Raw genomic sequence first — 115,343 nt, 5'->3', positions numbered from 1 at the left:
ATCGATACGCGCCAAGGCCAGTGTTTTCCCCCGCACCTCTCGCGACATCTGCGCCCAGCCGAGCGCCGACATGACACCGACGACGAAAACAAGGAAAACGGTGGTCGGGGCCGTGACCGGGATGAGCGAGGTCAGCGCGAGATAGAGCGGCAATTGCGGAAACGCCAGCACCACTTCCACGAAACGCTGCACCCAGGCATCCAGCGGGCCGCCGAAATATCCTGATATCAGCCCGACGCTGGTGCCGATGACGGTAACGATGGTGACGACGCTGAGCGCGATGGCAAGCGATATGCGCGAACCGTAGATGGCGCGCGACAGCACATCGCGTCCGAACTTGTCGGTTCCGAGAAAATGCACCGGCTGGCCGTCCGTCGAGCCGAAGAAATGCCGGCTCATCGGGATGAGACCCAAAAGCCTGTATTCCGCACCTTTGACGAAAAAGCCGAGATAAACCGGATTATCATAGTCCGGCCCGACGATGGGCTGGAAGGTGATCGGATCGAGTTCTTCGGTCTCGGCGATGGCATAGACGCGTGGTAAAAGGCTTACATTGCCGTCCTTGTCGCTGAAGCGCACCACCTGCGGCGGCGAGAAGCTGCCATGCGTTTCGAGCGGATTCATCGGCGCGAAGAAATCCGCGAAGATGGCAATGAGGATCAGCAGGACCACCAGCACCAGCCCGATCATGCCGGTGAACGAGCGCCTCAGACGACGCCAGACAAGTGCGAGATAACTCTCATTGCCATAGGCAGAACGGTCGGGTTTTGCGGCGGCGGCGGTTTCGGTCTTCATCTCGTCAAACGCCATCATCTCAGGCCCTCCCGAATTCGCGAACGCGCGGGTCAAGCATGGCGAGCAGCATGTCGGCGATGATGTTGCCGACGATCAGCGTGGCGGCCAGCACCATCATGAAGGTTGCAGTGACATAGACATCGCCCACCGCCATGGAGCCGACAATGGCCGGGCCGACGGTCGGCAGCGCGAAGATGATCGCGGTTTCGATCTCGCCGCTCAGCATGTAGGGCAGCACCACGCCCTGATACATGACGAGCGGGTGCACGGCGTTCGGCACCGCATGGCGCATGATGACAGCGCCTTCCGAAAGGCCCTTGGCGCGCGCCGTTTCCACATATTGCGCATTCAGCGTATCGAGCAGATTGCCGCGCATGACCCGCATGTTATAGGCAAGGCCACCGAAGACGGCGATGGCGACGACAGGCCAGACATGGCTGACGAGATCGACGAATTTAGCCCATGACCATGGTGCGCCGCCATATTGCGGTGAGAAAAAGCTGCCAATCTCAGACACGTCGAAATGAAACACCATGAGATAGACGAGGATCAGCGCCATCAGAAAGCGCGGAATGGTCATGCCGAGGAAGGCGACTGTCGAGAGAAGATTGTCGACCCAGGAATATTGCCGTGTAGCCGCCCAGATGCCGAAGGCGATGCCGAGAACGGATGCAAAGATGTGGCAGACCAGCGCCAGCGCAATGGTGCGCGGCAGGCGTTCGCCAACCACATCGGCGACCGGCTTGTTGTAATAGAAGCTGTAGCCGAAATCGCCGCGGGTGACGATGCCGCCGATCCAGTTGAAATATTGAATGACGAGCGGCCTATCGAGGCCGTGTTCGATACGGTAGGCCTGCGCCTGCGCTTCCGCCTGTTCGAAGGACGCACCGCCCTGGTTCATCAGTTGCGAGCGGATATAGTCGGCATAGTCGCCGGGCGGCGCCTGGATGATGGCGAAGGTCACCACGCTCAGGATCAACAGCACCGGAATGGCGGAGCCTATGCGTATCGTCAGAAATCTCAGCATCGAACGGTCTTCTCCGTTGGGTAATCCGTGTGTCTCCGGCCGCGCTTCACGCGCGACCGGTACCGGGTTTTCTCCGGGAGGAGTTCTCTAAAGTTTTCGCATTTCCGGACGGAAAACCGGGGTCCACTTTTCCTGGAAATGCTTTAGTTGATCGGGCCGCCCTCGCCCGGCTTGCCGGGAAGCTGCTCGGGGAAGAGTTCGTATTTGCCCTGCTTGTCAGCCGCGACCCAAAGGCGTTCGCGGATGATGGCGTCTTCAGCCCAGTTGAACATGAAGATCGGCGTGCCCTGCGGCACATTCGAGAACCGCTTGTTGACGATGAGCGCGCCCGGATATTCGGTGAGACCGATCGTATAGAGGTTCTGCGTATAGACCTTCTGATACTGCTTCATCAGCTCCGCCCGCTCGGCATTGTCCTGCGAGGAGATGAACTTGCGCACGAGATCGGCCATTTCCTTTTCGAACGGCATCAGATCCAGTTCCTTGCCCTCAGGGGCGCGGTGGTTCCAGCTGGTACGGGGGCCAACAGGCGCCAGTTGCTCGGTGTTCTGCACCACCGACGAGAGCTCGGTGGAATTGCGCCGCACCAGCCAGTCGAACTGACCGCCATAATGGGCAGCATCACGCTGGTTGGAGTCGAGGCTGTTGATGATGACGCGAAGACCGAGTTTCGCCATCTGGCCGACAAGGCCTTCCGCGATGCTCTTGTCCGTGGTGTAGCCGTTATTGACCAGAAGAATGATCTCGACGTTGCGTCCGCCCAGCGTCTCCCTGGGGAAATTCAGGAAACCGTCACCATCGGTATCCTTCAGGCCGATCTCCGCAAGGGCTGCCTTGGCGGCTTCGAGATTGAAGGGATAATAGACCGTGGAGTTGCGGTCATAGAAGCTGGTGCCGGAGGAAATGCCACCGGGATAGATCGCCGTGAACGGCCCCTTCACCAGCGAGTCACCTATTGCCTTGCGGTCAATGGCGGAGGTCACGGCCTTGCGGAACACCTCATTGCGGTTCAGCTCGCGAATGGCCTGCCCGCGCTCGTCCGGATTGCCCCAGCCATTGGCGGAGAAATTCATCTGCAGATTATAGCCGATGAGCCGCGGCCCGAAGGCAAGGCGTGCCGGCGCATTCTGATCGGCAGCGCGTTTCAGCGAAGCGACGAAATTTTCCGGCTGCTCGAGATTGGAAAAATCGCCCGATCCCGCCACGGCCTGCACATCACGGTCGGCCCAGGTTGAAAGCTTGTAATGGACCTCGTTGAGATAGGGCAGCTGCTGGCCCTTCTCGTCGACCTTCCAGTAATAGGGGTTGCGCCTCAGCACGATGATATCATCGGGACGGTACGTGACCGGCACCCACGCACCCATGACAGGCATGTTCATAAACTCGGGCGGAAAGGCGTTCTTGAACTGGTTATAGGTGTTTTTGGAATATTTCGGATGCTGCGGTTTCAGAATATGCGACGGTCCGGGGCAGAAGCTCGGATAGGCCATGGTGTAGAGATACTGCTTGGGGAAGGCGCTCTTGAAGGTCCATTCCACCGTATAATCATCGACCTTCGTGAGTGTCGTTCCCTCACCGAAGGCTTCGGGCGATGCGCCGCCGCCAAGCGGTGAAACATTGGGGTCGACGACGGCATCTTCCCAGTAGAACATCACGTCATCGGCATTGAAGGGCTCGCCGTCCGACCATTTGGCGCCCTTGACGAGATGCATCGTCAGCTTGTGGCCGTCTTCCGACCATTCCCAGCTTTTGGCGAGATTGGGCAGCGGTTCGGTGTCCTTGGCATCCACCTGAAATAGCGGTGCCGTGCGCGTCAGGCATTCGGAGAGCGCGATATCGATGCCGCCCCAGCCCTGGCTCTGGCCGGCAATGTAATTCCAGCCCTCGGGCCGCCCGCCGACCACATGGCGCATGGTATCGCCATAAACGCCGACACCATCGGGCATGTTGCCGGTCTTGTAGACCAGCGGCTCCTCGGGCAGACGCTCCTTGAGCGGTGGCAGCTTGCCAGCCTTTTCGAATTTTTCAGTGATCCAGTCCGGCTCGCTGTAGCTCGGCAGCGCCTTGAATTCGAGGATCGAGTCGCGGGCCACATAATTGATCTTGCCTTCCGCCGGAAATTGCGGCGGCTCTGGCGGCGTGGTGGTCTCGAAAGCATTGGCACTGAGTGCGATCATCGAAACACCAAGTCCCAATGCCGCGATGATACCGATCTTGCGTTGAAGTTGCATCGTCATTCCTCCCAAATGGCAGCTCTTCGACCGCCCACCCTCTGTGATCGTTCTGGCCGTGGCGGCGAACTCCCTTCCGCCGCCCGGCCTGTTCCCATGCCCTTTCCTTCAAACAGCCTTTTTCAGCGCCGATTTTTCGGCGCGCAGTTCTTCGATGGAGCGCACGTTGCGGCGGGCGGCACCGGCCCAGTCGCGGGTCTTGACGCTGGATTTCGCAAGCCGCTCCTTCGCCGCCGGTACTGCATCCGCATATTGCGGCAGCCAGCGCGCCTGCGCGACGACCATCTCATCCACCATCTGCCAGACCTCCTCCGGCGTGGCGACGGCGCCGACCAGCGGATCGTGCAGTACAGCCAGCTTCAGCAGATCGATATCGCCGCTCACCGCCGCATGCACCGACATGCGCTGCACGTTGATGGAGGCCATGCAGGTGGCCGCACAGGCTTCCGGCAGCGTCACGCCCGAGACCATGTTGATGCCGAAACGGTCGACGAAACCGGGGGATTCAATGATGGCATCGGAAGGCAGATTGGTGATGACGCCATTGTTCCTGACGTTGAAGTGGCCGCGATAGACGCGCCCGGTTTCCAGCGCTTCCAGAATGTGGCTCGCATGTTCGTTGGAGCGCTTCGCCGGGTCGATGGGCTTTGCCGCCGAGGCGAGGAACTGCGGAAACTCCGTTTCGAACCAGTTCCGCGTCTCGGTGGAATGGCGCAGGTAACCGCCGGTTTCGCCGTGAATCCAGTCGGACATATCGATCCAGCGGGCGATTTCCTCCGGCCGCTTGCGATACCACGGCAGATATTCGGAGAGATGGCCGTTGCTTTCCGTCGAATAGACGCCAAAACGCTTCAGCACGTCGATGCGCAGCTTCTCCTGCTGCGAAAAGACCGGATGCGCCTCGAAGGCGGCGACCAGCTCGTCCTTGCCGATCTTGCGGCCGTTGAGCCTCAGATCGATGAACCATGTCTGGTGGTTGATGCCGGAGCAGATGTAATCCAGCTCGGACAGGCTTTTCGCACCGAGAATTTCGGCGATCTGTTCAGCCCCGTGCTGCACGCCGTGGCAAAGGCCGACCGTATCGACCTTGCCATATTCGATGGCGGCCCAGGTGTTCATGGCCATGGGGTTGGCGTAGTTCAGGAATTTCGCGCCCGGCGCGGCAACCTCGCGGATATCCTTGCAGAAATCGAGAATGACCGGAATGTTGCGCTGGCCATAGAGAATGCCGCCGGCGCAGATCGTATCGCCGACGCATTGGTCGATGCCGTATTTCAGCGGAATACGGATATCGTCCGCATAGGCTTCGAGACCGCCAACCCGCACGCAGCTGATGATGTATTTCGCACCCTCCAGCGCCCGCCTGCGGTCGGTATCGGCCGTCACCTTGACGGGGAAACCATTGGCCTCGACGATCTTTTCGAGGATCGCCTTGATCATATCGAGATTGTGCTGGCTGATATCCGTCAGCGCGACTTCAATGTCGCGAAACTCCGGCACGCACAGGAGATCGGTGAACAGTTTTTTCGTGAAACCGACGCTGCCTGCGCCAATAATAGCGATTTTGAAACTCATAACGCCACCTCTGTTGCAAATCGAACGGGTGAAACGGGCCTAGGGATCATAAAATGGCGCTACAGAAAAATACCCGTAAGAATCCCGTAAAACCGGCCTTCCTCCCAATTTTTCAGCAGCAATATCCCGCTGGCTGTCTCCTCGGATCGGGATTATGCGTATAATAAGAGACAGGACCAGAGAAGGATTATGCTTTCATGGGTAATTTTGTGCTGCGTGATTTGATCGATCAGGGACCCGGCATGCGAACAGTCTCACTGCCGCGCGGACGCCAGACCCTGCACACCATGCCCACCAGCAGCGGCTATGAAATCCGCAGCAGCGGCAACTATGATTGGGACGGGCGAAGGCGCGGCCAGACGCCGTTCACCGTGCTGCAATATTGCATCGGCGGACAGGGCAATCTGCGCTACGAAAACCGTCATTATGTGGTGAAGCCGGGTGAAACCCTGCTGCTGCTCATTCCCCACAACCATCGCTACTGGCTGGAAGAGGGCAAGGAATGGGAATTCTTCTGGATTTCCATGAATGGCGAGGAAGCCCTGCGCATTCACCGCAATATTCTCTCCGTCACCGGCCCTATCCTCAAGCTTCAGCCGGAAACCATCGATCATCTCGCTTATTGCTGCTCGCGCCTCGTCAACGGCGCGGAAACACCGGGAGCGGCCTCCGCCGTTGCCTATGAGGCGGCGATGACGCTTTATGACGACGTTTTCGGCTCGCATCCCTCCTTCGGCGGTGAATATCGCACCCTGCAGCAGGTGCTGAGCTACATAGACAGCCATCTCGGCGAGCGGCTTTCCGTCAGCGACCTTGCCGCCGTTGCCGGCCTCAGCCGTGCGCATTTTTCCCGCATCTTCACGGCAAGCGAAGGCCTGCCGCCAGCTGAATTCGTGCTGCAGCGACGATTGCGGCGGGCGGCGAAGCTTCTCACCACGGCCGGCAACATTCCCATCAAGGAGGTGTCCGTGCTGTGCGGCTTCGAGGACCCGAACTACTTCTCCAAGGTCTTCCGCAGGCTTTACGGCACCAATCCGAGTGAATTCCGCACCACCGGCATGTATGCGAGCGTTCAGCAGAACAGATCGTGAAAAAACAACTTCGTTTTGCCATGTTTCAGGCGATTAAGGATGAATGACGTTACGCCCTTTTCGGAGACCGACCGAGGTGAAGAACAGAATCCGGATGATCCTCATCTTTCCGATTCGGGCGCTTATCGTGCTTGCCTTGGTCCTCGACGGCATTTTCCGCCCTCTCTACCGGCCGATCATCAGGGCCATTTCCAGACTGACATTCATCAGGAAACTGGAAAGCCGGATTGGCGGATTGCCGCGCCCTGCCATTCTTCTTCTGCTTGCGGTGCCATTTGCCATCGCCGAGCCGATGAAAATCATCGGCCTGCTTCTCATCGCCCACGGCACCGTCAAGACGGGTGTTGCCGTGACGGTCCTTGCCCATCTCGCCACCTTCCTGATCGTCGAGCGCATTTATCACGCGGGTCGGGAGAAGCTCCTCACCTATGCCTGGTTCGCATGGATCATGCGATATGTGCGTTTCGCGCGGTCCTTCTATGATCGCTTCAAGCTTGCCGCATTGAACTGGATCCGCCTCAGGGTTCTGGCGCACCAGAGATAGCTGCGGGACCTGTCACCGTCGGCGGCGCAACGTCTTCAGGAGATATTCCGCAAAGGCCGTTGCCTGTAGAGAGACGAGAATGATGGCGATGCCGAAGACGACGCGGGCCTCGGGCACCTCGTCAAACAGGAAATATCCCACAGCCGTCACAAACAGGATCGACAGATAGCCGACGGGTGCGAGCACGCTTGCATCGGCAATGCGATAGGCCCGCAGGAAACAATATTGCCCCATTTGCGCAAGCAGGCCGATGGCGAGCAGCGGGCCCCAGTCGAGCGGCGCGATCGGCTTCCATGTCCAGATCGCCGGAACGGCGGTAATGACGGCAAGGCCAACCGTATAGAAGACCATCATCACCGTGGTGTTTTCCTGCCGCAGCGCCCGGGTCTGGATCACCGCAAGCGCACCGAACACCACCGAGACGAGGACGACGAGCACGCCTGCGTTGAATTCAGCGCCGCCCGGCCCGATGACGACGAGAACGCCGACAAATGCAAGGCATGCCCCAGCCCAGCGATATCGGCTCACCCTTTCGCCGAGAACGGCGACCGCCATCGCCATCGTCACCAGCGGGCGAGAGAAGCCCACGGCATTGACGGTGGCGAGCGGCAACAGTGTGATGGCGACGAAGTTGCTGGTGAGTGCAATGGCGTTGCAGCAGATTCGGAAAAGATTGCGCCAGGGATATTTGACGTTCACCATTTCCATCCGGTGCCGCCAGATGAGCGGCAGGATGAAGATCAGGCCGATCATCGCCCTGATGAAGACGAGTTGAAAGGCCGGATAGGTAACGCCCTGCGCCTTGACGAGGGCTGTCATTCCGCCTGAAACGAGGGCCATATCCAGCAATAGCCAGCCGATGCCCGCGCGAGCATCGGTTTCGCGCGGGTTTTCCTGTTTTTCACTCTGGCTCTGGCCATTCACGCGGGTTGCACAAGGTTTGCCATGAGGCGGAACGCCCCCGGCACCAGCTTGTCCATCTGGTGGTGAAGGACGAGGCTCGTATGCGTGTGCCGGCCCTTGCCAATCGCCGCCGAGACCAGCGCACCCTTCAGGGGCTGTTCATCGACATCGTGCATGGCAAGCAGGGGCTCATAGACATCATCCCAGCGCGAGGCGAAATAGAGCCCGCGCTCCTTGTCCCAGCCCGTCCAGTCAGCAGCACTGATCGTGTTGGGCCCGACAAGCAATGGATGATCGGGCAGCAGCACCGTCACCTCGGCATTCGGATCGGTCACACGCCAGCGCAGGGACGGCTTGCCGATTTCAAGCCGCCTCACCGGCGTCGTCTCCGGGTTCCATCCATCGGTCGGCCGGTGATAGAGCGTGACAAGATGGCCGCCCTCTTCGACGAATCGGTGGAGCCGCTCCGTTGCCGCAGCCAGATCCTTTCTGATGCCGAAGGCGAAGATGCCGACAACAATCGTCGTAAACGACGAGAGATCACCGCCAAGCGCCTGCGCATCCAGTTCGGTGACATCAAGACCCATGCGAGAAAGCCATGACCCGACCCGGTCGGCACCGCCACCGACATAACCGATGCGCGCACCCTCGGGCAGTTTGAGGTCCAGCGAGAGGATTTTCAGAGCGGAAGGTGCGAGAAACCGCGTCCGTCCGATATGCGGATAGGCGATCGGCGTGATCTGGAAAGCCGGCTGCGAACCGACAGTCGCTTCGATCTGGGCAAGGCCCGTCGTAGCGTCGCCGGTGCGTTCGGCCACCCAGTCGCTGCCGCTCTTGCGCAAGTTCCAGCCGCCCGCACTCCTGAACGACAGCGGCGCATCGGCACCCCTTATATGCGCCTGAAAAACATGGGCGTCCTGCCCCTGTCCAAGCGGAACCAGAAGCGCATCGGGCGCGATCGTCAGCGACTGCGCGGGCGTTACGAAAAACGGCTCCTCCAGATCGAAGTTGGCCGAAACGTCCCGGCCTTCGACCCTTGCGGAAAGGCGCACCGAGGCATGGCCATTGCCGCCTGACGCTTTCCAATCGGGCTGATAGAGACCGGAAACAGTGGCGTCCTGATCGGCGACAAGTGAAAAGACCCGCGTCTGCCCTAGCGACTGAACGGATGAGGAAACGCCAGCCGGAAGAACCGGGGAAACTTCGACCTGAAACTCACCCGCCTTGTCAGCAAGTTCCACGTAGAGCGCGGATGTTCCGCCCGGAACGATCTCTGCCGGCTGGGCATAAGCCCGCTCGAAAAGATCAAGCGCCGTCAGGATAGCGGCATCGACCTGCGCCCGTTTGCGCGCGATCCGGTGCCCGTGCAACGCCTTGAAATCCTGGGTTGCGGCGTCATCGACCTTCTGCAAAAGAGTTGCCGCCGAAAGAAGTGACGCCGTGATCCGCTGCGTGTCGGGAAAGGCTGCGATTGCGTCGGTGATTTCCCGTTCGGCCTCAACCAGCGCCTTTGCCAATTCGGCGTCTAGCCCGGGAAAATCCGAGAGATCGGTCAGCGACGACGGCAGCCCGTCGAGGATCGAACTTTCCCCGCCGCCCGCGATGCTGGAGAGCTCAAGATGCAGCGGCCAGACTTCCTGCGCCCGCTTCGGCCAGTGCCCCATTCCCTGCGATGCATGGTAATAACGCGACCATTCGCCGATACGGTCATATTGCGCGCCGGTTGCCTTCTCGGTTCCAGGCACATTGATCGTCAGCGTTGTCTCCGGCGGAGGCACTTCGTCATCATAGGTGTCGCCACCGCCCGACCATGCGGGAAGATAATATTTGGCCACCTTCCAGGGTTTCAGCCCCTCGGAGAAATGTTCGGGATAGGCCGCAGGATCGGCCGCCAGCGTGATCGCGGTTTTCGCCGCGCGCGTCATGGCGCGGTGGTGCCCGTGTTGTCCCGGCACATCGAGAAATGTCGGGATGACGATATCGGGCCGTTCCTTGCGATAGGCGCGCACCAGCCGCTCGACGATGCGCTGCTGCCCCCATCGACCGAAGGTCTGGTCACCATCCTTGGAGAAACCGAAGTCGTGAATGATATCCGCCGGGCCATGGCCAAGCCAGCTTACATCCGCATCGATGACGCGGGCAGCCTCCTCCAGCTCCCGCGACCGGATGACGCCAAGCGCGCCCAGCCGCTCAGGCCCCAGCGCATTCTGCCCGCCTTCACCGCGCGTCGAGCAGGCGATGATGGTCCGCATGCCAAGTTCCATCCGGAAATAGGCGAGAAGTCCGTTCTGCTCGTCATCCGGATGCGCGCCGGTGTGCATGACGGTGACAGCGGATTTCAGTGCGCTCAGTTTGCGATGCAGGCGCACAAGCCATGGATCGGCCATCTGCCGTTCGATGCGCTCCCGGGGGTTAAGCATGGGTGGTCTCCTCCAATATTCAGCCGGGCACCTGCGCTGCGGCGCCCAAGGACGTCTCAAGTTTTGGTGTGACGATGTCGAACAGCGGCAGGGCGGCGGCACCAAGCGCCGCCGTCAACTGTCCTGATTTGCCGTGGATGACGCGCGGCAACTCCCTTTGCCGCCGGCTTGCGACCGAAGTCGGCAGATGCCCCATCCGCGCAATGATCTCGCTGATGATGATTTCCGGCAGCGCGCCACCGAGAATGACCGTCTGCGGATCGAGAATGTTCTCGAGCATCGCAACCATCGGCGCCAGATGGACGGCGGCCTCGTCGATCCACTCCATCACCACCGGATTACTGGCCTTGAACAGGGCCTCAAGATCATCAAGCTCCGTATCCGCCACACCGGCGCAGACGAGCTTTTCCTTGAGCACATAAACGGAAGCATAGGCCTCCAGGCAGCCCATTTGCCCGCAGGAAGGGCAAGGCCTTCCCTTCGGCGAGACGGTCACATGGCCGATTTCGCCGGCATTGCCGAACGCGCCACGATAGGGCGAACCATCCTGAATGATGCCGAGACCGATGCCGACACCAAAATAGATCATGCAGAAATTCGGGATCGCCAGGCCCGCACCGAACAGGCGCTCGCCGACGGCGGCGGCCGTCGCATCGTTTTCAACCACGACCGGTTGGCCGCAGGCCTCGCTCAGCATCTGGCGGGCGTCGATACCCACCCAGCCGGAGAGCGTCGTCGGGCCGACCGAGGTCATGCCGTCGATCTCGAAAGGTCCGGGCATGACGACGCCGGTGCCGAGCAGCCTGCAACCGACATTTTTGGCAACCGCGGCATGCTCTGCCGCAAAGGTTTTGAATATGGCTTCCGGCGTCGTGTCCTTGAGCGGCGTGACACGATGGGTGTGCAGCACACCGGCGAGATCGAGGCCGACGGTGACCATGTGGTCGGCGGCGATCTCCACCCCGATCGTCGCGCCGCCGTCCGGGTTGACGGCAAACTGGATCGGCGGCTGGCCCCTGCCGGTGCGGCGGCGGCCAAGCTCCTTCAGAAGCTCCTCCCCCACCAGCTCATCGACGATATTGGCAACCGCCTGAGGTGTCAGATGCGTGATCTTGGCGATCTGGGCACGCCCGAGCGATCCGTGCCGCCGGACGATGTCGAGGACGACTCGCCGGTTGTGCTCGCGGCTGCGCTCAGGATTTTTTCCGATTGCTACGGGATAGGCATCCACCGTGTGCACCGTCATCTCTTCAACTTCCCGTCCGTTAGAAAATTCATAGCGTTGAAATGACGATAAGCGCAATATAATAATTCAAGTAAATTATCTTATTGACAAATGCCCGCCTTCAGAGAACCGTAGAGAGCGACCGGGGGTCAGGCTTGCATGGGGGTGGAACACGGAAAATCCCGCTGCCGGCAAATCGATGAGAGCGCGCGAAAGCGCGGATAAAGGGAACGATCACTCCGCATCCGGAAGACCGGGCGGGGAAAATGGAGGCTTACATGCGCAGGGCAACTTTGTTCGCCGGCTTGGTCGCCGGCTTCAGCACATTTGCGTTCAACGCCGCTCAGGCGGTTGAAATCGAATATTGGCAATATGTCTTCGACACACGCGTCAAAGCGATGGACGAGCTTATTGCGGAGTTTCAGAAGGCCAATCCTGACATTACCGTCAAACAGGTAACCTTCCCTTACGCCGACTACCAGACGCGCGTCATTGCCGCCAACATGTCCGGCAAGGGCCCTGACGTCATGCAGCTGTTTTACGGCTGGCTGGACAAGTTCGCAGCCGGCGGCATCTTGCAGCCGCTGCCGACCGACGCTTTCCCGCATGACAAGATCGAAAGCGATTTCTTCCCGATCGTCAGCGCCATGAAACGTGGCGACGATTATTACGGCCTGCCGACGGCGGTTCGTTCGCTTGCACTTTTCTACAACAAGAAGCTCTTCACCGAAGCGGGCCTCGATCCCGCCAACCCGCCGAAGACGCTGGACGAATTTGTCGCTGCCGCAGAAAAGATCGCCAAGCACGACGCCGCCGGAAACCTCACCGTTGCGGGCTCCACACTCGATATGGGCGGCCAGGACCACCAATGGTGGCGCGAGGTTCTCATTCGCCAATATGGCGGCGAGCCCTACACCGACAACGACCAGAAAGTCGCCTACGACAGCGAAGCGGGCGTTCAGGCCCTGAAGTTCTACACCAGCCTGCAACTTGAAAAGAAGATCGGTCAGGTGGGCTTCATGGATGAAGGCCAGGCCGCCTTCCGCGCCGGCAAGGCGGGCATGACCATAGACGGCACGTTCAGGCTTGGATCGTTCAGAACCATCAAGGACTTCGAGTGGGGCGTGACCGAGCTTCCCACCAATGACAAGAATATCCGCTCCAACTATGCCAGCTATTTTGCCAACGGCATCAGCGCCAAGACGAGCGGCGAAGAGCTTGAAGCGTCGAAGAAATTCCTCGCCTACATCTCCTCACCGGAAGCCATGGCGATCTGGCTGAAGACCGTGGGCGAATTGCCGGCGCGGCGTGCGGCAGCTCTGACCGAAGAGAACCTGAAGGACCCGGTCTACGCACCGTTCCTGAAGGGTCTCGAATACGCCCACACCACCCTGTTCATGGACGAGGCCGCCCAGCGGCAGAACGCCATCGACATGACGAACCGGATTTTGCTCGAGGGCCAATCCGTCGAAGACTCCATCAAGCAGGCCGCCGGGGCCGAGCAGGAAATCATCGACGCGGCCAAACCCTAAAACCCAGGTCCAGACATGACAGCGATCGATCAACAGGGGGCGGCATCCGGCCGCCCCGGCGGCTCCTTCGGGGATCGCTTTTCCATGCGCACGAAACGGCTTGTGTGGATCTGGAGCTTTCTGGCTATCCCGATCCTGTTCTACAGCATCATCCGTTTTTACCCGACACTGCAGGCCTTCTGGCTGTCCTTCACCAACTGGGACCTGCTGCGGCCGGCAAAATTCATCGGCGTCGCCAATTACGTCAAGCTGTTCAAGGACCCGCAATTCTGGAAGGTCTTCAGGAACACCTTCACCTATCTCATCATCGGCACGCCCATCAGCCTCGTTCTGGCTTTTGTCATCGCCTTTTATCTTGATCGGGTGCGTATCCTCCACGGCTTCATCCGCGCGCTCTATTTCCTGCCGTATCTGACGACGGCAGCGGCGATGGCCTGGGTCTGGCGCTGGTTCTATCAGCCGCCGCCGATCGGCATCATCAACGACGTGTTCGGGATGATCGGAATTCCGCAGCAGCCGTTCATCCGCTCCACCGATCAGGCGCTTTATTCGGTCATGGTGACAGCCATCTGGGCGGGCCTCGGTTTCCAGATCATCATCTTCATGGCGGGTCTGCGCTCCATTCCGTCGACATTTTATGAGGCCGCGCGCATCGACGGTCTTGGCGAGTGGGCGATCCTTCGAAAGATTACGCTGCCTCTCCTGAAACCAACCACCGTCTTCCTCGTGGTCTTCTCCTCGATCGGCTTCCTGCGGATTTTCGATCAGGTCTACAACATGACCACGAACGATCCGGGCGGCCCGCTCGGCTCAACCAAACCGCTGGTGCTGATGATCTACCAGACTGCGTTCAATTCCTATGCGATGGGTTATGCCGCCGCGCAGACGGTCGTCCTGTTCACCATTCTTCTTGTCGTATCGCTGGTCCAGCTCTGGGTCCTGAGGGAAAAGAAATGAGCGAAGCGCTGCCACTCTCCCACGCCCGCATCCGCCCCGGCCGCATCCTTGCCTGGACGCTGTTGTTCATCGGCGGCCTGATCATGGTCTCGCCGCTGCTCTTCATGTTTTCGACCTCGTTCAAGACGGCGGACCAGGTCTATGACCTCCGGCTCATTCCCGCAGCACCGACGCTTGCAAACTACATAACGGTGATGGCCGACGGTCGTTTCCTACGCTGGTTCTTCAACTCCATCTTCGTTGCGGTCATCGTCACCCTTTCCAACTGCTTCTTTGACAGCCTGGTCGGTTATACGCTCGCAAAATTCGAGTTCCGCGGTCGCTACTTCATCTTCCTCGCGATCCTTTCGACGCTGATGATCCCGACGGAAATGCTTGTCATCCCGTGGTATCTGATGTCCAGCCAGCTTGGCTGGCTCGACAGCTACTGGGGCATCATGTTCCCTGGAATGATGACGGCCTTCGGCACCTTCCTGATGAAACAGTTCTTCGAGACGGTTCCGAACGACTTCATCGAGGCAGCACGCGTCGACGGGCTGAACGAATTCCAGATCTGGTGGAAGGTCGCCCTGCCGCTGGTGACGCCCGCGCTCTCCGCACTGGCAATCTTCACCTTCCTCGGCAACTGGACCGCATTCTTCTGGCCGCTCATCGTCACCACCAGCAAGGAACTCTACACCCTGCCGGTCGGCCTCTCGAGCTTTGCCGTGGAACAGCAGATCCAGTGGGAAATGATCATGACGGGCGCTGCCATTGCGACCATCCCAACCCTTATCGTCTTCATCGTCCTGCAACGCTACATCGTTCGCGGTGTGATGCTGGCAGGCCTGAAAGGATAACACCATGGCCGATATGAACCCGCGCCTGTCCGACACCAGCAAGTTTCCCGATCCTGTCTACAAGGAAACCGTGCTGCGTCCGCTTTTCGACGGCGCCAAGAACCACCATGTCGACGGTTTCCGCCGCATCGATCGCGCCCATCTGGTCATGCTGCGCGAAACCGGCATTCTCGATGCGGACACGGCAGCGAAAATCGCCGGAGCGCTTGATGACATCGACAGGACCATCAACCCGTCGGAACTGGTCTATACCGGCGAGGTCGAGGATTTCTTCTTCCTCATTGAAAAGGAACTGAAAGCCCGCATCGGTGTCGATATCGCCGGCCGCCTGCACACGGCCCGCTCGCGCAACGACATCGACCACACGCTTTTCAAGATCGGTCTGAAAGAGAAGATCGACACGCTCACCGCCAAGGCGCGGCTTCTGCTGGCGGCCCTGATCGACGCTGCCGAGCGCAATGAAAAGACGCTCATCGTCGCCTATACGCACGGGCAACCGGCCCAGCCCACCACCTTCGGCCACTATCTTTCTGCCGCCATCGAAGTGCTGATCCGGGATATCGACCGTTTCACCGAGGCACGGCGCATCGTCGATCTGTCGCCGATGGGTGCTGCCGCCATTACCACCTCGGGCTTTCCGATTGATCGGGCGCGTGTTGCAGAACTTCTCGGCTTTGCAGCACCCTTGCGCAATTCCTATTCCTGCATCGCCGCCGTCGACTATACGACGGCGACCTATGGCGCGATCGAACTGATGTTCCTGCATCTCGGCAGGCTCATTCAGGACTTCCAGTTCTGGACGAGCTTCGAAGTCGGGCAGATCTACGTGCCGAATTCGCTGGTGCAGATCTCGTCGATCATGCCGCAGAAACGAAATCCGGTCCCTATCGAACATCTGCGCCACCTTGCCAGCCAGACATTCGGGCGGGCGAGAACCATGCTCGACGTGATGCATAACACGCCCTTCACCGACATGAACGACAGCGAGGGCGAAACCCAGGGCATGGGTTACGAAGCCTTCGCCTCTGCCGGCCGGGTGCTCGATCTCCTTGCCAGCCTTGTTGGCAAGATCAGTATCGATCCGGAAAGGGTCGACCAGAATATTCGCCGGTCCTGCATCACCATCACGGAACTGGCGGATTCCCTCGTGCGCATCGAAGATCTGTCATTCCGGCAGGCCCATGAAATTGCCGCGACCGTCGCCAAGAGCGTTGTCGCGCTGAAGGGTGACCTGCCAAACGACGGTTACCAGCCGTTCCGCAAGGCGTTCCAGGAACTGACCGGACGCGAGACCGGCGTTGACGAGGAAAAGTTCAGGCAGATCGTCTCGCCCGAGCACTTCGTCGCCGTGCGCAGCCGCTTCGGCGGCCCTGCCCCAGAACCGATGCGGGAGGCGATTGCGGCCTATCGAGACAAACTCGGTGTGCTTGAGGCCGAGGCACAACGATCCGCTGACCACGAAGCGGCGAAAGCCGCAGAGCTTGCAGAGAAATTTACCGCCCTGACGGGAGCGCGATAATGGCGACAATCGAACTCAATAAACTCGTAAAGCGCTACGGCAAGGTGGAGGCGGTCAAAGGCATCGACCTTGCCATTGAAGACGGCGAATTCGTCGTTTTCGTCGGTCCCTCCGGCTGCGGCAAATCCACGACGCTGAGAATGATCGCGGGTCTGGAGGAGATTTCCGGCGGGACGCTGAGAATCGCCGGGAACGTCGTCAACGAGAAAGAACCGAAACAGCGCAACATCGCCATGGTCTTCCAGAACTATGCGATCTACCCGCATATGACGGTTCGCCAGAACATCGGCTTCGGGCTCTATACCTCAAAGCTCGACAAGGCGGAAAAGAACCGGCGTATCGAAGAGGCCGGTCGGGTGCTCGGACTTGAGGCATTGCTCGACCGTCGCCCCGCGGCCCTCTCGGGCGGCCAAAGACAGCGCGTCGCCATCGGCCGCGCCATGGTGCGCGATCCCTCAGCTTTCCTTTTCGATGAGCCTCTCTCCAATCTCGATGCACAATTGAGATCGCAGATGCGCATTGAAATCAAGCGCTTGCATCAACGTCTTAAGACGACAACCGTATACGTCACCCACGATCAGGTGGAAGCCATGACCATGGCGGACCGGATCGTCGTCATGAAGGACGGCCATATCCTGCAGGTCGGCACGCCCTCGGAGCTTTACGAGACGCCGGTGGATGTCTTCACCGCGCGGTTCATCGGCAGCCCCTCGATGAACCTGCTGCGCGGCACGAGAACAGATAACAGCGTTGCGCAGTCGGCCACGGGCGATCTGCTGATCGGCATTCGCCCGCATGATCTGCTTGTTGGAGAAGGCGAGACCAATCAAGGGGCCTTCTTCCTCGAAGGGACGGTCACCGCCGTGGAGCCGCTCGGCCCCGAAACGCTGGTTCACCTCGATACGGCCACGACGTCCGTGATCGCCACGGCGAGAGGCAAGTCCATTCCAACTGTGGGCAGCCGGTTGCAATGCCAGGCGCAGGCAGGCGCGCTCTATCTTTTCGATGCCAAGACGGAAAAGCTTCTGGGCCGCGCATGATGACGACAGTCACGGATAAATCAGCGGTCATCAGTGTTGGCCGCATCTATTGCGACCTCATTTTCACCGGGCTTGACGAATTGCCGGTGCTTGGGCGGGAACTGTTTGCCAGCGACATGGAAATCGCCGCCGGCGGCGGGGCTTTCATTGCGGCGGCCCATTTCGCCCATATCGGTCGCACGGCCACGCTGCTGGCAAGGCTCGGCACCGACACATTCTCGCGGGCCATCGGAGAGAAGATGCAGCAGAGCGGTGTGGACCTGCAATTCCTGGAGCATTCGGCGGATGCGGGGCCTCAGGTCACCGTCGCAACGGTGGTTGGCCAGGACAGGGCGTTCCTGACCCGGCGTGCCGGTGCCGCTCGCCCATCGACCCTCGATGCCGCCTTTGGCTGGAAAAGGGCCTGCCATCTGCACATCGCCGAATTCGCCACGCTTCACGAAATCCCCGATCTCGTTTCGCGTGCGAAGCATAGCGGACTGTCCGTCTCGCTCGATCCGAGCTGGGATGCCTCGCTTATTTACGACAAGGGCCTGCTCAAAGCGTGCGAAGGCGTCGACGTGTTTTTGCCCAACCTCGAAGAAGCCGAAGCGATCACGGGCCATTCCGACCCCGAGGCGGCTATCAGGGCGCTTTCCGATGCATTTCCTGTGGTCGCCCTGAAAGGCGGCGCGCAGGGCGCGTGGGTTTCCGCGCAGGCAGGACTGCACCATGCGGCGGCGAAGAGCGTCCCGGTCATCGATACGACCGGCGCGGGTGACGCGTTCAATGCCGGTTTCATCGATGCCTGGCTTCGGCGCGAGGGCGAGAAGCAATGCCTGGAGGCCGGTGTGGCGGCGGGCAGCCTTGCCGTGCAGGCCACGGGCGGCGCGCCGCGAGCCAACGCCGCCGCATAATCCCTGCCAGCGTTACTCGCCGCGCGGGTAACGCTGGTTCTCTTCCAGAACATTCAGATCCATGTGGTTGCGCATGTAGCGCTCCGACGCCTTCTGCAACGGCTGGTAGTCCCACGGATAATAGGCGCCGTTGCGCAGCGCCTTGTAGACCACCCAGCGCCGCGCCTGGCTTTCCCGCACCGATGCGTCGAAAACGGGCAGTTGCCAGCGCCGGCCGATCTCGGCGGAAAGCGATGACAGCACGTCGGCAAACTCAGGATTGTCGGCAAGGTTCGTGCGCTCCTGAGGATCAGCCTCAAGATCATAGAGCAGCGGCGGATCAGCCTCGCAGACCGAGAGCTTGTAGCGGCCGTCCCTGATGGCGACGAGCGGCGCGATCGAACCCTCGGCCGCATATTCCATCGGCACCGGGCCGCGCCCACCTGTTCCCGCAGCCAAGGCCGAGAGGTCTTCGCCATCCGTCCAGCGTTTGAGAGAGGTAATATCGAGCCCGGCCAACCCGCAGAGTGTCGGCGTTACATCCAGCGTCGAGACCGGCGCGTCGATGAGCGCCGGTTGCCAGCCGGGTGCTGCGATCATCAGGGGGACACGGGCCGAGCCCTCGAAAAAGCACATCTTGAACCATAGGCCGCGCTCGCCCAGCATATCACCATGGTCGGACAGGAAAAGGATGATCGTGTCCTCCTCCATGCGCGTCGCCTTCAGCACGTCGAGAATTTCGCCGACCTTTTCATCGATATAGGAGATGTTGGCGAAATAACCGCGCCGCGCCCGGCGTATCTCTTCCGGCGAGATATCGAAGGCTCGATGGTCGCAGGCTTCCAGCAACCGCTTCGAATGCGGGTCCTGCTCCTCGAAGGCAATCGCTTCCGACTGCGGGTCGAGCGCCGCGCAATCCTCATAAAGATCCCAGAATTTCCGCCGCGCAACATAGGGGTCATGGGGGTGGGTGAAGCTGACGGTCAGGCACCAGGGCCGGTCATCGAGGCGGCGCGACAGGTCGTATAGTTTGCGGGTGGCGTGATAGGTGACTTCGTCGTCATATTCCATCTGGTTGGTGATTTCGGCAACGCCCGCGCCGGTCACCGAACCGAGATTGTGATACCACCAGTCGATCCGCTCGCCCGGCTTGGTATAGTCAGGCGTCCAGCCGAAATCCGCCGGATAGATATCCGTCGTCAGGCGTTCCTCGAAGCCGTGCAGCTGGTCCGGCCCGACGAAATGCATCTTTCCCGAAAGGCCGGTGTAATATCCCGCCGCCCGCAGATGATGTGCATAGGTCGGAATATCGGAGGCGAATTCGGCGGCATTGTCGTAAACCCGCGTCCGGCTTGGCAATTGCCCGGACATGAAGGAAGCCCGGGCCGGTGCGCAGAGCGGGCTCGCCGTGTAGCTATTGGCAAAACGGACGGACCGCTCCGCCAACGCTTTCAGATGTGGCGCATGGAGAAAATCGGCAGGACCATCGGGAAAGAACGTCCCGTTGAACTGGTCGGCCATTAGAATCAAAATATTGGGACGCGGCATTTTACCCTACAGTCTCAAAGGCCAAGCTTGCCTTTGACGGCATCCGCACCCGGCTTGCCATCCAGCGTGTTCACGCCCTGCAGCCAGCCATCCAGCGATGTCGGATTGGCCTTCAGCCACGCCGTCGCCGCCGCCTTCGAATCCTCGCCGCCGAGAATGGAACCCATCAGGGCGTTTTCCATACCAATATCGAATTTGAGGTTCTTGAACAGCGTCGCCGCATTCGGGCATTGCTGCGGCCAGCCGGTGCGGGCGAGCGTATAGACTTCCGCGCCGCCGAAATTCGGACCGAAATAGGCGTCGCCACCCGAGAGATAGGCGATATCGATCTTCTCGTTCATCGGATGCGGCGCCCAGGCGAGAAAGACCACCGCTTTCTTGTCCCTGCCCGCCCGTTCCACCTGCGCCAGCATGGCCTGTTCGCCGGATTCGACGAGCTGCCAGCCCTTCAGGCCGAAATCATCGGCGTCGATGATCTTCTGAATATTCTGATTGGCGGGTGCGCCCGGCTCGATGCCGTAAATCTTGCTTTCAAATTCGTCGGCGTGTTTGGCAAGATCGGAAAAATCCTTCACACCCTTTTCCGCCACATAGGCGGGCACCGCCAGCGTGAATTTCGCGCCCTCAAGGTTCTTCGTCATCACCTCGGCGGCCTTGGCGGCGTTCAGATCATCAACGAAGGATTTCTGGGCGGGCATCCAGTTGCCGAGAAAGACGTCGATCTCGCCGTTTTTCATGGCCTGATAACCGATCGGCACCGACAGCGTCTTCACGTCGGCCTCATAACCCAGCGCATCCAGCAGCACCGAAGCGACGCCGTTGGTGGCGGTGATGTCGGTCCAGCCGGGATCGCTGAGGCGGATGGTCTTGCAGGCGGCATCATCGGCCGCATGAAGCGGGGTGGAGAAGGCCGCCACGGACAGGAACAGGCCGGCGGCGATGCGGTGCAGATGAGAAACGGTTTTCATTGCGGCTCCCCTTTTATTAGTCCAGTTTATTGAACACCACATTGTTTTCGCCTGTGAAGCGGGTATTTTTCGATGTCTTATATAAGGATTTTTTATGACAGACAGGCCGCTCGACCTTGGATGGATGCGGATTTTTACCGAGATCGCCCGGCGTGGCAGCCTGACGGCAGCGGCAGCATCATTGCGGCTGACCCAGCCTGCGGTCAGCTATCAGATCCGACGGCTGGAAGACGAATTGGGCGTCGCGCTTGTCCGGCGTAAACATCGCGGCATCGAACTGACGGCCGAGGGGCGAAAACTGTTCGACATCGTCTCGCGCAATGTCGATGCCATCGATCTTCTCGCGCAGCAGCTTCGCCGGACGGAAGAACGGCAGACGATACGGCTGCATACCGACTACGCCTTCTCGTCCCTCTGGTTGATCCCGCGCATGCATGGTTTTCGCGCGCTCAACCCCGATATCAACATCCAGATCGTCGCCACGCAGGATCCGCTCGGACAGGGCAAACATGACAGCGACGTGATGATCATTTTCGGCACGCGGCAGGATGCGGGCGACGGTGCGGTGCTGCTGCTTTCCGAGAAGGTTACGCCCGTCTGTTCGCCGGCGCTTCTGGCGGAGACACCGGCACCGGCAAGCGTGGCGGATTTTTCACGGCTGAAACTCATCCACCTTGAAAATACCTCGCAGACGCACTGGTTCGACTGGCCTTCCTATTTCAAGCATTTCGGCGTGCCGAGAAGCCCGGAAAACGATGGCGGCGACATCAGCTTCAACAATTACACCATGGTGGTTCAGGCAACGATCGGCGAACAGGGTTTCGCGCTCGGCTGGGCCGGGCTGGTCGATCCGCTGGTCGAGGCGGGCGTGCTGGTGACAGCAGGCCCGAGCCTTGATGCGCCGGGACGTGGTTACTGGCTGATGAGGCCGAAAAGTAATGATAGCGCTGTCCGGAAACTCACCGGCTGGCTGATTGACGAGCGGCGATGACGCCGCCCGCCGGCGTGTTTCGCTTCCTGTTCAGATCGGATAATGCAGCGGACCGTCCTGAAGCGTGACCCAGCGCAATTCGGTGAATTCCGCAATGCCCGCCGTTCCCCCGAAACGGCCGTAACCCGAGGCCTTCACCCCGCCAAAGGGCATCTGCGCCTCATCGTGAACGGTGGGGCCGTTAATGTGGCAAATGCCGCTTTCAATCCGTCCGGCAATGGCAAGCGCCCGCGCCTGATCCCTGCCGAAAATGGCAGCGGAGAGACCGAACTCGGTTTCGTTGGCGATGCTCACAGCCTCATCGATGCTTGCGGCCCGGATGATGGAAACGACCGGACCGAAACTCTCCTCCGAATAAAGCCGCATGGCCGGTGTGACGCCATCGACGGCAAGCGCATCGAGCATCGTGCCGGTTCCGCCGCCGCCGGCCACCAGGCGCGCGCCCTTGGAAACGGCATCATCCACCAGCGCCCGGATGCGGGAGGTCGCCTCGGCGCTGACCAGCGAGCCAAGCGGTGTTTTGCCATCGCGTGGATCGCCCGCCTTCAGGCTCGCCGCTTTTTTGGCGAATGCCTCCACGAAGATGTCGGCGACGCTGTCGAGCACGATGATGCGTTCCGTCGACATGCAGATCTGGCCCTGGTTCATGTAAGCGCCGAAGGCCGCGGCAGCCACCGCCGCATCGATATCGGCATCATCAAGCACGATGAAGGGGGCCTTGCCGCCAAGCTCCAGCAATGCGGGCTTCAGGTAACGGCCCGCCGTTTCGGCAATCACGCGGCCGACGCGGGTGGAACCAGTGAAATTCACCCGTCTGACGGCGGGATGGGCAATCAGCGCATCGACGATCTTCGCCGCATCTTCCGGCGCATTGGAAACCGCATTGAGCACTCCTTTGGGCAGACCGGCGGAGGCGACCGCCTCGATGATCAGCGCATGGGTGCGCGGGCAAAGCTCCGATGTCTTCATCACCACGGTGTTGCCGCAGGCAAGCGGCGTGGCGATGGAGCGTACGCCGAGAATGACCGGCGCATTCCACGGCGCCATGGACAAAACGACGCCGGCTGGCTGGCGAAGCGCCATCGCCATCGTGCCGGGGCGATTGGAAGGAATGATCTCGCCCTTGATCTGTGTGGTCAGGCTCGCCGCCTCAACCAGCATGTCGCTTGCCAGCTTCACATTAAAACCGGCCCAGGCATCCGTCGCGCCGATCTCCTCTTTCATCGCCTGCGTGATCTCAGGACCGGCGGCGAGAAGCGCCTGCGCCGCCGCAAGAAGCAGGCGGCGGCGTTCACCGGGGGACGTTGCCGACCAGACGGGAAAGGCGGCCGCTGCGGCATCCGCCGCACGCGTGGCATCCTCCAGCGTTGCCGCCGCCGCGCTGGTCGCCACATCCCCGGTGATCGGGTTGTTGCGCTCGAAACGTTTGCCGTTTGCGGCCGGGCAATGGTCGCCGCCGATGAAAAGATTGACAGTCTGCATGGTCTTCCTCCTGAATTCAGACAATGGCGGCGGTGGTGCCGCCGAGAAACGCCCGTTGCACGGCGGGATCGGCGGAGAGGGCTTCAGCCGTGCCCGCACCCACGATCCTTCCTGCTTCCAGCAAATAACCGCGATCGGCAAGTGCGAGGCTTTCGCGCACATTCTGCTCCACCAGCAGGATGGAGAGGCCGCTCCTTTTGATCTGCGCCAAAGCGGCAAACAGCTCCTGCGTGACGATGGGTGCAAGACCAAGGCTCGGCTCGTCCAGCAGCAGATAATCCGGTGCCGACATCAGAGCACGGCCGATGGCGACCATCTGCTGCTCTCCGCCGGACATGGTTCCGGCAATCTGCTGCCGCCGTTCGGCGAGACGCGGAAACAGTGCGAAAATATGCTCGCGTGTCGCCTTTTCCGCCGCGCGAGCATGGCGGGGGTTCGCGCCGAGGCGCAGGTTTTCCGCAACCGTCAGCGCCGCAAAAATTCCGCGCCCCTCGGGCACCAGCGCCACGCCGCGTTCCACGATCTGATGGGCGGGAACTGTGGCGAGGGAGGCGCCATTGACACGCACCTCCCCCGAGGCAGATGCGACAAGCCCACCGACTGCTTTCAGCAGCGACGACTTGCCCGCGCCATTGGCCCCGAGAAGCACGACCGTCTCACCCGGCGCGACATTGAGAGATATGCCGTCAACCGCGAGATGTTTGCCGTAACGGATTGTCAGTGCGTCTATTTCAAGCATGTGCCGCTCCCAGATAGGCGGAAATGACCTGTGGATCGTCAAGAACCTCCGAAGTCGGCCCGTCGGCGATTTTGCGGCCGGCAGCCATCACCACCGAACGCGGGCAGAGCGCGCGCACGGCAGCCATGATGTGTTCAACGAGCAGGATCGTCGTTCCCTCCGACGCCAGACGGCGGATCAGCGCAATCCCCTCCTGAAGCTCGGTGGGATTGAGGCCGGCCAGCCATTCGTCCAGCAACAGAAGCTTCGGTTCGCCGGCAAGCGCCCGCGCCAGTTCAAGCCGCTTCTGGTCGATATAGGTGAGATCGCCGGCCGGCATGGTCTCCCGCCCGGCAAGCCCGATCCTTTCAAGGCAGGCGCGGGCAACCCTCTCCGCCTCGAGCCGGGCCAGCCGTTGCGGCCCGAACATGGCCGACACAGCGACATTTTCAAGCAGGGAAAGCGAGGGCAGCAGCCGCACGAGCTGGAAAGTGCGCGCCACGCCGGCACGCGCGATAACATCCGGCCACCTGCCCGCTATCTCCTGCCCCTTGAGCCTAATCGAACCTTCGGTCGGCTTCAGCGCACCGGAGATCAGGTTCATCAGCGTGGTCTTGCCGGAACCGTTCGGCCCGAGCAGCCCGACGACCTCGCCCGCCTTGATGGTGAGGCCAAGACCATCGACCGCCTTCAGCCCGCCGAAAGTCTTGCGGATATCGGTGATTTCAAGAACCGTGCTCATGCGGTTTTCTCCTTCCCGCGCAACTTCTCCAGCGCCGCCAGCACGCCATCCGGAAGGACGAAGACGATGAGAATGAAAAGGCCGCCAAGGATGATGGAAAAATGGTTGGGGAAATTAGCGCCCAGCCATTCGAACAGCAGGAAGAGCGGCACTGCGCCGAGGATCGGTCCCCACCGCCGGGTTGCCCCGCCAAGCAGAGCCATGATGACGGTCAGGAACGATACCTGCGGGTTGAACACGATCGCCGGCTCGATATAAACCCAGCGCGGCGCCTGGATGGCCCCGACAAGCGTGATGATGGTGGACGAGAGCACGAACAGCGTCAGCTTGGTGCGGGCAAGATTGATGCCCGCATGCGCAGCCACGACCTCGTCATCACCGATCGCCTTCAGCGCCAGCCCCAGCTTGCTGCGATCGATCAGGATCGCCAGAAGAAGTGTCACGAGAACCAGCGCCAGCAATTGCCACAGCACGTGTTGCGGCTCCAGCGGCAGAAAGATGTAGCGCCCGAGCGTGCCCGTCACATTCACCTCATACCACGTGATGAGCTGGCGGATAAGTTCGGCAAGGCCAAAGGAAAAGATCACGAAATAAATGCCGGCGACGCGCAGCGTGGAAAGCCCGACGACAAGCGCCAGCGCCGCGCCGACGAGGGCCGCGCACAGGAGCACGAGCGGCCATGGCAAAACCTCGCTCAGCACCGCGACCGTATAGGCCCCGACACCGAAGAAGGCGACGGTGGCGAGCGAAATGTAACGCGTCGGACCCGAGAACATCGCCCAGGCGGAGGCGAGCGTCGCATAACCGAGAAGGCCGATGATGACGCCGACACCATAGGCATCGAAAAACCACGGGGAAAGCGCCAGCAGCGCAACCGCTGCAAGGCCGAGAAGAACGGGGATCATTTGCCCCTCCTTGCGAAGATGCCTTCCGGCCGCCACAGCAGCACCACGAGGAAGAGCAGATAGGTGGCGGCAAGTGTGAGGCCGGGATCGACATAAACAAGGACGAAGGTTTCCACGAGACCGAGCAGCAGGCCGGCCACCAGCGCGCCGAGCAGATTGCCGACACCGCCCATGATGACGACGACAAGCGCCTTCATGGTGAAGACCACGCCGTAAGAGGCGGAGAAGGTCTGATACATCGAGATCATCACCCCACCCGCGACGGCAAGCGCACCGCCAAGGGCAAAGCCGATTGAGGCCACACGATTGACGTCAATGCCGACCAGCGGCGCAGACCGGGGCGCAAGCGCCACCGCGCGCAGGTTGAGACCCCAGCGGCTATGGGTGAGAGCGAGATAAAGGCCACCGCCGATTGCAACCGAGAGGCAGAAGGACAGGAGCCGGTTCAATGCCACGGTCGTGCCGAAGATATCGACGCCATCGGCAAGATAGGAATAGGAGTGATAATTGCCGCCGAAGACCACGAGCATGATGCCCTGAATGACGAAGAGCAGGCCGAAGGTCGCCAGAATGGAATCGACTTCCAGACGGCCGGAACCGCCCGAACGGCGCACCAGCGGCCGCATCATGACACGGTAGATCAGGAATGACAGGCCGTAGCCGAGCGGCACGATAATGAAGAGCGACCAGAGCGGCGAGAGGCCGTAACTGGAAAACAGCACAAAGGTGATGAAGGCAGCGGCAATCAGGACCTCGCCATAGGCGAGGTTCATGATGCGGGCGATGCCATATTGCAGCGAAAGTCCAAGCGCGATCAGCGCGTAGGTCCCTCCCAGCATCAAGCCGAAGATGAGGGTGGATAAAAACAAGGGGATCTCTCCAGTATGGGAAGTGACCGAAGCCTGCGGGCCGGGGTTTACCACCCCGGCTCGCAAGGACTTACCATTGCGGCTTCGGAACGACTGGCTTTGCCGCACCCGGCCGGTCTGCGGGGGCAATCGCCACGAAACGATCGCCCTGCCATTGCCCCGCCCACCAGAGCTGGCGAAGCTGGTTGTCCTCAAGCTTGACCGGACCGATGACGGTTTCGAAACTTCCCGTCGAAAGCTCGCCCGCAACCGCCGCCTTGTCGAGGCCGACGCGCTGGATGGACTGGGCGAGCATTTCGAGGCTCGCATAGGTGATGGCGCTTGCCCAGCTGTCCGGCTTTACGCCGATGAAGGCTTCGTGGCGCTTGAAATAGTCCTCGATCTTTGCGCTGCTGCCATCGACGCCGCCGATGCTGATCACGCCCTCATGTTTGCCATCCGACACTTTCGGGAAGATCGGGAAGGCACCGCCGACGCCGACATAGAGCACCTTCGGGTTGAACTTCGCCGTCTGCGCCTGTTTCGTCACCGCGAAACTGTCAGGCGGATAAGAAAAGGCGATGAAGCTGTCAGCCCCGCTCGCCGCCGCCTCATTGACCAGCGCTGCGAAATCGGAGGTGCCGACCGGATAGGTCTTGTCATAGGCAAGCGTAAAGCCCGCTTCCTTCAGCGCCGGCCGCGCCGCCTTGATGAGATCGATGCCGAAACCGTCGGCCACGGAAATCACCGCGACCTTGTCATTGATCTGGCCGGCAGCGCGCGCGGCTTTCAGAACGTCGGCAAGCGCATTGGCATAGTCATGGCCGCCGCCCAGCATCCAGAAGCTCTTTTTCCAGCGCGCCGCAAAATCGGGCGCCTTGTCTGTCACGCCGGTCACGGCCAGCTGCGGATACCCGAAACGGTCGTAAAGTGGCGCGACGGCGAGGTTGAACCCCGTGCCCCAGGGCGGCAGGATGAAATCGACCTTGTCCTGGCTTGCCAGGCGCTCGGTGAACCGTACCGCGTCTTCGGCAGACGAGCGGTCGTCATATTCGACCACTTCCACCGGCAGGCGCTTTCCGTCCGGCAAGGTGAGGCCGCCGGCATCGTTGACTTCCTTCACCCATAATTTGTAGTTCGGAATGGTGGTGATGCCCGCGCCCGTGGCATTGGCGCCGCTTTTGGAAACGGCGTAACCGATCTTCACCGATGTACGGTCCTGTGCATGGACATGGCCGAGCGACACTGCCGACAGGGCAGCACCGGAGAGCAGGCAGAACAGCGTTCTGCGCTTCAGACTATTCATGATTTTCCTCCCAAGGCGCGTTAGTGGGGTGGCCGTTCTCCTCAAGGCTTTCCCTGCGCTGATGAAAGTTTAGCAACGACAGGCGCATATAAAATGCACTAGTGTAGTGCATTATTGTACTTTTGGAGGATGAATGCCGCTTCACGGCCAGATAGCTGCAAACAGGGTTGAGACGACAGCGCGCATGCTCACCTCGTCGCTACGCGTGTCTGAGTTCAAACTGGAACGCGGCGGAGCCCATCTTGTCCTCCTCTCTGCCGGGGAAGCGGAGATCGTTCAGGGAGAATGGACACTTGTCATTACCGCACCGGGGCTTGCGTGGTTGCCCGCCGCCGGTCCAGTCGGCCGTCTGAGGCTCAATGCCGGCAGTCGCGGATCGCTGCTGAAAACGACCGAAATCGGCCTTGCGCACGCCATGCCGACCGGAACGAGCGCCATGACGGTGCGCAGCACATTGCAGCGCGCCCTGACACAAACGCTGACGGAAAAGGATCGGCAGGAACTGGCGGGTTATCTCGACACCATCGCGGATGAAAATTTCCGGTCGACAACCGGCTCGGATACGATCATCGCCAGCCTGTTATCCGTCACCCTTATCCGCATCTGCCAGCACGCCATGGCCGACGTTGCAGGCGCGGCTTCCACGGCGGGCAGCCTTACCGAGCGGTTTGTGCTGCTGGTCAGCCAGCACAAGCGCGATCAATGGGGCGTGGAAGACTATGCGGGGCAACTCGGCGTCAACCGTGAACGCCTCGGATTTGCGGTGCGCAAGGCGACAGGGCTTTCACCACAGGCCTATATTCACCGCGAACTGCTTTCCGAAGCCCGCGACCTTCTTCTCAATTCTTCACTGCAAGTTGCTGAAATTGCGTTTCGATTGGGATTTCAGGACCCGGGATATTTCAACCGCTTCTTCACCCGCAACGAGGGCACCTCACCCGGCCGTTTCCGGCGAATGGGGATGCGCATGCAGACGATACCGCCGCCGTCCTATGCGGCATGGCCGTGAGTTCTGTTCCATGGTTGGAATGCAAGCATTGTCATGTTGCCATGCGATCCCGCAACAAAGTAAGCCCTGGAACCTCCGCACCGGCCATCCGTTGATCTCCAGATGAATGAAATCACGAAGGAGATGACTATGAACGACAAAAAGGAACCGGGCGATTTCGCCGACAAGAAGCGCGAAGAACAGGGCCGCGGCGTCATCGTCGCGGGGCCGGATGCCCATGAAAATGAAAAGGGCGGCAAAGCGCCGTCGGGGAAAGCCGAAAAATCATCCCCGGACAAACCGATAAAGTCCTCGGACCGTAGATAAGTTGGTGAGGTTGCGCGGCTTTACATTCAAGCCAAAAACTTCTGAATCCTTCTCCTCCGTCATCCTCGGGCTTGTTCTGGGGTCCACAAATGTCTCAAGCGATTTGACGGGGATGGATCCTCGGGTCGAGTCCGAGGATGACGTCGAGTCTGGGCGGGAGTCTATCTACTTGCACCTCCCTGATTGCTCAGGAAGGTGCTTTTTATCGGGTTCGTTTCACTTCCAATCAGAGGAGGTCGAAACGGTCGGCGTTCATCACCTTCGTCCAGGCGGCGATGAAATCGCGAACGAACTTTTCCTTGTTGTCGTCCTGCGCGTAAACTTCCGCATAGGCACGCAGGATCGAGTTGGAGCCGATCACGAGGTCTACGCGCGTCGCCGTATAGCGCGTTGCTCCAGACTTGCGATCGCGGATCTCGTAGAGATTACCGCCAGTCGGAACCCAGGAATAGGCCATATCCGTCAGCGTTGCGAAGAAGTCGGTGGTGAGCGAACCGGGGGTCTGCGTGAACACACCATGGGCCGCGCCGCCGTAATTGGCGCCGATGACGCGCAGGCCGCCGATGAGAACCGTCAGTTCCGGCGCGGTGAGGCCTAGAAGCTGTGCGCGGTCCAGAAGCAGTTCTTCAGGGCTGACGACATAGTCCTTCTTTACCCAGTTGCGGAAACCATCCGCCAGCGGCTCGAGCGGTGCAAAGCTGTCCGCGTCGGTCTGCTCGGCGGAGGCATCGCCACGGCCGGGTGCGAAAGGCACGGCGATGTCGAAGCCGGCCGCTTTCGCCGCCTGTTCCACACCGTAATTGCCGGCGAGAACAATCACATCCGCAATGCTCGCGCCGATTTCACGGGCAATCGGTTCCAGAACCGAGAGCACGCGGGAAAGACGGGCGGGCTCGTTGCCTTCCCAGTCCTTCTGCGGTGCGAGGCGGATACGGGCACCATTGGCGCCGCCGCGATTGTCCGAACCACGGAAGGTGCGGGCGCTATCCCATGCGGTCGAGACCAGATCGGCAACAGGCAGACCGGAAGCAGCGATCTTCGCCTTTACCGCGGCAACGTCGTAGCTCGTGGAACCGGCCGGGATGGGATCCTGCCAGATCAGGTCTTCAGGCGGAACGTCCGGGCCGATGTAACGGGCCTTCGGGCCCATGTCGCGATGGGTCAGCTTGAACCAGGCGCGGGCGAAGACGTCGGAGAAATGGTCCTGATCGTCCTTGAACTTCAGCGAAATCTCGCGGTAGATCGGGTCGACTTTCAGGGCCATGTCGGCATCGGTCATCATCGGGATGGTGCGGATCGAGGGATCCTCGACGTCAACCGGCTTGTCCTCTTCGGCGATCGTGATCGGCGCCCATTGCGATGCACCGGCGGGGCTGTGCGTCAATGTCCACTCATGCTTGAAGAGCATGTCGAAGAAGCCGTTGTCCCACTTGGTCGGTTCGCTCGTCCACGCGCCTTCGATACCCGACACGACCGTGTCGCGGCCAATACCGCGGCCCTGGGTGTTGATCCAGCCAAGACCCTGATATTCCGGGCCTGCAGCTTCCGGATCGGGGCTGAGATTGGCGGCGCTGCCATTGCCGTGGGATTTGCCGATGGTGTGGCCACCGGCGGTGAGAGCCACGGTTTCCTCGTCATCCATGCCCATGCGGGCAAAGGTCTCGCGCATCTGCGCCGCCGTCGCCAGCGGATCGGACTTGCCGTTGACGCCTTCCGGGTTGACGTAGATGAGGCCCATCTGCACGGCGGCAAGCGGGTTTTCCAGCGTCGCGGGCTTGGTCACGTCGCCGTAACGGCCGTCGCTCGGCGCCAGCCATTCCTTTTCGTCACCCCAATAGGTGTCCTTTTCCGGTGCCCAGATATCCTCGCGACCGAAAGCGAAACCAAAGGTCTTGAGACCGGCAACATCGTAAGCGATCGTTCCGGCCAGCGCGATGAGGTCAGCCCAGGAAATCTTGTTGCCGTATTTCTTCTTGATCGGCCACAGCAGGCGGCGGCCCTTGTCGGTGTTGACATTGTCAGGCCAGGAATTCAACGGCGCAAAGCGCTGGTTGCCGGTGTTGGCGCCGCCACGACCGTCCGTTACGCGGTAGGAGCCGGCCGCATGCCAGGTAACGCGGGCCATCATGCCCACATAGCTGCCCCAGTCGGCCGGCCACCATTCCTGGCTGTCGGTCATCAGGGCGCGCAGATCGGCCTTCAGGGCCTCGACGTCGAGCGTCTTCAGCGCTTCACGGTAGTTGAAGGAGGTGCCGAGCGGATTGGTCTTGGTGTCGTGCTGATGCAGGATGTCAAGGTTCAGCGCATTCGGCCACCATTCGGTCACCGATTTACCGGAGGCCGTGTTGCCTCCATGCATGACGGGACACTTGCCAGCCGGTTTTGAAGTTGCGTCCATTTCGCCCTCCGATGGGTTTAGCAATTAAACAAAATAATCATTGCGACACGTGCAGCATGTTGGCGCCACAACCCGCAGCAGGCCATCCGATGAACACCGTATGGCGGGTTTAGCGATCCTTCATCGCTACATCCTGTTTCTGTCATGAAGATGACTAACAGCCGGGTTCCATAATTTCCAATTGTATATTCTAAAGGCTGCGATATGCTGAGCTTATGATTGCCCTTTCCATGAAACACCTCCGCTATTTCGACGCTCTGGCCAAGATCGGCCATTTCGGTCGGGCGGCGGAAGCCTGCGCCATTTCCCAGCCAGCCCTTTCGCTGCAGATCCGGGAACTTGAGGAATTGATCGGCGCGCCGCTCGTCGAACGCGGCAGCCGGCAGATCAGGCTGACGGCTCTTGGCGAGGAATTTGCCGAGCGCACCCGTTCAATCCTGCGCTCGGTGGATGAGTTGCAGGATCTGGCGCGGGCGCGACATGGTCCTCTCAGCGGCCGCCTGCGCATCGGCGTCATTCCAACCGTAGCACCCTATCTTTTACCACAGGTCATCAAGACACTCACCCGGCATTATCCCGGACTGGAGGCGCGCCCGCGTGAGGCGGTGACGCAGAAACTCATCGAGGACCTTCTGGAAGCCCGGCTGGATATGGCAATCGTCGCCCTTCCGGTGTCCGAAGCGTCGCTGGAAGAGGTCCCGCTGTTTTCAGAGGAATTCATTCTCGTGCGGCCGATGGAAGATGCGGGCATGCCGGTGCCCAGCGCCGACAAACTTGGCGAAATGCGCCTGCTGCTACTGGAGGAAGGCCATTGTTTCCGCAATCAGGCGCTGTCTTTCTGCAGCACCACCAATGCGCCGCCGCGGGTGCTGATGGAGGGCAGCTCCCTTTCGACGCTGGTGCAGATGGTCGGCGCCGGCATCGGCGTTACGCTCATCCCGCAGATGGCCGTCGATATGGAAACGCGGCAATCCACCGTTTCGGTGTTCCGGCTGGCGGAACCGCGGCCCTCGCGAACCATCGGCATGGTGTGGCGCAAGAGCAATCCGCTTTCGGCGCAATTCGCCCACATCGCCGAAATCGTCCGGGAATGCGGCCTGCAGAAACTGGGCCTCTCAGTCGCGCCCGAAACCTAGAGTGTCGCTGGAGCTGCTCTCGCAAAGTCTCTCAGCGAGGCTGAAGAATGCGAGCTTCATGTGGCTGCGCTTGTCCGCACCGCCAAGCGCGGAGACAGGCACCTTGAAACCGAAAAGGTCATCCGGTTCGGCGCAGCGTTCCCGCCAGAAGGCGTCGATATCCGCCAGCAACATTTTTTGCCGCTTCGCGCGACGGCGCGTGATCGGATGTCTGGCGTGGTCGATTGCAAAATACGCGCCTGCGTTCCCCGGCAGAAACCCTTGCAGGACCATCAGCACCGCCTCCTTCGGGCGAAGGCCCGACAGGTCGCGGGTGACAGCCACCATCTCATGTTTTGCGGCGCGCGGTCCCTGCATCCCCCCGACCACAACCGTCCAGTCTTCCCCCTGGCGCTGTGCTGCGAAAATGAACTTGACCGTCCAGAGGATGGCGTCGTCGCGCGCGCGGATCAGTCTCACCGCGAAAGCGCCCTCGTGCCGGCCACCGCAGAGATCCGCCAGGGCCAGAGTGCAGCGATACACATCGCCACGGCCACTTACGGTGCCAATCTCCACCGTCTTCCCAGCCCAAAGCGAGGCCATGGTGTCCGCTGCAAAACACTCGCTGGCGAGCACGAAATTATCCATCAGGAAATCAAGTCGCTTCCGGTAGGAGATTCTGCCCATGAGGAATTTCGACAGGGGTTTTTGAAGAAGCGCGTCATGCGGTAAAGGCAGGTTTCGCTCGACTGAAAACCGCTCGAGATACCGCCACCATCGAAAGGTCGTGAAGGGATGTGCAGCAAAGCGCATCCAGAAAAGCAGGCCTCGTTTCCAATGGGCGCGCAGGATGAAGGTGGCGATATTCCATCCCATTGAAAACCGGTGCGGCTCCGGGCAATCAACGGATGCCATCTCTGAAGCGAGGGAAATCAATTCTGATCCGGAAAGGGATTTCTCCGCCTCCAAGGCGGAAATACCTATATTCTGCATTTAATAATTCCGAATTATATTAGTAATTTATATAAGTTTCATGAGAATTTGGATCATGACTCCGCCGAGCGTGGTCGCACGACACCGATTTATGGCGCAAGTTCCAGCCCGGCAGAGCCCGGTCGTCCTATTGAGGTCGCGGCTTTGCGTCTTTTTCGGTCCATTCGGGCGGCGCACCGAACTGGTCGGCCACCATGCCCTGCAAACCGCGCGAGCGGCCGTAAGCATCGCATTCGGCATATTTGGGCTTTCCGCCCAGCGCCGATTTGATGCGGTGTCCGGACGGGAGTGACATGTCCAGGCCCTCGGATTCTTTGCCGGTAACCAGAATGCGCGCGAAGTGGTTGGCAAAATCGGCCGCAAGCCCGTAGGCATCACCGATTTGCGAAACGCGGGCGCTGTCGGTGAAGGAGTTCGCACCCTTCGACCACACGGCTGCCGCACGCTGAACGCCGGCATTGTCCACCGCCTCCGCTTCGACGGCGAGGCCGCCGAGACCGACGGGCAGGCGCGGCACGCCAACCGGCAGCACGAAGTTGCTGCCGAGCGAAACGGCTGTCGATACGCCGGCCATGGTCTTGTCGGTCGGCACCAGATCGGTAATGACGGTTCGCACCGTCATATCCGCCGGCTGACCAAGGGCGGCGATCCGGTATTTATCGCTCAAAGCCACGCAGACGGCGCGATCCAGCGCATTTGAAACAAGCGTCCGGTCCTTTTCCGATGTCACGCGCGCGGCGGCGGCGAAGGAAAAGGTGGTCGGCACGATGGCGACCGTTTTGACGGCCGCCAGCCCCTTGGCATCCACGAATATCCGTGACTTGGTGAACTTGCCCTTGGCCGGGCTGAGCTGCGCGTAGGAGGTGAGTGTCCCCCCTTCCTTGAGCGGCACGGATGTGCAGCCGGACATGATGATGGCGAATGGCAAGGTGGCAAAAGCGATATTGCGGCTGCGCGCCGTCTTATCGCCTGAAGGCCGGGGGAAGAGATTCCGCTGGTGGCTCACTGCATTACTCCGCTTGGCATGATTGCCCCTGTGCCCACACCCTACGACAGCTAAAATTGCGGCAGCATTACATGTGCGCCTCGCGAAAACCGGTGCGCAAAATTACGGTCAGAAACGGAGCCGGAAGGTGCTTCCGAAAGCCGTGCTTTCCAGAACGATCTGACCGTTGTGGTTCGCGATGATCTGCTTGACGAGGCTGAGACCAAGCCCCGCTCCCGTGCTGCGCGGCTTAACGCGATAGAATGGCTCGAATATCCGCTCCTGCTGGTCTTCGGCTATTCCCTGCCCCTCGTCGGAAATGGCAATCTCGCCGCTTGCGAGAACCGCCACGTGGATCATCCCCCTGTTTCCACCATGATCGATGGCGTTGCGCACGATGTTGCTGATGGCGCGCGGCAGCGCGAAGGGGTTGCCCTGCATCTCATGATGCGAGACCTGTGTTTCGAAGGAGATATCGTAACCCGCCGAAATCGCGAGCGGCGCAAGATCCGCAACCACGGTGCGGGCGATCTCGACCAGGTCCACCGTCTCGCGCCGGTCGTTCACCTGATCGTTGCGCTCGAAGGCCAGAAGCTGTTCGGCGGTTTCGCCAAGCCGGGCGACATCCTCCATCAGGCGTTGCTGCTCCGGCCCCGGCAGACCCTCTATGCGGGTCTGCATGATGGCAATCGGCGTTCTAAGCTCATGCGCGGCGTCGATGAGGAAACGCTGTCGCGCCCGGAACTGCTCTTCAAGCCGCTCGAGGATGCTGTTGAAGGAAAGGATCAATGGCACGACTTCCCGCGGCACGTCCTCGACGGGAAGTTTCGAGCCCGGCTGCCGCGGGTCGATCTCCGGCGCTTTTTTTACGACGGAACTGAGGCCGGAAAGCGCCCGGCGCACGATGCGTGGCACGGAGAAGAAAACCGCAGGCAGGATGACCGCCAGCAAAGGAATGTAAATCGGCGCAGTCCCTACAAGAAGTGTCAGAAACGACGCTCTTACATGCGAGCTTCCACCGAACATCACTCTGATGGGTCCCAACGCGGTGTCGATGGTTTCCGCCAGAGCAACCTCGGAAATGCCGGTACCGCCGCGAATATCGGCGTCTGTCATCATATGAACGTAGCGTGACAGTTCGGCATAGACCGCCGGCACGTTGCCATAGGTCGCCGCCCGTCCGTCAAGCGTGGAGGCCACGAACCAGAGCTTTTGATTTTCCGCCTGCAAGGCGCGCAGCGCCGGCCCCTCGGTAATGATGAGCCCCTTCTGTGGATCGAGTGAAAGCGACTCGTCAAGCGTCGCCGGCAGGTTGTCCAAGAGCCCTATGCCGGGTGAGACGACCGTCACGCCATAAATGCAAAGACCGATGATGACCACGGCGATCATGGCGGCAACGACAATGCTGAGCTGCCAGCTCAATTGCCACCATAGTGACGGATTGGACTTGCCCTGCGCTCTCATGCCTCTTCCTTCAGGAGATAACCGACGCCGCGAATATTGTGAACGCTCACGCCGGCCGAGGCGTCGAGCAGGCGTTTTCGCAGCCGCGATATATGCGCATCGAGCGCATTGGACTGGATTTCCTCCTCGTAATTGTAGACCGCGGCCTCCAGCGTCGAACGCAGCACCGATTTGCCTTTTCGTTTCGCCAGCGCGACCAGTATCATGAGCTCGCGCCTTGGCAGATCAAACGGCATCGAATTGATCGTGACGCTGAGGTGAAGCGGATCGATCACGATCCGGCCGGCCGCGACCTGCGTTGGGGCCACACTTGCCGGCCTTCTCAGGACCGCCCGTACCCGCGCCAGAAGCTCACCGATGAGAAACGGCTTGCCCAGATAGTCATCGGCGCCGCCGTCCAGTCCGGCAATCCGCTCTTCCGGTTCGTTCATCGCCGTCAACAGGATGATCGGCGTATCGATGCCGGCACGGCGCAGCTGCGGAATGAAGGTGAGCCCCTCCCCGTCAGGCAGACGACGGTCGAGCAGGATGGCGTCATAGACATGCTGGCGCGTCAGCTCCATCGCGTCGCCAAGCCACATCGTATGATCGATGACAATGCCCTGCCTGCCGAGCGTTGCCGTCAGTGCATCCGCCATTTCCTGTTCGTCTTCGATTAGCAGAAGTCTCATGCATCACCGTCCCTTCGCCATCCCTTGTCTGCCAGAAAGGTTGCGGCAGTATTGCGGCAGAGACCGCGCAGCAGGGTAATGCTGCTGCAATTGTGGGGGGCTATTCGTCATCCATCAGCCTGAGAGACAGGCGACATGACCGCCAGACGGGCGGTCGCAGGATGTGTTTTGCCTGGAGGATTACGATATGTGGATGAAGAGAACGATCAAGGCGGGGATAGCGCTTGCAGGCTGCGCTCTCGTTGTCACCGCTCTCGATCCGGCGCGCGGCAGCGTCGATGCGAATGAGCGCGTCAAGGGTATCGTCGCAGCTGCCTCGATGAGCCCGGCCGGTATCCCGTTCGAACTGACGGCAGCGGAAATAGCCAAGATCGGCACCCGCGCAATGGTGGAGCGGCTCAGCATCAGCGGCGAGCTTCAGCCGGTCAACCGTGTGGTGATGCGCGCCCGCGAGCCCGGAAAAATTCTTGAGTTGAACGTCCGGGAAGGACAGGCGGTGCATGCGGGCGACGTGCTCGTGCGTTTCGAAACCGACGAACTGCAATCGACACTGCTCTTGCGCCAAAGCGATCGGGATGCGGCCGAGGCCGAGCTGACGCTGGCGATGCAGGCGCTCGCCCGAACCGAACAGCTCGCCTCGAAAAACATCGCGTCGGCAGAGCAGCTCGACAAGGCGAAAAGCGATGTCGTGGTCAAGACGGCAAGGGTCCAGAGCCTTTCGGCGCAGGTGGATATCGCCCGCCTCGCCCTGCGCAACGCCGAAATCCGTGCGCCTTTCGATGGCACCGTCACCCGCCGGCTGGCCGAGCCGGGGTCTCGCGTTGGAAGTGATGGCGAACTGCTCACGCTGGTCGATACCAGCGCGCTGGAGGCGAAGGTCCTCGTTGCCACACGGGATATTCCGCGCGTCGCCCTTGGCCAGACGGCGGAGCTGGAGATTGACGGGCTCGGTGGCCAGACCGTCAAAAGCACCGTCGAGCGTATCAGCCCGGTTGCCGAGGATGGTACGCGCTTCGTCGCCGTCTATCTGCGGCTTGCCAATCGCGACGGGCAATTATGGGGTGGCATGTTTGCAAGCGGATCGATCCTCGTGCGCGAAAAAAACGATGCCCTCGTCGTTCCCGCAATCGCGTTGCGCAAGGATGAGACCGGCTATCATGTGCTCAAGGTCCTCAACGGCCATCTTCGTCGCCAGACGGTGGCGGTGGGACCGCGCTGGAACGGCGGCAGCCTGATCGAGATCGGCGCGGGGCTGACCGATGGTGAAACCATCCTGACAGCGCCGCTTCCCGAATTGCAGCCCGATATGGCCATCACCGTCGAGAAGGCAGGCTGAGATGTTCTTGACCCGAATATCCGTCGCCCATCCCGTTTTCGCAACCATGATGATGGTGGCGCTTCTGGTCATCGGCGCCTTTTCGCTGCAGCGGCTGGGGCTCGATCAATATCCCAATGTCGACGTTCCGGTCGTGGTGGTGGTCACCGCCTATCCCGGTGCCACGCCGGAAACGGTGGAGACGGAAGTGACGCGACCGGTCGAGGATGCGCTGAATGCCATAGGCGGCCTCGACGAGATCAACTCCACCTCTTACGAAGGGCGCTCCGTCGTCGTCGCGAAATTCAAGCTCGAGGTTAAAAGTGCCGCGGCCGCACAGGACGTGCGCGACAAGGTCGCCGCCATCGAGGCGAATTTCCCCGAGGATGTCAAAAAACCGGTCATCTCGCGGTTCGACCCGGCCGCCGAGCCGATCCTGTCTTTGGCGATCAGTTCGACAGCGCTTGATGTACCCGCGCTCAGCACCCTTGCCGACCAGAAGGTATTACGGCAACTGACGACTGTTCCCGGCGTCGGGCAGGCAACGCTGGTCGGCGCCCGCAAGCGGCAGATCGATGTCACGATCGACGACACGCACATGCGCGCACTCAAGGTGGGCATCAACGACGTTGTGAGCGCGCTGCGCACCGGCAACAGCAACAGCCCGGCCGGAAGCGTCATCGACACCGTTTCAGAACGCACGGTGCAGGTGCGGGGCCGCATCGAGGACCCGCAGGCGCTGCTGGACATGGTGGTCGCAAGGCGTGGCGGCGCGGCCATCTACCTTCGCGATGTCGCCTCGATTTCCGAAGGCGCCGCCGATCCTGAAAACCGCGCCCTCTATAATGGCCAGACGGCGCTGGCGATCGACATCGTCAAGGTGCAGGACGCCAATACGGTTCAGGTCGTGACGGATGTGAGGCAGCGCCTCGAAATGCTCAATGCCGAGCTCGCCCCGAAAAACGTGCAATTGCGCATCGTTACCGACTCTTCCGTTCCCATCAGGGAGTCGGTCACCCAGGTGCAGATGACCCTGATCGAAGGAGCCGCGCTCGCCGTCGCCATCGTCTTCCTGTTTCTCAATTCCTGGCGCAGCACGGTCATCACCGGACTGACATTGCCGATCGCGATCATCGGCACGCTTGCGGTCATCGATCTTCTCGGCTTCACGCTCAATACGCTGAGTCTCCTGGCGCTCACGCTTTCCATCGGCATTCTGGTGGATGACGCCATTGTCGTGCGCGAAAATATCACCCGCCACCTGCACATGGGGAAATCCCATATCCGCGCGGCACTCGACGGCACGAATGAAATCGGGCTTGCGGTGATCGCGACAACGGCAACCATCGTGGCGGTCTTTTTGCCGGTCGCCTTCATGGATGGCATTATCGGCCGGTTTTTCTACGAGTTCGGCGTCACCGTGTCGGCTGCCGTGCTGATTTCGCTTTTCGTCGCCTTCACGCTTGATCCGATGCTGTCCAGCCTCTGGTACGATCCGGATTCACAACCCGACGCCCGGCGTGGCCCAATCGGCCGGCTGATCGCCCGCTTCGACCGCGGCTTCGAGTGGCTGGCCGAGCGCTACCGGTTTGCGATCGGCTGGACATTGCGCCACCGGCTCGTCACCCTGTTGTCAACGATCGGCATCTTTGTCGGCAGCCTGTTCATGGTGCCGCTGGTCGGCGCGGAATTTGTGCCTGATACGGATGAGGGCCGCTTCCAGGTCAGCATTACGGCACCGGTCGGCTCCTCGCTGGACTACACGACGGCGAAGGTACGACAGGTCGAGAAGGCGCTCAGGGAATTCCCGGAGGTCGAAATGCTTTACTCCACCGTCAATACCGGTGGTGCCGCCGGCAAACATCGCGCCGCCGTTCAGGTCGGGCTGGTGCCGCTTTCGGCGCGCACGCGAACCCCGGTGACGCTCGCCGATCCCGTCCGAAAGCGCCTGTCGGCCATACCCGGCATCGACGTCGCAATCCAGCAGAACGGCCTTGGCGGTGGCGAAAGTCCGGTGCAGCTCAGCATCCTCGGCGACGACCGGGCGATCCTCGAAAAAATCGCCGCCGGTCTCGTCGAAGACATGAAAAAAATCCCCGGTCTCGTGGACGTCACGTCCAGCGCCAAGAACGTGACCTCGATCCTGTCCATCCGCCTCAAACGCGATGCGGCGAGCGATCTCGGTATTGCCAGATCCGATCTTGCCTCCGCACTCTCTCCTCTCGTCGGGGGCGAGGACGTCTCGAAATGGACGGATACGGACGGCACAAGCTACGACATCGTCGTGCGCCTGCCCGGTGAGCGGCGTTCCGATATGACGGCACTCGGTGAATTGATGATTGCGACCAGCCGCATCGCATCGAACGGCGCACCGCAGATGGTGCGTCTCGATCAGGTCGCCGATATCGCCACCGTGCCGGCGCCCGCCGAAATCCGCCGCATCGAGAACCGACGCGAAGTGCTTGTTTCGGCCAATGTCGCCGGCAGAACGCTTGGGGATGTGACAAATGCCTTGCAGAACCTGACCGCCTCCCGCGATCTGCCTGACGGTTACCGCATCCGCTTCGGCGGCGAAGCCGAAACCATGCAGGAAACGGTCGGCCACATGGTCAAGGCGCTCGTTATGGCGGTCATCTTCATCTACATCGTGCTCGCCTCGCAATTCGGCAGTTTCCTGCAACCACTCGCCATCATGGCGTCGCTACCGCTGTCGCTCATCGGCGTTATCCTCGGGTTGATGGTGGCCGGCAGCACGATTAACATGTTCTCGCTGATCGGTTTCATCATGTTGATGGGCCTCGTTACCAAGAACGGCATATTGCTGGTCGATTTCGCCAATCGCGAAAGAAAACGGGGACTGTCGCTGAACGAGGCGCTCGCAAGCGCCGGCGTCATCCGCTTCCGTCCAATCGTCATGACGACGCTTGCAATGATCGCCGGCATGATCCCGCTTGGTCTCGCCATCGGCGGTGGCGGGGCGCAGCGCGCGCCGATGGCGCATGCGGTGGTCGGCGGCCTCATCAGCTCCACCCTGCTCACCCTGATCGTCGTGCCGGTGATCCTGTCCTATATCGACAGCATCACCCGGCGTTTCGCCCGCCTGCTGCCGAAAGCGCCGGATGAGACGGGCGAAACCGGATTGGCAGACCATCCGGCATCACCGTCGCAGACTTGACCACGGGATTTGCGGTCAGGGCCTGTCCTCCGCCTGGCGCTTCTTTTTGCCCTTCGGGCGGAAATCGACCAGAAGCGACTTCAGCTCGATTTCCCGGACGCGTCTTGCCGCCTCGTCCGGGCGAACCCATTCCACGAGGCGTTCGCCGCGCTCCTTGAAACTCGTCTCTTCCCCGGTCACCTCGATCTGGAAGACATCGACGACACAGGGAACGACATCGCCATTGTCGAGCATCTTGAGATAGGTGTAGCGGCCGACCGCATCTTTTTTGACCCGGCCGCGCACGCCCGCCTCCTCCCATGCCTCGATCGCGGCCGCCTCGTGCGGTTTCTTGCGTTTCATCGGCCAGCCGCGCGGAATGATCCAGCGCGCCGTGACGCGGGAGGTGACGACAAGGATTTCGATCTCTTCGCCGCTGCCGGCATAACGGAAGCACAGGGCGGCATATTGCTGCCGGAAAGCGCCGGTGAAGAGCTTTTCGGGAACCGCAGCGAGCTGCTGGAGCAATGTCAGGGGACGCGCCGGGCGGGCTTTCCGGCTTTTCTTCGTGGATTTCATATCCGTTGATAGTGCTGATTTTCCGGGTTGCATCAATGCCCTGCGTGCATTTATGACAGTTTTATGACAATCACCCCCCACAACTAATAAAGCGCCATTGAGGGCCAATTCGCATGATGAGCATTTTTCGCAAGCTGATGCCGCGCGAGGACCGTTTCTTCGACCTGTTTAGCAAACATTCGGAAACCGTCGTCAAAGCTGCAGCCGCTCTGGACCACCTTTTGAGCGGCGTCGACGTCGAGAAAAACTGCGACCTTATTGTCGCTCTCGAAGACCAGGCGGATGATATTACCCGCGATGTGCTGCTTGCGGTGCGCCGCAGCTTCATAACGCCCTTTGATCGTGGCGATATCAAGGACCTGATCCAGTCGATGGATGACGCCATCGACATGATGCACAAGACCGTCAAGACCATCCGCCTTTTCGAACAAACGCAGTTCGACCCGCTGATGCGCGAGATGGGCCATGAAATCGTGCGTGCGGCAAACCTGATTGCCGAAGCCCTTCCGCTTCTGGAAAAGGTCGGCACCAATGCCCAGCGCCTGTCGGCGATTGCCGAAGAGGTGACCCGTGTCGAAGGTCGCTCCGACGAACTTCACGATCAGGGTCTCAAGGACCTCTTCCGGCGCCATGGCGCGGCCGGCGATGCCATGGCCTATATGATCGGCAGCGAGATCTACGGCGAACTCGAAAAGGTCGTTGACCGCTTCGAGGACGTGGCGAACGAGATCAGCGGCATCGTTATCGAGAACGTCTGATGGATGTCGCGCTTGCACTGCCGCTGCTTGTCGGCCTCATCGCCATCGCGCTGTTCTTCGATTTTCTGAACGGTCTCCACGACGCCGCAAATTCCATCGCCACCATCGTCTCCACCCGCGTGCTGCGCCCGCAATATGCGGTGGCATGGGCGGCCTTCTTCAATTTCATCGCCTTCCTGTTCTTCGGCCTGCACGTGGCCGAAACGCTCGGCACCGGCATCATCGATCCCGGCATCGTTTCGCCGCAGGTCATCTTCGCGGCGCTGATGGGCGCCATCGTCTGGAACATCGTCACCTGGATTTTCGGAATCCCCTCCAGCTCGTCGCATGCGCTGATCGGCGGTCTCGTCGGCGCGGGATTTGCGAAAGTCGGTTTCAATTCCATCGTCTGGTCGGGTCTTCTGAAAACCGTGGGCGCGATCTTCATGTCGCCCGCCATCGGCTTCTTCCTGGCCCTTTTGCTGGTTCTCGCCGTGTCCTGGCTGTTCGTACGCCAGACGCCCTTTGCGGTGGATCGCACGTTCCGCGTCATGCAGTTCATCTCCGCCTCGCTCTACTCGCTCGGCCACGGCGGCAACGATGCGCAGAAGACCATGGGCATCATCGCCGTGCTGCTGTTCAGCCAGGGGCATCTGGGCGACAGCTTCTATGTGCCGTTCTGGGTGGTCATCTCCTGCCAGTCGGCCATGGCGCTCGGCACGCTGTTCGGCGGCTGGCGCATCGTGCACACCATGGGGTCGAAAATCACCCGGCTGAACCCGATGCAGGGATTCTGCGCCGAAACCGGTGGTGCGCTGACGCTGTTCGGCGCAACGTGGCTCGGCATTCCGGTGTCGACCACCCATACGATCACGGGCGCCATTATCGGCGTCGGCGCCGCCCGCCGCGTTTCGGCGGTGCGTTGGGGCCTTGCCGGCAACATCGTCATTGCCTGGGTCGTGACCATGCCGGCCGCTGCCCTCATATCCGCAGCCGTCTATGGGCTGACATCGCTGTTCGGCTGACACCTCAGCCGCTTGCGATTTGCCAAGGCTCCCGGAACAAAAGCCACCCTGTGGCTGTTTGATCCGGGAGACAAGGGCGACGAAGCGGATCGCGGATCATGGCACGGCAGGTTTTCTGGAAGGGTTATCTGAAGCTGTCGCTGGTGACGGCCTCCGTTTCGCTGACGCCCGCCACCACCGACAGCAACAAATACCGCTTCCATATTCTCAATCGCAAGACCGGCAATCGCGTCGAAAGCCGCTATGTCGACAGCGTCACCCACAAGCCGGTGGCTGCAAAAAACCAGGTGAAGGGTTTCCCCCGCGCCGAGGATGACTATGTGCTGCTGGAGGATGACGAGATCGATGCGGTTGCGCTCGAAAGCACCCGCACCATCGACATCAAGACCTTCGTTCCCACGGGTTCCATCGACTGGATCTGGTACGATCGTCCCCACTTCCTGCGCCCGGAGGACAAGATCGGCGCGGAAGCCTTCAGCGTGATCCGGGAAGCGATGTCGGCGAATGGTGTTGTCGGCATCGCCCGGCTCGTTCTCTATCGCCATGAAAGGGCGGTGCTGCTGGAACCCTCGGGCCAGGGCATCATTCTCTGGACGCTGCATTATGGCGAGGAAGTGCGCGAAAGCATCGACGCGCTGGACCCGAAGATGAAGATCGAAAAGCCGCTGCTGGACGCGATGGAAAAACGCATCGACAAGCAGATGACCGGGTGGAAGCCGACACTGGTGCAGGACCCGATCCAGAAAAAAATCAGCGCCCTGCTGAAAACCAAGAGCAAGGCTGCCCCCTCCCCGGAAAAGAAGACCGGCGCGAAAGCGCGTACCGGAGGCAACGTCATCAACATCATGGATGCGTTGAAGAAAAGCCTCGCCGCGGACAAAAGACACTGAGGCTTCAGCGCGCCTTTTTCGGCAGCGGCCGGGCGGCGGCGAAAAAGCCGTCCCACGGGTCCTTCTTCAGAGCGGAAAGTCTTGCCCCGATATTGTTGACGGTGAAGTAAGCCGGACCGATCTCGCCGGAGAGTTCCGCCCATTCGATTGGCGCTGAAATGGCGGCTCCCGGCCGGGCGCGCGTCGAATAGGGCGCGACAGCCGTATTGCCCCTGCCATTGCGCAGATAATCGAGGAAGATGCGGCCCTGGCGTTTCGCCTTGGTTGCCACCGAGAGGTATTTTTCCGGCTCTGCCATGGCCATGTCATCCGCCATGGCCTTTGCAAAGGCCTTCAGGGCTGGCCATCCCGCTTCCAGTTTCAACGGCGCTACGACATGCAATCCCTTGCCGCCGGAGGTTTTTACGAAGGCGGCAAGGCCGGCAGCTTCGAAACGCCGTTTCAGTTCCAGTGCGGAATCGATCACGTCCTGCCACGACACATCCTCACCGGGATCGATATCCATGGTGATCATGTCGGGCTTTTCCCAGTTCGCGGTTGTCGCGCCCCATGGGTGAATTTCAAGCGCCGCGGATTGCACCAGCGCCATCATGCCATCGAAATCGGTAATCCGGATCAGCGGTTCACCAGCCTTGTCCTTCGGATCCCTGATCTGTTCGATCGCCTTGTTTACACCGCGCCAGGCATGTTTCTGGAAGAAACGCTGCCCGTCGATCCCTTCGGGACAACGCAGCAATGCCAGAGGGCGGTTGACGACGAAGGGAGCCATATAGCGCCAGACCTGCGTGTAATAATCGGCAAGCCCTTCCTTGGTCACGCCGTCATCCGGCCAATAAAGCCGGTCCGGATGGGTGAATTTGATCTTTGACTGCGGCGTCCCTTGTTCCGACACTGCTTTTTCCTCCCGTTCGATTTCGCCCGCCGGCTTGTCTTCCCGCAGGCCCCGGAAAGATGCGTGGCGCAGATTGCCATCCGCGGACCATGCCCGAAACTCCACTTCGGCCACCAGTTCCGGCCGGACGAAATGGAGGTCGCGGCGGGCAAGCGCTGTCAGCTTTTCAGAAAATGGGCTTTCCCTGCTGTCCAGCGGCGTCAGGCGGCCAAGCAGCATTTCGGCGACTTCAGCGGTGTAGCCGGTGCCGACGCGCCCGACATGCCGCAGCTTGCCGTCCTCATAGACCCCGAGCGCCAGGGAGCCGATGGCATGGTCCGAACTGGAAGACAGGGTATAGCCGCCGATCACGAATTCCTGCCGCATCGCGCATTTGGATTTCACCCAGTTGCCCTTGCGGCCCGAGACATATTTGCTGTCCCTGACCTTGGAAATGACACCCTCAAGGCTGAGGCGGCAGGCATGGTCCAGCACAAGCCCACCGTTTTCCTCGAAATGTTCGCTGTAGCGAAGATGACGGTTGCCGGCGGGCAGCAGCTTTTCGAGCAGCGCCTTGCGATCCATCAGCGCCGCGCCGCGCAGATCCGTGCCATCCAGATAGATCAGGTCGAAGGCATAAAAAACGAAGCGGTCGCTGCGCCCTTCGCTCAAATCCTGCTGCAAGGCCGAAAAATCGGAAGCGCCGCTCTCCCGCTCAACCACGATTTCGCCGTCGATCAGCAGCGTTTCCGCCGGCAGCGCCTTGAGCGCGCCTGCCACGGTGTCGCCGAACTTCTCGGTCCAGTCCAATCCGGTGCGGGTCAAAAGCTGCAGTTTGCCGTGGTCGATACGGGCCTGCAGGCGATAACCATCGAACTTGATCTCGTGCAGCCAGCGCGAACCTTCCGGTGGCCGGGGTTTCAGCGTCGCCAGCGCCGGCGGCACGAAGGATGGCAACGCCTGTTTGCGCGCGCCTTTGGGCAGGGCGTGAGCCTGCTTTTGCCCCGAGGAAGAGCTTGCGGCTTTTTTCGATACGGGTTTGGAATTCCAGGTGTCCTTCGGTCTGGCCGCAACCTCCTCGACGCTGCGCCCGGTCTTTACCGATTCCGGCCGCTCCTCCAGTATATCCACACCGCCATCATGCCTTGCCTCCTCGTCGTCGCCTTTGATCAGCAGCCAGTTCTCGCGGCTTTCGCCGGGCTTTCCATGCATGCGCACAAGGTGCCAGCGGCCTTTGAGCTTTTCGCCTTCCAGTTCGAATTCGAGATGGCCTTTGCGGTAGCCCTTCGTCGCGTCGCCGACCGGGTGCCATATCCCACGATCCCAGACAATGACGGTGCCGCCGCCATATTGTCCTTTCGGGATGACACCCTCGAAATCGCCATAACTTAAGGGATGGTCCTCGACATGCACGGCAAGGCGCTTGTCTTCCGGGTCGAGGCTCGGCCCCCGCGTTACCGCCCAGCTTTTAAGGACGCCGTCCATCTCCAGCCGGAAATCGTAATGCAGGCGGCGGGCATCATGCTTCTGTATGACGAAACTCGATCCTTGAGCCTCGGCCTTCGCACCTTTCGGCTCCGGCGTCTTGTCGAAACTGCGTTTGGCATTGTAGGTCTGCAACCCCATGGATCAGCTCGCTTTCCGGGGGGATTTGCGTGCCGCGCCCGCTGCCTTCTTGTCGCCGGCTGCCCCAGCGCTGCGGCGCAGGGCTTCTTTGAGATCGATGATGTTGTCTTGCCCGCGCGGCGCCTGTTTGGCGATTTCCCGGCCCTCGATCTTGGCTTTCACCAGTTCCGCCAAGGCGTCATTGTAGCGGTCGCTATAGTCAGCCGGATTGAAGGTGCCTGCGCGCGTCTTGATGATATGGCCCGCAAGCTCCAGCATCTCGTCATCGAACTGTATATCCGGAATGGACTTGAAGACAGTGGTCTGCGAGCGCACCTCGTAGCTGAAATTCAGCGTCGTCGCGACAAGCGCCTTGCCGCTCGGCCGGATCAGCACAATGCGGTTGCGGCGGAAGAGCACCGCCTCGCCGAGCGCCACGACATTCTCGTCGTCCATCGCCTTCGCCAGAAGCGTCAAAGCCTCCTCGCCGCCCTCCTGCGTGGGTGCCAGATAATAGGACTTGTCGAAATAGAGCTTGTCGATCTCGCTGCGCCCAAGGAAATGCCGGATGCGGATGACCTTGTCGTTTTCCGGCATCAACTTCGCAATCTCGTCGCCCTCGATAACGATGTGATCGCCATTGTCGAGTTCATATCCCTTGACCTGATCCTCACGCTCGACTGCATCGCCGGTATCGCTGTCGACATATTGCCGTTCGACGCGATGGCCGGTCTTGCGGTTGACGATGTTGAAGGAAATCTTCTCCGATGCGGTGAGCGCGGCATAAAGGCCGATCTCACAGCTGAAATCGGCAAATTTCAAATGCCCCTTCCAGCTCGCTCTCCGGTTCATGATCGCCGCCCATGATCATCGTGGGATGATTTCCCTCTGCCCCGGTCCGCGGCAAGAATACGTTCGATGGCGGGCACGTCCGCCTCCGCCAGCACCGGCACGGGGTCGGATGCCATCGCCTCCAGCACCTCGGGCGAAAGGCCGCCATTGCGGATCACCCACTCCATTGCCTCGCGGGTTTGCCGTTCGGCCTTCAGCTGCGCATAAAGCGCCAGTATCAGCCGGTCGCGGACATCGAAGGGTTTTACATCTCTGTCTGAACGTTCTGCCTGCCGTTTCATGTCAAATCCCCGAGGCGCCTCAAACGATAGGACACTTGGACCCCGCCTCAGCCTGGCGGAAGACGCCATATGCGACTCTAACGATTCGGATCGCCCCTCGTTCCATCCGACATGCGGATGGGCAAGTCCTGTGACGGCCCGACCTCGGGTTGGCATGGCAGGACGGTGGGCCGGCGGCATCACAAGCCGCTGCTTCGCCCTACCTCAAACGGAATATTTCTTTCTATTGGGGGTGCTTGCCACTCCGGAAGGCGCAACATCGGGTTTGCCGAAGAGATAACCCTGCGCCTGTGCGCAACCCTCATCAACAACCATGCGATATTGCGCATCCGTTTCGATACCCTCCGCCGTCACCGGCAGATCGAGGCTGCGGCCAAGGCCGATCACCGCACGCACGATGGCGCGGGCATTGTCATCCTCGCTCATGGCGGCGATGAAGCTGCGGTCGATCTTGATCTTGTCGAAGGGGAAGCTCTGCAGATTGCTGAGTGAGGAATAACCGGTGCCGAAATCATCCATGACGATCGCAACGCCCAGCGCCTTCAACTGGTTGAGGATGATCAGCGTCGCCTTGCGGTCCTTCAGGAGGGCGGCTTCGGTGATTTCCAGTTCCAGTCGGTTTGGAGAAAGCCCGGTCTGCATCAGCACGGTGCAGACGACATGGCCGAGATTTGCGAGTGAAAACTGGAGTGGCGAGACATTGACCGCGATCTTCAGATGCGGCGCCCAGGTACTCGCCTGACGGCAGGCCTCGCGCAGCACCCATTCGCCGAGCGAGATGATGATCCCGCTTTCCTCGGCAATCGGAATGAAGACGTCCGGCGGCACCACGCCCCTTGTCGGATGTTGCCAGCGCACCAGCGCCTCATAACCTACAACCTGCCCGCATTCGACGGAAAGGACCGGCTGGTAATTGAGGAGCAACTCGTTGCGGTTGATGGCAAGCCGCAGATCCGTCTCGAGCTGGCGGCGCTCGCGCGCCTCCTGATCCATCAGCGGATCGTAGAAGGACAATATTCCGCGCCCGCCCATCTTGGCACGATAGAGCGCCAGATCGGCGGCGTGCATGATGCTTTCGTCGCTATCACCGTCCCGCGGGAAGACGGCAATGCCGATGCTGACGCCGACGGCGGTCGGGTCGTTGGCGGCATTCATTTTCAACCCGAACATGGCAAGGATCGTTTCGGCGAGCAGACGCGCCTCCTCCGACTTGGTGTTCCGGGCAGTCAGGATGACGAATTCATCGCCGCCGAGACGCGCGACGACATCGCCTGCCCTTGCGCATTCGTCGAGAATGGAAGCGACCCTTTTCAGCACGCGGTCACCCTCGGCATGGCCGAATATGTCGTTGACAGCCTTGAACCGGTCGAGATCGAGCGCCAGCAAGGCAAACTCGTCCTCTTCGCTGCAATGTTCGATCTGCTGGCGAAGCCGCGTCTGAAACATGGTCCGGTTCGAAAGGCCCGTAAGCACATCGTGCCGCGCGAGATATTCGATTTCCCGCTGCGCTTCCCGCTTTTCCGTCAGATCGCGAATGGCCAGAACTTCGCAGGGATGGCCGCGATATTCGATGGTGCGCACGGCAAGTTCAAATACCTGCGCCCGCTCCCCACGTTCGCGGATTGCCTCCACCGGCGCGTGGCGCGGCAGATAGGTCGGCTGCCCATCGATAGCCCTGAAGAGGTCATCGGGATTTTTGCCGATCAGGGACACCTCGTCGCTGCCGAGAAGTCCGGCAAAACGGGTGTTCAGCTCGACGATACGACCGTCACGCACGACGGCAAGGCCATCCAGCGTCGCATCGACAAGACCTTTGAGGTCAACGAGATAGCGGTCCACCAGAGCGGCGGTGGCTGTCGTCGACAGGATGAGGAAGGTAACGCCGGAAACGGCGCCGATCATGATCAGTCTGGCGAGGTTGTCGGGATCGGGACCGGAAACGGAGGGATCAGGCGACAGGACAGTGGCCGACATGGCGGTAAAATGCAGCGCGCAGATCGCCAGAATGGATGATGCCGCCGGAACGATGATGCGCTGTTTCCACGAACCGGAACGACGGAAAAGGAAGAAGGCCAGAAGAAAGAACACCCAGGCAACGGCAAAACCGCCGAAGATCGGCCCCCAGCGGTAGCTGATCGTTGCGGCCACATCCATTCCCGCCATGCCCACGAAGTGCATGACGGCGACCGACAAGGTTACGAGCGTTCCGACGACGACAGGGCTGTAGCTTGCCCGCGTGCGGACATTGAGCGCCAGCCAGAACCCCAGGACGGCCAGAACCGCCGAGAGCGCCGTGAACTGAAAATCAAAACCGATGGGGACTGCCCCCTCATAGGCAAGCATGGCGACGAAATGCGTGGCCCAGACGCTGAGCCCCGCAGCAAAGGCGGCAACCAGCACCCAATAGGGTTTGCGGCCAGCCGGACTTTCTTCCGCGCGCAATAAAAGGTGAAAAAAGGCAAGCATTCCGAGCAGGCAGATAGATGCCGCAAGAAGGACGATCGCCCGATCGTGTTGTACGGCAACGCATTCCAGAACCGTGAACATGATGCACTCTCCCAGCCTCTGAGAACCGCCCACGATCGCACTATGGAGTTGGTTTATTTATAAATCTCTAATGCAACTTTGGATAATTGATTGATCTCATCGACAACGAGCCGAAATGCGTTGAGCCGACGCGTCAGCCCATCGGGCTTTTGCGATCGGCGCAACGAACGCCAAGAGAAAACGCCTTTATTTCCAGCTTCGATAGTCATCCCCGGCGCAACCGAAAGGTGCCGGGCCATCGGCAAAACGCTCCTGCAGGCGCGCGCAGCCCCAGTCGTTGAGCGCTGCGGGCATCATGTTGTTGAGGTCCATGCCCGGAGAGTTGAATTGCGACGGGGCGCTGGTCACGTACCACAGCCAGTAGCCGAACGTTGCAACGACGATAAAGGCGACGATTGCAAGGAACATTGCCAGTCTTCGCACAAGGCTCGGCGCTTTTGCCACCGCCGCGCCGGGGTCGGATATGCCCTCCTGTTCACGGGTCGCAACCACCGGGCCGAGCGAAGCAAGCGCTTCCGCTCTTTCCTTTTCCGTAAGCTCAATCCGCTCCAGCTGATTGTCAAGCAGAACGGGCAGCGGGGTTTCACCGTGCCAGACCGCCAGCGCGACATCGTGTTTTCCGGTGTGGCCGACGACGACGGGAATTCGTCCCCTTTCCAGATGCGTAAAGGACTGCCTCTTCGTATTCCCTTCCCTGACCGTATCGGCATAGGTCACGAAAAGACGGCTGCGTTTTTCGGCAACCGCCGTCAGCGCGACGGGAATGACGGTCAATGGCGCAGGGTGCCGTAACCGCAGCCCAGCCCGCAAACTGCGGATAAGGGTAAACAGCATGGCGATACTGCCGAAACCGAGCAGGGCAACGAACACGCCAAGGGTTATGATCCGGTTCCAGAGCATATCGAGGCCAAGCGAAATCGTTGCAAGTTCCGGGTTCTTCGCGGAAATGACGAGGCCGGTTTCATAGTCGCCGGAATGGAAATCGACGAACATGACCTCGACATCCTTCCTGTAGCTCACGCCGGCATGGTCGTAGGAAAGATCCGCCTCGCAGGTCGTAAAAATCGCCTTGCGGGTCGTGCAGCTGCCGTTGATATCGCCGCTTTCAATCTCCAGCGGGTCGCGGCTGATCTGATAGTCGCGCAACACGCCCGGGCCCTCGGCCACGAGCATGACGGCCGTAATCACCAGCAGCACCGGGATGGAAAAATAATAGGCCGCCGGCACCGAAATGACGCCGCGCTTCAAACTGAGCGGCCTTGCGGGAAGTTTTATCTGTGGGAAGCTCATGGTGGCCAACGTATTTGGGGGAACGCGAGCGGAGTCTGGGAATCCCGCTCTCAGGGAAGGACGATCACCGGACGGTCTAACCCGCTGAAGCCATCGCGAAAACCCCAAGATTTCAAGGATGCCGGCCTAATCATTCGCAAGCCGGTCCTGTTCCACTAGCCGACAGGCCGTCGAGGGAAGCACAAAAAAACGGGCGGTAGAATAACCGCCCGTCTCATCTTTTCCGCTTGGCGATGTGCCGTCACTGCTTCGTCACGTTTTCCAGTCGCGTCGTCTGGCTGGGGTGACCGACATAGTCCTTGACACGCGCATTCAATACGATCGGTTCGTATCTCTCGAAGAGAGGCAGAACCGCAGGCTTCTGCGCCACGAACATTTCCTGCATCTCAGTGTAGATTTCCCCGCGCTTCTTGGCATCCGGCTCAAGGGAGGCCTTTGCGGTCAGAGCCGTCAGTTCCGGAATGTCCCAGGCCGAGCGCCAGACGAAATTGCCGGCATTGTTGGCAGCAAGCGAGTTGTCGGGGTTGCTGGAGAACTGCTCCATCGAGCCGAGCACGTTGGGCATATAGGCGCCCGTCTGCGGAATGAGCAGATCGAAATCCCGCGCGCGGTGAGCGGCAATCACGTCCGAACCGTTGCCCTGCTGGATGTTCACCTTGATGCCGACCTGGCTGAGCGATGCCTGGATGGCGGTGGCGAGATCGATACGTGGCGTTTGGGCAATTGTCTTCAGATTGAGCGTGAAACCGTTCTCGTAACCGGCTTCCTTCAGAAGAGCTTTCGCCTTCTCGACGTCAAGCTTCCAGTCGGGGCTCGGAATGGCGTATTCGAAATTCTCCGGCACCGGCACCGTGCGCGCCCGGCCATAGGGGCCCATGATGGTCTTTTCCATTCCCTTGTAATCAATGCCGTAAGCAATCGCTTCGCGGACCTTGGGGTTGGACAGAGGCTCCTTGCCGGCATTCATGGACAGGACGTAGAAACCACCCGTCGGCACGCGCTGGATCTGAAAACCTTCCTTGTTGTTGAAGGTCGCAAGGTCGGCAGCCGTCAGCGCGCTGGCGATGTCGATGTCGCCCCGCTCCAGCATCAGGCGCTCCACCTGGCTTTCCGGTACATGCCGCACGATCACGCGACGCATCTTCGGTTCGCCGGCGACGTAATCCTTGTTGGCCTCAAGGATGATGATTTCGTTGGGTGACCAGCGGTTGAGCGTGAAGGGGCCCGAACCGGCGGAATTCGTTCTCAGCCAGGCATTGCCCCAGTCACCGTCGACTTCATGGGACTTGAGTTCCTTGCTGTCGACGACACTGGCAATGACCATGGCCAGACGATAGAGCAGCAGCTCGGACGTTGTTTCGCCCGACAACTCGATGCGAACTGTCTTTTCGTCCGGGGCGCTCACCAGCCTGTCGACATTTTCAGCGTTGTAACCGACGCGCTTGAGGTTGGCGGCAGCCGCCTGGTTCATCTTCAAAAGGCGGCTGAACGAATAAACGACATCCGCCGAGGTGACGGGATTGCCCGACGCAAAGTTGGCCTCGCGAAGATGAAAGGTGATGCCCTTGTCATCCGTCTCCCAGCGCTCCGCCAACTGCGGTGAAACTTTCCCCGAACCGTCGACCGAGATCAGCCGATCGTAAAGATTGGCCATGATTTCGTTGGCTTTGGCTTCGGTCGCCTGATGCGGGTCAAGTGACAGCACCTGGGCCAGCGACGTCCCGACGACGAGCTGGTCGTTGGGGGTCTTAGCCGCAACCGGGGACGCCTGCACCAGCATGGCGCCCAGAACGGTGGTGAATGCGAGACGGATCATTGATTTTTTCATACCTGCTCCTCCTACAGATCGGTAATTGCATTGGTGAAGCCGGCAACGCCACGACGCGCCAACCGGCCTGAAACAGTCAAAGATGGTTGTTATTGAGCGCCTCGATGAGCGCGGCGATATAGCCGTAGCAGAACCCGAAGGCGACACCGACGGGATCGCGGCCCGCAATCGTCGGCACATGATCGGGCATGATCATGTAGCGATAGCCAAGTTCATGGTAGAGCTTCAGCGACCGCACCATGTCCATGTCGCCCTCATCGGGGAATGTCTCCATGAACGACAGCTTGCCGCCGCTGATGTTGCGGAAGTGGACGTTGAAAATCTTGTCGCGGCTGCCGAACCAGCGGATGATCTCGTCGATCTCCTCCCGCGGATTGTCGAGCATCTCGCCGATCGATCCCTGGCAAAAATTCAGGCCGTGATAGGGACTTTCCCGCATCTGCACGAATTTCTTCAGGCCCTCGACGGTGCCGAGCACGCGGGTGACGCCCTTGTAGCCCGGCGGGGTATAGGGGTCATGCGGATGGCAGGCCAGGCGGACCTTGTTGCTTTCGGCAACCGGCACCACGCGCTCCAGGAAATAGTCGATGCGTTCCCAGTTTTCGTCTTCGGACAGAACACCGGCAAGGCCCGGAGCCGCATCATGGTCGGCCTTGTCCCAGCGCCAGGCTTCATTGAGCGAACCGCCGCGGCCACGCTCCATTTCCGTGCGCGGAATGCCGATGAGGTTGAGATTGTATTTCGCCGCCGGAATGCCGGCCCGGGCGATATCCTCAATCATCCTGCAGACGGCGTCGATCTGCCGGTCGCGCTCTGGCCCGGCAAGCAGGATATCGGGAAACGATGCCTGTTCGATCGGCCTTGATGGCAACGGCAATTGCACCATGTCGAGCACGAGGCCAAAGCTTTCGACCTTGTCACGGTGACGTTCAAAATCCTCAAAGGTCCAGCTCGCGGGCGCTCCAGGCGGATCGGCGTTGATATTCCTGACGCCAAGCTGCGCCCAAACCTTAAAATCCTCGTCGTCGCGTGCTGCCACCTGAGTGCCGACATACATCGATTCTCTCCCTCTCCATGCTAGTCATCATATGACATCGCACGAAATAAGATGAGTGTCGAGATGCTATTGCGCCTCGGAAAGCAACCTGTATCGACGCTGGCTCGCAAGCATATGATCGCGCATGGCTTTACGCGCGGCATCCGGATCCTGCTCGACGATGGCGCGCAGGATCGCCTCATGCTCGGCCTGCACTTTGCGCAGATAATCCGCATCGCCCGTTTCCGGCAGGGTGGGAAACTGACCGCGCGGGATCGAGCGTGAGCCGAACTGGCGCAGGGCCTCCAGATAGAATCGGTTGTTGGTCGCTATCGCAATGGCGGTGTGAAATTCATAGTCGGCATCGACCGTGGTTTCGCCCGCATCGATGGCGCGGGCCATTTTCCTGTGGGCTGCGGAAATCGCCGCTTCCTGTTGCGCCGTGCGGCGATAGGCAGCGATTGCCGCCGCTTCTCCTTCCGTTGCAAGCCGAAATTCAAGCATTTCCAGCGTTTCTGCAATTGTTCCCACTTCGGATTGCGTCAGCTTCACACCCGCCCACTCGCTGACATTGCTGACGAAAACGCCCTTGCCCTGGATGGGAATGACATAGCCGGAAGAGCGCAGATCCGCGATCGCTTCGCGAACCACGGTACGGCTCACGCCATAGGTGCGCTCGAGCTGCGGTTCCGTGGGAAGCTGATCGCCGTTCTTCAGTTTTCCACTGCGAATTTCTGCACTGAGATTATCGATGATCTGTTGTGCCCGCCGCTCCCGCGGCTTTTCCTTATCGCCCATCATGCCACTCTTCCCTCTTGCAGAAAACGAATCCCTTCGCTACTCATATGATGACGTGGCGTTACGTCATATGTTTTCATGTTAGCTCAGGGAGGAGTTGGGATGAAGTACCATCAAAAGTTTTTGCAAGGTAGAATTGCGCGTCTGCGGCGAGCGGTTCAAAAAGTGGCATCGCTGACAGCGTCTTCCCGTGGAAGTGCGATCTGCGATGACTGAAATTTCACTGCGCGGGCTCGGACATCGCTTCCTGCAACTTGTCGTCAGCCTCTTCATCCTGCTCTGCATCACCTTCATCATTGGCCGGGTGATGCCGACCGACCCGGTCGGGGCGATCGTCGGAGAGCTTGCAGATCCCAAAGCCTATGAAGCCATGCGGGCTCGGCTTGGACTTGACCTGCCGCTTTACCAGCAGTTTTTCATCTATCTCCGCGGCCTGCTGCACGGCGATTTCGGTATAGCTATTTTGACCGGAAACCCGGTAACGCGGGACCTGGCGCAAGCCTTCCCGGCGACGCTTGAGCTTGCAACTCTTGCAATCATCATCTCCACCGTCATCGGCGTGCCGCTCGGTCTTGCCGCAGCCCTGTTCCGCGACACGTTCATCGACAAGTTCGCGCGTGTCTTTGCGCTGGTGGGGCATTCGATACCCGTGTTCTGGTTCGGTATCGTCGGGCTCGTGATTTTTTATGCCAATCTCAACCTTGTCGCCGGGCCCGGTCGCGTGGACGTCTTTTACGAAGGCCTCGTGGAGCCGAGAACGGGGCTGATGCTGGTCGACACCCTTCTCGCAGGTGAGACGGAAATCTTCTGGAACGCGCTCGCCCACATTATGCTGCCGGCGATCATCCTTGCCTATATGGCCATGGCCTACATCACCCGCATGACGCGCGCCTTCACCCTCGAACAGCTCAGCCAGGACTATGTGATTGCGGCGCGTGCCAAGGGCGTCAGCCCGGCGCGTACCATCACCCGCCACGTGCTGCCGAACATTGCGGTGCAGCTGATCACGGTTCTCGCCATCTCCTATGGCAACCTGCTGGAAGGCGCCGTGGTGACCGAAATCGTCTTTTCCTGGCCCGGTATCGGACAATATATGACGAATGCACTGCTTATCGGTGACATGAATGCGATCCTCGCAGCCACGATCGTCATCGGCTTCATCTTCATGATGCTCAACTTCCTGGCAGACGTGGCCTATACCACACTCGACCCGCGGACACGGGAGGTCGCTCGATGACCGATATCACACAGAACAATCCCGTGCAGAGCCGCAGCGCCTTGTCGCGGATATCAACCACGACAGCGCGGACGCTGCGGAAGCTTGGCGACGAGCCGCTTGGAATGTTCGGCTTTGCCATTCTCGCCATTCTGGTCGTCGTCGCCATTTTCGCTCCGCTCATTGCGCCCTACGATCCCGTGCGCCAGACGCTCGACAATGCGCTTCAGCCTCCCAGCTGGGCGCATCTGGCGGGGACCGACGAATTTGGCCGCGATATTTTCAGCCGCCTCGTCTATGGCACCCGCATCACGATCCAGACCGTTTTGTCGGTCTCGGTCATCGTCGGCCCGATCGGGCTTGCAATCGGGGTTATGGCCGGTTTCTTCGGCGGCCGAACCGACGCCATTCTGATGCGTGCGACCGATATTGTCCTTTCCTTCCCTTCGCTCGTTCTGGCACTTGCCTTTGCTGCTGCAATGGGAGCCGGTCTCGGCACCGCAATCATCGCGATCTCGCTGACCGCCTGGCCGCCCATCGCGCGTCTGGCGCGAGCCGAAGCGCTGGTCGTGCGAAACACAGATTATGTTGCGGCCGCACGCCTCTATGGGGCCTCGCCGATGCGTATCCTGTTTCTCTATATTGCGCCGATGTGCATTCCGTCAGTCATCGTCAGACTGACGCTGAACATGGCCGGCATCATCCTGACAGCCGCCTCGCTTGGCTTCCTCGGGCTCGGCGCGCAGCCGCCGCTTCCCGAATGGGGGGCGATGATTTCCAGCGGCCGTAAATTCATGCTCGATTACTGGTGGGTCGCCGTCATGCCCGGCATCGCGATCCTCTTGACGAGCCTTGCCTTCAACATCGCTGGCGATACGCTGCGCGACCTACTGGATCCGCGTCATGCCCGTTCCTGATAGCTCCCCCATTCTTTCGGTCCGCGATCTCAACGTTCGCTTCGGCCGCAACGCCATCCCCGCCGTCTCCAATGTCAACTTCGACGTCGGGCGCGAGCGTGTCGGCATCGTCGGCGAATCCGGGTCCGGAAAGTCCACGACCGGCCGCGCCGCGATGCGCCTTCTGCCCAAGAGCGCCACGGTGACGGCAGAACGGATGGATTTCCTCGCCGAACCCCTGCTTGAAAAATCCGAGCGCCAGATGGGTGCGATCCGCGGCAGCGAGATGGCGCTCATCATGCAAGACCCGCGTTATTCGCTCAATCCGGTCCTGCCGATTGGAAAGCAGGTGGCGGAGGCGGCCGAGCTGCATCTGGCGCTGACCGGCAAGGCCGCCAGACATGCCGCGCGCGACATGCTCTTGCGCGTGCGCATCAACGATCCTGACCGCGTGATGGGGCTTTATCCGCACCAGATTTCGGGCGGCATGGGACAGCGCGTGATGATCGCCATGATGCTGCTGGCCAAACCCAAGCTGGTGATTGCCGACGAACCGACCTCCGCCCTGGATGTCAGTGTCCGCAAGGATGTGCTTCTGCTTCTGGACGAGATGGTGCGCGAGAATAATTCCGGCCTCATCCTCATCAGCCACGATATCCGCATGGTCGCCGCCTTCTGCGAACGCGTGCTGGTCATGTATGGCGGACGCGTCGTGGAGACGCTTTCCAAGCTCGAAGATGCGCAACATCCCTATACGCGGGGCCTGATCGCGGCCATGCCCGATCCCCGCAACCCGGTCCGGCGCCTCAAGGTGCTGGATCGCCAGGCAATCGATGCGGAGGTGATGCGATGATCAACGTAGACAAGCTGGATGTCGTCTACGGCACAAAGGAAAACCGCAATCACGTCGTGCGCGATGTCAGCTTTCGGGTCAACCGAGGCGAAACACTCGGCATCGTTGGCGAAAGCGGTTGCGGCAAGTCGACATTGCTGCGATCGCTTGCCGGGCTGGAAGCCGGCTGGACCGGATCGATCGCCTTCGAAGGCAAGCCTGTCGGCAAAGTCCGTAGCCGCGACGAACTGAAGCTGGCGCAGATGGTGTTCCAGGACCCCTATGGTTCCCTGCATCCACGCCACCGCATCGGCCGCGCTCTGGCCGAACCGATCCGATCGATGGGGCTTGGCGATGGCTGGTCGAAAGTGCCGGCCGCCCTGCAACAGGTCGGCCTGCCCGCGCATTTTGCCGAGCGCTTCCCGCATGAACTGTCCGGCGGCCAGCGTCAGCGTGTGGCGATTGCCCGTGCGCTTATCCTCGAGCCGCCGATCCTGCTGCTCGACGAGCCGACATCCGCGCTCGACGTCTCCATTCAGGCGGAAATCCTGAACCTGCTGGCAGATCAGCGTGAAGACCAGAACCTCACCTTCGTTCTCGTCAGCCATGACCTGTCGGTCATCGCCCATATGTGCGATCGTGTTCTGGTCATGCAGAATGGCGTTTTTGTCGATGAGTTGACCAAGGCTGATCTTGAAGCCGGCATCACCCACGCAGCCTATTCTGGCGAGCTCTTCGAAAGCAGCTTCCTTTGAAAGCCGTCATGGGGTGAGCCATTGGAAAAGCTGGACCGCAAGGGTGTTACCCTGGCAGTCCAGCATCTGATCAGGCCCTCGGCCCGCGCAAGAGGCAGAGGGCCCGTGATCAGTTCAGCCGTGCTCCGTCTTCATTCGAAAACAGATGGACGCAGTTGAGCGTCGGCGAGACCATGATGCTGTCGCCGACTGCCTGCCCTATGCGTTCCCGAAAGACGCCGAGCACCTTGGAATCACCGAGTTTCATGGTGACCTGCGTTTCCGATCCCAAAGGTTCGACCAGCATTATTTCGGCCGGAACGCCGTTGGCATCCAGCAGGAAATGTTCCGGGCGGATGCCGTAGACGGCCTGTTTGCCGGCAAGGCCGGCCGTGGGAACCGGCAGGGGCAACACGATACCCGCAGTTTCAAAACCTCTTTCGGTTATCCTGCCGGACAGGAAATTCATCGATGGCGAACCGATGAAACCCGCAACGAACTGATTTGCCGGGCGGTCGTAAAGATCGAGCGGCGTGCCGATCTGTTCGACCCTGCCGCCATTGAGAACAACGACCCTGTCGGCCATCGTCATCGCCTCGACCTGGTCGTGCGTCACATAGATCGTGGTGGTTTTCAGCTTCTGGTGCAGCGCCTTGATCTCGCCGCGCATGACGACGCGCAACTTCGCATCAAGATTGGACAGGGGCTCATCGAACAGGAACACCTGCGGATTGCGCACGATGGCGCGGCCCATCGCAACGCGCTGGCGCTGGCCGCCGGAAAGCTGGCGCGGATAACGGTCGAGCAGCTGCGCAAGTCCCAGGATATCCGCTGCCCAGTTCACCTTTTCAGCAATTTCCTGCTTGCTTGAACCACGATGCTCCAGCGAAAAGCCCATATTGCTGGCGACCGTCATATGCGGATAAAGGGCATAGGACTGGAACACCATGGCAATATCGCGGTCCTTGGGATCGAGATCGTTGACGATCCGTTCGCCGATCCTGAGTTCGCCGCCGGTAATCGTTTCAAGACCGGCTATCATCCGCAGCAATGTGGACTTGCCGCAGCCGGAGGGGCCGACAAGGACGACAAACTCGCCATCCCTGATGTCGAGGTCGACGCCGTGAATGGTTTTCATCGCGCCATAGCTTTTGCGGATGTCGGACAGGGTAACGTTAGCCATCAATCGGTTTCCGGTTCTTCAGCCCTTGAGGCCGGTATGGGCGAGGCCTTCGACGAACTGCTTCTGGGCAATCACGAAGACGATGAGCACAGGCAGCGCGGTGAGTGTCGCTGCGGCAAGCTGGATGTTCCACATCGGTCCGCCATAGGCGTCGGTATATTGGGTCAGCGCCTGTGGCAGCGTGAACATCTCGGCGCTGGAGAGAAAGACGATGGGCTCGAGGAACAGGTTCCAGGAATGCAGGAACGTAAAAATCGCGACCGACGCCAGCGCCGGCTTTGCCAGCGGCAGTGCAATCTTGCGAAAGATCTTGAAACGCCCGAGACCATCGACACGCGCCGCCTCCTCCAGTTCTCCCGGCAGCGTCACAAAGAACTGCCGCATGACGAAAGTTGCAAACACGCTTGGCGCGCCGAAAATCGGCACGAGGATCAGCGGCCAGTGGGTGTTGACCATGCCGGCCTTCAGGAACATCTGGAACAGCGGTACGATCGTCACTTCAGAGGGGATCAGGAGGCCAAGCAGCACAATCATGAAGATCACATTGGCGCCCGGAAACCGGATCCGTGCGAAGGCATAACCTGCCATGGAGGAGATGATCATCGTGCCGATCGTCACCACCGCGGCAATATAGGCGGAGTTCCAATATTGCCGCACGAAGGGCTGCAACTCGAACACCTTCGAATAGGTCGTCCAATCCTGGTTTTGCGGAAAGAACTGCGGCGGGAAGGCGAAGATATCGCTGATCGGCTTGATCGACGATGTCACCATCCACCAGGTCGGAAAGACGAAGGGGATCAGCAGCACGCATAACAGACCGTAGAGCGCCACCTGCATGCGAGGGGAAAGGTCAGCTTTCATAAAAGACGATCCTCTTGCGCATCTGCCACTGGGCGAAGGTCAGCACGGCGACCATCAGAAACAGCAGGATGGACAGCGTCGAGCCGTAACCGAAGAAATGGAACTGAAAGGCCTGCTGATAGAGGTAATAAACCAGCACCGTGGTCGAGAGACCCGGTCCGCCCTGGGTCAGAACCGCAATCTGCGCGAAAACCTGCAGCGAGCCGACGATGGTGATGATCGAGGTCAACAGGATCGTCGGGCTGATCAGCGGCAGGGTGATGCGACAGAACTGCTTGAAGGCTGGCGCACCGTCGATGCGGGCGGCCTCGTAGAGCTCCTTCGGCACGCCCTGAAGTGCCGCCAGAAACAGGATCATATTGAGCCCGACATTCTTGAAGACCTGCACGACGATGACCGAAATCATCGCTGTCGTCTCCTCGCGCAGCCAGTTGGGGCCTTCGACGCCGACCATCAGCAACATGCCGTTTATGCCGCCGTTCTTCTGCAGCAGGAAACCCCAGACGATCGTCCAGGCAACCAGCGACACGACGACCGGCGAGAAGAACAGCGTTCTGAATATCGCAATGCCGGCAAGCTTCTGGTTAAGCAGCACGGCAAGCAGCAGCGCCAGCGACAGGTTGAACACGACGAGGCCGGCGGAGAATATCCCGGTCGCGCCCAGCACCTCCAGAAGATTGCCGTCTTCGATGAGCATTCGGTAGTTCTGCGCACCGGTATAGGTGAAGGTATTGGCGAGCACGTTCCACTCATGCAGCGAATACCAGAACACCAGTCCGAGCGGGATCAGCACGAAGATGATGATCCCGATCAGTTGCGGGGCGATGAACAGAAAGCCTGCGAGGCTGTCGCGCCGCGCGATGGTCCAGAACGCCGATACCGGGCGATGCCGGGGACGGGTAGTCTCCTGCGCGACAGCCATGGCCTTCTCCTCAGCGCTTCAGGAGCGGCGCGATCTGGCCGCAGATTTTTTGAAGCGCACCCGCGACATCGGCCTCCGGCCGCCAGACGGCATCGAGGTTTGAGCGCACGATCTGCTGGATCTGGGCAAAGCCGGTGTGGCCGGGCATGACCTTGCCCGTGGCGATGCCTGATATGACGACCTTTTCGATCTGCTCCTGACTGAGCATCGGGTTGGTCTTTTTCAAAACCTCCGCATTCAACAGCGATTTGCGTGCCGAGGGGAAGAACTGGCTGAGCTTTGCCGAATTTTCCGGATTGGTCATGTAAGCGACGAATTCGGCCGCCGTCTGCGCATTCTTGCCGGACTGCATGACGCCGATACCGGCCTGCCCAATCAGCGCGTATTCACCGGCCGGCCCCTTCGGCAGCGGCACGAGGTCCCAGCCGAAAGGCTTGTCCTTCGGCAGAAGCGAGGCACGGCTGATCTGGGTAATGGTCATCGCCGCATTACCGGCGAAGAAATCGACCGTCTCGCCGGGGCCGGGCATGGCCTTCTTGTTGAAGATGGCATCATGGATGAACGACACCGCATCCGCCATCGGCTTTTCCGCCATGGTGCAGGTTGCGCCATCCGCGCTCCAGGGTGATGCGCCCCAGCCGTTCCAGACCGAGGTCAGATATTGCCAGCTCTGGTAATTGAAGTCGCGGACGACAAGCCCGCCCTTGCCTGATTTCGCGACCGCCGAGGCGGTAGCGATGGCGTTTTCCCAGGTCCATTCGCCGGCAGCGATCATGTCCGCCGGGGTCTTTGCGCCTGCGGCCTTGATGAGATCATTGTTGACGAACACCGCGAAAGGCGAGGTCGAGAATGGATAGGCGAAAAGCTTGCCGTCCTGCGACCAGCGTTCCGTGGCCCCGGCACTGACTTCATCGAGATTATAACCCTGCGCGGCTTTCAGCGTGTCGGTAAGCGGGAAGAGCGCACCGGATTTGACGAAATCATAGGCCGAGGTCTCGAAAATCCATGCCATGTCAGGCGCATTGCCGCCCGCAATCTGGGTCGTCAGCGCGGTCGTGTAGGTGTCGAACGGCAGTGACTCGTAAGTCACGCTGACATTCGGGTGGTCCTTCTTGAAGCCGGCCGCGATGTCGTTGAACAGTTTCAGATGCGCTTCGTTGGCGCTCCAGATCGTCATGCGCAGCTTGATCGCATCCTGCGCCGCTGCGGTTCCAGCAAGGGCAAACGAGCCGATAAGGGCCAGCGCACAGGCCGTGGATTGCATTTTCCAATGATTATTCATTCCCAGTCCTCCTCCAAAGATGGGTTCGATCGAACGGCAGTCCGTCGTCCTAATAGGCCGCGATATCCGGCCAGCGTATTTCGATGCCCTCGCGGGCCAGCGCCGTCTGGAAGGCATGAAGATGTTGATCGTCTTCCTGCACCTGATGCGGCGTCAGGCCTTTTTCCAGGCAATAGGCCGCCAGCATTCCAGCCACTTCGCCGATGTTCCATTCGACCGGATGCAGGCGGTAGCAGCCATTGGTGATATGCGTCGTGCCGATGTTCTTGCCGGCCGGAATAAGGTTCTTCACGCGCTCGGGTATGAGTGCGCCGAGCGGAATCTCGAAGGGGCAGGAAGGCACATCGATATAATTGTCGCCGCCGGTCGATGGGTGCAGATCGATGCGGTACATGCCGATACCGATGCTGTCGCGATAACGGAAAGCCCCCCTGTCGCCGCGAACCGTGTAGGAAAGATCCTGTTCAACGATACGCGTGACCGGCTTGATGCGGCGGCTTTCACGGATATAGGGCGCCATGGCAAGGCCGTGTTCGGTGCCAGTAATATCGCCTCTGAGGCGCAGGCCGCGAAAACCCTGTCCGCCATCGAGGCGCGGTGCTTCCGTCTGCAGCCAGTAAAACACCGAATAGGAAAGATCGGCCGCCGCCTTCAGATGCCGCGCCTTTTCCTCTTCCGAGACATCGATGATGGTACCGTCCATATAGTCGATCATCGGCCAGTTCACGAGGCAGATGTCGGACTTATAAAAACCCGTCGCGAAGTTCTTGCGTGCCGCAATACGACGGAAAATCCAGAGGTTTTCATCGCCACCGCCCTTGCGCTGGTCGGCATCCACCAGCAGCGGATCATCATCCGGATTTGGCGTGAAGGAGCGGGTCGCATGTTCCAGCGTACGCGGATGCGGCGCGGTGAAACCGAGCATCGGCCCACCCCAGAAATGCGGCTGGTACTTGCGCCAGTAGTCGTAATTATCAGGCTTGTCGATCGTCTGATCGCCGTCGACGTGGTCGATTGCAAAGCAGATCGACACGGCCTGCACATTATCAGGCTGGGCGCTGGCCGGCGCACTGGGCTCGCCCGTGTCCGATTGCGCCTCGAACCCCTTGGCATATTCCGTGCCCGTCATCGGCAGCAGATCGCCGAGTTCGGTCGCATCAAGAATATAGTCGGCGGAGATAACGATCTCGGCTCCGCTGTCGCGATGCTTCACCGTAATCGAGCGCACCCGGTCGCCATCCACATCGGCAGCGACCGGGCGGTAGGGCTTGAGCACCGTCAGCCGGTCCGCTCCGACATAGGGCATCAGCATGCTTTCCATCACCGCAAGGCTGACGCGTGGCTCGGCGCAGATGCGGCTGACCCAGCCGCCACCCGGATTGAGGTCGCCCCAGGCGCGCGCGCCTTCCGTCAGTGGGTAATGGTCGCGGTAATATTGGCGCACGCCGTTGCGCAGCGCGCGATAAGAGCGGGTGATACCGAACTGCTCGACCCAGCTATGTTCATCCGACGGCACGGCCTGGCTGGTCAGCTGGCCGCCGATCCAGTCATATTCCTCGGTCATGATCACGCGCTTTCCGGCGCGTGCGGCACCGAGTGCCGCCGCCACGCCGCCAAGGCCACCACCGACCACAAGAATGTCTGCTTGCATCTCTTTCACGTCGTCACATCCGTTTTGTTGACTGGGGACTTATCCGGGGAGGCCGCTGGAGCCGGCCCCAATGTTTCACCCTTGACGGGTTGGCACTTGAGTAAAATCTGACTTCCCGGGCTGCCCGTCTCGATGCGGTTCACCAGCATTGCAGTCGCCTGCCGGCCCATCTCTTCACGGGGAATTTCATAGGAAGTGAAACGCACGGGGCTGCGGCCGGCGCGAATATGGCTGCCGAGCACGACCATCGAAAACACCTCGGGCACGCCAATTCCGCGCTCCCGTGCCAAAGTCTCGACGCGCACCGCATCCGCCAGTTCTATGAAAAATGCCACCGTCGCGCCGCTTTCGATGATCGCATCGAGGATTTTTTCAGCAGGCCGGTTTACCGCCTTTATGTGCACGGCAAGCGTCGCCGCCGTGCCGAGCGCGTCGCTGAAACCTCGCCAGCGGTCGGCAATCGATTCCGCCGGACCGGCAGGGCCGATATAGGCGAGTTTCGAATGCCCGAGCTCCATGGCGTCTTCAACAAGCTGCCGCGTCCCTGCGGCATAGTCGCCGCCAACATAGGGCACCGGCCCGCCGGCATCGTCGCGTCGGCCAATCGCCACGAATGGATAATCTTCCGAGACCAGCCGGGTAAGCTCCTTGCGGTCAAATTCACGACCGAGGACCAGGCAGCCATCGGCGATCCGGAGCCTGTTACCCTCGGAAAAAATCTTGCGGTTGTTGCCGACGCCGGCACTGGTCAGCAGCAGAAGATCGTATGCCTGCTGCTGCGCCTCTTCCTCGATGCCCAACAGGAACGGCGTGAAGAAATCGGCCTGTGCACTTGGAAAAGCGGGCTCATAGGTAAAGACGCCGAGGATGCGATTAAGCCCCTTGGCCATGCGGCGCGCGATCGGGTCCGCGACATACCCTGTCTCGCGAATGACGGCCTGCACGCGTTCGCGTGTTTCTGCCGGGATACGGGCAATCGCGGTCGGCGCACCGTTCAGAACAAGCGACACCGTGGCCTGGCTGACGCCGGCAAGCTTGGCAATATCATTCTGAGTAAGGCGTCTATGGCTGGTCACGCAATGCCCTCCCCGACATTCGTTGACTGCTAATACGTATTAGCTGTTAATGCGCATTAGCGCGACTTCCCTATTCGATGTCAAGAGGGGAAAGACACGCTTTCGGAGAGATGTTTTGACGAAGGCTTGTGAGGTAGCCAGCGCGGCCTAATGACGGCCGCGCTGGGTTGTGGGCTTTTATACCAGCGGTAAAATGGTGTCCGCTGCGGGTTCAGGGTGCCGAAGGCGTCTTTTCATTTGCAAGCTTTTGCTGGAGCAGCCAGGTCCACATTGCCTCATCGCCCAGCACTTTTCCCTCGACCTCTTCATGGTTCGTATCCTCGAAAACCGTCAGCCGCACATTGCGTTTCAGCTCCTGGAGACGCTGGACGAGCACCACCGTATCGGACAAGGGAATCACCTCGTCCCTTGCACCGTGAAAAGCCCAGAAGGCTGTCTTTTCATTGGTGCGATTGAGGTAGTGGCGGATGCCGCCACCGGCAATCGGAACGACCGCGGCAAAAGTTTGCGGAAACTGCTCGGCCATCGACCAGGCCCCAAACCCTCCCCGGCTATATCCGATCAGATAGATACGGCTGCGGTCCACCCGATGATCCGCCACAACCGACTCAAGGACGCTTGCGGCGCGCTCGATCGGATACAGCAGTTCCTCACTTGGATTTTGCGGTGAAAACACCATGAAAGGAAAATCACGTCCCCCTTCGATCAATTTTGGCAGGCCGCTGCTGCGCAGCTTTTCGACGTCGCTCCCGCCCTGATCACCGCCATGCAGCCAAACGACGAGGGGATAGGTTTTGTCCGAGCCGGCATAGTCTTTGGGTGTGTAGAGCAGATAATTGATATCCGACGCGATCGTTGCGTCAGACTTCATCGCCTTCTGCTCGGCAAAGGCAAATGTCGATGTGGCCAGTGCCGCGACAGCGATCAGGCATAGTTTCAGATGCTTCATGCTTTGGTCCTCCCAACAAACACACCTCTTCCCAAGGCGTGACTGGTGAACTCATCAGCCACCGGGTTGGTTCAGTGGCTTGAAAAGCGGTCCGGTCGACACTCCGTGCGCAAGCCGATTGGGTCTGCGATCAGTATTCAGCCAGGGTTGTCCACCGTGGCATCGAAGAGAGAGGCATGCGTTCATTATTTGTTCTGGCCTGCTGTTTGAGTTTTTGCTAATCATTGCGACAGGAGTGCAAAAATGACCAACCGTCTCTGCGGCGGCTGGCATTTTTGAGAAATGCCGTCGTCGTGCGGATAGGCAAATATCAAGGATGCAGGCATGGCGGTTGCCTATCTGGACAAACTGAACGAGCAGCAGCGCAAGGCCGTGGAACATGGCGTTGGACTTTCAGACGGCCACACGGCCGGACCATTGCTGATCATCGCCGGCGCCGGTTCCGGCAAGACCAACACGCTGGCGCACCGGGTGGCGCATCTGATCGTCAATGGCGCCGATCCCCGCCGCATCCTGCTGATGACCTTTTCACGCCGCGCCGCTTCCGAAATGTCGCGCCGTGTCGAGCGGATCTGCAAACAGGTCATCGGCAGCAATGCCGGAACCCTGACGGATGCGCTGGCCTGGTCCGGCACGTTTCACGGGATCGGCGCGCGCCTCCTGCGGATTTATGCAGAACAGGTCGGGCTGAACGTGGACTTCACCATCCATGACCGCGAAGACAGCGCCGATCTGATGAACCTTGCCCGTCACGAGCTGGGTTTTTCCAAGACCGAAAGCCGTTTTCCGACAAAGGGCACATGCCTTGCGATCTATTCGCGCGCCGTCAACTCGCAGACGCCGTTGAAAGAAATCCTGCGCCAGCATTATCCGTGGGTGTCCAGTTGGGAAGCCGAGCTCAAGCAATTATTCGCCGCCTATGTCGAAGCCAAGCAGGCCCAGAACGTGCTCGATTACGACGATCTTCTGCTCTACTGGGCCCAGATGGTCAGCGATCCCGACCTTGCCGGCGATATCGGCGATCGTTTCGACCATGTGATGGTCGACGAATATCAGGATACCAACCGGCTGCAGGCCTCGGTGCTGATGGCGTTGAAACCGGGCGGTCGCGGGCTGACCGTGGTGGGTGACGACGCCCAGTCGATCTATTCCTTCCGGGCAGCGACGGTACGCAATATCCTGGATTTTCCGGCATCCTTCAGCCCGGCCGCCGACATTATCACCCTTGATCGCAACTATCGCTCAACGCAGCCGATACTGGCTGCGGCCAACAGCGTCATCGACCTTGCCCGTGAGCGGTTCACCAAAAACCTCTGGACCGAACGACAGTCACTCGAGCGACCGAAGCTCGTGACGGTAAAGGACGAAACCGAGCAGGCGAACTTCATCATCGACCAGGTGCTGGCCAATCGTGAGACCGGCATGACACTGAAGCAGCAGGCGGTGCTGTTTCGCACCTCCAGTCACAGCGGCCCGCTCGAGGTCGAGCTGACACGCCGTAACATTCCCTTCGTCAAATTTGGCGGCCTGAAATTTCTCGACAGCGCCCATGTGAAAGACATGCTGGCGGTATTGCGGTTCGCGCAGAACCCGCGCGACCGGGTTGCCGGTTTCCGGCTTCTCCAGATGCTGCCGGGTATCGGCCCGAAGAAAGCCGGCAATATTCTCGATACGATCGCGGCAGACCCCGAGCCATTGCTCGCCCTTGCCGAAATTCCGCCACCACCCAAAACCGGCGATGACTGGGTATCCTTCGTTCAGCTGCTGGCGAACCTGCGAAAATCGCACGACGGCTGGCCATCGGATATCGAGCACGCGCGGCTCTGGTACGAGCCTCATCTCGAGCGCATCCATGAGGATGCGGAGACCCGCAAGGCCGATTTGCTGCAACTCGAGCAGATCGCCGGCGGCTACCCCTCACGTGAACGTTTCCTGACCGAACTGACGCTCGATCCGCCGGATGCCACCAGCGACCAGGCGGGCGTGCCGCTTCTCGATGAGGATTACCTGACCCTTTCGACCATTCATTCGGCCAAAGGCCAGGAATGGCGTTCCGTCTTCATCCTGAATGTGGTCGATGGCTGCATCCCCTCCGATCTCGGCGTCGGCTCCACGCATGAAGTCGAGGAAGAACGCCGTCTGCTTTATGTCGCCATGACACGCGCCAAGGACAGTCTGTCGCTGATAACGCCGCAACGGTTCTTCACCCATGGCCAGAATGCGCAGGGAGACCGGCATGTTTACGCGGCAAGAACCCGCTTCATACCGGCAACTCTGTTGCAATTCTTCGAAACCGCCACCTGGCCGCTGGTTTCTGCCGCTGCCTCCGAGCGCAGCGCGCAGCAGATCCGCATCGATGTCGGCGCGCGGATGCGAGCAATGTGGAAATAAGGACGAGCGTACGGGCTGGAACGATGGGTAGCACGGCTGTTCGAAAGATCATCCATATCGACATGGATGCCTTTTATGCATCGGTGGAGCAACGCGACAATCCCGCACTTCGCGGCCTGCCAGTCGCCGTCGGCGGATCGGCGGCACGGGGCGTGGTGGCTGCGGCGAGTTACGAGGCAAGAACCTTCGGCGTGCGTTCCGCGATGCCATCGGTCACCGCCAGACGGAAATGCCCGGATCTGATCTTCGTGCCGCCGCGATTTGACGTATATCGGCAGGTGTCGCAACAAATCCGGGAAATATTCGCCGAATATACCCCGCTGATCGAGCCGCTATCGCTCGACGAAGCCTATCTCGACGTGACCGAAAACCTGAAAGGCATGGAGATCGCCACCGAAATCGCGCTGGAAATTCGCGCAAGGATCAAGGCGGTCACCGGCCTCAATGCCTCCGCCGGCATCTCCTACAACAAGTTTCTCGCCAAGATGGCAAGCGACCTGAACAAGCCGAATGGCCAGGCCGTCATCACGCCGAAGAATGGCCCCGGCTTTGTTGAGGCCCTGGCGGTTAAGAAATTTCACGGCGTGGGACCGGCCACGGCCGAGCGGATGAGACGGCACGGCATCGAAACCGGGCTCGATCTCAAATCGAAATCACTCGGTTTTCTGCAGCAGCATTTCGGAAAGTCCGGCCCTTATTTCTACAACATCGCCCGTGGCATCGATGAACGGCAGGTAATACCCGATCGCATCCGCAAGTCCGTCGGCGCCGAGGATACATTCGTCGAAGACATCGACGATCTCGATCTGGCCAAGGCTGAGCTCGGCCCTTTGGCTCAGAAAGTCTGGCGGTATTGCGAGGCCCACGACATCACCGGCAAGACAGTGACGGTGAAAATCAAATATTCGGATTTCACTCAGGCGACACGCAGCAGGACCGTCTCGGGAGCCGTGCCTGACCTCGCGACGATCCAGGAAATGGCCGAGACCCTGCTTGCCTCCGTCTTTCCATTCAAGCGCCCGGTGCGGCTGTTGGGTGTTACTCTTTCATCGTTGAGCACGGAAGAGAGCGAAGAGGAGCCGCAGCTTGCGCTTGAAATATGAAGTTACGGTTCTGCGAAACCGGTCCTCTCGCCGCAGGAAGAGACCCCGGGTATCGAGAGCGGTGGGTCTATACGTTATCGCGGTAGGATCTGGCGGTTGATTCCGTCACAGCTATTCGGGTGAGGACTTCGTCAAAAGTTTCAGCCAGAAATGCATCACTGCGGATTTCTCTCGAGAAAACCCTTCACAATACCCTTCACAATACCTTCCTCAGAAATTTTGCTACTTCTAAACAGAGTGTCCTGACAACATTGGCTTCAGGGGCTCATGCATGCGCATGAAAGATCGCGGAGCCGCAGAGACTACTTAGCGAGATTCAGCCACATGATACGGGCTGGCAACAAGGTACCTGTCTAAATGATCAATTCGGGAGGCGCCACCAGCTAACCTTTCTGAGCGATGCCGGTACCCAAGCCACAAAAAGCTGCAAACCCTACTCGCGAGCCTATATGCTATGTGCGTCCGGTGCCGCTAGAGCACGCCGCTTCTTTCCAACCCGAGAACGAATGAACTTTTTCGCTGGCAGCTCTACATAAATAAACGAAAAAAGCGAAAGAACAGCAAGGATGGCAATAAAAATAATCATCACGAACGGATTATAAAAAACGTCGCGGTCATATCCAAGACTGAACACACACAGAATGAATACCCCCTGCAAGAGAAAATGCCACAAATAAACTGAATACGGCTTCACGATTGGAATGGTAATCGACATACTCGAGGTACTGGGTTTCAGTGACTTCGATTGGTGGAATTCCAACATCAGCGATGCTTCTAATGGTTGGTGCCCGAGATATGAAGGCCAGCACGTAGGCATATCACTGAACATTAAGGCCACAAAAAAGCGCGCTCCAGTGGCAGACCCTCAAAAAATCTATGAAAAACTGATTGCAAGCCCTTTGTCGGACTTCCTGGCCGTTGTTGGTGATCTTGTTGCGGATAAACTTCCAGAATCAGAAGGTACCGACGCAGCCAAAGTTTATCAAAGAATTCATTTTCAACTAATTGATGCACGACAACGCATCAAATATTTGGAAAATAATATCAGTGAGATGGAAAAAAAATCCGAAAACAATCCCCTACCCCGTTGAACATCTAAAATGGGAATCTTGATCCCGTGGGCTAAGATACCCTGAAACATATCGACTAAGTCAACATTGCATACCGGATTTACCCCGATCTAGATTTTAATTAGATCGGGGTACGGATAGTAAAGTCAGGCATCCCCAGGCAACTTCAACCCTAATTTTCCTGGTGGCAGAGCTATTACGTTTAACCGCTCATCATATGATTTTCTCAGACTGAGGTCGAGCTTAATCAGACGGTATGAAAATGTGAATTGGCTTGTCTCGAGCAAATCCAAAATAAAAAACTCGTATCCAATGGATAGTCGAAGTAATTCCTGGAAAGGAGAAAATGTTTTTTCCTCTGATTGATCAACCCAATTTTCAAATATTATTACAGGCTTAAATTTCCTGATTATATTCTCAGCGCCTCGTAAAACAGCATCTTCTGCACCCTCGACATCGATTTTTATCAAATCAACTCTCGAAAAGGCGTCGCCCTGGATCAAATCATCAAGCGCGATGCACTCGACCTCACCCACTTCCAAAGAAGTCTCATTTTCAACCGCGACTATACTGTTATTTCCAGTCCACAGTTCGTCTGATATACGGACTTTGCCCGAATGATCAGAGGCGGCTACGGGATAAATCCTGATTGTGTCACCTAGGCCTAATGAGGTTACAACCTTCTCTAGATCACAGCTCGCACGGGGAGCAGCTTCTACGGCTACACAATGGCCGGAAAATCCGGGCCGTGCAGACAAATACACAGGGAAATAGCCCCAATTTGCACCAATATCTATGTAAACGCCATCGTTGGGAACAAAACGGTCGATACAAAACAAGATATCCGGTTCGTAGCCATTATGAAAATGTGCAACACTTAAATCAGCGCCAATAAATTGGGTATTGCGCATATCAACTGTGACAGTTTTTCGAACTCCATGAATGTCGACACCAAGTTCGTCATTATAAATCCACTCTGGCCTGTTGTTACGCAATGCCTCTTGGACATCTCTGTGAAGAATCCAAAATGACTCCTGACTGGCTGGAAAATCACTACTGTAGCCGGAATAGCGAATAATACGCGTCAAAGCCGAAAATGCCTTAAGCGAAATACAGTCCCTAACCCGGAACACACCCGATAAATCTTCCAAAATCCCCCCCATTTCGTTTTCCACAATCAAACCAATTCTTGATGCTTATCACTCAAAATTACGCGTAACGTTTTGATCTCGCCACCAATCGTGGATGTCTCGCGCTAGAACTTCCGGGTCGTAGGCAGACATGCAGACTGGTATAGAATCTCCTTTAGGACACATCATCATCCAAGTTTTTTCACTCCACCAACAATCGCCACATTGCAACGGTGCAAAATTCAAATTCGACGGATAACCGAAATAATCAACCGACGTAGGTCCGTGGAGTGCTCCCCGTTTCACCGGACAGGTCGGCTAGATTGATTTTGCCCTGATGAACTGCCGAGGGGAAGCCATCTTGAGCGCTGAATGTGGATGGATTTCGTTGTAGTCTTCGATCCATCCGTCGATGAGCCGGAGCGCCGTTTCGGCGTCCGGTAGTGCAGAGATGCGGATGTAATCCCGCTTCAGGGTTTTGACGAATGCCTCGGACATTCCGTTCGACTGCGGGCTGGCCACCGGCGTGAAGCAGGGCGTCAGATTGAGCGCCTGGGCAAACAGCCTCGTGTCCCGTGCTGTATAAGCCGAACCGTTGTCCGAGAGATGCTCGATAGCATGCGGGGCTCGGGTTGCATGGAAGCGTTTCTCGACCGCCTCCAGCATCATGTCGCGGACATCCGAGCCGGATATTCCGGCATTGGCGACCGCTGTCCAGGCGATGATCTCGCGGTCGAAGGCGTCAATGATGAAAGCGAGGCGAACGACCTCCCCATCCCAGCAGGTGAACTCCAGACCATCGGAGCACCAGCGCAGGTTGGAGCGCATGACCATGACCTTGCCGTCGTGGAGGCGGCCCTTGCGAACGGCCGTATGCTTCTCCAGCAGCATGGCGTGGTTGCCCATGATGCGATGGACCCGTTTGGCGTTGACGACAGGCTTATCGGCGGCTCGCCTTTCGCGATTGAGGAGCGCGGCGATCCGCCGATAGCCATAGGTTGGCCTTTGATCCACCAGCCTGCGGATGGCGGGCAGAAGCTCTGCATCCCCGACCTTATGGTATGCTCCACGCGGCTTCGATCTACCTTTCAGCCGCTCGATGACGTTGGAACGGGAGACGCCCAGCGTGTCTGCGACGGTCTTCATCGGGAACCGTCCTTCGGCAACAAGATCGGCCGCGATATCCGTTTTTTTGAGTCCGCTTTGGAAAGGGCTTCGCGGAGGATTTCGACCTCCATCGTCTTGCGGCCGAGCATGCGCTCCAACTCGCGGACGCGATCTTCCAGTTTCTTCACTTCCGAATTGCCGACTACCGGCTCGTCAGAATCCACGGCTGCAGCACCTCCCTCGCTCAAGAGCCTACGCCACCGATAAAGCAGATTGGGGGCAACGCCGTGACGGCGAGCGGTCGAAGATACCGTCTCGCCTGGTTCGAAACTCTGCTCAATGATCGTCAGCTTTTGCTCGGTTGTCCATCGCCTGCGGCGAACATCACCCGTCAGCAGTTCAACGTGTCGATACTCGTTAGACATAAGCCTATCCTCAAGCCTGTGCTTGAGCCTTTCTGCTTATGCCGACTGTCCGGTCGAAATGGGGGGCAGTTCAGTCCGAAGATGACGCAACTCTTTTTACCAAACGCAGCAGCAGCGTGTACAAACCCTCCCTCGTTATCCATATGAAATGCCGCGTGTTCGAGAAGCCCCAGAGCTTCCTTTAACGAGGTTTTACCAATCAGATTCACGTGGACGCCAGCGATGGGCTCACTCGTTTTCTCTGTGCCGATTTGTACAAATTTAATGTCATCGTCGAAGCGTTCTCTCAAATGCGAGACAACATTTGCCCATCGAGGGTAGGCTTTGGTTGCGCGTTGCCCAGGGAGGCTTTGCATCGCTTCATCATAACCATTGTGAACCGTAATATACTTGCCCGCCACCAGGCCATGCCGATTTAAAACCGTTTCGTCCTTGCTCAGGGATAGCTCGTCCCCCCCCATACCCTATACCCGCTGCATAATGGAGGAAATCATTTCTACACCGCCCCTTAATGGCGGCGTATCGACCCAGAGTTCCATCAAGAAAAGGGTGATGAAAACGCATGAGACTAATGGGCTCAATCTTCTTCTCATGCGCCTCCAATATTCGAACAAGCTCATATATCCTCGCATCGCCAACGGCCATTGCGCGATGATCAGGCCATTTCTCAATATAAATAAACTGGTTTATTGTAAGCCCGTACAGACAGATATCCTTGGCATATTTAAAAAAATGGGAAGGATATGCGCCGCTAAAACCGGGCACATTTTGGAACACCATCTCCGCTACTGCTGGTGAATTGTAGAAAATAGAAAACTTTCCGCCACCCAAATGTGCCAGTAAATCCCTGAGGAAACGGGCAACGACGATAAGATCCCCCAATCCGCCCGTTACCAGGATTGCGCCATCGTTGTTCTGCATAATGCCTGCGGATCGCAGTTGGCGACGTTTATAGGCATACCTGAGCCTTTTCTCGATCGTTTTGAAAACTGCCACCACACTCTCTACTTTCTCACGAAATCTTGCTTCGACGAACTCGCCGAAAGCATCAGTTTGTTGCAAACATCAAACTTTCAGCAGCCTTGTAGACGTGGTCTACCTGAATATCATTCATACAAGCGTGATCTTGAACGCAATTCTCAATTCTTGCGATATAGCATGGCGAGCAGGGGATTGGTCTTCTGACAACTTCAACATTGGTTCCGACAGGCTGCCATAGGTTCACATCTGCAACGCCGCTGAAAACCGCTACCGTGGGTGTACCCAGAAGAGCCGCAAGCTGGGTAGCACCGGTATCGGTACCCACGAATACTGCCGCGCCGGCGGAAACCGTCGCCATATCCACCAGCGGTAAGTTCCCCGTTAGGTCAAATACCTTTCCCTCAGGAAGAGCCTTGGAAATTGCCTCGCCATATTCCTTTTCCTGAGCCCCGCCAAGCACGACAATTCTCAGGCCATGACTTTGCGACAGTCGTACTGCCAATTCTGAAAACTTCTCAGCCGACCATTTTTTGGCGAGTGTGCCTCCGCCTGGTGCCAGTATCGCATATTTCCCCCCGGCCCACGGGAACTCAAATTGGCCCGCAGCAATCAGAGCATGTCCCGCTTCGAACTCCAGCGTTTTCACCGAGTTCACAACATGGCTGCAAAGCAGCATCAATCTGCGGATATTGTGTGGGCTTTTGTGAAGACCTGACCGCTCCGGTATAGGCGGAAGCGAAACATCCAACGGAACAAACTGCTTTCCGTGGGTCTGATAGCCAGCTTTTATTTTTGCATCTACAAAAGCCAAAATCGGCCGCGTGTCCTGATCGTGGCGTAAATCAATGGCGATATCGTACTCTTCCCCAACGATATCCCTAATTTGGGAAAACGCCGACATATCAGCTTTCTTGACATCCTGTGAAAGCTGAGCAAAAAAATTATACTCTTTCACATCATCGAAGTAACCACTGGCTTTCGCAAGACCAGAGTTCGTCGGCGAGCAGACGATTGTATAATGACCGTTGGGCCATGCGTCCCGAAGTAGTTTAATAGCGGGCAAAGATAAGATAAAATCGCCGATATGATCCAGTTTGATAATGAGTATTTTCGGCTCGATATCATTTATGGAATAGCCGCCAGCTTGTGGTGTCGTCGTTACGATTTGACGTTCGGATTTTTTTTGCTGATCAGAGGAAAGTTTTTTTTTTGTATCAAAACGCCCCGCGCGTTTTTTTTCCTTCATGCGCGCCAGGAAGCCGGCGGCTCCGGCAATTACCATCGACAAGGGATACGTAACCGGTAGGAATATAGCGGCCTGCCAAGTTAATCTGCGTATACGCCGCTCCGCTTTGGAGAGCCGATGAGAAACGCTTCCCGCTTCAAGCGCAGCGCTTGAAAGCTCGGCAATAACGTCAGCGCTCATTTTCGATTGACTGCGCCAATCTCGCATTGCTGAAATTATTTCTTTAGATGGGTTAACCAAAGATTCGTGAGGCTCTAGGCTCGTTTTTAAACCCGAGTCGCCCTCTCGATACCCAATAGTCGACATAATTGCATCGCCGATCACCGTTGCGATGCCCCCCTGATCGTTGGACGGTTTTTGCGACATAATCACGACAACGAATAACGATCCTGTTTCTCGAGCGGGCGAAATTGGAAAATATCTAGTCTCCACTGGAGCGAAACCCAGATAATCTGCAGCATCAACGAGAAGAAGTTCCGATGCACCATTCTCAGCAGCAGAAAACTTCGACATCAACGGTGCCGAGGCATTTACCGCTGTTCTTTCCACTTCCAAGATCAGCACACCACCGCCTGAAAGGCGTCGGCCCATACTGGAAACGATCTGGTAGGCAGCCTTAGGATCAAATTTTGCATCACCTAACCGACAGATCACAAGCGCAACTGACGAGGCTTCCACACTGTCATTGTCTACCAACGACTGAGCACTCTCGTGAATCTCAGCTGTCCAACCTCGATCCTCAATCCATTTTACTTCGTCTTCCAGCCAAGAGCCCACCAGTGCGACCGACCTCGACCGGGACGGCTCGGTGGCAAGTGTGCTGAGAAGGCCGTGATACGTCTCCAACCCGTTATATTTAGGATAACGCTGTTGCAACAAATAGGACTCGAAAGCTTCATAAGAGATGCCTTCATTCATGCGCTGAACTTCCCATAACAGAAGACTTCACAACAATTTTCAACACAAGATATCTTGCTCTTCGACAAAACTCATCAAATTCGACCCGTTGAATAGACGACCATCAACGCCTGCCGCAACCGCCGCCTCCACATCCGACGGCTTGTCGCCGATAAGAACGCTGCGCTTCCGGTCTACGTTCCATCTCGCAACGATATCTTCTATCATTCCCGGAGACGGTTTTCTCCAATAGTGATCACCCCGGTATTTTTCAACGGTGGCTTTTTCGTGGAAAGGACAGAGGCGCTCGTCATCGATAGTTGCGCCTTTTTCATGAAGCAACTTTCCGATGTGCGACCGCAAAATGATATAGTCGAGATCATCGTAATAACCGCGGCCAATACCCGACTGGTTTGTTACGACGAATACACGATATCCCCGGCTTCTGAAAGAACTTATGACTTCCGCAGCCCCGGCGATCAGCCGGACGTCCTCAACCCTGCCGGGATATCCTGTGTCTTCTATAATGACACCGTCCCGATCCAGAAAGAGTGCGGGAAGGCTCTCGGAGTGGGGCTCCAGCAATCTGTGCATTTCTTCAAGCGCACAGACGATATGATAAAGAGACGACGCGGGGGCGTGTTCCTCTATGGCAATGCAGTTTTCATCGAAGCGGTCCACCCAAAGTCCTGGCAGAACACCCTTGAAAAACCCCTGGAGCGCAATGGCCGCATCGGCAACCTTTGCATAGGCCTTATCTCTGTCTTCGGGAGTTACGGCTGTTTCGGCCATCATGAGCCAGGCCTTGATCCGCTCGGTCTGTGGCCATAGCCGGAACGCTCTGTCGATAGGCGCAAGGTCAAAATCCAGGCCGTTTTGCGCTAGACGACGCGCTTCGTCCACGCCTCTCTCACCAACCTCTACGAGCCGGCGTGCTGCAACCAGTGCATCTTTTCGCCCGGCCATCTTACCCCACCTGGTCAGCAGCCATGCCCATTCGAATTGGTGCCCGGGTTCGATTGGAGCCGAGGTGTGACGCCGCATAACAGACCAATCGTGATTATAATATTCACGAAGAGATCCGTTTTCGGGTGCAACAAACGCGGATAAGCACAACTCTCCGATTTCGTTAAGACACGACAGCCAACGCTCAGGTTTCTTGACCGAAGGGTTCTCCATCCAGGCCAGGAACGCTTCGAAAAGATGCATATGCGGATTTGACCGCAGGGGCACGACCGGCGGCACAGCCTCTTCAAAGCCTGACACAGGGTGCTTCCAACCCGCAATCATCGCCTCAAGACACTGCAAAGCGGCGCCCGCAATAGAATCCTTGTCTTCAAGGGTGTCTGCAGCATAGCTCAAGCCAAACAACGCAAAAGCATGGTCATAAAGGTCGAACGATGTGTTCCGTGCCCCATTCCGCAGATCCACCGTGGTAATCAGGGAGCCGTCCGCATTAAAACAGTGACGCTGAAGAAAATCCCAGCCGTGCTGAACCAAACCCTCGACATCGCCGGTCCAACCCATTTTCCTCGCAGCTGAAAAGCTGTAGATCTGGCGGCAGACGACCCTTGTTCTTCGAGCGGCTTCAACTGGCGCGCCGTTTTTATCGATCTTTTCGAAAAATCCGCCATTCGCATCGTCTCGTCCAACCGACGACCACAATGGAAGCGCCGCTTCAAAAAGCCACTCCCTGAGTTTCAGATATTCATTCTGGGCGGATTCGAAACCCGGCTGGTTCATCAAGGATCATCCTTAACTATATGTTTGACCAAGGTCACCGATTGCTGCCCCGTTGCTTCGTCAAAGGGCGCCATTCAGCAAGGTGCAAATTCAAGGAAGTTCAATCCGGCCTCGCTCGATCCCGTTCGGCTTTTCGCAAGACTGGGCCAGCATCAACGATACCGATCTTCGTGACTGAGATAGGAATTGATATAGTCGTCGAGCCCTTCCTCGAGCGACGATTGTGGGCCGTTATAACCGATCGATGCCACTTTCGACATGTCCGCCTCGGTAAAATACTGATATTTACCGCGGATCGCCTCCGGCATCTCAATGAAATTTATACTCAATTTCTTGCCGAGAAGATCACCCATGACATGCACGATATCGGCAAACGAACGTGCCTTGCCAGATCCACAATTGAAGATACCGCTATATTTCCTATTGTTCAAAAGCCACAGGATGAATGACGTGCAATCCTTGACGTAAACGAAATCCCGGCGCTGTTCGCCATGTCCGATATCTGATCGATAGGATTTAAACAGCGAAACCTCGTTTGTCGTCTGCACAACGTCAAAGAGTTTGCAGGCAACGCTGCGCATATCATCCTTGTGATATTCGTTTGGCCCATAAACATTGAAAAACTTCAAGCCGGCCCATTGCGGCGGAGCGTTCTCACCGCGCGCAACACGTTCAATGAAAATATCATCAGTCGTCTTTTTGCTCCAGCCATAGGCGTTCAGCGGAGCAAGAGCGGCGCGCGCCGATGCGGACTCATCGTCGCTGAAGCCTTCTTCGATGCCACCGTAAGTCGCAGCGGAAGAGGCATATACAAAAGGAACGCCGTGTTCAGCACACCAGTCCCACAACATCACAGAGTAGTTGATATTGAGCTCGATCAGTCGGTCCACGTCGGCTTCCGTCGTGGCGGAAATCGCGCCCATATGTATGACCGCCTTCACCTCCACCTTAAGGCTGCGGAGATAGTCCGCCAGACCTTCGGGGGAAAAGTAAGCCGCTATATTACGCTTGGCAAGGTTGCGCCACTTGTCGCCACGACCGAACCAGTCCACCACTGCAATAGGTCCAAGACCCGCAGCTTCCAAATCAGCGACGATGTTGGACCCGATAAATCCAGCAGCTCCGGTTACAATATACATCAAACTGCCCTTTCTTTACTGCGCGCAATCGTCGCCGTCGTGCTTTTTCCGGGCACTATTTCGAATGTGACGACCTTGCCGCCATCGGCCATGACAACATCGGCACCAACAATCTTGTCGATCGTATAATCCGCGCCCTTCACCAGCACGTTCGGACGTATCGTCTGGATGAGTTCGAGCGGCGTGTCCTCGTCAAATACCACCACCGCATCCACGAAAGCCAACGCTCCCAATAATTCAGCGCGGTCCTGTTCAGTATTTATCGGTCTCGATGGGCCCTTAAGCCGCTTTACCGAGCTATCCGCATTAACGCCAACAATCAGACGATCACAATTATCCCTTGCAAATTGCAAAAGCCGAATGTGGCCAACGTGCAAGATATCGAAACAGCCATTTGTGAAACCGACTTTTAGATTATCGCTGCGCCAATCCTCTGCCAACGCCTGGACATCCTGCCTGGCGAAAAGCTTGTCTGAAGGGCTGACCTCCCCCGATGAGGTATCGTGAGACAAGGCATCTCGCAGTTCGGCCGCAGAGACAGTTGCCGTACCTTTTTTGCCCACCACGATGCCTGCTGCGGCGTTTGCAATTCGCGCAGCATCGGCACGCGAAGTCTGTGAGCCAAGGCCAACGGCGAGCGTCGCGATTACGGTATCGCCTGCACCGACAACGTCAAACACCTCTTTTGCATCCGTGCGAATGTGGAAAGGCTGTTGGCCTCGCTCAACAAGCGTCATCCCCTTCTCCGCCCGCGTAATGAGGACCGCCTCAATGTCGAAGCGCGACAAGATCAACTCGCCTGCCAGTTCAGCTTCCTGATCGGTGTCCGGCCACACGCCCGTTACGACCTGCGTTTCCTTTTGATTGGGCGTTACAATCGCGGAACCTGCATAGCGGGTAAAATCGGAGGTCTTAGGATCGATAATGACCGGTTTTCCCTCAGTCCGGCACGCAGCGATAATTGCTTTCACAACCCTTTCGCTCAACAGCCCCTTGGCGTAATCAGACAAAATGACAACGCTGTGCGATGCGATCATGGAAACCGCACTGGAAATAACCCGGTCCTCCTCTTCCTTTGAGATCGGGGAAGCGTCCTCAAAATCGACGCGCAGCATTTGCTGACCATGTCCCAGGAAACGTGTCTTGATCGTTGTTGGGCGTTGATCCAATTCGACGAACCTGGCCGAGACATCATCAACAGCGTTCAGAAGCTCGAGAAGTTTGCTTCCGTTATTGTCCTTGCCCACCGCTCCGAGCAAAGTGCAACTGGCACCAAGGGACGATATGTTGCGCGCAACATTGGCGGCACCGCCGGCGAAATATTCTTCCGATCGCGCGCACATCACCGGAACGGGGCCCTCTGGCGAAATGCGGCCGACATCGCCAGAGATAAAGCAATCCAGCATTACATCACCGATGCAGAGAACCTTAACTTCAGAAAATCTCAAATAGTCCAACATCACCAGTTACTCATCCTGTCGCTGCCCTGCACGTGACCCACATCACCTGCAAAAGACATTGCCAAATTCAATTGCTCTGCAATCCTGCAGAGCCACTATCTGCCCCCAAGACGATTCAACCGAATCGAACTACCCGTCAAATGTGCCCCAACAACGCTAAATGCATAAAGATCGGCCGAACACACAAGAATATTTTCGACAATCGACCCTCAAGCTCACCCATCGGCCAGGTGAAAGGTCCCGGCCAATCAAACAATCCGGTTACGGCGTCACCCCATCAAGACGCGTCTTTTTGATCGCCTCCAGAATCTCTTGCGCGACGTTTTTCCAAGTGCGCATTTGCGGACGGGAGAGGACGATTGTTCTTTTCAACTCCGCATACTCCGAAGGATTTTCAATAAGCTTCTGAATCTGACCCGCAAGCTCTTCCGGTTTTTCGGGATCAAAGTAACGCGCCAAGTCTCCGCCGGCCTCCCGCAGAGCTGGAACATCTGCTGCAAGAGCCGGTGTTCCGCACCACAGTGCCTCACTTACGGGCAGTCCCCAGCCTTCCATTCGACTGGGCAAAAGAAGCGCATAGGCTTTTTCGTAAAGTGCACGCAACTCGGCCTGATTTGGATTAAAAATGAAGTGAAACTTTCCTGAAAGCGGCGCAAACTTCTCTTTCTTCAGAAACTTTTCCACTCTCTTGCGCCGCGCGCCGGCCAAAACAAGTTCAGGAACGGAAATACCCCGTTGATGCAGGGAGAGCATCGCCTCAACGACACATTCAAGATTTTTCCGGCCATTATATATGCCAACGCACAGGAGATACGGCTTTTCCGGACCATGTTTCTCGACGGGCTCATTGGTCGGTCGCAATTCATGGCAAAGGGGAACAGGAACAACCTCCGGCACGGCTGGCAAGATTCCGGTTTCTGAAAAATGCCTCACTTCAACCGCGGTAAACACGGAGTTGGTCAAGACCATGGAAGCGGCTTTGATGGTCACCTGATTGTCGTAGATAAAGTTCCGTGGAAACGAAAACTGATTTCGATGACTGAAATCGTGCAACGGTATCATATCGTGAAGCAGCGGAATGAAAATCGGCTTTGTACCGCTTTCCGCAAGCGCCATCAGATAATCAGACATTATCTTGGGCCGCCCGAGCGCTATCAGAATTTGTCCGTTGAGATCTACATCCTTGACCGCACCAACCGGAACCGTTGCCCAACGCTTTCTGTTGCGGTGCTGAACGATCTTATGCAGAATTTGGTAAAACGCTTTTTTAAGCGCATTTTTGTCATATAGATTTTGACGAAGACGCAGCGGCGTTGCCGAAGAGGGAATATTCGGGTCGAGCACACCCGTTGGGGAAGCGTCACCGGTGCGCGGAAAAACCTCGAAGAAGCGACGATGCAATGGAGAGTAGATCACGTACCTGACCGAGCTATCAAGGTTCGTGAGCTCATACGCGACTTCCATAACGGTTCTTGCGATACCGTAATATTTGAATTTCACGCCGGAATTCAAATAAAGTTCTGATAAGTCGAAAAACACATCGCGCATTCACTGACCTGCCTGCCTTGAACTGGCCCGACGAATGTCATCGGGGATGCAACCAAAAATTTTCCCGCAATCAACGAACCAGATAATGCACCGTTCGCCAATAAGCCAGAACGTTCTAGGCGAAAGCCTCGCAACATTGCGCGGGTATAGATTTCGGCCCCTACGCTTGTCAATCGCGCAGCAGCCCAAACGTTCTATTCGAACAATATCCCTCCAAAACCTGGCGGATTGAGTTCCCGAGTTTTCTTTTTAACCATGCCTTCTGCGAGCCAATAACGGTGCGGTCGCACCGTAATATCGCGGTCGCACCGTTTCCATCGGCCCCAAGCTTGATCACTACACTTAATAAGACCAATCGGCAGGCCTTTTAATCGGCACATCGATGCCCAATATTGACACTTCAAGCCCCTAGGCTTATTGGCGTGGTCTCAAATCAGTCGGAAAGGCTTTTTACAAAAAAAGCCTTCGCTCTTCTTACTAGGGTATGTGGTAGAGATTATCGAGTTTGGCACGGCAGCGATTGGAAACCGAGAAAGCCATCCCGCATGAACAACATGCTGCTGAATGTGCGATTTGAAAATCTGTGTGAGCGTCGACGCCAAATAAGGATGTTTCTGTGATCGGATCGTTTTTGTCGCCAAACGACAAGAAGTTGCTGACGCGACTTTTCAAAGAAAATTTCAAAAAACATGTTGGCTGGTATTCTGCGGCAATTGCGGCAATGCTGGTCGTCGCTGGCACGACATCTCTCAGCGCATGGATCATGCGTGACATCGTTAACAGTGTTTATCTGAAGCAGGGTTTCGACGTCGTTCTTGAGATCGCTTTTGCGGTTGCCATTATCTTCATCGTGAAGGGCCTCGCCACCTTTGTGCAGAGCTATTATCTGAGCAAGGCAGGCAACAGCATCGTTGCCGAGCAGCAACGCAAGATCTATGATCGGCTGTTGAAACAGGGAGTGTCCTTTTTTCAAAACCTGCCGTCGTCCGAACTGCTCGTGCGCGTCACCTACAACGCGCAGGCGGCCCGAAGCGTCATAGACACGATCGTCACCTCTTTTGTCCGGGACCTCTTTTCGCTCCTCGGACTGATCATCGTGATGTTCGCCCAGAATTTCCTTCTGAGTGCGATTTCCATGATTATTGGTCCTTTGGCGATCTTCAGCGTTCGTCTCGTTCTGCGTCGCGTTCGCAAGATCATGGAGGCGGAACTTGCTTCGCTGGGCGAAATCGTCAACGTCGTGCAGGAAACGAGCATCGGCGTTCGCGTTATCAAGGCATTCTCGCTTGAGAAGCTGATGCGCCAGCGCATGAACAAGGCCGTGTCCGACGTCGAGCATCGCGCCAACGGCATTGCAAAGCTTGAGGCGGCAACCAGCCCGATCATGGAGACGTTGTCCGGTCTGGCGATCGCCGTCGTCATTGCCGTGTCCGGTTACACCGTGCTCGAAAAAGGCGGTTCACCGGGCGACCTGATGGCATTTATCACCGCACTGCTTCTTGCGTACGAACCGGCAAAGCGCCTGGCGCGCATGCGAGTCCAGATCGAAGGCGGCATGATCGGTGTACGCATGATGTTCGAAGTGCTGGATGCCCCGTTGACGCTTGCGGAAAAAAACGATGCCGAGCCCCTTCCGAAGGCGAGCGGCAATGTGGAACTGAAGAACGTCAGCTTCGAATATATCTCGGGCCAGCCGGTCCTGAAGGACGTCAGCGTTCTCTTCGAGGGTGGCAAGATGACCGCGCTGGTCGGGCCTTCCGGCAGCGGCAAGTCGACCATCATCAACCTCATGATGCGGCTTTATGATCCGCAAAGCGGTTCCGTCGAGATCAACGGAATGGATTTGCGCGACGTGTCCTTCGCCAGCCTGCGCGAGCATGTTTCTTACGTCGGCCAGGAAACCTTCCTCTTCTCGGGAACCGTGAAGCACAATATTTCCGTGGGCCGCGACAACGCCACGGATGAGGAAATCATCGCTGCGGCCAAAGCGGCCAACGCACATGATTTCATCATGAACATGCCTGATGGATATGACAGCAAGCTTGGCGAAAACGGCTCCGGTCTGTCTGGCGGCCAGAGGCAGCGCGTTGCCATCGCCCGTGCGATGCTAAGAGACGCGGACATATTGATCCTCGACGAAGCAACGAGTGCGCTCGATTCGGAATCCGAAGCACTTGTCCGGGATGCGCTTGAGCGGTTGACGTTCAACAAGACATCGATTGTCATTGCTCACCGGCTCTCCACCATCAACCGGGCCGACAAGATTGTCGTCATGGATAATGGTCAGGTTGTTGAGCAGGGAAGCCGTCGCGAGCTGCTCGCAACTGATGGTCTCTACAAGCGCCTGCATAGTATCCAGTTCGATGCGGACGTCGCTTGAGCCAAACAATGATCGGGCGGCCTTGCCGCCCGAAGCCTCGTGATATTCGGTGCCTTCGGCCGATTGAGCGCCGTTGCCGAGCGACTTCCCTATCGCCTCCTGCCATCAAAGAAAGCGGCAGAGTTCCGCCGCCGCCAGTGCATGCAGACCGGATCGACCGCAAAGATGATCTTCCCGATCGTCACGCTCATCTCCTATATCAGCCGTTTCATGCGCCTCATGCCAGGAGACGTGGTCACGACCGGCACGCCGCCCGGCGTCGGCCTTGGAATGAAGCCGCCGGTCTTTCTAAAAGCTGGAGACGTTGTTGAACTCGGCATCGATGGCCTTGGCAAACAGCGCCAAATCGTGACAGCATTCGGCAAATAAACGGCGGCAAGGACGATGACGGGAATGACGGCGATCGAAAGACTGGCCCAGGGCCTTGTAAAAGCGAGCCAGCACGGCACGACGATTCCTCTGGCAACGCTTGAGGCGGATGGCGCCGTTCCAGGTAGTTTCGCAGAGGCCTTGGCTGTTCAGCGCGCTTTCGTGGAAGCCTCGGGGAAAACCGTCGAGGGCTGGAAGCTGGCGATCCGGCCGGATGGAGAGGCGATAGGCGCACCGATGCTGGATTGTTACCGGGTCGATGCGGATAATATCGCCGATGTTCCCGCAAAGGGCATTGAAGGCCTTGAGGTGGAAATCTGCTTCACACTTGCGTCCGATATTCCCGCTTCAAAGGGAACTCCGCTGAGCAGAACCGATATAATGCGGCATATAGACAGGGTTCACCTCGGCGCCGAACTTCTCGGCTACCGGCTGACCGAGAAAAATCAGGTTCCTTTCCCCCTTTTCCTAGCGGACCGTCTCGCCAATCACAGCTTTGTTCTCGGGCCGGAGATTGATGCGGCGATCGTTGATACCTTCGGACAGAGTGTCGGCGCACCGCCGCATCTCACGGTGACCGAAGGCGAAAACGTCCTTTTCGATGTGGCGGTGAAACACCCCAATATCGATCCGCTCGCCCCGCTCGTCGCCTTCGCCAATTCTCCCCTCAACAGGGATGGAACGCTGAAACGCGGACAGATCATCACCACCGGCAGCCTTTGTGGCGCGATAGCAACCAGCCTTGCCGCCCACACCTATATCGACATGAAATCGATCGGGGCTTTCACACTTTCATATTCGTGATTGTCCGGAACAACCTGTTCCGGACCACTTGCTATTACCATCGGTAAATCTTGTGCCGACGAGCTTATCCAGCCCTCGTCTCGGCATTGACATCCACGCGCCCCGAAAACCAGTTGGCCAAAAGCGCGCCCGAAATATTGTGCCAGACGCTGAAAATGGCGCTCGGAACAGCAGCAAGCGGCGAAAAATATGCCGTTGCAAGCGCTGCACCTAGACCGGAATTCTGCATTCCCACCTCGATGGCGATTGCCTTGCGCTTGGCGAGAGAGAGGCCTGTCGCCTTTGCCGCGAAATAGCCAAGCAGATAACCGAGGCCATTATGGAGAACCACGACAGCAAATATCATCAGGCCGGACTGGACGATCGCGCCCTTCGATGCACCGACGACAGCGGAAACAATCAAAACGATGCCCGTGACGCTGACAAGCGGCAACGCCGGCACCGCGGCCTTGACGACGCCCGGCAACAGCTTCTGCAAGGCGGCGCCAAGGGCCAGCGGCACCAGCACGACCTTGACGATGCTCAGGAACATTGCCCAGCCATCGACCGGCAGGAACTGGCTGGCGAACATCCAGACAAGAAATGGCGTCACCAGGGGAGCAGCAAGGGTCGTCACCGAGGTGCAGGCAACAGACAAAGCGACATCACCCTTCGACAAATATGTCATGACATTGGACGATGTGCCCCCCGGGCAGCAGCCAACCAGAATGACACCTGCCGCCACTTCCGGCGGCATCGGAATAAGCAGGGTCAGCAGGACCGCGAGCAGCGGCATGATGAGGAACTGCCCGAGCACACCGATGGTAACATCGACCGGGCGCCTCACGACTTCACGAAAATCATCCACCGACAGGGTCAGTCCCATGCCGAACATGATGATCGACAGAAGCGTGACGATCCACGGCCCGATCTGCTTGAACGTGTCAGGGAAAAAGAAGCCGAGGACAGCAAACAGGATAACCCAGCCGGCAAATGTCTTGCCGACAAAAGTCGAGATGGTTGCCAAAAATTTCATGTCCTCACTCCAAAAGTTAAAAGCCGTCGCGATCTCTAGTTGAAGGGCCTCATGTGTCAAGGCCCTGCCCGGCCCTCGAAGACCTGTATGGAATCGACTAGCTGTCTTTACCCAACATTCAGGCAGACAACCGTCCTGTCATCGCTGAATTCGGTGGTTGTCGAGCCCTTGACCGACGGATAATCGTTGAGCTTGTGAAAATCCGCCGCCTCGACGCGGGCAAATTCCGCTTCCCAGTCGGCGACATCGGTTCCCTTCGGTAGCGATAAATAGCCGTCGGAAAAGATTTCAAGGCTCACAATCGTGTCCTTGGCAATGCAAAGATCAACAGTCCCATCCTCCATGACCGTTCCGCCATTGACCGAGGCATAACCCAATACGTGTCCCTGCCGGTTTGCGAATTGCGGCTGGACGCGAATTCCTCCCATCAGGAATTCCTCGACCGCCTGGATGTCGTTCTCAAGACCGCTCATGCCGGCTGCGGTAATGACAACATTCTCCGCCTCCTGCGCGGTCATGATGCCGTTTTCAACGGCGGAGCGAAGGCCGGAAAAGATGGTCGCACGCGTGCGTGCCTCGGCCGCATCACCATCCCTGAGAGCAGCAAAAAGCTGTTTGAAGACAAGGATGCGCGCCGATGTACTCACCTTGTCTATCAGCTTTGCATGCTGCAGCAGTCGGGTGCCATTGATGCGCACCCCGGAATCACCGGCTAGAAGCAGGCGAAAGTTGTCGCCGATGTCGGCCACGATTGCGAGCGTTGTGGAGGGTGGATGGCTGGCATTGATGCGCTCCGCCTCCTTCTTCAGAATATCGCTGATGTTTTGAAAAAGCTCCGGAGCGGGAAGCTTTTCCAGCGCGCCGTCGAGGCTCATCTTCGCCACGGCATTTGCGGCGGCAAGGGCTGCAATACGGCCCGAGCTCAGGCCGCCGTAACTTCTACCGGTCGGGTCGGTCGCACCGTCGAATACGGCCAGAACCCTGCCCGGTATGAGAAGTGCCACATCGTCCCCGGGCGTTGCGGCGTTCTTGTATTTCGATTGCGAAAAGCTCGCGATATTCATCGTCCGGGATTCCTTATGGAGGGAGACTGGGCAGAGGGAGGCCGGCGGCGACACACATGTCGCCGCTGCTGCAGTCTTTGGTGAGGGGGTGGTGTGGTTTCAGACGAAAGAGGCTTCTTTGTCTTCCGAAAGGCGAAATACGACGAAGACGCAAAGCCCGGTACTGACCAGAAGGACGGTGGAAAGCGCCGCAGCCGTGCCAAACTCGCCGTCAATCACCTGGACATAGATGAGAACCGGCATGGTGATCGTCCGTGCCGTGTAGAGGATCAATGTCGAGGACAACTCGTTGATAGCCGTTATGAAGCTCATCAGCGAGCCGATGATGAGACCGGGCAGCATCAGCGGCACCGTCACCGACATGAAGGTCTTTGCCGGCGAAGCCCCGAGATTGACCGCAGCCTCTTCGATGGACGGCTTGATCTGCCTCAGGATCGATGTCGTGGAGCGGACGCCGTAGGGCAGCCGGCGGATAAACACCAGGAGAATGATGATGAGCGCTGTTCCCGTGATGTCGAAGGGCGGATAGCGGAATGTCGTGACGTAGCCAATCGCCATGACGACGCCGGGGATCAGGTAAGGCACCATCAGCAGGAGATCGAGCGAGCCGGAGACCGCATTGTCCCGTCGCACCACGATGAAGGACAGCAGGCCGGAGACGATCGCAATCAGTACCACGGCAGCCAGTGCAAACATGAAACTATTGGCAATCGCCTGGGGTGAATCGCGGAGGATGCGGGCGTAACTGTCCAACCCGAAACCACCCGTGAAGACGGGACCGCTGGTTGCGAGGAACGAGGTGTAGATGACCGTGAGCGACGGCAGCATGGCGATGAAGACGACCAGATAGCAGAAGCCGTGCACGATGAAAGACTTCAGCGGGCGCATGGACTGCTTTACCGGCCGGTTGGTCAGCGAACTGGCATAGCGACGCTTGGCAAGAATGTGCCGCTGCAACAGAAGTGCCGCCATGGAAATCGCAATCATCACCATGGAAATCGTCACCGCCATGGTCGGCGTACCCGCCATTTCGGAGGTGTATTGCGCATAGGCGATGGTCGACAGCGTTCTGATGCCCTTGCCGAGGATTGCCGGCGTTCCGAAGTCGGCGATGGACAGCACGAAGCAGATGATCGCGCCGGTGCTGACTGCCGGAAAGACCAGCGGCAGGGTGATCTTGCGGAACCGCTGGAACGCCGTGCAGCCGAGGTTTTCCGCCGCGTCCTCATAGGACTTGTTGATGGTGTTCAGCGCATTTTCCGTCATCAGAAAGATGTAGGGGAAGAACTTGAGGCTGAAAACCATCACGATGCCCGGGATCCCGTAGATCGTCGGCAGTGAAATGCCCGCGAAGGACAGGAGATTGGTGACCGCGCCGTTGGCGCCGAACAGCATGATCCAGGCGTAAGCGCCGATGAACGGCGGTGCGCAGAGAACCAGCACCGCGAAGGTAGCGATGAAAGTACGTCCCTTGATGCGGTAACGGGACGTGCAAAAGGCAAGCGGAATACCGAGAAGGCAGGCCCCCAGCATGCCGAGCACACCGATGACAAGCGTGTTCCACAATGCCACGGTGTAGAAACGCCGCGTCAGCACTTGCACATAGTTTCCGAAGCCGAAAGCACCGGTTTTGGCATCGAAGAAGCTGATGAAGAACACGCTGAAAATCGGCAGGATCAGGAAGACCGCCAGCAGGATAACGGCGAATACCGTCACGCTTGTCCAGAAACCCGGCAGTCGCAGGCGGAAACCGCCGGGAGTTGCAGTCGCAGTCATATCGGTCATGACAGGCGCTCCCCGGTTGTGCCTTCGCCGAACAGCTTTGCATCGGCCGTGCGCCAGGAAAAAGTGGTCTTCTGGTTGGGCTGAAGCGCGATGATCTCCGGCGATGGCTTGGTGATCGCCTCGATCTCCTCACCCGACGACAGCACGGCGGCAACGTTCATCTCACGACCGGTGAAGCTGACCTGCCTTATGGTCACAGGCAGTTCAATGCGTTCATGACCATCAATCGCGGAGGGACCGACGGCAATAGCCTCGGGGCGGATGGCGGCGACGATCTTCCGCTCCGGGGAAATCGCATCTGCCTGCGGCAGTGCCACCTTGTGGCCGGAAATGGATGTCTGCCCGCCCGCGCGGTCAAGCGTCAGGAAGTTGTTTGCTCCCACGAAGGACGCGACGAAGCGGTTGGCAGGATTGTTATAGACTTCCCAGGGTGGTGCAGCCTGCTGAATGACGCCGCCATACATGACGCAAACCAGATCGGACATGGCAAGCGCCTCCTCCTGATCATGCGTGACATAGACGGTAGTAATGTTCATCGCCTGCTGGATCTCACGCAGTTCCCGCCGCAGATCCACGCGAAGTTTGGCGTCGAGGTTGGACAGCGGTTCGTCCATCAACAGCACTTTCGGGTTGATGACGAGTGCGCGCGCGAGACCCACACGCTGCTGCTGGCCGCCGGAGAGTTCGTGCGGCATACGCTTGGCGTATGGAGCAAGCTGCACGACATCGAGAATCTTGCCGACCCGTTCGCGGATCTCGGCTGAAGACGCCTTGCGCTGTTTCAGACCGAAGGCAATGTTGTCAAATACCGAAATATGCGGAAACACCGCATAGTCCTGAAAGACCATGCCGACATCGCGCTTATGGGCGGGCACATGTTCGATCGCCTGTCTTTCGATGCTGATACTGCCGCTATCCTGCTGATGAAAACCGGCAATCGTGCGCAGAAGGGTCGTCTTGCCGCAACCGCTCGGTCCGAGAAGCGTGAAAAACGAGCCGGAAGGAATGGAGATATTGATGTCGGAGAGTGCAACGACATCCCGGTAACTTTTCTTGATGCTGGTAATTTCTACGGCGGCCATGTGCTGCTCCATGACAAATCCTGCGCGGCACACGACCACGGGGACGGAACGAAAATGCGGATGTGAATGAGATAATGTGGGGACGGCGGACTGCACCGCCCCCGGCAATGTCTTACTGAACGTCGAGCAGGATCTCGTTCCACTTTTCCATCAGGCGCGAGCGGTTATCCGCAGCCCATTTGAAGTCGTATTTCGCATCCGGAACATCGGACAGGGGAACAAGGGCCGCATTGGCCGGAACATCGGTTCTGACCGAGCGACGCCCGGCTTTCACCACGACTTCCTGCGCTTCCTTGGAAACGATGAAATCGATGAAGGCCTTGCCGTTTTCAGCGTTCGGCGCACCCTTCACGAGCGCCATGCCGTCAGGCGCGATTGCCGTACCCTCTTTCGGATAAACGATCTCTACCGGGGCGCTGCCGAGCTTGTAGCGCAGGGCGGCATCTTCGAGCGTAATGCCGACCGCCTGCTCGCCATCATTGACGAAACGTGGAACTGCGCCTGAAGAGGTGGAAAGAACGGAGTTGCCGAGAATGCCGGTATAGACTTCCCAGCCCTTCTCCTCGCTGTCAAAATCCTGCAACACCGTCGCCATCTGGATGTAGGCGGAGCCGGATTGATCGGCTCTGGCCGAGGAAATCAGGCCCTTATATTCAGGCTTTGCAAGATCGGCCCAGGAGGTCGGAACCGGCGCGCCTTTCAGCGCCTCCTTGTTGACGATGAAGGCGGTAACGACAGCCGTAAAGGGCACCCAGTTGGCGCTTGGTGTAAAGGCAGCGTTGATCGATGCGGCCTCGACAGGCTTGTAAGGTTCGAAAAGGTCTGCAGAAAAATCGATGACCGTGCCATCGACGCTCCAGATCACGTCGCCTGCCGCCTTGCCGCTCTCCGCCTTGATCCGGTTCATCAGCTCACCGGATCCGGCTTTGACAAGCTCGACCTTGGTGCCGGTTTTCTTTTCAAACATGGGCAGCAACTCATCCATGAGCTGCTGTGGTGCGGCAGAATAGACAACGACTGTGCCTTCCGCGTGAGCGAAGGCCGCGCTGGCAAGGAAGGTTGCGCCGGCAAAAAGGCGCGCGAAAATAGTGCATGATTGACGCATAAGGGGCTCCGTTTTTTGTTCCCTGACAGACGAGGCCCTGCGACATGATTTCTTATTGATTTTGCCTGTCGCCACCTGCTGTCTGTCATTTATTTTCTTTACGTAAATTAATTAGTCAAGCCGAAATTTATTTTGAAAACGAAAATAAAATATCCACCTGAAAAACCAGAATATTTTATGATCGACATGCACACCCACCCACTCCCGACGGCAGCTTCTACGGGAAAACAAGGTGTACAATCGCGCGATTTGCGCTAATCATCCGGCGTAACTTCTCGTGGGAGACTTGTTTGATCGACCTCGGCTACAACGAACGGCGCCTGCTCGAAATTTTGCGCGGCAAGGGAGGCATGTCGCGCATTGAACTGGCGCGCGAGATGGATGTTTCCGCACCGACCCTCACCCGCCTGACGGCAAACCTTCTGGAATCCGGCCTCATCGTCGAAGCGGAGGAAGCGCGCAATGACGGCAAACGGGGAAAACCATCCACCGCCATCGAAATCAATCCGAACGGGCTGTTCACACTTGGGGTCTACTTCAACCCAGACGATCTGCGTGTCTGCGTGGCCGATCTCAACGGCACGATAAGGCAGGAAATCAGGTCCGAGCTCGAAGGGCACAGTTTCGAGCACATCATGGAGATGGCCGAGGCCGCCGCCCGGCAGGTGCTTGAAAAAGCAAAGATCAAGAAGAAGGATGTGCTCGGCTGCGGCATTAGCTTTCCCGGCCACTTCAAACGGGATCGCGGCCATGTCTTCCGTATCAAGCAGTTCGAAAGCTGGCGCGACATCGACGTCGACAAGGACTTCCAGCCCTATTTCGATTTCCCGGTCTTTCATGAAAATGACGGCAATACCGTCATACTTTCAGAACTGTATTACGGTGCGGGTCGAAATATCCGCAATTTCGCGATGATCTGGCTGACTTACGGCATCGGCGGCGCACTGGTCGTGCAGCGCCATCTCTATCGCGGCACCAACGGCAATGCCGGCGAATTTGGCGGCCTGTTTCCGAAGTCCCATCCACGCCCCTCGGGCCAGGACCTGTGCGACACGCTGGCCGCCAGCGGAATAGGCATAAAGCGACTGAAAGACATCGACGAGAGCTATTGCGACCATCCCGCCGTGGCTTCGTGGCTGGAACGGGCAACGGATCAGCTTCGTCTGCTCTCACTGACAGTCGCCCGAACGATGGACCCCGGCGCCATCATATTTGGCGGATCGCTCCCCGACTGGGTTCTTGAGCACATCGTGCAGCGCATCGGTTCGCTGGAAATGCTCGGCGAGGATTTTTTCGTGGAGCCCCCGGAAATACGCAAATCGATGATGAGCGACCTGCCGCATCTCGGCGCCGCCAGCATCCCGATCTACCGTGCCACGACACCCAGCTATTATTCAGGAAGGGCGCTGAAGGGGTGGGCTTGACCCACCGCCTATTCGACCACCACGGACGATACAGAGCCGGTATAGACTGGCCTCACATACCCGTCCTGAAAGAAGCGGCAGATATGCCCGGCGACCTGCTCCGGGCACATCGTTGATCGCTGCGTTACTCCACCCAAGCGGATGGCCGGCCCGTCACTTCTTGACCGCGACAGCCTCGTTGATCTTGGCGACGTCATCCTCCAGAACCTTGTAGGTCTGGTCGATCGTCAACTCGCCGACGATGAGCTGGCTCATGCGCTGCACAATCTGCTGGTACATGGCACTGCCGCCCTTGGCGCGTTCGAAGTCTCGGGCGGCCTGGGGCACGTTCTTCTTGTTGTCGAGGAAGACCTTCATTGCAGCCTTGGCGTCTTCGCTCTTCAGCTTGTATTGCGGATCGACGATTTCCGCACCCGTCAGGACCACGTAGTTTTCGGCGATTTCGCGCTGCACTTTCTCGGAGCCGAGGAATTCGACGAAATGGGCGACATCCTCCGGATATTTGGTGCGCTTGAAGCCGACGATCGCGGTGCCGCCGGGCATGGCGTAGCATCCGGCCTCACCGCAGGGCGCATTGATCGCCGTCCATTCGAAGGCGTCGCCGATCTTGTTCTGAAACGGATTGACCATCCAGTTGCCGGCCAGATAGGTCACGACATTGCCGTTAACGAACTCGTCACCCATGTTCTTGTATTGCGAACCGCCCGCGGCACCCCACATTTCCTTGGGGAAGCTGCCGTTCTGCGTCCACGAAAAGATATCGGCGATGTATTTTTTCGCCGCATCGTCGGGGAAGCTGAACTTGCCGTCCTTCACATAGGTCGCGCCATAGGCGAAGGCGCCACCGGAGAAGCGGTGGCCGGAGCGGTCCATGGTAAAGGGGATCTGCACACCGGTCGCCTTGGCGACGCGGGCGGATGCCTCGACAATTTCACCGAACTTCGCGGTCGGGGCTGGCAAGGGCTCACCCGCCTGCTCGAACAGCGTTTTGTTGACGAAGGGCAGGTTGAGCGTCTGCGACGCCATGTAACCATTGATCGACTTCGGGTCATTGACACCGGGCAGGCGCAGCTGCTCGAGGCTGGAGCCGTGCAACTTTGCGAAGCCATCCGCATCCTTCATATAGGGGCGCATGTCGAGATAATAGGGCGCAAGCTGCCAGTCGGTGATCTTGGCGATGTCAGGGCCCTCGCCCACCGCCAGCTGCACCGGCAGCTGCTTGGACACGGCATCATAACCAGAAGACACGAAGTTGATCTTCACGCCGGGATTGGCCGCCTCGAACTCCTTGCTGAGTTCCGACATGCGCTGCACATAACCCTGGTCGTCATCCGTAAAAAGGAACGTGATCGTTCTGGTCTCTGCCTGCGCGGCCGAAAGACCCGCGATAGACGCCATCACGAGGGCGCTGACGCCCGAAAACAATTTCACCATACTCATCCTCCCAATGAAAACTTTTTCACTAAATCGAATGGAAGCTCCTCTTCTTAATTCGATTTATCCTGTTTTGCGACTTGACAGAATAAACGTCAAGCTGTTTGTTTTGGCTAAATCGCACAAATCAACGCAGAAACGCAAAAAACTGATTTGTGAAAATAATTTCATAAAGATCGAAGGGAGGCGATCCATTATGACTGATGGACCATTTGCGGCGGCCGCGTCTCAGCCGACATATACCGTCGCTGAAGGCGAAACGGTTACCGCCTGGATCGTCTCCAATCTGGTGGAGACATCGTTTCCGGGCGTGCCCGCGCCGGCAGAAGACCGGGTCAATTACCGTTTCGTCAACGGCTTCGTGGATGTGGGCGACCTGCCCTGCCGCAAGGCCTTCCAGCAGACGATGATCGGACGCGACATCACGCCTGACACTGCTGCCTTTACGGTGTCCCATCTCAACCTGCCCGGCTCCAACCGCCGCGTCGAATTCACCGGTTTCTGGCATGTCCCCACCCATGTTCAGCGCTGGCTGAAGGGCACGTTCCGCAGCGACGCCGCAAGACAGGCGCATTTCAGGCTGCGCACCTGCGGCGGCGTGCGCATCTGGGTCGGCGGTGTCGAGCAGGTTCGTTTTGAGCCCTTCATCCGCAATGTCGAAGCGAGCCGCGATATCACACTCGACCTCAAGGCCGGTGACAACGAGGTGCTGCTGCTGTGCGAAGACCTGGCGGAACGGGACATCATCTGGTTCTTCGAGCTCGAGCTTATTGACGCCACGCCGCTGACTGTCGTGCTGCCCGTGCCGCTCGACCGGGAGGAAACGAAGCGTCTTGCCGCACTGGTGCGCGATGTTCGCCCGGCGCGCGACGTCTTTGCCGGCGCAGCCCTTGAGCTGGTCTTCGGGGCAGCACCGACGAGTGACCTGGCCGTCCACATCGCGGTCAAAAGCCACGGCCATGAGCGCGCCGCCCTTGCCGAGGTGGATACCGTGCTCAAAGCCGGGCAATCCACCCTATTGGTCCCCGAAACCACGGGCATTTCGGACGGATATCATGGCGTCAGGATCACCATGGGTTCGGGCGCCGGAACGGTGACACGCCTCATCGACGCAGCCTTCATGCACGATTTGGCGCCACAACCGGCCGAGGCCGATATTGCCGGGCGAAAGAAGGCGGCGCTGTCCTTCAGCGCCCGCTTCGGCGCATGGCGCATCGGCCGCGCGCTGGCGATGGTCGCAACCGGCAGTGATGACATGGAGACGATTTCCGGCATCGTCGACGCAACGCTGCGGTCCATCGACCGGCGGGAGGACTGCTCCGATTTCGTGCTGGTGCCGCTTCTCTGGCTGGTGCGCGCCTATGGTGACCGGCTTCCCCCTCAGGTGCTTGAGCGGATCAACACCTCGATCCTCTCCTATCGCTACTGGGTGGATGAACCCGGCAACGATGTCATGTGGTTCTGGAGCGAAAACCACGTTCTGTGCTTCCACACCAGCCAGCTGCTCGCGGGGGATTATCTGCCGGACGCCACCTTCACCGCCTCCGGGCGCACCGGCCGGGAGCAGGCGGCGCTGGCCGCGACCCGGCTGGAGCGCTGGTTCGACAGCGTCGAGGCGCATGGTCTCGCCGAATGGAACTCGGCCGCCTATTATCCGGTGGATTTCATCGGCCTCCTCGCCATCGAACATTGGGCGGGCCCGGAACTCGCAGCACGCGCGCGCCACCAGCTCGATCTGATTTTCGAGATGATCGCGCTGCACACACTTGGCGGCGTTCCCTCCGGCTCACAGGGAAGAGCCTATGACAAGGAGCTGCGCGCCGGGCCGCTGACGGAACTGGCGCCGTTTGCGCAGGTCGCCTTCGGTCAGGGCTGGCTCAACAATGGCGTCGCCTCGTTGCCGATGTTCTGCTGCGGTGACTATGTGCCACCGCCGCATCTTTCCGCCCTTTCGCAGCTGGCGAGCGGCCGCATGGTCGAGGCGCGTTACGCGCAGGGTCTTGAGCCCGGCAAGCTCGTACTCTTCAAGAACGAGGCGGCCCAGCTTTCGACCGTGGTGGACCACAAGACGGGCCGTAAAGGCCACCAGCAGCATGTCATGGACATCAAGCTGGGCAGCCATCCGATGGCGCGGTTGTGGGTCAACCATCCGGGCGAAGACGATCCGTGGGGAACGCAGCGCCCTTCCTACTGGGCGGGCAGCGGCATCCTGCCACGCGTGGCGCAGCACCGCGATCTGGCAATGATGATATTCGACACGGACGGTCATCGCATCGACTGGACCCACGCCTATCTCGGGCGCGACGGGCTGGACGAGGTGCTGACGGAAGGTAACTGGCTCATCACCCGCTCGGGCCGCGGCTTTGCAGCACTTCATGCGACAAACGGTTTTGAGACGATCACCACCGGCGCGACAGCCGGGCGCGAAATCCGGTCCGCCGGTCGCAGCGCGGGCTGGATCGGCGTCATCGGATGCGGCGACGCGGAGGCCTTCGCCCGCTTCCAAGCAAAAATTCTCGCCACGCAGGTCAGGTTCGATGCCGACAAACGTCTGCTGTCTGCCACGCCGCCGGGCGGGCCCGACGTTGCCCTCAGCTGGGACGGCGCATTCACCATTGGCGGGCAGGCTCTGGCTTTCGACCACGAGCAGCCCCAGCCGGAAATTACCTTCGACAGTGCCGATCCCGCATCGGGCGGCACAGCACAGCCCTTCTACTCCTAAGCGGAATTGACAGATGAACCAGCCAAGCATGGAAAATGACACTCTCAGGACGACGATCGACAATGTCGCCGCCGCCTTCAGCCGCCTCAAGGGCATTCAGGAAGGTCTGGTCAGCGGCAGTTCCGATGGCAAGATCCAGTTCGACGAATGGGACTGGGAAGTGGGCGTCGGCCTTTACGGTTTCCTGCGCCGGGCGCTTGCCGCCAACGACCGGAAGGCATTGGACGACCTCGTGACATGGTATGGCTGGCAGATCGAACGTGGCCTGCCGCCGCGCCAGATCAACAGCTCCGCTCCGATGCTGCCGCTTGTCATCCTTACCGAACATGTCGACCGGCCGGATTTCCGGGCGCTGGTGGAGGACTGGGCCGACTGGCTGGTGCATCAATTGCCGAAAACCGAAGATGGCGGCTTCCAGCATGTCGTCAAGGAGCGGCTGAATGAGGGCGAACTCTGGGACGATACGCTGTTCATGGCATGCCTGTTCCTCGCCCGCGCCGGCGTTGTCTGCAAACGTCAGGACTGGATCGACGAGGCGGTTTACCAGTTCATGATCCATACGCGTTATCTCTCGGACCCCGTCACCGGGCTCTGGTATCACGGCTGGACCTTCAACGGACGCCATAATTTCGCTGACGCCTTCTGGGCACGCGGCAATTCCTGGATCACCGTCGCCATTCCCGAGCTTTTCGAACTGGTGCCGACGCTTGGCGAAAAGGACAGGCGTTTCCTCGCCAATGTGCTGGCAAGCCAGGTGCGGTCGCTCAGGCAATATCAGCGCGAGGACGGCATGTTCCACACGCTGCTCGATGACCCGACCTCCCCGGTGGAAACATCAGCCACCGCCGGTATCGCCTATGGCATTCTGCGCGGCATCGAGGCCGGCATTCTCGGCGAAGAAAACCGGCCGCATGCGGAACGAGCGTTGAAGGCGGTGCTCGGCAATATCGATGACGAAGGCGTCGTCCACGGCGTTTCCGACGGCACGCCGATGGGCCACGATCTCGATTTCTACCGCCGCATTCCCAATCTGCCCACGCCCTACGGGCAGGCGTTGACGATGCTGTTGCTGATCGACGTGTTCCTGAAAAGGCCGCAGGTATCATGAGCGCGCAATCAGATATCACCATCGCGGCCGGTGGCCAAGACGCCACGGCCAACATCCAGCGGGCGATCGATACGGTCTCGGCTGCCGGCGGTGGTCGCGTGTCGCTTTCGGCCGGTCGCCATGTCAGCGGCGGCCTGCAGCTCAAGAGCGGCGTGGAACTGCGCCTTGCCGAAGACGCGGTGCTCGCCCCCATTTCCGACTACGAGGCCTATGCCCATACAACGGTTTCGGTGATCGCCGAGGAGTCCAACCGTGGCATGATCATCGCCAAGGGGGCGAGTGATATCACCGTCACCGGCCCCGGTCGCATCGAGGCCGGCGGCGAGAACTTCATCACAGGCGATGACGAGGCCATGGGAACCTATATCCCGGCCGCAAGGCGACCGCGTGTAATGGTGCTGGAGTCCTGCCGCAACGTGCGCCTTGAAAACCTCTCCGTCAGTGGCTCGCCGATGTGGACGTTGCATATGGTCGATTGCGAAGACCTTCATTTCCGCAATCTGCGCATCGAAAACGATCGCCGCCTGCCCAATACGGATGGCATCGTGCTGGATGCCTGCCGGCGCGCGCTGATCGAAGATTGCTTCATCTCCACCGCCGATGACGGCATCTGCCTGAAGACCAGCGCCGGGCCGGACGGCAAAGCGGTGGGCATCTGCGATGACATCACAGTTCGCCGTTGCACCGTTTCCAGCGTCAGCTGCGCCCTGAAGCTCGGCACGGAATCCTTCGGTGATTTCACCAATGTGGTGTTCGAGGATTGCAAAATCATCGAGTCCAATCGCGGCATCGGCCTGTTTTCCCGCGATGGCGGCGCGATGCGCAATATCCGCTTTTCACGGATCGAGGCCCAGTGCCACGAAACGCCGGGCGGCTTCTGGGGTTCGGGTGAAGCGGTCACCGTGACCGTCGTCGACCGCCGCCCCGAGCGTCAGGCCGGCAGCGTCGACAATCTGGTCGTGGAAGACTTGAGCGGTTCGATGGAAGGCGCGGTCAATCTCGTCGCCACATCGAAGGCCGGTATCCACAATGTCCGGCTGGAGCGCATCACGCTGTCGCAGCAGCCCGGCAAGCTCGGCACCGGCCTGCAATATGATCTGCGCCCGACCAATGCGGATATTGCGCCAAGTCCAGACGCCGCCGGCCGCGCCAATGCCTGGACGCGGGATGCCGAAGGCAGGATCGTCGGAATGGAGGATTATCCCGGCGGAATGCCTGCGGTCTATCTTGCCGGCGTGGAAGGATTTGCGGCGCGCGATGTCGCCATTAAAAGAACGACGCCCTTGCCCGAGGGCTGGAACAGCCAAGAGATCGTCGCGACGACGAACTTGTGCGAAGGGAGCAGGTGATGGGAAGTCTGAAACTCGAAAATCTCAACAAGGCATTCGGCGCCGTTCATGTGCTGCATGATATCGATCTTCAGATCGAAAACGGCGAATTCGTCGTTTTTGTCGGCCCCTCGGGCTGCGGAAAATCGACACTGCTGCGCATCATCGCCGGCCTTGAGGATGTCACGTCAGGCACCATCGGCATTGGCGGGCGCGATGTCAGCGCGCTGTCGCCGGCCGAGCGCAAGATCGCCATGGTCTTTCAGTCTTACGCACTTTATCCGCATATGAGCGTGCGCAAGAACCTTGCCTTCGGTCTGGAAAACCTGCGTTTCAAGCGGGCGGAAATCGAAAGCCGCATCAACGAGGCGGCGCGCATGCTCGCCATCGAGCCCTATCTAGACCGCAAGCCGAAGCAGCTTTCCGGCGGCCAGCGCCAGCGCGTCGCCATCGGCCGCGCCATCGTGCGCGAACCGGATATTTTCCTGTTCGATGAGCCGCTATCGAACCTCGACGCGGCGCTGCGCGTGCAGACACGCGCCGAAATCACCCGCCTGCATCGCGATATCAAGACGACGATGATCTATGTCACCCACGATCAGGTGGAAGCCATGACCATGGCCGACAAGATCGTGGTGCTGCGCGCCGGACGCATCGAGCAGGTGGGCAGCCCGCTCCAGCTTTTCGACAATCCGCGCAACCTCTTCGTTGCCGGTTTCCTCGGTTCGCCGCGTATGAACATTCTCAAGGGCACAATTACCAGGGACAGCGACGGCAACATCGCCATCGACCCCGGATACGGCGTATCCCTGCCCTGCCTCGTCGAACCGGGTGAGGTATCTCCCGGACAGGCCGTTCTGGCGGGCATACGCCCTTCGCATTTCACCATCACCGACAATGCAGGCCTGCCCTTCGAGGTGCAGTACCACGAAAGCCTCGGCACCGAGACCTATCTCTATGGCAATCTTCAGGGCCAGAAAGAGCAGATCATCGTGCATCAGGCGGGCCATTTTGCGCCGGCTTCCGGCTCGGTGCTGAAGATCATGCCGGCGCGGGAAAAGGTGCATGTCTTTGATCCCGTAACGGAACTGGCATTGCCGCGTCTCAACAGCCAGGGGAGAGGGTAGCATGGCCAATCAGAAGCTTGCCAGACTGTCCGACCGTGCGCTCGACGCCGTGATGGCGATCGCCGAAGTGCCGCTCAACTTCATCGAGCGCGTGATCGGCAAAAAGCGCATGCCTTATATTTTCCTGATGCCGAACCTCGTCCTGTTCGGCATCTTCACCTTCCTGCCGATTGCGATTGCCGTCGGTTACGCCTTCACCGGCGGCACCGAACTTTTGATCACCGACCGCCCCTTCGTCGGGCTGGAGAATTTCGGCAAGCTGCTCGATTGCCAGAGCTACATGGACCCCGGAAGCTGCCGGGAATCGCTGTTCTGGACCGCGATCTGGAACACGCTGTGGTTCGTGGGCTTCAACGTCGTCGCCACGCTGCTGGTCGCGCTCATCACCGCCCTCATCCTCAACCGGGCGATTGCCGCGCGCGGTTTCTTCCGCGCCATGTTCTTTTACCCGGTCCTGCTGTCGCCCGTCGTCATCGGCCTCATCTGGAAATGGTTCCTAGACCGCAACGGCCTGCTGAACGCCTTCCTGCAGATGCTCGGTGTGCCGCCGGAAATCTTCCTGCTGGATGTCGGCTGGTCGCGCTTCTTCGTGGTGGTGGTCTCGGTCTGGTTCCATATGGGCTTTTATACGCTCATCCTGCTCGCCGGCCTTCAGGCCATCCCGAAGGACCTTTATGAAGCCGCCGCCATCGATGCCGCGTCACCCCGGCGCACGCTTTTCCGCATCACCCTGCCACTTCTCGGTCCGAACCTGCTCGTCGTGCTCATCCTGTTGATGATCAGATCGGTGCAAATCTTTGATGAAGCTTGGGTTCTGACCAATGGCGGCGGGCCGGGAACGGCCAATACATTCGTCGTGCAATATATCTACCAGATGGCCTTCGGCAGCGATCTCAGGCTGTTCGGCCTTGCCTCCGCCGCATCGGTTCTCATGGGCCTCGTACTTCTCGCGCTGACCCTCGTGCAACTGCGCCTCGGCAAAAAGATGGAGTCCTGACCATGTCCAACGCCGTCTCCTTCCTCACGCGCACCTGCCGCCCCGGCCGGATCGGCCTCACCGATATCCTGTCCTGGGTCTGGCTCATTGGCGGCACGCTCGCCGTCCTCATCCCGGTCGTCTGGGCCGCCATGTCATCGCTGAAACCGGAAGCCGAGATCACCCGGTTTCCGCCGAGCCTTCTGCCGCGCGCCGCCGTGCAGGTGGAAGTGCAGGGTTACGACAAGCCGCTCAGCCTCTGGAAAGCCCCCATCGACGGCATGGAGCGGGAAATGGCCATGGTCCGCCGCATCGGCCTCAAAGCCCAGATGGTGGACCCCGCCAATCCCGGCCCACCCGTCAGCGTCGACACGCGGGAAATAACGCCGGTTCAGAAACTGACCATCGCGACGGAGAACTTTACCGATCCGCTGACCCGCTTTAGCTTTTTGACCTTCCTCAAGAACTCGGTCTTCGTCACCTTCGTCGCAACCGTCCTGACGCTGATCGTCAACGCCATGGCCGCCTTTGCGCTGTCGAAATACCGTTTTCGCGGCGAGAAGGCGATCTTCGTTCTGATCATCTCCACCCTGATGATCCCGCTCACCGTCGTCATGGTGCCGGCCTATCTGGTCATCGTCGGCGTCGGCCTCGTGGACAATCTCTGGGGCGTCATCATCCCGACGGTCGCGACGCCGACCGGCGTGTTTCTGCTCCGGCAATATATGCTGACCATTCCCGACGAGCTGATCGAGGCCGCGCGCGTCGATGCGGCCAGCGAATTCCGCATCTTCTGGCGCATCATCCTGCCGCTGACGGCGCCTGCCCTTGCGGTTCTCGCGATCTTCTCGGTGCTGTGGCGCTGGAACGACTTCCTCTGGCCGCTGATCGTTCTCAGCAGCCGTGAAAACTTCACGCTGCAGGTGGGGCTAAATGCCTTCCAGGGTGAGTTCTCGGTGCAATGGCACTATATTCTCGCCATGACCTTCCTCAGTCTCGCGCCAGTCACCGTCGTGTTCCTGTTCCTGCAGCGCTACATCACAACGGGAATTGCTGGGACCGGGATGAAGTGACGGCGGTGCGTGGGGCGCTTTGCCTTACAGCCCATCAACGGTTGCCGACATTGTAGGGCGCCACCCTCACCCCGTCATACCGGCCTTGAGCCGGTATCCAGCCAGCCCAAGTCCTTGGGCTGAACGGACTCTCTTCGCCGCGCAGACGCGCGTCGGCTGGATTCCGGCTCAAGGCCGGAATGACGGGTGGAAATTTAGCTGTCCAAAGACATTCTGCCACCAGACTGAGCGGCAAGGCAGCTACTTCGGCGGCGGCGCGATGCTGCCTCTCAGCACAAGGCGACAGCCGAGTTCCAGCCGATGCGCCGGGCGGGTCGGATCGGCGGCGACAAGCCGCTGCTCCAGCAGGGAAAGTGCCGCACCGCCGAGCCTGTCGGCGGGTAATTGAATGGTGCTGAGCGGCGGCGCGCTGAAGGCGGCCGGCATGATGTCGTCGAAACCCAGCACGGATACGTCATCGGGCACCCGGATTCCGGCTTCCGTCAGGGCTTTCAGGCAGCCAAGCGCCAGATTGTCGGCAGCGCAGAAAATCGCCGTGGCGTTTCTGAGCGGACGCTCCTCGGTCAGCAAACGACGAATGGCAGCTTCGCCCCATTCCGGCTCATAGCTTTCCACCTCGACCACCATGTCGGCGGGCACCGGAAATCCAGCCGCCAGAAACGCGTCACTATAACCATCGTAACGGCGGCGGATCGTCGTGCGGCCCTTCCAGGTGATGTGCAGAATATTGCGATGACCGAGGGAAAGCAGGTGCTCGATGCCGAGACGCGCGCCAAAACGGTTTTCCGCCGTCACCGTATCGACGATCATGGCCGGGTCCTCGCCATTGATCAGCACCACTGGCCGCGCAAGCGCAGACAGCGCCTGCACCAGTTGCGGCCTGTCATCGTTCAGGACCACGATACCATCAACATTGTCGGCATCCGCCGCCGCCGCCACCGCGACAGGATCAAGCCTGCTCGTCGTGCTGACATAGGGAACGATGCGAATGCCACGCCGCTCGCATTCACGCCGGAAGCCGTTCAGCATCGTCCAGCTGACCATGTTGAGATCGCTTTGCGGCGCAGCGTCATTGGTCATGGCGAGAAGCACGACGCGCAAGGTGGCGATGGTCGCCTTCTGCCGGCGGCTTTCAAGATAACCAAGCGCACGCGCCGCCTCCAGCACCCGCTCGCGAACCTGCGTGGTCAAGGTTGCCGTGCCGTTGATGGCGTGCGAAGCCGTGCTCAGCGAAACATTCGCCTCCCGCGCCACATCCTTAAGCGTCGTTTTCCTGTCTATTTTCATATAAGGGAAATTCAACCACTCTTCTAAGGATAGGGCGGGCAAGAAACCGGCGCAAAGCAGTTGATTTCAAGAATACCCGAGCCTGATTGATGCTCTGTTTTATCGCTGGAAGACTACAGCATCATCCGTAAAAGCGGAATTGATTTCTCTGTGTTTTTTGCCGACCGTTTGTCTTTAAGTGGCAGCGCCGCCCGCGGTTCACCGCGAACGGCAAGGCGGTCATAACGCCTGGGAGATATGGCCGATGCTATCCTTGACGGCAGCCACCGGGTCTTCCAGCTCGTGAACTTCCGTCGCGAAAGGCTCAAAGCTATAAGGGCCATCATATCCCGCCGCTTCAAGCGCCCTTATCTGCGTGATATTCTCCAACCGGTCGCCACCATCGACCAGAACACGGTGGGCGTCCAGCATGTCGGCGACGGAGACGGTCGGATCAACAACGCCTGAGATGTGAACGAGGCCGGTGCGTTCGGGGAAGAACTCCGTTTCTCCCGCAAGATGGTGGTGGAAGGTGTCGTGCACCAGCCTGTAGACATCACCGCAGCCTGCCGCGTTGATGGCCTTGATGGCCTTGATGGCCTCCGCCTTGGTGCGCAGCGACGAGACCGGGAAGCCGAGCGGTTCGACAAGGCCGGTCAGCCCGCGTTCCTCAAGGATCGGCTTCATGGCCTTCAGCGCGGCCACGAGATCATCGAATGAGACTGCCGTGCCGTCGTTGAGCGGGCACATGACGAGCGCCTTCGCACCGCTTGCCGCGGCATAATCAGCCATGGCAACGGCCCGCGCGGGCAGGTCGCCCGACCAGACGTTGAAGGGATAAAGCGCGTTGATCGAGATGATCGTCACGCCCGCCTTTTCGGCCGCCGCTTTCACGGCCGCCGGGTCCACCGTGCCGACGATATCAGGCAGATCGTTACGGATTTCGACTTCGGTCAGGCCGAGATTGCGGGCTGTCGCGAAGAAGTCTTCGAGGGAGAGTTTTGGCGCGGTGATGTGATTGATGGCAAAACGCATGAGATCCTCACTGATAAAGGGCGGGACGCGCGGGAAGGTCGATGGCGACCGCAGCACCCCCGGTTTCCTGCGCGGCGACGCAGGCGTCGGAGGTGATGGCGGCGACGTAGCCGTCCCAGGAGTTAGGTCCCGATGCCGTCCCCTTCGCCGCCGCATGGATGAAATCCTGCAACTCCACATCATAGCTGGCGATGAAGCGGTCTTTCCAGTCGGTGAGGATATCGTTCTGCAGCTTGGCGCCAAGCCGCGTCTGGACGGACATGGGTTCCGGCAGGCTGGCAATGCCGTCTTCTCCGACCACCTGGCACTGGATATCATAACCATAATGACAGTTTACGAAAATCTCGACGTCGATGATCGTGCCCTTGGCGGTCTCCAGAATGACGATCTGCGGGTCCTTCAGCCTTGCATGGCTTCTCGCCGCCGAACGGGGGAAGAGAACGCGCGCCGAAACATAGTCATCGTTTAGCAGCCAGCGCAGAACGTCGATCTCGTGGATCATCGTGTCGTGGATCGCCATCGGAGTGACATATTGTTCCGGAACGGTTGGATTACGATGAGCGGCGTGCACCATGATCGGCGCGCCGATCCCGCTATCGACGGCCTGTTTCAGCGCGACATAACCGGCATCGTAGCGGCGCATGAAGCCCACCTGAACCAGCCGCCTGCCATGCGCCACTTCCGCGTCGACAATGCGTTTTGCCCCATCCGCCGTTGTTGCCAGCGGCTTTTCGCAAAAGCACGGTTTGCCGGCGGCGATTGCCGCCAGCACATATTGCTCATGCGTCGCACCCCAGGAGGTGACGAGCACTGCATCCACATCGGGTGACGCGATCAGCTCCTCGCCGGTGGCGAAGATTTCCGCATCCGGGGCGATGTCATTGCGCACCGCTTCTGCCGAGGCGCGGTTGACGTCGCTCAGCGCCACGACCTTCGCGCCGCCAAGGACCTTGTTGATGCGTCGGGCATGGTCGCGGCCGATGGCGCCGGTGCCGATAACCCCAATTCTCACAGTCATTTTCAAAACCTCACTTGCGGTATTTTTCGATGTAATTGTTGATTTCAGCGCACATGAACCTGCCCGATTCATCGGCCCTGTCCTCCCAGGCGAAAACGCAGGAGGTCATGATGCCGTCAAAGCCGATTTCGGAAAGCGTGCCGAAGAAGTCGTCCCATGGCACTTCGCCCTGGCCGATATTGAGATGCTGGTGCACCCGCGCCTGCGTGCCGGGCGGGTTGAGAATGTAGCGAAGCCCGGAGCTGGCCTTGTGATTGAAGGTGTCGCCCACATGCACATGGGCGAGCACATCCTTCGCCTCACGCAGCATCGCCTTGGTGTCATCACCGAAATAGAATGTATGCGGCGCGCAATAGAGGAATTTTACGTTCTTCGAATTGACGGTGCGGATGATATCGAGTGCCGGCTGCAGCGTCTCGCACCAGTCTTCCGGATGCGGCTCGACATGCAGGTTGATGTTTTCCCGCTCGAAGATCGGCACCAGTTCCTCCATGGAGCGCCACCAGGCATCCTCGCAGGCCTCGATCATCGAGCCGGTGTGGCAGCAATAACATGACCCCTTGTCGGGATGCGGGCCACGGCCGAATTCGGAGTTCATCGTGTCGACCTCCAGTTCGACGGCGATCTCGATGGCGCGTTTCCAGTGTTTCACCGCCGCCTGCCGCTCGGTCTCGTCATTGGAGGCCCAGCGATACATCGGCAGCAGCGAGGCGATCTTGACGTTTTCAGCCGCCAGCGCCTTCTTGAACGAGCGGATCCTTTCGGGAAACACGCGTGGCGCCTTGAACCATTCGAGGAAATCGGCGCGCGGGCTGAGCTCGATCCAGTCGTAGCCGAGTTCGCGCACCTTGGCGGGAAGAGCTTCGAGGCTGAGATGGCGGTGCATGAACGGGTCGATGGCGATGCGCATTTACGCTTCCTTGTCGTCGGTATCTGTTGAGCTCGTTATGGAAAGGGTGGACCGCGGTCCGGGAGAAGAGACCGCGGCCTTTGGCCGGCTTTTTCACGAGCGGCCCTGGTTTATTCCCGGCATTCCCAGTGAATGCGGGCCTCAGTTCTTCGCTTGATAATCCTTAAGGTTCGCGGGCGTGACGAGCTCGAAGGGCACGAAGACCTTCTTGTCGATCGTCTCCCCCTTGGCGAGTTTCAGCGCGGCATCCACCGCGCCCTTGCCCTGCCCGGCGGCATTCTGGAACACGCTGACATCCAGCTCACCCGCTGCCATGGCGGCAAGCGCATCCTGCGTCGCGTCGATACCCGCAATGATGACGCCGTCCATCGGCCGGCCGGCCGCCTTCAGCGACTGGATCGCGCCGATCGCCATCTCGTCATTGTTGGAAATCACAGCATCGAACTCGACACCGGCCGAGAGCCAGTTGGTCATCAGGTCAGAGCCCTGCGTGCGCGACCAGTTGGCGGATTGCTCCTCGACGAGCTTGATGAAGCTGCAATCCGGGGTGGCGACGACATCCTTGATGTCCTCAGTCCGCATGCGGGCCGCCTGGTTGGAAAGTTCGCCCATCATCACCACGGCCCTGGCTTCCGTCTTGCCCGCCGCCTTCAAAAGCCGGCAGACTTCCTGCGTCTGCAGGGTTCCCGACTGTTTTTCATCGGAAGCGACGAAGGCCTGCTTTTCCGGCAGGCTGTCGAGATTGACCGGCTGGCGGTTGACGTAAACGAGCGGAATGCCGGCCTTGGCGGCCGCCTGCGAAAGCGCCACCGTCGCATCCGTATCGACGGGATTGACGATGATGGCGTCGACGCCCGCGGCAACGAAATTCTGCACCTGGCTCAACTGCTTGCCGACATCGTTCTGGGCATCCTCGATCTGCAGCGAGACACCGTTCATGTCCTTGGAATAGTCGATCATGCCGTTGCGCAGCACGGTCAGGAAATTGTCGTCGAACAGGGCCATCGAAACGCCGATGGTCTGGGCCGACGCCGTGGTCGCCAGCAAGGTGGCCAAAGCCGCAATCGCAAAATGTCTTTTCATGTCGTCCTCCTCCGAAACTCTTGAAAAACACCGGCCACAAGGCTCTGCGCGCACCGCACCACAGCCGATCGCCGGCAAAGGAATACCGGTCGCCGAAGATGGAGATCTGCGGCGTTTGGCAACCTTGAAACATCATTATTATCGTGGATCAGCCTCCTGCCCGCTCCACATGCCGGCAACATGGTCCTAGTCCGGGGCCGGCGTCAACGCGTCTTCGAGGGGCAAAACCATCATGGCTGATAGAAAGAGACGTTGCATTTATGATGGAATCTATCAAACCATCAAAGGCTCTCAGGAACCCACAGATGGGCGGGCACAAATCTCTGCCCCGGCGTTTCCGCCATGCCGTGTTCGATGGTGTGAACCATGGTGGCAAGGAGGTCCGCGCATAATTCGCGAAGCGGTGTCTGGAACACGCCGGTAATGCGCCGTTCCAGCAAGGCCTGCCGGGATTCCGGCGTCAACTCGTTGACGAGGCAGACGATGGTTTCCTGGCGGTTCTCCTGCTGCAGGGCCTCGATCACGCCTTCCATGCCGCCGCCGATGCAATAGATGCCGACGAGATCCTGGTGTTTGGCGATGGTGTCCATGACCAGCTCATAGGTCAGCCGCCGCGTTTCCAGCGTGATCAGCGCGTCCATCACCTCGAATTCCGGCGCATATTCCCTGATATAGCTGCGAAAACCGGTTTCCCGCAGCGAATGTCCGTGAAAACGGTGGCCGCCGAGCAGCAGAAGCACCTTGCCCTTGCTGCGCGCCAGCCGCGAGATCATCCAGGCCGCCGTGCGTCCGACCTTCATGTTATTTGCGCCAAGGTAAGCTTCCCGCACGCCCTGCGCGAAGTCGGAAAGCAGCGAAAAGGTGGGAATACCCTTCGCCTTCAAAGCCTCAACGGCGGCCGTGACATCATGATGATCAGGCCCGGTGGCGGCAACCGCATGGACGCGGCCTTTCATGCCGGTGAGAAGCGCGGCAAGCTCGCTCGGCTCGCCAGACTGCGCGAATTCAATGCGCAGGTTGAGGTGTCGATCCCTGACGTTGCGCGCCGCAAGCTCAAGCTCATCGGCAAATGTCTGGTAAAAGGAGTGCCGCTCTTTCCGCAGAATGATGCCGAGATTGTAGGACGGCAGATCGGCCAGCATGCGCTGGCGGATGATGTTGGTGGCATGAAAGCCGATCTTTTCCGCCGCCTCAAACACCCGCCGCGAGGTTTCCTCCCGCACCGGCAGGCGACCGTTCAGCACACGGTCAACGGTTGCGACGCTGACGCCGGCGGTTGTCGCAACATCTGTGATGGTCGGACGTTTCATGGGTGCCCCGTAGACGGAGAGATTCCTGTCATATCTCGCAAAACATGTCACGAATGATGATGGAATCCAACGCATGTCGGAGGATTTCGTCAGAGAAGACTCTGGACGTGAATGTCAGGCGGGCGCAGCATTTACGAGATCGGCCTTTTTTAGAATGCCGTTGCTTCCCTCATCTCTGTGCTTGTCACAGAGATCCAGCCAGGCCAAGTCTTTGGGCTGAAAAGGCCCCTCTCGCCGCGCAGACGCGCGTCGGCTGGATTCCTGTGACAAGCACAGGAATGAGGGAGTTGGGATGGACCCAATGCGAGAAAGTCCTGCGTGGAGTTCTTGAGCACCTGCCGACATAGGTGAAGATATGGCTGCAGCGGCATTCGAACCGTTGTCACGATGGCCGAATGCCGCGCCCCGTCAGACCCGCTCGAGCGCCACGGCGATGCCCTGCCCGACGCCGATGCACATGGTGGAAAGCGCATAACGCTTGCCGGTCAGCGAAAGCTCCAGCGCTGCGGTGCCGGCAATGCGGGCACCGGACATGCCGAGCGGATGGCCGAGTGCAATCGCGCCGCCGTTCGCATTCACCCGCGCATCGTCATCGGCAATGCCGAGTTGGCGAAGCGTTGCGAGACCCTGGCTGGCGAAAGCTTCGTTCAGCTCGATCAGGTCAAGCTGTTCCTGTTTCAGACCAAGCCGCGCCAGGAGCTTGGCCGAGGCCGGAGCCGGGCCGATGCCCATGACGCGCGGCGGAACGCCGGCAGTTGCCCCGCCGAGAATGCGGGCAATCGGCGTCAGGCCGTATTTCTTCGCGGCCTCAGCCGAAGCGATGATGAGCGCCGCCGCACCGTCGTTGACGCCCGATGCATTGCCCGCCGTCACCGTTGCGCCGTCGCGCTTGTTCACCGGCTTGAGCTTAGCGAGCGATTCGAGGCTGGTGGCGCGCGGATGTTCGTCTTTCGACACCACCAGCGGATCGCCCTTGCGCTGCGGGATCGTTACCGAGACGATTTCCTTATCGAGGCGACCATTGGCCTGCGCTTCAGCGGCCTTATTCTGGCTGCGAACGGCAAAGGCATCCTGATCCTCGCGGGAGACCTGATAGTCAACGGCGACGTTATCGCCCGTCTCCGGCATGGAATCGACGCCATATTGCGCCTTCATCAGCGGGTTGACGAAACGCCAGCCGATGGTCGTGTCGTACATTTCGGCATTGCGCGAAAAGGCGCTTTCCGCCTTCGGCAGGACGAAGGGTGCACGGCTCATGCTTTCCACGCCGCCGGCAATCATCAGCTCCGCCTCGCCCGATTTGATGGCGCGGGCAGCGGCAATGACGGCATCCATGCCCGAGCCACATAGCCGGTTGATGGTGGTTCCGGTGACAGAAACCGGCAGGCCGGCCAGCAGCAGAGACATGCGCGCGACATTGCGGTTGTCCTCGCCCGCCTGATTGGCGCAGCCGAAGATCACGTCCTCGACGGCCTCCCAATCGACGGATGGATTACGCTCGACAAGCGCCTTCAGCGGCACCGCGCCGAGGTCATCGGCCCGCACGGAGGAAAGCGCGCCGCCAAAACGGCCAATCGGCGTGCGGATATAGTCGCAGATGAATGCATCGGTCATCGGTTTTTCCTCACAGTTCCGGGGCGACAAGATCGGCGACTTCGTCGTCAACATGGAGAGGCGCGCCGGTCATGGCCTGCAATTCATCGAAGCTCATCGCCGCCAGTTTTTCACGCAGCACGAAACGGCCATCCACCACGTCGATCACCGCATGGCTGGTATAGATGCGGGTGATGCAGCCGACGCCGGTCAGCGGAAAGGCGCATTTTTCAACGAGCTTCGGTTCGCCGTTCTTGGTCACATGTTCGGTGATGACGAAGACCTGCTTGGCGCCATGCACCAGATCCATGGCGCCGCCGACGGCCGGCACGCCTTTGGAGCCGACGCGCCAATTGGCGAGATCGCCGTTTTGCGCTACCTGATAGGCGCCGAGGATAGCCACATCCAGATGCCCGCCGCGCACCATGGCGAAGCTGTCGGCATGGTGGAAGAAGGAAGCGCCGGGTTTCAGCGTCACGGCCTTCTTGCCGGCATTGATGAGGTTCCAGTCTTCCTCGCCTTCCGGCGGCGCCTCACCGAAATTCAGGATGCCGTTTTCGGTGTGGAAAATGGCCTGACGGCCGGGCGGCTGGTAACGCGCCACCATTTCGGGAAAGCCGATGCCGAGATTGACATAAGCGCCGTCCTCGATGTCCTGCGCGGCGCGCCAGGCGATCTGGGCGTTGGAAAGTTTGATATCGTCGCGGGTGTCGATTGTCTGGGTCATGCGTAGGCTACTCCCGCGCGAATGAGGACTTCTTCCTGTTGCGGATCGGGGATTTCCACGACGCCGTTCACGAAAATGCCGGGGGTGACGACATGCTCCGGGTCGATCTCGCCGGCTTCGACGATCTTCGAGACCTGGGCGATGGTGGTTTTCGCGGCCATGCACATCAGCGGGTTAAAATTGCGGCCCGCCTTGTTGTAGGTGAGGTTGCCATAGGTATCGCCGAGCTCGGCCTTCACGATGGCGAAATCCGCCTTCAGCCAGCGTTCCTGCACGTAAGACCGGCCGTCGAATTCGGCGATGGGCTTGCCATTGGCAAGCTCGGTGCCGAAGGCGGTCGGGGTGTAGAACGCCGGAATGCCGGCGCCGCCGGCGCGGATGCGCTCGGCAAGCGTGCCCTGCGGCACCAGTTCCAGCTCGATTTCACCGGCCAGATACCTGTCGGTAAAAGCGCGGGGGTCTGACGAGCGCGGGAAGGAGCAGATCATCTTCCTGACCATGCCGGCATCGATCATGGCGGCAATGCCGATGCGGCCGTTACCCGCATTGTTGTTGATGACCGTCAGATTTTTCGGTCCCCTGTCGATCAGCGCGTGGATCAGCTCGATGGGCGCGCCGGAGCCGCCAAAACCGCCGATCATCACCGTCGCGCCATCGCCGATACCGGAAATGGCCTCGGCCGCGCTGTTGATTGTCTTGTCCATGTCAAACCTCCATCCAGCCGAGCGGATGGAACCGCCAAGGCTGCGTGGCCCCAGAGGTAAATCCGAAACCGGCTCGACGGCAAGGATTTTGTGCGTTATATGATTTTTGTTCGTATATCGCACAAATGGAGCCGCGACATGGCCGTCAATGAAAGAGACATGATGGGCGGCCTCGCCAAGGGACTGAAGGTTATCGAAGCCTTCAGCGCCGAGCGTCCGCGCCTCTCCATTTCCGATGCGGCTGATATTGCAGGCCTTGACCGCGCCACCACGCGGCGTTGCCTGCTGACGCTTTCAGAGCTGGGTTACGCCGCCTATGACGGCAAGTTCTTCACCGTGACACCCAAGGTTCTGCGGCTCGGCACCGGCTGCCTCGCCACCATGCCGCTGCCGCGCATCGTCCAGCCGCTGCTGGATCGTCTGTCGGAAGAGATCGGCCAGAGCACCTCCGTCTCCATTCTGGATGAAACTGAAATCGTCTATGTGGCGCGCGCCGCCCAGCAGCGGGTCATGTCCATCGCGCTCATGCCCGGTTCGCGCCTGCCCGCCTATTGCACGTCGATGGGCCGCGTTCTCCTCTCGGTTCAAACGCCGGAGCGGCAGCGCGAGGTTCTGGAAAACTCGAAGCTGGTGGCGCGCACGGAAAAGACGATCATTGCCGTCGATGCCCTGCTTGCCGAAATCGAGGCGACCGGCAATCGCGGTTATGCCCTGATTGATCAGGAGGTGGAGGTTGGCCTCCGTTCCATCGCCGTGCCGGTAAAAACCGTGCGCGGGCAGACGGTCGCAGCGCTCAATGTCGGGCTTGCCGCCTCCGTCACCTCGATGGACGATCTGGTGGAACGTTATCTGCCAGCACTTCTCGCCGTTCAGCGGGAGCTGGGAAGAATGCTTGTCTGAGGCAGCATCTGCCGCATGCCGGAATCCCCCATTTTCCGCTGCTCCGCAAGCCGCCAGGCGCGGGGCGTCATGCCGGTTTCCCGCTTGAAAAAGCGATTGAAATAAGCGGGATCGGCGAAACCGAGACCTTCCGCGATCATCTGCACGGTGGAGACCGTAAAGATCAGCTCCTGCTGGGCGATCTCGATCTGGCGCCTGGCGACGAGCCGTTGCAGGCTGAGGCCACAAACGGAACGGACGAGGCGGTTGAGATGCGTCTCGGAAAGGCCGAGCTTCTGCGCATAAAATTCCGCCTTGCGCGGCTCGCGAATATGCCTAGCGATCAACGA

The 115,343-nt window shown here is 59.1% G+C and carries 96 protein-coding genes and 1 pseudogene (2 of these 97 cut by a window edge); 35 read left to right on the top strand and 62 right to left on the bottom strand.

What is annotated here, in order from left to right; translation table 11 throughout:
• From JZY08_RS25355 to JZY08_RS25340, 4 genes are all read right to left on the bottom strand, one after another.
• On the bottom strand, positions 1–813 hold the 5' portion of the coding sequence (locus JZY08_RS25355) for an ABC transporter permease (RefSeq protein WP_216332211.1). Its footprint begins 324 nt before the window's first position; 813 of the gene's 1,137 nt are visible here — the first part of the coding sequence; the start codon lies at positions 811–813; the stop codon falls past the left edge of the window.
• A gap of 1 nt (position 814) precedes the next feature.
• Positions 815–1,822, bottom strand: coding sequence for an ABC transporter permease (locus JZY08_RS25350; protein ID WP_216332210.1), 1,008 nt, complete (start codon positions 1,820–1,822; stop codon positions 815–817).
• A gap of 143 nt (positions 1,823–1,965) precedes the next feature.
• A complete protein-coding gene (locus tag JZY08_RS25345; RefSeq protein WP_216332208.1) occupies positions 1,966–4,053 on the bottom strand; it encodes an ABC transporter substrate-binding protein in 2,088 nt (695 codons plus the stop codon).
• Between the two features lie 108 nt (positions 4,054–4,161).
• Positions 4,162–5,628 (bottom strand): alpha-glucosidase/alpha-galactosidase, encoded by a 1,467-nt coding sequence (locus tag JZY08_RS25340; protein WP_216332205.1) that lies wholly within the window; start codon positions 5,626–5,628, stop codon positions 4,162–4,164.
• Between the two features lie 197 nt (positions 5,629–5,825).
• Here JZY08_RS25340 and JZY08_RS25335 point away from each other — a divergent pair, with 197 nt between their 5' ends.
• Both JZY08_RS25335 and JZY08_RS25330 read left to right on the top strand, forming a co-directional pair.
• A complete protein-coding gene (locus tag JZY08_RS25335) occupies positions 5,826–6,719 on the top strand; it encodes an AraC family transcriptional regulator (protein WP_082184756.1) in 894 nt (297 codons plus the stop codon).
• 76 nt (positions 6,720–6,795) lie between these two features.
• Positions 6,796–7,263 (top strand): hypothetical protein, encoded by a 468-nt coding sequence (locus tag JZY08_RS25330; protein WP_216332204.1) that lies wholly within the window; start codon positions 6,796–6,798, stop codon positions 7,261–7,263.
• Between the two features lie 12 nt (positions 7,264–7,275).
• Here JZY08_RS25330 and JZY08_RS25325 read toward each other — a convergent pair whose 3' ends face one another.
• Genes JZY08_RS25325 through JZY08_RS25315 form a run of 3 tightly spaced genes read right to left on the bottom strand, consistent with a single transcriptional unit; the run spans position 7,276 to position 11,832 of the window.
• Positions 7,276–8,187 carry a DMT family transporter gene (locus JZY08_RS25325; RefSeq protein WP_082184758.1) on the bottom strand — a complete coding sequence of 304 codons (912 nt, stop codon included), beginning with the start codon at positions 8,185–8,187 and terminating at the stop codon, positions 7,276–7,278.
• On the bottom strand, positions 8,184–10,586 hold the full coding sequence (locus tag JZY08_RS25320) for a PIG-L family deacetylase (RefSeq protein WP_216332203.1): 2,403 nt from the start codon (positions 10,584–10,586) through the stop codon (positions 8,184–8,186). The genes JZY08_RS25325 and JZY08_RS25320 overlap by 4 nt, the downstream gene beginning before the upstream one ends.
• A gap of 19 nt (positions 10,587–10,605) precedes the next feature.
• Entirely contained in the window at positions 10,606–11,832 is a 1,227-nt protein-coding gene (locus JZY08_RS25315; protein WP_216332202.1) for an ROK family transcriptional regulator, read from the bottom strand.
• 245 nt (positions 11,833–12,077) lie between these two features.
• Between JZY08_RS25315 and JZY08_RS25310 the strand changes: the two genes are divergently transcribed.
• The 6 genes from JZY08_RS25310 to JZY08_RS25285 are packed head-to-tail and all read left to right on the top strand — an operon-like array spanning position 12,078 to position 18,594.
• Positions 12,078–13,343: an extracellular solute-binding protein gene (locus JZY08_RS25310; protein ID WP_003499460.1), complete on the top strand. Its 1,266-nt coding sequence runs from the start codon at positions 12,078–12,080 to the stop codon at positions 13,341–13,343.
• A 15-nt stretch (positions 13,344–13,358) separates the two neighbouring features.
• Positions 13,359–14,300: a carbohydrate ABC transporter permease gene (locus JZY08_RS25305; protein WP_003499458.1), complete on the top strand. Its 942-nt coding sequence runs from the start codon at positions 13,359–13,361 to the stop codon at positions 14,298–14,300.
• On the top strand, positions 14,297–15,139 hold the full coding sequence (locus tag JZY08_RS25300) for a carbohydrate ABC transporter permease (protein WP_003499456.1): 843 nt from the start codon (positions 14,297–14,299) through the stop codon (positions 15,137–15,139). The genes JZY08_RS25305 and JZY08_RS25300 overlap by 4 nt, the downstream gene beginning before the upstream one ends.
• Before the next feature lie 4 nt (positions 15,140–15,143).
• A complete protein-coding gene (argH, locus tag JZY08_RS25295) occupies positions 15,144–16,658 on the top strand; it encodes an argininosuccinate lyase (protein WP_216332201.1) in 1,515 nt (504 codons plus the stop codon).
• On the top strand, positions 16,658–17,698 hold the full coding sequence (locus JZY08_RS25290; RefSeq protein WP_216332200.1) for an ABC transporter ATP-binding protein: 1,041 nt from the start codon (positions 16,658–16,660) through the stop codon (positions 17,696–17,698). Before argH ends, JZY08_RS25290 begins: the two co-directional genes overlap by 1 nt.
• A complete protein-coding gene (locus JZY08_RS25285; RefSeq protein WP_082184763.1) occupies positions 17,695–18,594 on the top strand; it encodes a carbohydrate kinase family protein in 900 nt (299 codons plus the stop codon). Before JZY08_RS25290 ends, JZY08_RS25285 begins: the two co-directional genes overlap by 4 nt.
• Before the next feature lie 12 nt (positions 18,595–18,606).
• Here JZY08_RS25285 and betC read toward each other — a convergent pair whose 3' ends face one another.
• Positions 18,607–20,121, bottom strand: a complete 1,515-nt coding sequence (gene betC / locus JZY08_RS25280; RefSeq protein ID WP_216332199.1) for a choline-sulfatase — start codon at positions 20,119–20,121, stop codon at positions 18,607–18,609.
• Positions 20,122–20,135: 14 nt separating this feature from the next.
• The gene (locus JZY08_RS25275) at positions 20,136–21,089 is read right to left on the bottom strand and encodes a choline ABC transporter substrate-binding protein (protein WP_216332197.1); all 954 of its coding nucleotides are present in this window, start codon (positions 21,087–21,089) and stop codon (positions 20,136–20,138) included.
• Positions 21,090–21,183: 94 nt separating this feature from the next.
• On the opposite strand from JZY08_RS25275, the gene JZY08_RS25270 reads away from it, so the two are divergent.
• On the top strand, positions 21,184–22,080 hold the full coding sequence (locus tag JZY08_RS25270; RefSeq protein ID WP_216332195.1) for a LysR family transcriptional regulator: 897 nt from the start codon (positions 21,184–21,186) through the stop codon (positions 22,078–22,080).
• Between the two features lie 30 nt (positions 22,081–22,110).
• Here the strand turns inward: JZY08_RS25270 and JZY08_RS25265 are convergent, their stop codons facing one another.
• The 6 genes from JZY08_RS25265 to JZY08_RS25240 all read right to left on the bottom strand — a co-directional run bounded on the left by JZY08_RS25265 (position 22,111) and on the right by JZY08_RS25240 (position 28,081).
• Positions 22,111–23,562, bottom strand: coding sequence for an aldehyde dehydrogenase (locus JZY08_RS25265; protein ID WP_216332193.1), 1,452 nt, complete (start codon positions 23,560–23,562; stop codon positions 22,111–22,113).
• 16 nt (positions 23,563–23,578) lie between these two features.
• The gene (locus JZY08_RS25260) at positions 23,579–24,301 is read right to left on the bottom strand and encodes an ABC transporter ATP-binding protein (RefSeq protein WP_216332192.1); all 723 of its coding nucleotides are present in this window, start codon (positions 24,299–24,301) and stop codon (positions 23,579–23,581) included.
• Positions 24,294–25,022 carry an ABC transporter ATP-binding protein gene (locus JZY08_RS25255; RefSeq protein WP_216332191.1) on the bottom strand — a complete coding sequence of 243 codons (729 nt, stop codon included), beginning with the start codon at positions 25,020–25,022 and terminating at the stop codon, positions 24,294–24,296. The genes JZY08_RS25260 and JZY08_RS25255 overlap by 8 nt, the downstream gene beginning before the upstream one ends.
• Positions 25,019–25,927, bottom strand: coding sequence for a branched-chain amino acid ABC transporter permease (locus tag JZY08_RS25250; RefSeq protein WP_216332190.1), 909 nt, complete (start codon positions 25,925–25,927; stop codon positions 25,019–25,021). Before JZY08_RS25250 ends, JZY08_RS25255 begins: the two co-directional genes overlap by 4 nt.
• Entirely contained in the window at positions 25,924–26,796 is an 873-nt protein-coding gene (locus JZY08_RS25245; protein WP_137039752.1) for a branched-chain amino acid ABC transporter permease, read from the bottom strand. Before JZY08_RS25245 ends, JZY08_RS25250 begins: the two co-directional genes overlap by 4 nt.
• Positions 26,797–26,866: 70 nt before the next feature.
• Positions 26,867–28,081 carry an amino acid ABC transporter substrate-binding protein gene (locus JZY08_RS25240; protein ID WP_216332189.1) on the bottom strand — a complete coding sequence of 405 codons (1,215 nt, stop codon included), beginning with the start codon at positions 28,079–28,081 and terminating at the stop codon, positions 26,867–26,869.
• Between the two features lie 133 nt (positions 28,082–28,214).
• Between JZY08_RS25240 and JZY08_RS25235 the strand changes: the two genes are divergently transcribed.
• Positions 28,215–29,090, top strand: coding sequence for a helix-turn-helix transcriptional regulator (locus tag JZY08_RS25235; RefSeq protein WP_216332188.1), 876 nt, complete (start codon positions 28,215–28,217; stop codon positions 29,088–29,090).
• A gap of 129 nt (positions 29,091–29,219) precedes the next feature.
• Entirely contained in the window at positions 29,220–29,396 is a 177-nt protein-coding gene (locus JZY08_RS25230) for a hypothetical protein (protein WP_080600467.1), read from the top strand.
• A 226-nt stretch (positions 29,397–29,622) separates the two neighbouring features.
• Here the strand turns inward: JZY08_RS25230 and katG are convergent, their stop codons facing one another.
• A complete protein-coding gene (katG, locus tag JZY08_RS25225; RefSeq protein ID WP_216332187.1) occupies positions 29,623–31,794 on the bottom strand; it encodes a catalase/peroxidase HPI in 2,172 nt (723 codons plus the stop codon).
• 215 nt (positions 31,795–32,009) lie between these two features.
• Here katG and JZY08_RS25220 point away from each other — a divergent pair, with 215 nt between their 5' ends.
• Positions 32,010–32,930 carry a hydrogen peroxide-inducible genes activator gene (locus JZY08_RS25220; protein WP_216332185.1) on the top strand — a complete coding sequence of 307 codons (921 nt, stop codon included), beginning with the start codon at positions 32,010–32,012 and terminating at the stop codon, positions 32,928–32,930.
• On the opposite strand, the gene JZY08_RS25215 is transcribed toward JZY08_RS25220, so the two are convergent.
• From JZY08_RS25215 to JZY08_RS25200, 4 genes are all read right to left on the bottom strand, one after another.
• Entirely contained in the window at positions 32,910–33,785 is an 876-nt protein-coding gene (locus JZY08_RS25215) for a DUF535 family protein (protein ID WP_253204110.1), read from the bottom strand. The genes JZY08_RS25220 and JZY08_RS25215 overlap by 21 nt on opposite strands.
• Positions 33,786–34,029: 244 nt before the next feature.
• Positions 34,030–34,908, bottom strand: a complete 879-nt coding sequence (locus tag JZY08_RS25210) for a DUF3313 domain-containing protein (RefSeq protein ID WP_003499422.1) — start codon at positions 34,906–34,908, stop codon at positions 34,030–34,032.
• Between the two features lie 108 nt (positions 34,909–35,016).
• Positions 35,017–36,351, bottom strand: a complete 1,335-nt coding sequence (locus JZY08_RS25205) for a HAMP domain-containing sensor histidine kinase (RefSeq protein WP_216332181.1) — start codon at positions 36,349–36,351, stop codon at positions 35,017–35,019.
• Positions 36,348–37,022 (bottom strand): response regulator transcription factor, encoded by a 675-nt coding sequence (locus JZY08_RS25200; RefSeq protein ID WP_003499418.1) that lies wholly within the window; start codon positions 37,020–37,022, stop codon positions 36,348–36,350. The genes JZY08_RS25205 and JZY08_RS25200 overlap by 4 nt, the downstream gene beginning before the upstream one ends.
• Before the next feature lie 187 nt (positions 37,023–37,209).
• On the opposite strand from JZY08_RS25200, the gene JZY08_RS25195 reads away from it, so the two are divergent.
• Positions 37,210–38,358, top strand: coding sequence for an efflux RND transporter periplasmic adaptor subunit (locus JZY08_RS25195; RefSeq protein ID WP_216332179.1), 1,149 nt, complete (start codon positions 37,210–37,212; stop codon positions 38,356–38,358).
• A gap of 1 nt (position 38,359) precedes the next feature.
• Complete coding sequence (locus tag JZY08_RS25190; protein ID WP_216332177.1) at positions 38,360–41,512, top strand: efflux RND transporter permease subunit; 3,153 nt, start codon at positions 38,360–38,362, stop codon at positions 41,510–41,512.
• A gap of 15 nt (positions 41,513–41,527) precedes the next feature.
• Here JZY08_RS25190 and JZY08_RS25185 read toward each other — a convergent pair whose 3' ends face one another.
• A complete protein-coding gene (locus tag JZY08_RS25185; protein WP_216332176.1) occupies positions 41,528–42,070 on the bottom strand; it encodes an NUDIX hydrolase in 543 nt (180 codons plus the stop codon).
• A 113-nt stretch (positions 42,071–42,183) separates the two neighbouring features.
• Here JZY08_RS25185 and JZY08_RS25180 point away from each other — a divergent pair, with 113 nt between their 5' ends.
• The 3 genes from JZY08_RS25180 to JZY08_RS25170 all read left to right on the top strand — a co-directional run bounded on the left by JZY08_RS25180 (position 42,184) and on the right by JZY08_RS25170 (position 44,722).
• A complete protein-coding gene (locus tag JZY08_RS25180) occupies positions 42,184–42,828 on the top strand; it encodes a DUF47 domain-containing protein (protein WP_082184780.1) in 645 nt (214 codons plus the stop codon).
• Positions 42,828–43,832: an inorganic phosphate transporter gene (locus JZY08_RS25175; protein WP_003499408.1), complete on the top strand. Its 1,005-nt coding sequence runs from the start codon at positions 42,828–42,830 to the stop codon at positions 43,830–43,832. The genes JZY08_RS25180 and JZY08_RS25175 overlap by 1 nt, the downstream gene beginning before the upstream one ends.
• A 98-nt stretch (positions 43,833–43,930) precedes the next feature.
• Positions 43,931–44,722 carry a Ku protein gene (locus tag JZY08_RS25170; RefSeq protein ID WP_216332175.1) on the top strand — a complete coding sequence of 264 codons (792 nt, stop codon included), beginning with the start codon at positions 43,931–43,933 and terminating at the stop codon, positions 44,720–44,722.
• 4 nt (positions 44,723–44,726) lie between these two features.
• On the opposite strand, the gene ligD is transcribed toward JZY08_RS25170, so the two are convergent.
• The 8 genes from ligD to JZY08_RS25130 form a co-directional block, all read right to left on the bottom strand.
• Positions 44,727–47,219 (bottom strand): DNA ligase D, encoded by a 2,493-nt coding sequence (gene ligD / locus JZY08_RS25165; protein ID WP_216332174.1) that lies wholly within the window; start codon positions 47,217–47,219, stop codon positions 44,727–44,729.
• Positions 47,220–47,222: 3 nt separating this feature from the next.
• Positions 47,223–48,050: a Ku protein gene (locus JZY08_RS25160; protein ID WP_216332173.1), complete on the bottom strand. Its 828-nt coding sequence runs from the start codon at positions 48,048–48,050 to the stop codon at positions 47,223–47,225.
• Positions 48,047–48,331, bottom strand: a complete 285-nt coding sequence (locus JZY08_RS25155) for a hypothetical protein (protein ID WP_216332171.1) — start codon at positions 48,329–48,331, stop codon at positions 48,047–48,049. Before JZY08_RS25155 ends, JZY08_RS25160 begins: the two co-directional genes overlap by 4 nt.
• Positions 48,332–48,535: 204 nt before the next feature.
• Positions 48,536–50,878 carry an EAL domain-containing protein gene (locus tag JZY08_RS25150; protein WP_216332169.1) on the bottom strand — a complete coding sequence of 781 codons (2,343 nt, stop codon included), beginning with the start codon at positions 50,876–50,878 and terminating at the stop codon, positions 48,536–48,538.
• Positions 50,879–51,064: 186 nt separating this feature from the next.
• Positions 51,065–52,168 (bottom strand): hypothetical protein, encoded by a 1,104-nt coding sequence (locus JZY08_RS25145; protein WP_216332167.1) that lies wholly within the window; start codon positions 52,166–52,168, stop codon positions 51,065–51,067.
• A 241-nt stretch (positions 52,169–52,409) separates the two neighbouring features.
• Positions 52,410–53,996, bottom strand: a complete 1,587-nt coding sequence (locus JZY08_RS25140; protein WP_216332166.1) for an ABC transporter substrate-binding protein — start codon at positions 53,994–53,996, stop codon at positions 52,410–52,412.
• A 76-nt stretch (positions 53,997–54,072) separates the two neighbouring features.
• Positions 54,073–55,053, bottom strand: coding sequence for a mannonate dehydratase (locus JZY08_RS25135; RefSeq protein ID WP_216332165.1), 981 nt, complete (start codon positions 55,051–55,053; stop codon positions 54,073–54,075).
• A gap of 66 nt (positions 55,054–55,119) precedes the next feature.
• Positions 55,120–55,833, bottom strand: coding sequence for a FadR/GntR family transcriptional regulator (locus JZY08_RS25130; RefSeq protein WP_003499393.1), 714 nt, complete (start codon positions 55,831–55,833; stop codon positions 55,120–55,122).
• 205 nt (positions 55,834–56,038) lie between these two features.
• Here JZY08_RS25130 and JZY08_RS25125 point away from each other — a divergent pair, with 205 nt between their 5' ends.
• The 4 genes from JZY08_RS25125 to JZY08_RS25110 are packed head-to-tail and all read left to right on the top strand — an operon-like array spanning position 56,039 to position 59,529.
• On the top strand, positions 56,039–57,067 hold the full coding sequence (locus tag JZY08_RS25125; RefSeq protein ID WP_003499391.1) for an ABC transporter permease: 1,029 nt from the start codon (positions 56,039–56,041) through the stop codon (positions 57,065–57,067).
• Positions 57,064–57,963 carry an ABC transporter permease gene (locus tag JZY08_RS25120; RefSeq protein WP_137039731.1) on the top strand — a complete coding sequence of 300 codons (900 nt, stop codon included), beginning with the start codon at positions 57,064–57,066 and terminating at the stop codon, positions 57,961–57,963. The genes JZY08_RS25125 and JZY08_RS25120 overlap by 4 nt, the downstream gene beginning before the upstream one ends.
• The gene (locus JZY08_RS25115) at positions 57,950–58,795 is read left to right on the top strand and encodes an ABC transporter ATP-binding protein (protein ID WP_216332164.1); all 846 of its coding nucleotides are present in this window, start codon (positions 57,950–57,952) and stop codon (positions 58,793–58,795) included. The genes JZY08_RS25120 and JZY08_RS25115 overlap by 14 nt, the downstream gene beginning before the upstream one ends.
• On the top strand, positions 58,792–59,529 hold the full coding sequence (locus JZY08_RS25110) for an ABC transporter ATP-binding protein (protein WP_216332163.1): 738 nt from the start codon (positions 58,792–58,794) through the stop codon (positions 59,527–59,529). Before JZY08_RS25115 ends, JZY08_RS25110 begins: the two co-directional genes overlap by 4 nt.
• A 109-nt stretch (positions 59,530–59,638) precedes the next feature.
• On the opposite strand, the gene JZY08_RS25105 is transcribed toward JZY08_RS25110, so the two are convergent.
• The 7 genes from JZY08_RS25105 to JZY08_RS25075 form a co-directional block, all read right to left on the bottom strand.
• A complete protein-coding gene (locus tag JZY08_RS25105) occupies positions 59,639–60,691 on the bottom strand; it encodes an ABC transporter ATP-binding protein (protein ID WP_216332162.1) in 1,053 nt (350 codons plus the stop codon).
• Between the two features lie 18 nt (positions 60,692–60,709).
• Entirely contained in the window at positions 60,710–61,552 is an 843-nt protein-coding gene (locus JZY08_RS25100; protein ID WP_216332161.1) for a carbohydrate ABC transporter permease, read from the bottom strand.
• On the bottom strand, positions 61,542–62,474 hold the full coding sequence (locus JZY08_RS25095; RefSeq protein ID WP_216332159.1) for a carbohydrate ABC transporter permease: 933 nt from the start codon (positions 62,472–62,474) through the stop codon (positions 61,542–61,544). The genes JZY08_RS25100 and JZY08_RS25095 overlap by 11 nt, the downstream gene beginning before the upstream one ends.
• Before the next feature lie 10 nt (positions 62,475–62,484).
• Positions 62,485–63,756, bottom strand: coding sequence for a sugar ABC transporter substrate-binding protein (locus tag JZY08_RS25090; RefSeq protein ID WP_216332157.1), 1,272 nt, complete (start codon positions 63,754–63,756; stop codon positions 62,485–62,487).
• A gap of 49 nt (positions 63,757–63,805) precedes the next feature.
• Entirely contained in the window at positions 63,806–65,407 is a 1,602-nt protein-coding gene (locus tag JZY08_RS25085; RefSeq protein ID WP_216332155.1) for an FAD-dependent oxidoreductase, read from the bottom strand.
• 5 nt (positions 65,408–65,412) lie between these two features.
• A complete protein-coding gene (locus JZY08_RS25080) occupies positions 65,413–66,483 on the bottom strand; it encodes a LacI family DNA-binding transcriptional regulator (protein WP_216332153.1) in 1,071 nt (356 codons plus the stop codon).
• 211 nt (positions 66,484–66,694) lie between these two features.
• A complete protein-coding gene (locus JZY08_RS25075) occupies positions 66,695–67,432 on the bottom strand; it encodes a prolyl oligopeptidase family serine peptidase (RefSeq protein ID WP_216332151.1) in 738 nt (245 codons plus the stop codon).
• A 324-nt stretch (positions 67,433–67,756) separates the two neighbouring features.
• On the opposite strand from JZY08_RS25075, the gene JZY08_RS25070 reads away from it, so the two are divergent.
• The 3 genes from JZY08_RS25070 (at position 67,757) to JZY08_RS25060 (ending at position 72,017) form a co-directional block, all read left to right on the top strand.
• Positions 67,757–69,823 carry an ATP-dependent helicase gene (locus JZY08_RS25070; protein WP_216332149.1) on the top strand — a complete coding sequence of 689 codons (2,067 nt, stop codon included), beginning with the start codon at positions 67,757–67,759 and terminating at the stop codon, positions 69,821–69,823.
• 23 nt (positions 69,824–69,846) lie between these two features.
• Positions 69,847–70,926: a DNA polymerase IV gene (gene dinB / locus JZY08_RS25065; RefSeq protein WP_216332147.1), complete on the top strand. Its 1,080-nt coding sequence runs from the start codon at positions 69,847–69,849 to the stop codon at positions 70,924–70,926.
• 701 nt (positions 70,927–71,627) lie between these two features.
• Positions 71,628–72,017 (top strand): hypothetical protein, encoded by a 390-nt coding sequence (locus JZY08_RS25060; RefSeq protein WP_216332145.1) that lies wholly within the window; start codon positions 71,628–71,630, stop codon positions 72,015–72,017.
• Positions 72,018–72,142: 125 nt separating this feature from the next.
• Here the strand turns inward: JZY08_RS25060 and JZY08_RS25055 are convergent, their stop codons facing one another.
• From JZY08_RS25055 to JZY08_RS27655, 10 genes are all read right to left on the bottom strand, one after another.
• Positions 72,143–73,171 carry an FkbM family methyltransferase gene (locus tag JZY08_RS25055; protein WP_216332143.1) on the bottom strand — a complete coding sequence of 343 codons (1,029 nt, stop codon included), beginning with the start codon at positions 73,169–73,171 and terminating at the stop codon, positions 72,143–72,145.
• A 273-nt stretch (positions 73,172–73,444) separates the two neighbouring features.
• A protein-coding gene (locus JZY08_RS25050; protein ID WP_149149104.1) for an IS3 family transposase occupies positions 73,445–74,658 on the bottom strand; the annotation gives its coding sequence in 2 pieces (ribosomal slippage) (positions 73,445–74,322 and positions 74,322–74,658; 1,215 coding nt in all).
• Positions 74,625–75,014, bottom strand: coding sequence for a glycosyltransferase family 9 protein (locus tag JZY08_RS27810; RefSeq protein ID WP_367303916.1), 390 nt, complete (start codon positions 75,012–75,014; stop codon positions 74,625–74,627). The genes JZY08_RS25050 and JZY08_RS27810 overlap by 34 nt, the downstream gene beginning before the upstream one ends.
• Positions 75,015–75,021: 7 nt before the next feature.
• Complete coding sequence (locus JZY08_RS25040) at positions 75,022–75,720, bottom strand: hypothetical protein (RefSeq protein ID WP_216332139.1); 699 nt, start codon at positions 75,718–75,720, stop codon at positions 75,022–75,024.
• Positions 75,707–77,803 (bottom strand): glycosyltransferase family 9 protein, encoded by a 2,097-nt coding sequence (locus JZY08_RS25035; RefSeq protein ID WP_216332137.1) that lies wholly within the window; start codon positions 77,801–77,803, stop codon positions 75,707–75,709. The genes JZY08_RS25040 and JZY08_RS25035 overlap by 14 nt, the downstream gene beginning before the upstream one ends.
• A gap of 39 nt (positions 77,804–77,842) precedes the next feature.
• Positions 77,843–79,525: an HAD-IIIA family hydrolase gene (locus JZY08_RS25030; RefSeq protein WP_216332136.1), complete on the bottom strand. Its 1,683-nt coding sequence runs from the start codon at positions 79,523–79,525 to the stop codon at positions 77,843–77,845.
• Positions 79,526–79,677: 152 nt separating this feature from the next.
• Entirely contained in the window at positions 79,678–80,664 is a 987-nt protein-coding gene (gene rfaD, locus JZY08_RS25025) for an ADP-glyceromanno-heptose 6-epimerase (protein ID WP_216332135.1), read from the bottom strand.
• On the bottom strand, positions 80,664–82,124 hold the full coding sequence (gene rfaE1, locus JZY08_RS25020) for a D-glycero-beta-D-manno-heptose-7-phosphate kinase (protein WP_216332134.1): 1,461 nt from the start codon (positions 82,122–82,124) through the stop codon (positions 80,664–80,666). The genes rfaD and rfaE1 overlap by 1 nt, the downstream gene beginning before the upstream one ends.
• Before the next feature lie 261 nt (positions 82,125–82,385).
• Positions 82,386–83,672 (bottom strand): glycosyltransferase family 1 protein, encoded by a 1,287-nt coding sequence (locus JZY08_RS25015; protein WP_216332133.1) that lies wholly within the window; start codon positions 83,670–83,672, stop codon positions 82,386–82,388.
• A 477-nt stretch (positions 83,673–84,149) separates the two neighbouring features.
• A complete protein-coding gene (locus JZY08_RS27655; protein WP_253204109.1) occupies positions 84,150–84,437 on the bottom strand; it encodes a hypothetical protein in 288 nt (95 codons plus the stop codon).
• Between JZY08_RS27655 and JZY08_RS25010 the strand changes: the two genes are divergently transcribed.
• From JZY08_RS25010 to JZY08_RS25000, 3 genes and pseudogenes are all read left to right on the top strand, one after another.
• Positions 84,436–86,052 carry an ABC transporter ATP-binding protein gene (locus tag JZY08_RS25010; protein WP_253204108.1) on the top strand — a complete coding sequence of 539 codons (1,617 nt, stop codon included), beginning with the start codon at positions 84,436–84,438 and terminating at the stop codon, positions 86,050–86,052. The genes JZY08_RS27655 and JZY08_RS25010 overlap by 2 nt on opposite strands.
• A gap of 141 nt (positions 86,053–86,193) precedes the next feature.
• Positions 86,194–86,421: pseudogene (locus JZY08_RS25005) on the top strand (fumarylacetoacetate hydrolase family protein); the annotation flags it as partial.
• A gap of 24 nt (positions 86,422–86,445) precedes the next feature.
• Entirely contained in the window at positions 86,446–87,225 is a 780-nt protein-coding gene (locus JZY08_RS25000) for a 2-keto-4-pentenoate hydratase (RefSeq protein ID WP_216332131.1), read from the top strand.
• A 64-nt stretch (positions 87,226–87,289) separates the two neighbouring features.
• Here JZY08_RS25000 and JZY08_RS24995 read toward each other — a convergent pair whose 3' ends face one another.
• The 5 genes from JZY08_RS24995 to JZY08_RS24975 form a co-directional block, all read right to left on the bottom strand.
• Positions 87,290–88,240 carry a bile acid:sodium symporter family protein gene (locus JZY08_RS24995; RefSeq protein WP_216332130.1) on the bottom strand — a complete coding sequence of 317 codons (951 nt, stop codon included), beginning with the start codon at positions 88,238–88,240 and terminating at the stop codon, positions 87,290–87,292.
• Positions 88,241–88,347: 107 nt separating this feature from the next.
• Positions 88,348–89,304 carry a hypothetical protein gene (locus JZY08_RS24990; protein ID WP_216332128.1) on the bottom strand — a complete coding sequence of 319 codons (957 nt, stop codon included), beginning with the start codon at positions 89,302–89,304 and terminating at the stop codon, positions 88,348–88,350.
• 99 nt (positions 89,305–89,403) lie between these two features.
• Positions 89,404–91,089 (bottom strand): iron ABC transporter permease, encoded by a 1,686-nt coding sequence (locus tag JZY08_RS24985; RefSeq protein ID WP_216332126.1) that lies wholly within the window; start codon positions 91,087–91,089, stop codon positions 89,404–89,406.
• The gene (locus JZY08_RS24980) at positions 91,086–92,171 is read right to left on the bottom strand and encodes an ABC transporter ATP-binding protein (protein ID WP_216332124.1); all 1,086 of its coding nucleotides are present in this window, start codon (positions 92,169–92,171) and stop codon (positions 91,086–91,088) included. The genes JZY08_RS24985 and JZY08_RS24980 overlap by 4 nt, the downstream gene beginning before the upstream one ends.
• 112 nt (positions 92,172–92,283) lie before the next feature.
• On the bottom strand, positions 92,284–93,276 hold the full coding sequence (locus JZY08_RS24975) for an ABC transporter substrate-binding protein (RefSeq protein WP_137039683.1): 993 nt from the start codon (positions 93,274–93,276) through the stop codon (positions 92,284–92,286).
• A gap of 290 nt (positions 93,277–93,566) precedes the next feature.
• Between JZY08_RS24975 and JZY08_RS24970 the strand changes: the two genes are divergently transcribed.
• The gene (locus tag JZY08_RS24970) at positions 93,567–94,700 is read left to right on the top strand and encodes an ROK family transcriptional regulator (protein ID WP_216332122.1); all 1,134 of its coding nucleotides are present in this window, start codon (positions 93,567–93,569) and stop codon (positions 94,698–94,700) included.
• A 153-nt stretch (positions 94,701–94,853) separates the two neighbouring features.
• On the opposite strand, the gene JZY08_RS24965 is transcribed toward JZY08_RS24970, so the two are convergent.
• On the bottom strand, positions 94,854–96,134 hold the full coding sequence (locus JZY08_RS24965; RefSeq protein ID WP_216332120.1) for an ABC transporter substrate-binding protein: 1,281 nt from the start codon (positions 96,132–96,134) through the stop codon (positions 94,854–94,856).
• Between the two features lie 196 nt (positions 96,135–96,330).
• Between JZY08_RS24965 and JZY08_RS24960 the strand changes: the two genes are divergently transcribed.
• Genes JZY08_RS24960 through JZY08_RS24935 form a run of 6 tightly spaced genes read left to right on the top strand, consistent with a single transcriptional unit; the run spans position 96,331 to position 104,468 of the window.
• Positions 96,331–98,856, top strand: a complete 2,526-nt coding sequence (locus JZY08_RS24960) for a hypothetical protein (RefSeq protein ID WP_216332118.1) — start codon at positions 96,331–96,333, stop codon at positions 98,854–98,856.
• A gap of 13 nt (positions 98,857–98,869) precedes the next feature.
• Entirely contained in the window at positions 98,870–99,964 is a 1,095-nt protein-coding gene (locus JZY08_RS24955; RefSeq protein WP_216332116.1) for a glycoside hydrolase family 88 protein, read from the top strand.
• Complete coding sequence (locus JZY08_RS24950) at positions 99,961–101,313, top strand: glycoside hydrolase family 28 protein (protein WP_216332115.1); 1,353 nt, start codon at positions 99,961–99,963, stop codon at positions 101,311–101,313. Before JZY08_RS24955 ends, JZY08_RS24950 begins: the two co-directional genes overlap by 4 nt.
• A complete protein-coding gene (locus tag JZY08_RS24945) occupies positions 101,313–102,419 on the top strand; it encodes an ABC transporter ATP-binding protein (protein ID WP_216332114.1) in 1,107 nt (368 codons plus the stop codon). The genes JZY08_RS24950 and JZY08_RS24945 overlap by 1 nt, the downstream gene beginning before the upstream one ends.
• Position 102,420: 1 nt before the next feature.
• On the top strand, positions 102,421–103,416 hold the full coding sequence (locus JZY08_RS24940; RefSeq protein WP_216332113.1) for a carbohydrate ABC transporter permease: 996 nt from the start codon (positions 102,421–102,423) through the stop codon (positions 103,414–103,416).
• A gap of 2 nt (positions 103,417–103,418) precedes the next feature.
• Positions 103,419–104,468 carry a carbohydrate ABC transporter permease gene (locus JZY08_RS24935; protein WP_216332112.1) on the top strand — a complete coding sequence of 350 codons (1,050 nt, stop codon included), beginning with the start codon at positions 103,419–103,421 and terminating at the stop codon, positions 104,466–104,468.
• 240 nt (positions 104,469–104,708) lie between these two features.
• Here JZY08_RS24935 and JZY08_RS24930 read toward each other — a convergent pair whose 3' ends face one another.
• From JZY08_RS24930 to JZY08_RS24890, 9 genes are all read right to left on the bottom strand, one after another.
• Positions 104,709–105,755, bottom strand: coding sequence for a LacI family DNA-binding transcriptional regulator (locus JZY08_RS24930; protein WP_216332111.1), 1,047 nt, complete (start codon positions 105,753–105,755; stop codon positions 104,709–104,711).
• A 219-nt stretch (positions 105,756–105,974) separates the two neighbouring features.
• Positions 105,975–106,769, bottom strand: coding sequence for a TIM barrel protein (locus tag JZY08_RS24925; protein ID WP_216332110.1), 795 nt, complete (start codon positions 106,767–106,769; stop codon positions 105,975–105,977).
• Between the two features lie 7 nt (positions 106,770–106,776).
• Positions 106,777–107,787 (bottom strand): Gfo/Idh/MocA family protein, encoded by a 1,011-nt coding sequence (locus tag JZY08_RS24920; protein WP_216332108.1) that lies wholly within the window; start codon positions 107,785–107,787, stop codon positions 106,777–106,779.
• 10 nt (positions 107,788–107,797) lie between these two features.
• Positions 107,798–108,697 carry a sugar phosphate isomerase/epimerase family protein gene (locus JZY08_RS24915; RefSeq protein WP_097099458.1) on the bottom strand — a complete coding sequence of 300 codons (900 nt, stop codon included), beginning with the start codon at positions 108,695–108,697 and terminating at the stop codon, positions 107,798–107,800.
• A gap of 141 nt (positions 108,698–108,838) precedes the next feature.
• Entirely contained in the window at positions 108,839–109,780 is a 942-nt protein-coding gene (locus JZY08_RS24910) for a sugar ABC transporter substrate-binding protein (protein ID WP_216332105.1), read from the bottom strand.
• Positions 109,781–110,061: 281 nt separating this feature from the next.
• Positions 110,062–111,090, bottom strand: a complete 1,029-nt coding sequence (locus JZY08_RS24905; protein WP_216332103.1) for a LacI family DNA-binding transcriptional regulator — start codon at positions 111,088–111,090, stop codon at positions 110,062–110,064.
• Positions 111,091–111,498: 408 nt separating this feature from the next.
• A complete protein-coding gene (gene pcaF, locus JZY08_RS24900) occupies positions 111,499–112,704 on the bottom strand; it encodes a 3-oxoadipyl-CoA thiolase (RefSeq protein WP_216332101.1) in 1,206 nt (401 codons plus the stop codon).
• A gap of 10 nt (positions 112,705–112,714) precedes the next feature.
• Positions 112,715–113,410 (bottom strand): CoA transferase subunit B, encoded by a 696-nt coding sequence (locus JZY08_RS24895; RefSeq protein ID WP_216332099.1) that lies wholly within the window; start codon positions 113,408–113,410, stop codon positions 112,715–112,717.
• Positions 113,407–114,114: a 3-oxoacid CoA-transferase subunit A gene (locus JZY08_RS24890; RefSeq protein ID WP_216332097.1), complete on the bottom strand. Its 708-nt coding sequence runs from the start codon at positions 114,112–114,114 to the stop codon at positions 113,407–113,409. Before JZY08_RS24890 ends, JZY08_RS24895 begins: the two co-directional genes overlap by 4 nt.
• Positions 114,115–114,252: 138 nt before the next feature.
• Between JZY08_RS24890 and JZY08_RS24885 the strand changes: the two genes are divergently transcribed.
• Positions 114,253–115,014 carry an IclR family transcriptional regulator gene (locus tag JZY08_RS24885; RefSeq protein WP_216332095.1) on the top strand — a complete coding sequence of 254 codons (762 nt, stop codon included), beginning with the start codon at positions 114,253–114,255 and terminating at the stop codon, positions 115,012–115,014.
• Here the strand turns inward: JZY08_RS24885 and JZY08_RS24880 are convergent.
• A protein-coding gene (locus JZY08_RS24880) for a helix-turn-helix domain-containing protein (protein ID WP_216332093.1) crosses the window boundary here: on the bottom strand, positions 114,984–115,343 show its 3' portion. The gene runs 564 nt beyond the window's last position; 360 of the gene's 924 nt are visible here — the last part of the coding sequence; the start codon falls outside the window, past its right edge; its stop codon occupies positions 114,984–114,986. The genes JZY08_RS24885 and JZY08_RS24880 overlap by 31 nt on opposite strands.

It is taken from the genome of Rhizobium sp. X9 (assembly GCF_018873185.1).
GTDB classification, from domain to species: Bacteria; Pseudomonadota; Alphaproteobacteria; order Rhizobiales; family Rhizobiaceae; genus Agrobacterium; species Agrobacterium oryzihabitans.
This window is presented reverse-complemented; position numbering and strand designations above follow the sequence as displayed.

Coding starts and splice junctions, on each gene's coding strand:
- JZY08_RS25150 (WP_216332169.1), bottom strand. CDS start 50,878: ATGTTCACGGTTCTGGAATGCGTTGCCGTACAACACGATCGGGCGATC.
- JZY08_RS24905 (WP_216332103.1), bottom strand. CDS start 111,090: ATGAAACGTCCGACCATCACAGATGTTGCGACAACCGCCGGCGTCAGC.
- JZY08_RS25200 (WP_003499418.1), bottom strand. CDS start 37,022: ATGAGACTTCTGCTAATCGAAGACGAACAGGAAATGGCGGATGCACTG.
- JZY08_RS25170 (WP_216332175.1), top strand. CDS start 43,931: ATGGCACGGCAGGTTTTCTGGAAGGGTTATCTGAAGCTGTCGCTGGTG.
- JZY08_RS25190 (WP_216332177.1), top strand. CDS start 38,360: ATGTTCTTGACCCGAATATCCGTCGCCCATCCCGTTTTCGCAACCATG.
- JZY08_RS24895 (WP_216332099.1), bottom strand. CDS start 113,410: ATGACCCAGACAATCGACACCCGCGACGATATCAAACTTTCCAACGCC.
- JZY08_RS25310 (WP_003499460.1), top strand. CDS start 12,078: ATGGAGGCTTACATGCGCAGGGCAACTTTGTTCGCCGGCTTGGTCGCC.
- JZY08_RS25255 (WP_216332191.1), bottom strand. CDS start 25,022: ATGAGCACGGTTCTTGAAATCACCGATATCCGCAAGACTTTCGGCGGG.
- JZY08_RS25215 (WP_253204110.1), bottom strand. CDS start 33,785: ATGGGATGGAATATCGCCACCTTCATCCTGCGCGCCCATTGGAAACGA.
- JZY08_RS25015 (WP_216332133.1), bottom strand. CDS start 83,672: ATGCGCGATGTGTTTTTCGACTTATCAGAACTTTATTTGAATTCCGGC.
- JZY08_RS24920 (WP_216332108.1), bottom strand. CDS start 107,787: ATGACTGTGAGAATTGGGGTTATCGGCACCGGCGCCATCGGCCGCGAC.
- JZY08_RS24965 (WP_216332120.1), bottom strand. CDS start 96,134: ATGGTGAAATTGTTTTCGGGCGTCAGCGCCCTCGTGATGGCGTCTATC.
- JZY08_RS25035 (WP_216332137.1), bottom strand. CDS start 77,803: ATGAATGAAGGCATCTCTTATGAAGCTTTCGAGTCCTATTTGTTGCAA.
- JZY08_RS24990 (WP_216332128.1), bottom strand. CDS start 89,304: ATGAATATCGCGAGCTTTTCGCAATCGAAATACAAGAACGCCGCAACG.
- JZY08_RS25340 (WP_216332205.1), bottom strand. CDS start 5,628: ATGAGTTTCAAAATCGCTATTATTGGCGCAGGCAGCGTCGGTTTCACG.
- JZY08_RS25130 (WP_003499393.1), bottom strand. CDS start 55,833: ATGATGGGCGATAAGGAAAAGCCGCGGGAGCGGCGGGCACAACAGATC.
- JZY08_RS24985 (WP_216332126.1), bottom strand. CDS start 91,089: ATGACCGATATGACTGCGACTGCAACTCCCGGCGGTTTCCGCCTGCGA.
- JZY08_RS25115 (WP_216332164.1), top strand. CDS start 57,950: ATGCCCGTTCCTGATAGCTCCCCCATTCTTTCGGTCCGCGATCTCAAC.
- JZY08_RS25250 (WP_216332190.1), bottom strand. CDS start 25,927: ATGATCCCCGTTCTTCTCGGCCTTGCAGCGGTTGCGCTGCTGGCGCTT.
- JZY08_RS25095 (WP_216332159.1), bottom strand. CDS start 62,474: ATGGCTGTCGCGCAGGAGACTACCCGTCCCCGGCATCGCCCGGTATCG.
- JZY08_RS27810 (WP_367303916.1), bottom strand. CDS start 75,014: ATGCAAAGCCTCCCTGGGCAACGCGCAACCAAAGCCTACCCTCGATGG.
- JZY08_RS25195 (WP_216332179.1), top strand. CDS start 37,210: ATGTGGATGAAGAGAACGATCAAGGCGGGGATAGCGCTTGCAGGCTGC.
- JZY08_RS25010 (WP_253204108.1), top strand. CDS start 84,436: ATGCGTGACATCGTTAACAGTGTTTATCTGAAGCAGGGTTTCGACGTC.
- katG (WP_216332187.1), bottom strand. CDS start 31,794: ATGGACGCAACTTCAAAACCGGCTGGCAAGTGTCCCGTCATGCATGGA.
- JZY08_RS24950 (WP_216332115.1), top strand. CDS start 99,961: ATGAGCGCGCAATCAGATATCACCATCGCGGCCGGTGGCCAAGACGCC.
- JZY08_RS25135 (WP_216332165.1), bottom strand. CDS start 55,053: ATGTATGTCGGCACTCAGGTGGCAGCACGCGACGACGAGGATTTTAAG.
- JZY08_RS25105 (WP_216332162.1), bottom strand. CDS start 60,691: ATGGCTAACGTTACCCTGTCCGACATCCGCAAAAGCTATGGCGCGATG.
- JZY08_RS25155 (WP_216332171.1), bottom strand. CDS start 48,331: ATGAAACGGCAGGCAGAACGTTCAGACAGAGATGTAAAACCCTTCGAT.
- JZY08_RS25205 (WP_216332181.1), bottom strand. CDS start 36,351: ATGAGAGCGCAGGGCAAGTCCAATCCGTCACTATGGTGGCAATTGAGC.
- argH (WP_216332201.1), top strand. CDS start 15,144: ATGGCCGATATGAACCCGCGCCTGTCCGACACCAGCAAGTTTCCCGAT.
- JZY08_RS25090 (WP_216332157.1), bottom strand. CDS start 63,756: ATGAATAATCATTGGAAAATGCAATCCACGGCCTGTGCGCTGGCCCTT.
- ligD (WP_216332174.1), bottom strand. CDS start 47,219: ATGGGGTTGCAGACCTACAATGCCAAACGCAGTTTCGACAAGACGCCG.
- JZY08_RS25240 (WP_216332189.1), bottom strand. CDS start 28,081: ATGAATAGTCTGAAGCGCAGAACGCTGTTCTGCCTGCTCTCCGGTGCT.
- JZY08_RS24945 (WP_216332114.1), top strand. CDS start 101,313: ATGGGAAGTCTGAAACTCGAAAATCTCAACAAGGCATTCGGCGCCGTT.
- JZY08_RS25290 (WP_216332200.1), top strand. CDS start 16,658: ATGGCGACAATCGAACTCAATAAACTCGTAAAGCGCTACGGCAAGGTG.
- dinB (WP_216332147.1), top strand. CDS start 69,847: ATGGGTAGCACGGCTGTTCGAAAGATCATCCATATCGACATGGATGCC.
- JZY08_RS25075 (WP_216332151.1), bottom strand. CDS start 67,432: ATGAAGCATCTGAAACTATGCCTGATCGCTGTCGCGGCACTGGCCACA.
- JZY08_RS25315 (WP_216332202.1), bottom strand. CDS start 11,832: ATGACGGTGCACACGGTGGATGCCTATCCCGTAGCAATCGGAAAAAAT.
- JZY08_RS25175 (WP_003499408.1), top strand. CDS start 42,828: ATGGATGTCGCGCTTGCACTGCCGCTGCTTGTCGGCCTCATCGCCATC.
- JZY08_RS25145 (WP_216332167.1), bottom strand. CDS start 52,168: ATGAGCTTCCCACAGATAAAACTTCCCGCAAGGCCGCTCAGTTTGAAG.
- JZY08_RS25345 (WP_216332208.1), bottom strand. CDS start 4,053: ATGCAACTTCAACGCAAGATCGGTATCATCGCGGCATTGGGACTTGGT.
- JZY08_RS24975 (WP_137039683.1), bottom strand. CDS start 93,276: ATGCGTCAATCATGCACTATTTTCGCGCGCCTTTTTGCCGGCGCAACC.
- JZY08_RS25230 (WP_080600467.1), top strand. CDS start 29,220: ATGAACGACAAAAAGGAACCGGGCGATTTCGCCGACAAGAAGCGCGAA.
- JZY08_RS24925 (WP_216332110.1), bottom strand. CDS start 106,769: ATGCGTTTTGCCATCAATCACATCACCGCGCCAAAACTCTCCCTCGAA.
- JZY08_RS24915 (WP_097099458.1), bottom strand. CDS start 108,697: ATGCGCATCGCCATCGACCCGTTCATGCACCGCCATCTCAGCCTCGAA.
- JZY08_RS25275 (WP_216332197.1), bottom strand. CDS start 21,089: ATGAAAACCGTTTCTCATCTGCACCGCATCGCCGCCGGCCTGTTCCTG.
- JZY08_RS24910 (WP_216332105.1), bottom strand. CDS start 109,780: ATGAAAAGACATTTTGCGATTGCGGCTTTGGCCACCTTGCTGGCGACC.
- pcaF (WP_216332101.1), bottom strand. CDS start 112,704: ATGACCGATGCATTCATCTGCGACTATATCCGCACGCCGATTGGCCGT.
- JZY08_RS25185 (WP_216332176.1), bottom strand. CDS start 42,070: ATGAAATCCACGAAGAAAAGCCGGAAAGCCCGCCCGGCGCGTCCCCTG.
- JZY08_RS24890 (WP_216332097.1), bottom strand. CDS start 114,114: ATGGACAAGACAATCAACAGCGCGGCCGAGGCCATTTCCGGTATCGGC.
- JZY08_RS24980 (WP_216332124.1), bottom strand. CDS start 92,171: ATGGCCGCCGTAGAAATTACCAGCATCAAGAAAAGTTACCGGGATGTC.
- JZY08_RS25110 (WP_216332163.1), top strand. CDS start 58,792: ATGATCAACGTAGACAAGCTGGATGTCGTCTACGGCACAAAGGAAAAC.
- JZY08_RS25000 (WP_216332131.1), top strand. CDS start 86,446: ATGACGGCGATCGAAAGACTGGCCCAGGGCCTTGTAAAAGCGAGCCAG.
- JZY08_RS25270 (WP_216332195.1), top strand. CDS start 21,184: ATGACAGACAGGCCGCTCGACCTTGGATGGATGCGGATTTTTACCGAG.
- JZY08_RS25120 (WP_137039731.1), top strand. CDS start 57,064: ATGACCGATATCACACAGAACAATCCCGTGCAGAGCCGCAGCGCCTTG.
- JZY08_RS25335 (WP_082184756.1), top strand. CDS start 5,826: ATGGGTAATTTTGTGCTGCGTGATTTGATCGATCAGGGACCCGGCATG.
- JZY08_RS25235 (WP_216332188.1), top strand. CDS start 28,215: ATGCCGCTTCACGGCCAGATAGCTGCAAACAGGGTTGAGACGACAGCG.
- JZY08_RS25265 (WP_216332193.1), bottom strand. CDS start 23,562: ATGCAGACTGTCAATCTTTTCATCGGCGGCGACCATTGCCCGGCCGCA.
- JZY08_RS25100 (WP_216332161.1), bottom strand. CDS start 61,552: ATGAAAGCTGACCTTTCCCCTCGCATGCAGGTGGCGCTCTACGGTCTG.
- JZY08_RS25125 (WP_003499391.1), top strand. CDS start 56,039: ATGACTGAAATTTCACTGCGCGGGCTCGGACATCGCTTCCTGCAACTT.
- JZY08_RS25085 (WP_216332155.1), bottom strand. CDS start 65,407: ATGCAAGCAGACATTCTTGTGGTCGGTGGTGGCCTTGGCGGCGTGGCG.
- rfaE1 (WP_216332134.1), bottom strand. CDS start 82,124: ATGTTGGACTATTTGAGATTTTCTGAAGTTAAGGTTCTCTGCATCGGT.
- JZY08_RS25300 (WP_003499456.1), top strand. CDS start 14,297: ATGAGCGAAGCGCTGCCACTCTCCCACGCCCGCATCCGCCCCGGCCGC.
- JZY08_RS27655 (WP_253204109.1), bottom strand. CDS start 84,437: ATGATCCATGCGCTGAGAGATGTCGTGCCAGCGACGACCAGCATTGCC.
- JZY08_RS25030 (WP_216332136.1), bottom strand. CDS start 79,525: ATGAACCAGCCGGGTTTCGAATCCGCCCAGAATGAATATCTGAAACTC.
- JZY08_RS24935 (WP_216332112.1), top strand. CDS start 103,419: ATGTCCAACGCCGTCTCCTTCCTCACGCGCACCTGCCGCCCCGGCCGG.
- JZY08_RS25320 (WP_216332203.1), bottom strand. CDS start 10,586: ATGCTTAACCCCCGGGAGCGCATCGAACGGCAGATGGCCGATCCATGG.
- JZY08_RS25060 (WP_216332145.1), top strand. CDS start 71,628: ATGGTAATCGACATACTCGAGGTACTGGGTTTCAGTGACTTCGATTGG.
- JZY08_RS25350 (WP_216332210.1), bottom strand. CDS start 1,822: ATGCTGAGATTTCTGACGATACGCATAGGCTCCGCCATTCCGGTGCTG.
- JZY08_RS24930 (WP_216332111.1), bottom strand. CDS start 105,755: ATGAAAATAGACAGGAAAACGACGCTTAAGGATGTGGCGCGGGAGGCG.
- betC (WP_216332199.1), bottom strand. CDS start 20,121: ATGCCGCGTCCCAATATTTTGATTCTAATGGCCGACCAGTTCAACGGG.
- JZY08_RS25305 (WP_003499458.1), top strand. CDS start 13,359: ATGACAGCGATCGATCAACAGGGGGCGGCATCCGGCCGCCCCGGCGGC.
- JZY08_RS24960 (WP_216332118.1), top strand. CDS start 96,331: ATGACTGATGGACCATTTGCGGCGGCCGCGTCTCAGCCGACATATACC.
- JZY08_RS25220 (WP_216332185.1), top strand. CDS start 32,010: ATGATTGCCCTTTCCATGAAACACCTCCGCTATTTCGACGCTCTGGCC.
- JZY08_RS24940 (WP_216332113.1), top strand. CDS start 102,421: ATGGCCAATCAGAAGCTTGCCAGACTGTCCGACCGTGCGCTCGACGCC.
- JZY08_RS25260 (WP_216332192.1), bottom strand. CDS start 24,301: ATGCTTGAAATAGACGCACTGACAATCCGTTACGGCAAACATCTCGCG.
- JZY08_RS25140 (WP_216332166.1), bottom strand. CDS start 53,996: ATGAAAAAATCAATGATCCGTCTCGCATTCACCACCGTTCTGGGCGCC.
- JZY08_RS25070 (WP_216332149.1), top strand. CDS start 67,757: ATGGCGGTTGCCTATCTGGACAAACTGAACGAGCAGCAGCGCAAGGCC.
- JZY08_RS25160 (WP_216332173.1), bottom strand. CDS start 48,050: ATGAACCGGAGAGCGAGCTGGAAGGGGCATTTGAAATTTGCCGATTTC.
- JZY08_RS24885 (WP_216332095.1), top strand. CDS start 114,253: ATGGCCGTCAATGAAAGAGACATGATGGGCGGCCTCGCCAAGGGACTG.
- rfaD (WP_216332135.1), bottom strand. CDS start 80,664: ATGTATATTGTAACCGGAGCTGCTGGATTTATCGGGTCCAACATCGTC.
- JZY08_RS24995 (WP_216332130.1), bottom strand. CDS start 88,240: ATGAAATTTTTGGCAACCATCTCGACTTTTGTCGGCAAGACATTTGCC.
- JZY08_RS25285 (WP_082184763.1), top strand. CDS start 17,695: ATGATGACGACAGTCACGGATAAATCAGCGGTCATCAGTGTTGGCCGC.
- JZY08_RS24955 (WP_216332116.1), top strand. CDS start 98,870: ATGAACCAGCCAAGCATGGAAAATGACACTCTCAGGACGACGATCGAC.
- JZY08_RS25180 (WP_082184780.1), top strand. CDS start 42,184: ATGATGAGCATTTTTCGCAAGCTGATGCCGCGCGAGGACCGTTTCTTC.